Source organism: Mesorhizobium sp. LMG 17147 (assembly GCF_024297145.1).
Taxonomy (GTDB): Bacteria; Pseudomonadota; Alphaproteobacteria; order Rhizobiales; family Rhizobiaceae; genus Mesorhizobium.
The window spans coordinates 1-110,665 of record NZ_JANCTC010000003.1 but is presented as its reverse complement, the minus strand read 5'-3'; the positions used below and the strand labels follow the sequence as shown (position 1 = coordinate 110,665).

The 110,665-nt window shown below is 62.0% G+C and carries 121 protein-coding genes and 4 tRNA genes (1 of these 125 cut by a window edge); 42 read left to right on the top strand and 83 right to left on the bottom strand.

The genetic code is table 11. The features are described from left to right. The 3 genes from NMG46_RS08145 to NMG46_RS08135 all read left to right on the top strand — a co-directional run. Positions 1–431, top strand: the end of a protein-coding gene (locus tag NMG46_RS08145; RefSeq protein WP_254817171.1) for an acyl-CoA carboxylase subunit beta. The gene continues 1,102 nt to the left of window position 1, outside the view; 431 of the gene's 1,533 nt are visible here — the last part of the coding sequence; the start codon falls outside the window, past its left edge; its stop codon occupies positions 429–431. Positions 432–438: 7 nt separating this feature from the next. Then, a complete protein-coding gene (locus tag NMG46_RS08140) occupies positions 439–1,143 on the top strand; it encodes a M48 family metallopeptidase (RefSeq protein WP_254817170.1) in 705 nt (234 codons plus the stop codon). A 118-nt stretch (positions 1,144–1,261) separates the two neighbouring features. Then, positions 1,262–1,507 carry a hypothetical protein gene (locus NMG46_RS08135; RefSeq protein WP_254817169.1) on the top strand — a complete coding sequence of 82 codons (246 nt, stop codon included), beginning with the start codon at positions 1,262–1,264 and terminating at the stop codon, positions 1,505–1,507. Between the two features lie 43 nt (positions 1,508–1,550). Here NMG46_RS08135 and NMG46_RS08130 read toward each other — a convergent pair whose 3' ends face one another. Then, positions 1,551–3,554, bottom strand: a complete 2,004-nt coding sequence (locus tag NMG46_RS08130) for a hypothetical protein (protein WP_254817168.1) — start codon at positions 3,552–3,554, stop codon at positions 1,551–1,553. After that, on the bottom strand, positions 3,551–5,080 hold the full coding sequence (locus NMG46_RS08125; RefSeq protein WP_254817167.1) for an NAD(P)H-hydrate dehydratase: 1,530 nt from the start codon (positions 5,078–5,080) through the stop codon (positions 3,551–3,553). Before NMG46_RS08125 ends, NMG46_RS08130 begins: the two co-directional genes overlap by 4 nt. Positions 5,081–5,444: 364 nt before the next feature. Between NMG46_RS08125 and NMG46_RS08120 the strand changes: the two genes are divergently transcribed. Together NMG46_RS08120 and glnA are read left to right on the top strand one after the other, a co-directional pair. Continuing rightward, complete coding sequence (locus NMG46_RS08120; RefSeq protein ID WP_019857988.1) at positions 5,445–5,783, top strand: P-II family nitrogen regulator; 339 nt, start codon at positions 5,445–5,447, stop codon at positions 5,781–5,783. A gap of 53 nt (positions 5,784–5,836) precedes the next feature. Next, a complete protein-coding gene (glnA, locus tag NMG46_RS08115) occupies positions 5,837–7,246 on the top strand; it encodes a type I glutamate--ammonia ligase (RefSeq protein ID WP_254817166.1) in 1,410 nt (469 codons plus the stop codon). Between the two features lie 118 nt (positions 7,247–7,364). Here glnA and NMG46_RS08110 read toward each other — a convergent pair whose 3' ends face one another. Continuing rightward, positions 7,365–8,405 carry a glutamine synthetase beta-grasp domain-containing protein gene (locus NMG46_RS08110; protein WP_254817165.1) on the bottom strand — a complete coding sequence of 347 codons (1,041 nt, stop codon included), beginning with the start codon at positions 8,403–8,405 and terminating at the stop codon, positions 7,365–7,367. Between the two features lie 319 nt (positions 8,406–8,724). Between NMG46_RS08110 and NMG46_RS08105 the strand changes: the two genes are divergently transcribed. Then, complete coding sequence (locus NMG46_RS08105) at positions 8,725–8,919, top strand: DUF2735 domain-containing protein (RefSeq protein WP_254817164.1); 195 nt, start codon at positions 8,725–8,727, stop codon at positions 8,917–8,919. Between the two features lie 88 nt (positions 8,920–9,007). On the opposite strand, the gene NMG46_RS08100 is transcribed toward NMG46_RS08105, so the two are convergent. From NMG46_RS08100 to rpsL, 42 genes are all read right to left on the bottom strand, one after another. Then, on the bottom strand, positions 9,008–10,894 hold the full coding sequence (locus tag NMG46_RS08100; RefSeq protein WP_254817163.1) for an MFS transporter: 1,887 nt from the start codon (positions 10,892–10,894) through the stop codon (positions 9,008–9,010). Positions 10,895–11,079: 185 nt separating this feature from the next. Beyond that, positions 11,080–11,871, bottom strand: a complete 792-nt coding sequence (locus NMG46_RS08095; protein ID WP_254817162.1) for an ATP12 family chaperone protein — start codon at positions 11,869–11,871, stop codon at positions 11,080–11,082. A 2-nt stretch (positions 11,872–11,873) separates the two neighbouring features. After that, on the bottom strand, positions 11,874–12,791 hold the full coding sequence (locus tag NMG46_RS08090) for a DMT family transporter (RefSeq protein WP_254817161.1): 918 nt from the start codon (positions 12,789–12,791) through the stop codon (positions 11,874–11,876). Continuing rightward, positions 12,788–12,994, bottom strand: a complete 207-nt coding sequence (locus NMG46_RS08085; RefSeq protein ID WP_254817160.1) for a hypothetical protein — start codon at positions 12,992–12,994, stop codon at positions 12,788–12,790. The genes NMG46_RS08090 and NMG46_RS08085 overlap by 4 nt, the downstream gene beginning before the upstream one ends. Before the next feature lie 19 nt (positions 12,995–13,013). Then, positions 13,014–13,994: an RluA family pseudouridine synthase gene (locus tag NMG46_RS08080; RefSeq protein ID WP_254817159.1), complete on the bottom strand. Its 981-nt coding sequence runs from the start codon at positions 13,992–13,994 to the stop codon at positions 13,014–13,016. A gap of 62 nt (positions 13,995–14,056) precedes the next feature. Beyond that, positions 14,057–14,395 (bottom strand): DUF190 domain-containing protein, encoded by a 339-nt coding sequence (locus NMG46_RS08075; RefSeq protein WP_254817158.1) that lies wholly within the window; start codon positions 14,393–14,395, stop codon positions 14,057–14,059. Then, a complete protein-coding gene (gene crcB, locus NMG46_RS08070; RefSeq protein WP_254817401.1) occupies positions 14,392–14,763 on the bottom strand; it encodes a fluoride efflux transporter CrcB in 372 nt (123 codons plus the stop codon). Before crcB (NMG46_RS08070) ends, NMG46_RS08075 begins: the two co-directional genes overlap by 4 nt. A 125-nt stretch (positions 14,764–14,888) precedes the next feature. Then, complete coding sequence (gene crcB / locus NMG46_RS08065) at positions 14,889–15,275, bottom strand: fluoride efflux transporter CrcB (protein ID WP_254817157.1); 387 nt, start codon at positions 15,273–15,275, stop codon at positions 14,889–14,891. 31 nt (positions 15,276–15,306) lie between these two features. Beyond that, a complete protein-coding gene (locus tag NMG46_RS08060) occupies positions 15,307–16,137 on the bottom strand; it encodes an aspartyl/asparaginyl beta-hydroxylase domain-containing protein (RefSeq protein WP_254817156.1) in 831 nt (276 codons plus the stop codon). 136 nt (positions 16,138–16,273) lie between these two features. After that, positions 16,274–17,584, bottom strand: coding sequence for a replication-associated recombination protein A (locus tag NMG46_RS08055; protein WP_254817155.1), 1,311 nt, complete (start codon positions 17,582–17,584; stop codon positions 16,274–16,276). 43 nt (positions 17,585–17,627) lie between these two features. Then, positions 17,628–19,115, bottom strand: coding sequence for a DegQ family serine endoprotease (locus NMG46_RS08050; protein WP_254817154.1), 1,488 nt, complete (start codon positions 19,113–19,115; stop codon positions 17,628–17,630). A gap of 194 nt (positions 19,116–19,309) precedes the next feature. Then, on the bottom strand, positions 19,310–19,741 hold the full coding sequence (gene rplQ / locus NMG46_RS08045) for a 50S ribosomal protein L17 (RefSeq protein WP_023675127.1): 432 nt from the start codon (positions 19,739–19,741) through the stop codon (positions 19,310–19,312). A gap of 116 nt (positions 19,742–19,857) precedes the next feature. Beyond that, on the bottom strand, positions 19,858–20,868 hold the full coding sequence (locus NMG46_RS08040) for a DNA-directed RNA polymerase subunit alpha (RefSeq protein ID WP_023675128.1): 1,011 nt from the start codon (positions 20,866–20,868) through the stop codon (positions 19,858–19,860). Positions 20,869–20,972: 104 nt separating this feature from the next. Next, positions 20,973–21,362, bottom strand: coding sequence for a 30S ribosomal protein S11 (gene rpsK / locus NMG46_RS08035; protein WP_023799279.1), 390 nt, complete (start codon positions 21,360–21,362; stop codon positions 20,973–20,975). Between the two features lie 138 nt (positions 21,363–21,500). After that, complete coding sequence (rpsM, locus tag NMG46_RS08030) at positions 21,501–21,869, bottom strand: 30S ribosomal protein S13 (protein WP_006205445.1); 369 nt, start codon at positions 21,867–21,869, stop codon at positions 21,501–21,503. A 198-nt stretch (positions 21,870–22,067) separates the two neighbouring features. Then, entirely contained in the window at positions 22,068–22,679 is a 612-nt protein-coding gene (locus NMG46_RS08025) for an adenylate kinase (RefSeq protein WP_254817153.1), read from the bottom strand. After that, positions 22,676–24,016: a preprotein translocase subunit SecY gene (gene secY, locus NMG46_RS08020; protein ID WP_254817152.1), complete on the bottom strand. Its 1,341-nt coding sequence runs from the start codon at positions 24,014–24,016 to the stop codon at positions 22,676–22,678. The genes NMG46_RS08025 and secY overlap by 4 nt, the downstream gene beginning before the upstream one ends. A 191-nt stretch (positions 24,017–24,207) precedes the next feature. Next, positions 24,208–24,681: a 50S ribosomal protein L15 gene (gene rplO / locus NMG46_RS08015; protein ID WP_023675131.1), complete on the bottom strand. Its 474-nt coding sequence runs from the start codon at positions 24,679–24,681 to the stop codon at positions 24,208–24,210. Between the two features lie 22 nt (positions 24,682–24,703). Continuing rightward, positions 24,704–24,901, bottom strand: coding sequence for a 50S ribosomal protein L30 (rpmD, locus tag NMG46_RS08010; protein ID WP_006205449.1), 198 nt, complete (start codon positions 24,899–24,901; stop codon positions 24,704–24,706). A gap of 24 nt (positions 24,902–24,925) precedes the next feature. Beyond that, the gene (rpsE, locus tag NMG46_RS08005; protein WP_006333394.1) at positions 24,926–25,489 is read right to left on the bottom strand and encodes a 30S ribosomal protein S5; all 564 of its coding nucleotides are present in this window, start codon (positions 25,487–25,489) and stop codon (positions 24,926–24,928) included. A gap of 83 nt (positions 25,490–25,572) precedes the next feature. Then, positions 25,573–25,932 (bottom strand): 50S ribosomal protein L18, encoded by a 360-nt coding sequence (rplR, locus tag NMG46_RS08000; RefSeq protein WP_023675132.1) that lies wholly within the window; start codon positions 25,930–25,932, stop codon positions 25,573–25,575. An 84-nt stretch (positions 25,933–26,016) separates the two neighbouring features. Then, entirely contained in the window at positions 26,017–26,550 is a 534-nt protein-coding gene (gene rplF, locus NMG46_RS07995; protein ID WP_023675133.1) for a 50S ribosomal protein L6, read from the bottom strand. Between the two features lie 88 nt (positions 26,551–26,638). Further along, positions 26,639–27,037, bottom strand: a complete 399-nt coding sequence (gene rpsH / locus NMG46_RS07990) for a 30S ribosomal protein S8 (RefSeq protein WP_006205453.1) — start codon at positions 27,035–27,037, stop codon at positions 26,639–26,641. Positions 27,038–27,049: 12 nt separating this feature from the next. Beyond that, on the bottom strand, positions 27,050–27,355 hold the full coding sequence (gene rpsN, locus NMG46_RS07985; RefSeq protein WP_254817151.1) for a 30S ribosomal protein S14: 306 nt from the start codon (positions 27,353–27,355) through the stop codon (positions 27,050–27,052). Between the two features lie 27 nt (positions 27,356–27,382). Then, on the bottom strand, positions 27,383–27,961 hold the full coding sequence (gene rplE, locus NMG46_RS07980) for a 50S ribosomal protein L5 (RefSeq protein WP_008875670.1): 579 nt from the start codon (positions 27,959–27,961) through the stop codon (positions 27,383–27,385). Then, positions 27,954–28,268, bottom strand: coding sequence for a 50S ribosomal protein L24 (gene rplX, locus NMG46_RS07975; protein ID WP_254817150.1), 315 nt, complete (start codon positions 28,266–28,268; stop codon positions 27,954–27,956). Before rplX ends, rplE begins: the two co-directional genes overlap by 8 nt. Before the next feature lie 12 nt (positions 28,269–28,280). Next, entirely contained in the window at positions 28,281–28,649 is a 369-nt protein-coding gene (gene rplN / locus NMG46_RS07970; RefSeq protein ID WP_006205457.1) for a 50S ribosomal protein L14, read from the bottom strand. An 82-nt stretch (positions 28,650–28,731) separates the two neighbouring features. Continuing rightward, positions 28,732–28,971, bottom strand: a complete 240-nt coding sequence (rpsQ, locus tag NMG46_RS07965; protein ID WP_023675136.1) for a 30S ribosomal protein S17 — start codon at positions 28,969–28,971, stop codon at positions 28,732–28,734. Between the two features lie 11 nt (positions 28,972–28,982). Then, the gene (gene rpmC, locus NMG46_RS07960) at positions 28,983–29,183 is read right to left on the bottom strand and encodes a 50S ribosomal protein L29 (protein ID WP_006205459.1); all 201 of its coding nucleotides are present in this window, start codon (positions 29,181–29,183) and stop codon (positions 28,983–28,985) included. Between the two features lie 13 nt (positions 29,184–29,196). Next, positions 29,197–29,610 (bottom strand): 50S ribosomal protein L16, encoded by a 414-nt coding sequence (rplP, locus tag NMG46_RS07955; protein WP_006205460.1) that lies wholly within the window; start codon positions 29,608–29,610, stop codon positions 29,197–29,199. Between the two features lie 27 nt (positions 29,611–29,637). Then, positions 29,638–30,363 (bottom strand): 30S ribosomal protein S3, encoded by a 726-nt coding sequence (gene rpsC, locus NMG46_RS07950; protein WP_023675137.1) that lies wholly within the window; start codon positions 30,361–30,363, stop codon positions 29,638–29,640. After that, a complete protein-coding gene (gene rplV / locus NMG46_RS07945) occupies positions 30,363–30,752 on the bottom strand; it encodes a 50S ribosomal protein L22 (protein ID WP_006205462.1) in 390 nt (129 codons plus the stop codon). Before rplV ends, rpsC begins: the two co-directional genes overlap by 1 nt. Before the next feature lie 2 nt (positions 30,753–30,754). Further along, entirely contained in the window at positions 30,755–31,033 is a 279-nt protein-coding gene (rpsS, locus tag NMG46_RS07940; RefSeq protein ID WP_006205463.1) for a 30S ribosomal protein S19, read from the bottom strand. A 16-nt stretch (positions 31,034–31,049) separates the two neighbouring features. After that, positions 31,050–31,883, bottom strand: a complete 834-nt coding sequence (rplB, locus tag NMG46_RS07935) for a 50S ribosomal protein L2 (RefSeq protein ID WP_023675138.1) — start codon at positions 31,881–31,883, stop codon at positions 31,050–31,052. Positions 31,884–31,905: 22 nt separating this feature from the next. After that, complete coding sequence (locus NMG46_RS07930; protein WP_006205465.1) at positions 31,906–32,199, bottom strand: 50S ribosomal protein L23; 294 nt, start codon at positions 32,197–32,199, stop codon at positions 31,906–31,908. Further along, positions 32,196–32,816, bottom strand: coding sequence for a 50S ribosomal protein L4 (gene rplD / locus NMG46_RS07925; RefSeq protein WP_023675140.1), 621 nt, complete (start codon positions 32,814–32,816; stop codon positions 32,196–32,198). Before rplD ends, NMG46_RS07930 begins: the two co-directional genes overlap by 4 nt. Next, positions 32,816–33,544 (bottom strand): 50S ribosomal protein L3, encoded by a 729-nt coding sequence (rplC, locus tag NMG46_RS07920; RefSeq protein ID WP_254817149.1) that lies wholly within the window; start codon positions 33,542–33,544, stop codon positions 32,816–32,818. The genes rplD and rplC overlap by 1 nt, the downstream gene beginning before the upstream one ends. Before the next feature lie 96 nt (positions 33,545–33,640). Next, on the bottom strand, positions 33,641–33,949 hold the full coding sequence (gene rpsJ, locus NMG46_RS07915; protein WP_006205468.1) for a 30S ribosomal protein S10: 309 nt from the start codon (positions 33,947–33,949) through the stop codon (positions 33,641–33,643). A gap of 63 nt (positions 33,950–34,012) precedes the next feature. Beyond that, positions 34,013–35,188: an elongation factor Tu gene (tuf, locus tag NMG46_RS07910; protein ID WP_254817137.1), complete on the bottom strand. Its 1,176-nt coding sequence runs from the start codon at positions 35,186–35,188 to the stop codon at positions 34,013–34,015. A gap of 66 nt (positions 35,189–35,254) precedes the next feature. After that, positions 35,255–37,345 (bottom strand): elongation factor G, encoded by a 2,091-nt coding sequence (gene fusA / locus NMG46_RS07905; RefSeq protein WP_254817148.1) that lies wholly within the window; start codon positions 37,343–37,345, stop codon positions 35,255–35,257. A 30-nt stretch (positions 37,346–37,375) separates the two neighbouring features. Beyond that, positions 37,376–37,846: a 30S ribosomal protein S7 gene (rpsG, locus tag NMG46_RS07900; RefSeq protein ID WP_008875664.1), complete on the bottom strand. Its 471-nt coding sequence runs from the start codon at positions 37,844–37,846 to the stop codon at positions 37,376–37,378. An 85-nt stretch (positions 37,847–37,931) separates the two neighbouring features. Next, positions 37,932–38,303 (bottom strand): 30S ribosomal protein S12, encoded by a 372-nt coding sequence (gene rpsL / locus NMG46_RS07895; RefSeq protein WP_006333356.1) that lies wholly within the window; start codon positions 38,301–38,303, stop codon positions 37,932–37,934. A gap of 462 nt (positions 38,304–38,765) precedes the next feature. On the opposite strand from rpsL, the gene NMG46_RS07890 reads away from it, so the two are divergent. Both NMG46_RS07890 and NMG46_RS07885 read left to right on the top strand, forming a co-directional pair. Continuing rightward, positions 38,766–39,047 (top strand): transcriptional regulator, encoded by a 282-nt coding sequence (locus NMG46_RS07890; RefSeq protein ID WP_254817147.1) that lies wholly within the window; start codon positions 38,766–38,768, stop codon positions 39,045–39,047. A gap of 123 nt (positions 39,048–39,170) precedes the next feature. After that, the gene (locus tag NMG46_RS07885; protein WP_254817146.1) at positions 39,171–40,100 is read left to right on the top strand and encodes a Gfo/Idh/MocA family protein; all 930 of its coding nucleotides are present in this window, start codon (positions 39,171–39,173) and stop codon (positions 40,098–40,100) included. 48 nt (positions 40,101–40,148) lie between these two features. On the opposite strand, the gene NMG46_RS07880 is transcribed toward NMG46_RS07885, so the two are convergent. From NMG46_RS07880 to tuf (NMG46_RS07815), 14 genes are all read right to left on the bottom strand, one after another. Continuing rightward, a complete protein-coding gene (locus NMG46_RS07880; protein ID WP_254817145.1) occupies positions 40,149–40,814 on the bottom strand; it encodes an O-methyltransferase in 666 nt (221 codons plus the stop codon). Between the two features lie 85 nt (positions 40,815–40,899). Beyond that, on the bottom strand, positions 40,900–45,096 hold the full coding sequence (gene rpoC, locus NMG46_RS07875) for a DNA-directed RNA polymerase subunit beta' (protein ID WP_254817144.1): 4,197 nt from the start codon (positions 45,094–45,096) through the stop codon (positions 40,900–40,902). A gap of 188 nt (positions 45,097–45,284) precedes the next feature. Further along, the gene (rpoB, locus tag NMG46_RS07870; protein ID WP_254817143.1) at positions 45,285–49,421 is read right to left on the bottom strand and encodes a DNA-directed RNA polymerase subunit beta; all 4,137 of its coding nucleotides are present in this window, start codon (positions 49,419–49,421) and stop codon (positions 45,285–45,287) included. Between the two features lie 282 nt (positions 49,422–49,703). Further along, complete coding sequence (gene rplL / locus NMG46_RS07865) at positions 49,704–50,081, bottom strand: 50S ribosomal protein L7/L12 (RefSeq protein WP_140752948.1); 378 nt, start codon at positions 50,079–50,081, stop codon at positions 49,704–49,706. Positions 50,082–50,135: 54 nt separating this feature from the next. After that, positions 50,136–50,654: a 50S ribosomal protein L10 gene (gene rplJ, locus NMG46_RS07860; protein ID WP_008875657.1), complete on the bottom strand. Its 519-nt coding sequence runs from the start codon at positions 50,652–50,654 to the stop codon at positions 50,136–50,138. A gap of 391 nt (positions 50,655–51,045) precedes the next feature. Beyond that, complete coding sequence (gene rplA / locus NMG46_RS07855) at positions 51,046–51,744, bottom strand: 50S ribosomal protein L1 (RefSeq protein ID WP_254817142.1); 699 nt, start codon at positions 51,742–51,744, stop codon at positions 51,046–51,048. 4 nt (positions 51,745–51,748) lie between these two features. Further along, positions 51,749–52,177, bottom strand: coding sequence for a 50S ribosomal protein L11 (rplK, locus tag NMG46_RS07850; protein ID WP_254817141.1), 429 nt, complete (start codon positions 52,175–52,177; stop codon positions 51,749–51,751). A 159-nt stretch (positions 52,178–52,336) separates the two neighbouring features. Then, a complete protein-coding gene (nusG, locus tag NMG46_RS07845) occupies positions 52,337–52,864 on the bottom strand; it encodes a transcription termination/antitermination protein NusG (RefSeq protein ID WP_006333333.1) in 528 nt (175 codons plus the stop codon). Between the two features lie 27 nt (positions 52,865–52,891). Further along, positions 52,892–53,095, bottom strand: coding sequence for a preprotein translocase subunit SecE (gene secE / locus NMG46_RS07840; RefSeq protein WP_023680439.1), 204 nt, complete (start codon positions 53,093–53,095; stop codon positions 52,892–52,894). Positions 53,096–53,458: 363 nt separating this feature from the next. Next, positions 53,459–53,534 (bottom strand) — tRNA-Trp (locus NMG46_RS07835). A 77-nt stretch (positions 53,535–53,611) separates the two neighbouring features. Beyond that, the gene (locus tag NMG46_RS07830) at positions 53,612–54,127 is read right to left on the bottom strand and encodes a hypothetical protein (RefSeq protein ID WP_254817140.1); all 516 of its coding nucleotides are present in this window, start codon (positions 54,125–54,127) and stop codon (positions 53,612–53,614) included. A gap of 129 nt (positions 54,128–54,256) precedes the next feature. Beyond that, on the bottom strand, positions 54,257–54,733 hold the full coding sequence (locus NMG46_RS07825; protein ID WP_254817139.1) for a group II truncated hemoglobin: 477 nt from the start codon (positions 54,731–54,733) through the stop codon (positions 54,257–54,259). Between the two features lie 136 nt (positions 54,734–54,869). After that, positions 54,870–56,561 carry a hypothetical protein gene (locus NMG46_RS07820; protein ID WP_254817138.1) on the bottom strand — a complete coding sequence of 564 codons (1,692 nt, stop codon included), beginning with the start codon at positions 56,559–56,561 and terminating at the stop codon, positions 54,870–54,872. A 158-nt stretch (positions 56,562–56,719) separates the two neighbouring features. Further along, a complete protein-coding gene (gene tuf, locus NMG46_RS07815) occupies positions 56,720–57,895 on the bottom strand; it encodes an elongation factor Tu (RefSeq protein WP_254817137.1) in 1,176 nt (391 codons plus the stop codon). Between the two features lie 271 nt (positions 57,896–58,166). Here tuf (NMG46_RS07815) and NMG46_RS07810 point away from each other — a divergent pair, with 271 nt between their 5' ends. From NMG46_RS07810 to NMG46_RS07800, 3 genes are all read left to right on the top strand, one after another. Then, positions 58,167–59,054 (top strand): DMT family transporter, encoded by an 888-nt coding sequence (locus NMG46_RS07810; RefSeq protein WP_352704860.1) that lies wholly within the window; start codon positions 58,167–58,169, stop codon positions 59,052–59,054. A 43-nt stretch (positions 59,055–59,097) separates the two neighbouring features. Beyond that, positions 59,098–59,553: a GFA family protein gene (locus tag NMG46_RS07805; RefSeq protein ID WP_254817135.1), complete on the top strand. Its 456-nt coding sequence runs from the start codon at positions 59,098–59,100 to the stop codon at positions 59,551–59,553. Positions 59,554–59,656: 103 nt separating this feature from the next. Further along, a complete protein-coding gene (locus NMG46_RS07800; RefSeq protein ID WP_254817134.1) occupies positions 59,657–60,334 on the top strand; it encodes an N-acetylmuramoyl-L-alanine amidase in 678 nt (225 codons plus the stop codon). Between the two features lie 30 nt (positions 60,335–60,364). Here the strand turns inward: NMG46_RS07800 and NMG46_RS07795 are convergent, their stop codons facing one another. After that, the gene (locus tag NMG46_RS07795) at positions 60,365–60,622 is read right to left on the bottom strand and encodes a GlsB/YeaQ/YmgE family stress response membrane protein (protein ID WP_254817133.1); all 258 of its coding nucleotides are present in this window, start codon (positions 60,620–60,622) and stop codon (positions 60,365–60,367) included. A 159-nt stretch (positions 60,623–60,781) separates the two neighbouring features. Here NMG46_RS07795 and NMG46_RS07790 point away from each other — a divergent pair, with 159 nt between their 5' ends. Beyond that, complete coding sequence (locus tag NMG46_RS07790; RefSeq protein ID WP_254817132.1) at positions 60,782–61,249, top strand: YidB family protein; 468 nt, start codon at positions 60,782–60,784, stop codon at positions 61,247–61,249. 171 nt (positions 61,250–61,420) lie between these two features. Here the strand turns inward: NMG46_RS07790 and NMG46_RS07785 are convergent. Next, positions 61,421–61,494, bottom strand: a tRNA-Gly gene (locus NMG46_RS07785). 67 nt (positions 61,495–61,561) lie between these two features. After that, positions 61,562–61,646: transfer RNA gene (locus tag NMG46_RS07780), tRNA-Tyr, on the bottom strand. 202 nt (positions 61,647–61,848) lie between these two features. Here NMG46_RS07780 and NMG46_RS07775 point away from each other — a divergent pair. Then, positions 61,849–62,700: an RNA methyltransferase gene (locus NMG46_RS07775; RefSeq protein ID WP_254817131.1), complete on the top strand. Its 852-nt coding sequence runs from the start codon at positions 61,849–61,851 to the stop codon at positions 62,698–62,700. A gap of 72 nt (positions 62,701–62,772) precedes the next feature. Here NMG46_RS07775 and NMG46_RS07770 read toward each other — a convergent pair whose 3' ends face one another. Genes NMG46_RS07770 through gcl form a run of 3 tightly spaced genes read right to left on the bottom strand, consistent with a single transcriptional unit; the run spans position 62,773 to position 66,296 of the window. Further along, positions 62,773–63,690 (bottom strand): 2-hydroxy-3-oxopropionate reductase, encoded by a 918-nt coding sequence (locus tag NMG46_RS07770; protein WP_368389285.1) that lies wholly within the window; start codon positions 63,688–63,690, stop codon positions 62,773–62,775. 9 nt (positions 63,691–63,699) lie between these two features. Next, complete coding sequence (gene hyi, locus NMG46_RS07765) at positions 63,700–64,491, bottom strand: hydroxypyruvate isomerase (protein ID WP_254817129.1); 792 nt, start codon at positions 64,489–64,491, stop codon at positions 63,700–63,702. Positions 64,492–64,514: 23 nt separating this feature from the next. After that, positions 64,515–66,296: a glyoxylate carboligase gene (gene gcl, locus NMG46_RS07760; protein ID WP_254817128.1), complete on the bottom strand. Its 1,782-nt coding sequence runs from the start codon at positions 66,294–66,296 to the stop codon at positions 64,515–64,517. Positions 66,297–66,498: 202 nt separating this feature from the next. Between gcl and bhcR the strand changes: the two genes are divergently transcribed. Beyond that, positions 66,499–67,356, top strand: a complete 858-nt coding sequence (bhcR, locus tag NMG46_RS07755) for an HTH-type transcriptional regulator BhcR (protein ID WP_254817127.1) — start codon at positions 66,499–66,501, stop codon at positions 67,354–67,356. A 40-nt stretch (positions 67,357–67,396) separates the two neighbouring features. Here bhcR and NMG46_RS07750 read toward each other — a convergent pair whose 3' ends face one another. Beyond that, a complete protein-coding gene (locus NMG46_RS07750; RefSeq protein ID WP_254817126.1) occupies positions 67,397–67,753 on the bottom strand; it encodes a hypothetical protein in 357 nt (118 codons plus the stop codon). 222 nt (positions 67,754–67,975) lie between these two features. Beyond that, entirely contained in the window at positions 67,976–68,143 is a 168-nt protein-coding gene (locus NMG46_RS07745) for a hypothetical protein (RefSeq protein ID WP_254817125.1), read from the bottom strand. Between the two features lie 158 nt (positions 68,144–68,301). Here NMG46_RS07745 and NMG46_RS07740 point away from each other — a divergent pair. The 4 genes from NMG46_RS07740 (at position 68,302) to NMG46_RS07730 (ending at position 69,472) form a co-directional block, all read left to right on the top strand. After that, positions 68,302–68,377: transfer RNA gene (locus NMG46_RS07740), tRNA-Thr, on the top strand. A 153-nt stretch (positions 68,378–68,530) separates the two neighbouring features. Next, positions 68,531–68,770 (top strand): hypothetical protein, encoded by a 240-nt coding sequence (locus NMG46_RS07735; RefSeq protein ID WP_254817124.1) that lies wholly within the window; start codon positions 68,531–68,533, stop codon positions 68,768–68,770. A 30-nt stretch (positions 68,771–68,800) separates the two neighbouring features. Continuing rightward, the gene (locus NMG46_RS29670; RefSeq protein WP_302894114.1) at positions 68,801–68,926 is read left to right on the top strand and encodes a hypothetical protein; all 126 of its coding nucleotides are present in this window, start codon (positions 68,801–68,803) and stop codon (positions 68,924–68,926) included. A gap of 147 nt (positions 68,927–69,073) precedes the next feature. Continuing rightward, positions 69,074–69,472 carry a GFA family protein gene (locus NMG46_RS07730; RefSeq protein ID WP_254817123.1) on the top strand — a complete coding sequence of 133 codons (399 nt, stop codon included), beginning with the start codon at positions 69,074–69,076 and terminating at the stop codon, positions 69,470–69,472. A gap of 204 nt (positions 69,473–69,676) precedes the next feature. Here NMG46_RS07730 and NMG46_RS29865 read toward each other — a convergent pair whose 3' ends face one another. Then, complete coding sequence (locus tag NMG46_RS29865; protein ID WP_368389283.1) at positions 69,677–70,072, bottom strand: hypothetical protein; 396 nt, start codon at positions 70,070–70,072, stop codon at positions 69,677–69,679. Here NMG46_RS29865 and NMG46_RS07720 point away from each other — a divergent pair. Beyond that, positions 70,066–70,704: a cupin domain-containing protein gene (locus NMG46_RS07720; RefSeq protein WP_254817122.1), complete on the top strand. Its 639-nt coding sequence runs from the start codon at positions 70,066–70,068 to the stop codon at positions 70,702–70,704. The two genes, NMG46_RS29865 and NMG46_RS07720, sit on opposite strands and share 7 nt — an antisense overlap. A gap of 63 nt (positions 70,705–70,767) precedes the next feature. On the opposite strand, the gene NMG46_RS07715 is transcribed toward NMG46_RS07720, so the two are convergent. After that, positions 70,768–71,334 (bottom strand): DUF2569 family protein, encoded by a 567-nt coding sequence (locus NMG46_RS07715; RefSeq protein WP_254817121.1) that lies wholly within the window; start codon positions 71,332–71,334, stop codon positions 70,768–70,770. A 137-nt stretch (positions 71,335–71,471) separates the two neighbouring features. Between NMG46_RS07715 and NMG46_RS07710 the strand changes: the two genes are divergently transcribed. Next, a complete protein-coding gene (locus NMG46_RS07710) occupies positions 71,472–71,672 on the top strand; it encodes a DUF2905 domain-containing protein (protein ID WP_254817120.1) in 201 nt (66 codons plus the stop codon). Between the two features lie 55 nt (positions 71,673–71,727). Here the strand turns inward: NMG46_RS07710 and NMG46_RS07705 are convergent, their stop codons facing one another. Beyond that, positions 71,728–72,342 (bottom strand): TetR/AcrR family transcriptional regulator, encoded by a 615-nt coding sequence (locus NMG46_RS07705; protein ID WP_254817119.1) that lies wholly within the window; start codon positions 72,340–72,342, stop codon positions 71,728–71,730. A 91-nt stretch (positions 72,343–72,433) separates the two neighbouring features. On the opposite strand from NMG46_RS07705, the gene NMG46_RS07700 reads away from it, so the two are divergent. The 7 genes from NMG46_RS07700 to NMG46_RS07670 all read left to right on the top strand — a co-directional run bounded on the left by NMG46_RS07700 (position 72,434) and on the right by NMG46_RS07670 (position 80,023). Then, on the top strand, positions 72,434–73,540 hold the full coding sequence (locus NMG46_RS07700) for a spermidine/putrescine ABC transporter substrate-binding protein (RefSeq protein WP_254817118.1): 1,107 nt from the start codon (positions 72,434–72,436) through the stop codon (positions 73,538–73,540). 13 nt (positions 73,541–73,553) lie between these two features. Next, complete coding sequence (locus NMG46_RS07695) at positions 73,554–74,396, top strand: ABC transporter permease (RefSeq protein ID WP_254817117.1); 843 nt, start codon at positions 73,554–73,556, stop codon at positions 74,394–74,396. A 2-nt stretch (positions 74,397–74,398) separates the two neighbouring features. After that, positions 74,399–75,181, top strand: a complete 783-nt coding sequence (locus NMG46_RS07690) for an ABC transporter permease (protein WP_254817116.1) — start codon at positions 74,399–74,401, stop codon at positions 75,179–75,181. Beyond that, a complete protein-coding gene (locus NMG46_RS07685; RefSeq protein ID WP_254817115.1) occupies positions 75,178–76,242 on the top strand; it encodes an ABC transporter ATP-binding protein in 1,065 nt (354 codons plus the stop codon). Before NMG46_RS07690 ends, NMG46_RS07685 begins: the two co-directional genes overlap by 4 nt. A gap of 2 nt (positions 76,243–76,244) precedes the next feature. After that, entirely contained in the window at positions 76,245–77,003 is a 759-nt protein-coding gene (locus NMG46_RS07680; protein WP_254817114.1) for an MBL fold metallo-hydrolase, read from the top strand. 460 nt (positions 77,004–77,463) lie between these two features. Next, complete coding sequence (locus tag NMG46_RS07675) at positions 77,464–78,237, top strand: NAD kinase (protein WP_254817113.1); 774 nt, start codon at positions 77,464–77,466, stop codon at positions 78,235–78,237. 190 nt (positions 78,238–78,427) lie between these two features. After that, entirely contained in the window at positions 78,428–80,023 is a 1,596-nt protein-coding gene (locus NMG46_RS07670; protein WP_254817112.1) for a DEAD/DEAH box helicase, read from the top strand. 48 nt (positions 80,024–80,071) lie between these two features. On the opposite strand, the gene NMG46_RS07665 is transcribed toward NMG46_RS07670, so the two are convergent. Then, positions 80,072–82,084 (bottom strand): BTAD domain-containing putative transcriptional regulator, encoded by a 2,013-nt coding sequence (locus NMG46_RS07665; protein WP_254817111.1) that lies wholly within the window; start codon positions 82,082–82,084, stop codon positions 80,072–80,074. Between the two features lie 175 nt (positions 82,085–82,259). Here NMG46_RS07665 and NMG46_RS07660 point away from each other — a divergent pair, with 175 nt between their 5' ends. Continuing rightward, positions 82,260–82,502: a DUF1127 domain-containing protein gene (locus tag NMG46_RS07660; protein WP_254817110.1), complete on the top strand. Its 243-nt coding sequence runs from the start codon at positions 82,260–82,262 to the stop codon at positions 82,500–82,502. A 26-nt stretch (positions 82,503–82,528) separates the two neighbouring features. Here NMG46_RS07660 and NMG46_RS07655 read toward each other — a convergent pair whose 3' ends face one another. Then, the gene (locus NMG46_RS07655; protein WP_254817109.1) at positions 82,529–83,422 is read right to left on the bottom strand and encodes a LysR family transcriptional regulator; all 894 of its coding nucleotides are present in this window, start codon (positions 83,420–83,422) and stop codon (positions 82,529–82,531) included. A gap of 120 nt (positions 83,423–83,542) precedes the next feature. Between NMG46_RS07655 and NMG46_RS07650 the strand changes: the two genes are divergently transcribed. Together NMG46_RS07650 and NMG46_RS07645 are read left to right on the top strand one after the other, a co-directional pair. Then, a complete protein-coding gene (locus tag NMG46_RS07650) occupies positions 83,543–84,427 on the top strand; it encodes an NmrA/HSCARG family protein (protein WP_254817108.1) in 885 nt (294 codons plus the stop codon). 48 nt (positions 84,428–84,475) lie between these two features. Beyond that, on the top strand, positions 84,476–84,748 hold the full coding sequence (locus NMG46_RS07645) for a DUF2798 domain-containing protein (protein WP_254817107.1): 273 nt from the start codon (positions 84,476–84,478) through the stop codon (positions 84,746–84,748). Between the two features lie 90 nt (positions 84,749–84,838). Here the strand turns inward: NMG46_RS07645 and NMG46_RS07640 are convergent, their stop codons facing one another. From NMG46_RS07640 to NMG46_RS07615, 6 genes are all read right to left on the bottom strand, one after another. Beyond that, positions 84,839–85,486: an OmpA family protein gene (locus NMG46_RS07640; RefSeq protein WP_254817106.1), complete on the bottom strand. Its 648-nt coding sequence runs from the start codon at positions 85,484–85,486 to the stop codon at positions 84,839–84,841. A 174-nt stretch (positions 85,487–85,660) separates the two neighbouring features. Beyond that, the gene (locus NMG46_RS07635) at positions 85,661–86,029 is read right to left on the bottom strand and encodes a GFA family protein (protein ID WP_254817105.1); all 369 of its coding nucleotides are present in this window, start codon (positions 86,027–86,029) and stop codon (positions 85,661–85,663) included. 197 nt (positions 86,030–86,226) lie between these two features. Beyond that, positions 86,227–86,613 (bottom strand): hypothetical protein, encoded by a 387-nt coding sequence (locus NMG46_RS07630; protein WP_254817104.1) that lies wholly within the window; start codon positions 86,611–86,613, stop codon positions 86,227–86,229. 471 nt (positions 86,614–87,084) lie between these two features. After that, positions 87,085–88,216, bottom strand: a protein-coding gene (gene prfB, locus NMG46_RS07625; RefSeq protein WP_254817103.1) for a peptide chain release factor 2 whose coding sequence is annotated in 2 segments (ribosomal slippage) — positions 87,085–88,149 and positions 88,151–88,216 — 1,131 coding nt in all. Because the reading frame shifts where the segments join, the coding sequence is not laid out codon by codon here. A gap of 166 nt (positions 88,217–88,382) precedes the next feature. Then, complete coding sequence (locus NMG46_RS07620; RefSeq protein ID WP_254817102.1) at positions 88,383–90,839, bottom strand: penicillin-binding protein 1A; 2,457 nt, start codon at positions 90,837–90,839, stop codon at positions 88,383–88,385. A gap of 214 nt (positions 90,840–91,053) precedes the next feature. Next, positions 91,054–92,316, bottom strand: a complete 1,263-nt coding sequence (locus NMG46_RS07615; RefSeq protein ID WP_254817101.1) for an N-acetylmuramoyl-L-alanine amidase — start codon at positions 92,314–92,316, stop codon at positions 91,054–91,056. A 668-nt stretch (positions 92,317–92,984) separates the two neighbouring features. Between NMG46_RS07615 and NMG46_RS07610 the strand changes: the two genes are divergently transcribed. Next, a complete protein-coding gene (locus NMG46_RS07610; RefSeq protein WP_254817100.1) occupies positions 92,985–95,975 on the top strand; it encodes a ribonuclease E/G in 2,991 nt (996 codons plus the stop codon). A 96-nt stretch (positions 95,976–96,071) separates the two neighbouring features. On the opposite strand, the gene NMG46_RS07605 is transcribed toward NMG46_RS07610, so the two are convergent. Both NMG46_RS07605 and NMG46_RS07600 read right to left on the bottom strand, forming a co-directional pair. After that, entirely contained in the window at positions 96,072–97,037 is a 966-nt protein-coding gene (locus NMG46_RS07605; protein ID WP_254817099.1) for a glutaminase, read from the bottom strand. 11 nt (positions 97,038–97,048) lie between these two features. Then, positions 97,049–98,197 (bottom strand): pyridoxal phosphate-dependent aminotransferase, encoded by a 1,149-nt coding sequence (locus NMG46_RS07600; protein WP_254817098.1) that lies wholly within the window; start codon positions 98,195–98,197, stop codon positions 97,049–97,051. A 145-nt stretch (positions 98,198–98,342) separates the two neighbouring features. Here NMG46_RS07600 and NMG46_RS07595 point away from each other — a divergent pair, with 145 nt between their 5' ends. The 6 genes from NMG46_RS07595 (at position 98,343) to aat (ending at position 103,691) form a co-directional block, all read left to right on the top strand. Further along, positions 98,343–99,737 carry a M48 family metalloprotease gene (locus NMG46_RS07595; protein WP_254817097.1) on the top strand — a complete coding sequence of 465 codons (1,395 nt, stop codon included), beginning with the start codon at positions 98,343–98,345 and terminating at the stop codon, positions 99,735–99,737. Between the two features lie 70 nt (positions 99,738–99,807). After that, positions 99,808–100,611 (top strand): DsbA family protein, encoded by an 804-nt coding sequence (locus NMG46_RS07590; protein ID WP_254817096.1) that lies wholly within the window; start codon positions 99,808–99,810, stop codon positions 100,609–100,611. Positions 100,612–100,775: 164 nt separating this feature from the next. Then, a complete protein-coding gene (gene aroQ, locus NMG46_RS07585) occupies positions 100,776–101,210 on the top strand; it encodes a type II 3-dehydroquinate dehydratase (RefSeq protein WP_031211260.1) in 435 nt (144 codons plus the stop codon). Positions 101,211–101,236: 26 nt separating this feature from the next. Next, the gene (gene accB / locus NMG46_RS07580; protein ID WP_254817095.1) at positions 101,237–101,695 is read left to right on the top strand and encodes an acetyl-CoA carboxylase biotin carboxyl carrier protein; all 459 of its coding nucleotides are present in this window, start codon (positions 101,237–101,239) and stop codon (positions 101,693–101,695) included. A gap of 19 nt (positions 101,696–101,714) precedes the next feature. Further along, positions 101,715–103,058 carry an acetyl-CoA carboxylase biotin carboxylase subunit gene (gene accC, locus NMG46_RS07575; RefSeq protein ID WP_254817094.1) on the top strand — a complete coding sequence of 448 codons (1,344 nt, stop codon included), beginning with the start codon at positions 101,715–101,717 and terminating at the stop codon, positions 103,056–103,058. Positions 103,059–103,073: 15 nt separating this feature from the next. Then, positions 103,074–103,691 (top strand): leucyl/phenylalanyl-tRNA--protein transferase, encoded by a 618-nt coding sequence (gene aat, locus NMG46_RS07570; RefSeq protein ID WP_023674821.1) that lies wholly within the window; start codon positions 103,074–103,076, stop codon positions 103,689–103,691. Positions 103,692–103,786: 95 nt separating this feature from the next. Here the strand turns inward: aat and NMG46_RS07565 are convergent, their stop codons facing one another. The 3 genes from NMG46_RS07565 to NMG46_RS07555 form a co-directional block, all read right to left on the bottom strand. Continuing rightward, positions 103,787–104,137, bottom strand: a complete 351-nt coding sequence (locus tag NMG46_RS07565; protein ID WP_254817399.1) for a hypothetical protein — start codon at positions 104,135–104,137, stop codon at positions 103,787–103,789. A gap of 78 nt (positions 104,138–104,215) precedes the next feature. After that, positions 104,216–104,698, bottom strand: coding sequence for a DUF2155 domain-containing protein (locus NMG46_RS07560; protein WP_254817093.1), 483 nt, complete (start codon positions 104,696–104,698; stop codon positions 104,216–104,218). A gap of 155 nt (positions 104,699–104,853) precedes the next feature. Further along, positions 104,854–105,252 (bottom strand): NADH:ubiquinone oxidoreductase subunit NDUFA12, encoded by a 399-nt coding sequence (locus tag NMG46_RS07555; protein ID WP_254817092.1) that lies wholly within the window; start codon positions 105,250–105,252, stop codon positions 104,854–104,856. Positions 105,253–105,505: 253 nt separating this feature from the next. On the opposite strand from NMG46_RS07555, the gene NMG46_RS07550 reads away from it, so the two are divergent. The 5 genes from NMG46_RS07550 (at position 105,506) to NMG46_RS07530 (ending at position 110,517) form a co-directional block, all read left to right on the top strand. Beyond that, positions 105,506–106,666, top strand: coding sequence for a helix-turn-helix transcriptional regulator (locus NMG46_RS07550; RefSeq protein ID WP_254817091.1), 1,161 nt, complete (start codon positions 105,506–105,508; stop codon positions 106,664–106,666). A 204-nt stretch (positions 106,667–106,870) separates the two neighbouring features. After that, the gene (locus tag NMG46_RS07545; RefSeq protein ID WP_254817090.1) at positions 106,871–108,271 is read left to right on the top strand and encodes a glycosyltransferase family 39 protein; all 1,401 of its coding nucleotides are present in this window, start codon (positions 106,871–106,873) and stop codon (positions 108,269–108,271) included. Between the two features lie 94 nt (positions 108,272–108,365). Then, a complete protein-coding gene (locus NMG46_RS07540) occupies positions 108,366–108,665 on the top strand; it encodes a hypothetical protein (RefSeq protein WP_254817089.1) in 300 nt (99 codons plus the stop codon). Positions 108,666–108,812: 147 nt separating this feature from the next. Beyond that, positions 108,813–110,024: a hypothetical protein gene (locus NMG46_RS07535; protein ID WP_254817088.1), complete on the top strand. Its 1,212-nt coding sequence runs from the start codon at positions 108,813–108,815 to the stop codon at positions 110,022–110,024. A gap of 151 nt (positions 110,025–110,175) precedes the next feature. Next, entirely contained in the window at positions 110,176–110,517 is a 342-nt protein-coding gene (locus NMG46_RS07530; protein WP_254817087.1) for a hypothetical protein, read from the top strand. Positions 110,518–110,665 lie beyond the last annotated feature (148 nt).

Below are 110,665 nucleotides of genomic sequence, written 5' to 3'. Positions count from 1 at the left end.
CCGCGCAGGAGTATGGCGGGCTGATCAAACATGGGGCCAAGCTTCTGTTCGCCTATGCCGAAGCGACCGTGCCAAAGATCACCGTCATCACCAGAAAGGCCTATGGCGGCGCCTATGACGTTATGGCATCAAAGCATTTGCGCGGCGACATGAACTATGCCTGGCCTACGGCGCAGATTGCCGTCATGGGCGCCAGGGGCGCGGTCGAGATCATCTACCGCAAGGACATCGGCGATGCGGAGAAAATTGCTGCGCATACAAAGGCTTACGAGGATCGCTTCCTTTCGCCCTTCGTTGCCGCCGAGCGCGGCTATGTGGACGAGGTGATCATGCCGCATTCGACCCGCCGGCGCATCGCCCGCGCACTCAGGATGCTGCGCAACAAGGACATGCAGAACCCCTGGAAGAAACACGACAATATTCCGCTGTGAGGCGCTGATGTCGCGCCTGATCCTCTACATGGGAACGCGCTTCGGCAGGTTTGCCGTCCTGCTTTTCGCTCTGCCGCTGTTCTGCCCAATAGTCTTATGGTTCTGGTTTCTCGACCGGCATTCGCTCGCCGTCATCGCGGCTGGCGTTGTTGCGATCCCAGCTGCGATGCTGGGCATGGTTCTGTTGATCGGGACATTGTTCGCCGGTTTTCGACCCAGCAAGGTGGAGGGGATCGCTCGGGAATCAGCCCCGAAATTATGGGTCATCTGGGAGAGTATTGCCGGAAAACACCGCGCCAGCCGGACGACCATCGTGCTGAGCCCCGATCTCAACGCCAGTATCGGTGAAGAGCGGCCGTTTCTGGGGCTGCTTGGCCGTAGGGCGATTCTCACCATCGGCCTTCCTCTGCTCGCAGTGACCGACCAAAAGGCTTTTGCCGCGATCTTGGTCCATGAGAACGCACATCTGAGAAACAAGGACACAAACGGCGGCCTCAACCTGGCCGAACTCGAAAAAAGCTTCGATCTAATCTTCGACTTCGCTCCTCCGGGAAAAACCGTTTCGGGCAGCCTGTTCTACTGGTTGCTTGGTCCGCTGTCGCGCACGCTGGAGCGCGAAGAAATACGGTTGTCGCGGCGGGCGGAAATTGACGCGATCGCCATGCAGCGATGTCCGGCGACGCATATGAAGCGGCCCGCGCCCTGCTACTGATCGGTGCTGCCAGTGCGTTTTTCGATGATCAGGTCTACAGTCCGATCCGGCGTGAACTGCTTGGCGCCATGACGCCGCCTCGTCCACCACTCGAAAGGATCCTCGCGGCGCAGTTCACTTGTCGAGACTTCCCATCCTGCAGGAGTATGCGCAAAAAGCGTGGGACGCGCCCGATAACGAAAGCTCGGACCATCCGCCCTGGTCCGAACGTCTGATTGCTCTTGGATTTAGCTTGGTTCCAAAGATAGAACCAATTCTGGTTTCCGCCTTGTCGAGCCTGCTGAGCGATACGATCGTCGCCGAACGCGTCCGGCACTTCGACGGTGAATGGACATCGAACATCGCCGACGACCTCGATCGATAGCTGTCCGCCTGGAGCTACTACGGCCAATGTCAGAGTCGTCCGCCTATTCCGCTTCCGCCGCTCCGAACCCGGCTCCCATCGTCGCGCTGACAGCGCCCGACCACGGCGTGGCGTGATTGTCGATGCGCATCTGGAAGATGAAATAGGTCGGCGAGCAGAAGCCGATGCCTTTCACCTTGCCGATGCCCGGCGTATCGGGCGGCAGCGACTGGCACATGTAATCCTCGCGACAGAAATGGTCGGTAGAGCAGGCGGGACGATTACCGCGATTGACAGCGCCGCCCAGGCACTGGTCGAAATTATTGGTCGCCACGCAGGTGTCGAATTTTTTGCCGCCGACCAATCCGCAAATCTCGTTCGGCATCGGCTTGCCCGGTTTGAAGGCGGCAAAGCTGCGATCCCGATCGTCGCAGCCGCGATAGGCGATACCCGCCGGCACGCCGATCTTCGGCGGTCGGCAGGTGTAGCCGGTACGCGAAATGCCTGGCGCGAACGCCGCGAACTGGCCGGTGATGATATAGCGGTCATTGAAAGGTTGCGCCGGGTTGCTGGTGATCGAGCCGGTCAGGCACGGATGGCCGGAGAATATGTTTTCGCTGTCCTTGGGCAACAGACATTGCGCCAGCTTGGTGCGCACGCCGGACGCGGTCGCTAGCGGCGTGCAGACGGTGCCGCCGCCGCATTGCCAAGTCGCGCCGAAGCGGGCTGCATCTTCTGGCATGAAGCAGGGCATCGCCATTTCGGCCGGCGAATAGGCAATTTCGCCGGCATCGTTCCATGTCGCCGGCGGCGCGAAGGACAGCGGGCGGAAGCGGTTCGGTTCCTTACCCCTCGCAGTCGCCTGCAGCCAGGCGACGCGGCGCGGGATGTCGGCGTGGAGATGCGGTGAGATACCGACCTCGATGCGGTTGAGCGGCGAGGTCGTCTTGTCATCCAGGCCGATAAAGTGGAACCCGGCGGTCGAACCCGCCTGATGGCAGCCCTGGCAGGCGCCATTGTCCAGCCGCTCGACCAATGCTTCTGGCGTGCGCACCAGCTTCCGCTTGGAATAATCGAGCCCGGCGAAATCCGCGGGCCGGAACAGTGGCGTGAACGGGTGGTTGGCCTGCCTTGCGCTGCCGAAAGTCGACCATGAGACTACCTTCTTTGCCAAGAATTTATCGGGGATTTGGTAGACGCCGGAGTCGATTGCCGCGACATTGGTGCGGACATAGTCGGCAAGTCTTGCTTTCAGCGCAGCGTCGTCGGCGAGACGTGCCGTGTCGGGCGTGTTTTCCAGCGGTCTTTCACTGACAGCCCCGCCGTCGATGCCGAAAATGCGCATGAGATAGGCGGCCTGTCCGCCGAATTCGGTCTCCTGGCCGGAGGGGAAGCGGACCACTTGCGCATTGAGCTCGAGCTGCTTGAAGGTGAGTGCCGCTCTTTCCAGCGGCCCGCCGAGCAGCCAGCCGGCATCGACGCTCTCGTCGAGTTGTGGCGCCCAGCGTCCGGCGACGCCGACACAACCGCCATCGGCATCCGGCGCGACATTGTAGATGGCACTGAAATTGAACGGCAGGCGCGAGGCCAAAACCTTGCCGTTCTTCTTGAAGCTGTAGGCGAGGCGATAGATAAAGCGCACTTCGCCGCAACTCGTGTCGCCTTGCAGCGCGGCGAAGTCGCGCCGATCGAGCCGGTTGACTATGCCGACGAGACGGAAGCGCGCGGCATCGGTCCTCAGCCAGCGCATGTCCATGACACGGCCGACATTGCCGTCGGTCACCTCGTAAAGCGGCCGGCCGCCGGCCTTCATCTCGGCCCGCAATGCTGCGACGTCGCTTGCAATCGTTTCGACGATCGCATGATAGGCCGGCGCCTTGTCGTAGAGAGTCTTCAAATCGCCCTTGCCATCGACGCCGAAAATGCCGGCGAAACCATAGCCCTTGCTGTCAAGCTCGGCGAGAATGGCCGGGTCGTCGACGATGGTTAGCGGAGTTTCGGCGTTCGCGGCCTGTACCATGGACATGGCACTAATGATCGCAACGAGCAGCGCAGTCAGGCGGTTCATTCGGCAGCCATCCCGCGGCTTTCAACGAGCTCGCGCAGCACCGGCACCAGCGCCAGCGGCAGGTCCTCGGCGATCAGCCCCGGTCCGAAACGGCTGCCGGTCTCGGCATGGATCCAGACTGCAGCACAGGCCGCTTCGAAGGCTGGCATGCCCTGAGCCAGCAACCCGGCGATGATGCCCGACAGCACATCGCCCGAACCGGCGGTAGCCAGCCATGAGGCACCATTGCTATTGATCGCTGCCCGGCCATTGGGGGCCGCGATCACTGTGTCGGCGCCCTTGTAGACGAGGATAGCACTGGCACGCTTAGCGGCGGCGCGGGCTTTGGCGAGCTTGGACAAATCGTGGTGCCCGGCGACATCGGGAAAAAGCTTGGCGAACTCGCCCTCATGCGGCGTCATCACCAGAGCCGGCGTTTTCGATCGACGGGCGGCTTCGAACAGGGCATCCGGCGCGTCGCGAAACGAGGTGATGCCGTCGGCGTCGAGCACCAGCCCGTCGATCCCGCTGCCCTGCCCATGGGCGTTGCCGAGTACGACCAGGGCAAAATCGCGCGTTTTCTCCCCGATGCCAAATCCCGGGCCAAGCACGAAGGCCGATGGGCGGCGGCTGCCGACGAATTCGTCCACATCCGCGATAGTGTCTATCTTGTGCAGCATGACCGAGGTCAGATGCGCCGCGTTCACCTGCATGGCGTTCGCCGGCGACAGCAAGGTGACGGCCCCTGCCCCGCTCCGGGCCGCGGCAAGCGCCGACAGCCGCGCAGCACCCGTCGCCGACGGTCCGCCGGAAAAGACGCCAACATGGCCGCGCTTGTATTTATGGGCGTCGACCGCCGGAACCGGAAGGCGGTCAAGCCAGAGCGCCGGAATGTTCTCGAATGTTCGCGGTTGAAGCTGCGCAACGATGCTGTTGTCTATGCCGATATCGGCGAGCTCGATGTCGCCGCACAGCTCGCGCCCCGGCAACAGCAGATGGCCTGGCTTTTTTCGCGCGAAGGTCACCGTGGTCCGGGCCCGGAAGGCCTTTCGTAACACATTGCCGCTCTCGCCTGAAACGCCCGACGGCAGGTCGACCGCCACAACCGGCAAGTTCAATTCGGCCGCAATGTCGATCACCTTGGCGGCGTCGCCGGACAGCGGCTTGGACAGCCCCGCCCCATAGAGCGCGTCAACCACGACGGAGCCCACCTCGGCAACGAAATCCGACAGCGGCCGAGCTTCAACCGGGCATTCCGAGGCAGCGAGTGCCGCATCACGGCCGCCTTTGGGCGATCCGGACGCCCACACAGAGACATCGACGGCGCTCTCCCGAAGGATGCGGGCCACGACATAGCCGTCGCCGCCATTGTTACCGGGGCCGCAAAGCACGTGGACGCGTGTCGCCGCCGGGTAGCGCTTGAGCACTACGGCGGCAACCGCGGCGCCGGCATTGCGCATCAGGCCAATACCGTCGAATGGACCGGCGGCAATCGCCAGCCGGTCGGCCTCGGCCATTTCGGAGGGAGACAAAAGTTCGTTGCTCATGAAATATCAGGCGACATGCACATCATTTCCCCAAGCATTGTCCAGTTTTTGATCCGACGCAAACAACGAAGGTCCCCAAGCAAATTTGGCGGCGCACCTCGTTCGGGACGACGGCGCGCAGCTGCTCATGAAATATCCGATCTGCCCAATATTTGTGCGGACGGCAGGACCAGCGGTGTGTAGGCTCGCGGCGTTCATGGCGCATCCGACGCAGCGAATGATGCGAATGTACATTCCTGCGCGGCATGGTATCCAAATCATGTGAGGCTGCTCGGCGCCCCATCAATTGGCACAGTTCGTGCTTGATTGAGGCGCAAGCGGGGCTCACAACCCGTCTTTTTTGGCAGTGGAGGCCACTTTTTACATGAAAAAGATCGAAGCGATCATCAAGCCGTTCAAGCTAGACGAAGTGAAAGAAGCGCTTCAGGAGGCCGGGCTGCAAGGCATCACCGTGACCGAAGCCAAGGGCTTTGGCCGCCAGAAGGGCCACACCGAGCTTTATCGCGGCGCCGAATATGTCGTCGACTTCCTGCCAAAGGTGAAAATCGAGGTCGTGCTCGGCGACGATGCGGTCGAAGCCGCGATCGAAGCCATCCGCAAAGCGGCCCAGACCGGCCGTATCGGCGACGGCAAGATCTTCGTCTCGAACATCGAGGAAGTGGTGCGCATCCGCACCGGCGAAACCGGCATGGACGCCGTCTGAATTTTCCCGTTAAAAGGCCACGTTCAAACGTCATCACATAGGGAAGCAGGGACATGACGACAGCCAAAGACATCATGAAGCAGATCAAAGACAACGACGTGAAGTTCGTTGATCTGCGCTTCACCGATCCGAAGGGCAAACTGCAGCACGTAACGATGGATGTCGTCGAGGTCGAGGAAGACATGTTTGCCGATGGCGTCATGTTCGACGGTTCCTCGATCGCCGGCTGGAAGGCGATCAACGAGTCCGACATGGTGCTGATGCCCGATGCGGATACGGTGCATATGGACCCGTTCTTCGCCCAGTCGACCATGGTCATCCTGTGCGACATTCTCGATCCGATCTCGGGAGAATCCTACAACCGCGACCCCCGCGGCACCGCCAAGAAGGCCGAGGCCTACATGAAGGCCGAAGGCATCGGCGACCAGATCTTCGTCGGTCCTGAAGCCGAGTTCTTCGTGTTCGACGACGTCAAGTACAAGGCCGATCCCTACAACACCGGCTTCAGGCTGGATTCCACCGAACTGCCGTCCAATGACGACACCGACTATGAGACCGGCAATCTCGGTCACCGGCCGCGCATCAAGGGCGGCTATTTCCCGGTGCCGCCGATCGATTCGGCACAGGACATGCGTTCGGAAATGCTCACTGTGCTCGCCGAAATGGGCGTGCGCGTTGAAAAGCACCATCACGAAGTGGCCGCCGCGCAGCACGAGCTCGGCATCAAGTTCGACACGCTGGTCCGCAACGCCGACAAGATGCTGATCTACAAATATGTCGTGCACCAGGTCGCCAACGCCTATGGGAAGACGGCCACTTTCATGCCGAAGCCGGTGTTCGGCGACAATGGCTCGGGCATGCATGTCCACCAGTCGATCTGGAAGGAAGGCAAGCCGACTTTCGCCGGCAACGAATATGCCGGCCTGTCCGAGAGCTGCCTGTTCTACATCGGTGGCATCATCAAGCATGCGAAGGCGATCAACGCCTTCACCAACCCGCTGACCAATTCCTACAAGCGCCTGGTTCCGGGCTATGAAGCGCCGGTGCTGCTCGCCTATTCGGCACGCAACCGCTCGGCCTCGTGCCGCATTCCGTTCGGCTCGTCGCCGAAATCCAAGCGCGTCGAGGTCCGCTTCCCCGATCCTGGTGCCAACCCCTATCTCGCCTTTGCCGCCATGCTGATGGCCGGCCTCGACGGCATCAAGAACAAGATCCACCCGGGACAGCCGATGGACAAGGATCTCTACGACCTGCCGCCGAAGGAATTGAAGAAGATCCCGACCGTCTGCGGGTCGCTGCGCGAAGCCCTGCAGAGCCTCGACAAGGACCGCGGGTTCCTGAAGGCCGGCGGCGTCTTCGACGACGACCAGATCGACAGCTATATCGAGCTCAAGATGGCCGAGGTGATGCGCTTCGAAATGACGCCGCATCCGGTCGAATACGATATGTATTACTCGGTGTGATCCGAACCTCATAGTCACGTAGAAAAAACCCCGGCCGTTACGCCGGGGTTTTTTATGCAGTGCGATGGGAACGAAAGTCACGGCGGAGACACCCGAGGTCCGCGCCGTGAACGCATTCTCAAGCGGCGGCCGAAACCTCGGCGCTGGTCGGGACGGAGGCGATCGTCTTCAATATCTGCGAAGCGATCTGGTAGGGGTCGCCCTGCGAGTTCGGACGGCGATCCTCGAGATAGCCCTTGTAGCCGTTGTTGATAAAAGAATGCGGCACGCGGATCGAAGCGCCGCGGTCGGCGATGCCGTAGCTGAACCTGTTCCAGGGCGCGGTCTCGTGCTTGCCGGTCAAACGCTTGTCGTTGTCCGGCCCATAGACGGCGATGTGGTCCATCAGGTTTTTGTCGAAGGCTGCCATCAGCGCCTCGAAATAGCCCTTGCCGCCGACTTCGCGCATATAGGCGGTCGAGAAGTTGGCATGCATGCCGGAGCCGTTCCAATCGGTGTCGCCGAGCGGCTTGCAGTGGTACTCGATGTCGATGCCGTACTTCTCGGTCAGGCGCTGCAACAAATAGCGCGCCATCCACATCTGGTCGGCGGCCTTCTTGGAGCCCTTGCCAAAGATCTGGAATTCCCACTGGCCTTTGGCCACCTCGGCGTTGATGCCTTCATGATTGATGCCGGCGGCAAGGCAAAGGTCGAGATGCTCCTCGACGATCTGCCTGGCGACGGAGCCGACATTGCTGTAGCCGACGCCAGTGTAGTACGGGCCTTGCGGCGCCGGATAGCCACTCTCGGGGAAGCCGAGCGGACGGCCGTCCTTGTAGAAGAAATATTCCTGCTCGAAGCCGAACCAGGCGCCCTCGTCGTCGAGAATGGTGGCGCGTTTGTTGGACGCGTGCGGCGTCACGCCGTCCGGCATCATGACCTCGCACATGACGAGCGCGCCGTTGGTGCGGGCGGGATCCGGATAAACGGCGACCGGCTTCAAAACGCAGTCGGAGCTGTGGCCCTCGGCCTGCATGGTCGAAGAACCGTCGAAACCCCACAGCGGAAGCTGGTCGAGCGTCGGAAACTCGGCGTAGTCCTTGACCTGCGTTTTTCCGCGGAGGTTGGGAACCGGGGTGTATCCATCGAGCCAAATGTACTCGAGCTTGTATTTCGTCATTCTAGCCTCTCGTTGCTTGATCACCGAACCCTGGATGGCGCCGGGGCGAGCCGGCCTATCCAGCAGCCGACCTGCCGGACTAGTAAAATGCAATTCGTGTGCCATTCTCCCCGGCGACGGATGCGGCAAAAGGGGGGTTGTATCCACCCAAAATCGCTGGTCCGCCGTCATGCTGCGCTCGGATCATCCACAAGCATATTTTGCACAAATAATATGCAAGTACTGATCTTTTCGTAATCATGTTGCCTAATTCGGTTGCTGAACCTATGTTGGGGAAAGGTTGAATCGGCAAGGTTCTGTCGAAGAAAGGAAACCGACAATGGAAATCACTTCCACTCGTCAGTCGGCCAAAATCCTGATGTTCCCGGTGGCAGCGCGTGCCTCTGCCTCAAATTTAAGCGGAAAGGCTAAGTTCGCGGCAGAACTTGCTTCTTTGCGCAACCGAACGGATTTCGAAAGTGCCTGGTATCATGAGGCAGCGATCGAGGAAGCGAAACAGGATCGGAAGAGCTAGGACCTTCCCCTCCCCCGGGTATTTGATGAATTGCAAAGCCCGGCGCGATCGCTCGCGCCGGGCTTTGCTTTGAACCGGGACAGGCCGGCTACTGCTTGGTGTGCAGGTCCGTTCCGAGCGTATCCCTGATAAAGATCATGCCTATGATCAGCGACATCGCCGCGATCACCACCGGGTACCAGAGACCGTAGTAGATATCGCCCTTGTAGGCGCTAAGCGCGAACACCGTCGCCGGCAGCAGCCCGCCGAACCAGCCATTGCCGATGTGATAGGGCAGCGACATGCCGGTGTAGCGGATGCGGGTCGGGAACATCTCGACCAGGATCGCGGCGATCGGCCCGTACACCATCGTGACGAAGACCACGAGGATGAACAGGATGGCGATCGTCATCGGCCAGTTGACCGCTGCAGGGTCGGCAAACATGGCGAAGGGACCGCCGCCGGGTACGGTATAGACGGTGACCTCGGGGGCTCCCGCAGCCTCGTCGGCAGTCAGCAGCTTGTCCTTGATCGCCTGGTCAGTCGGAACGGTAGCCTTGTCGCCGGCGCGGATTGCCGCGGCATCGAGCTTCAGCTCAGGATTGGCCGCAATAAAGGCCTCGAGCTTCTGGTCCGGCACCTTGGCGGCTGCCCGCTTCAGCGGGTAGCCGCCATCCCGAAGTGCCGTGTAGACCGCCTTGGCGAAAGCGGCATCCTTGGCCTTGGCCTGATCGCCGGCGGCAGTGGCGTCATAAGACTCAACCGTCTCGTTGCCGATTTTGACCGACGCAGCTGTACCGGGCGCCGCAGTCGATACCACGTCGTAGGGCACCGAGTTCTTGGTCAGAAACGACGTGGCGATATCGCACGAGGTCGTGAACTTTGCAGTGCCCACCGGGTTGAACTGGAACTTGCAGTCTCCCGGTGCCGCGGTCACCGTCGCGCGTGTGTTCTGCTGCGCGGTGGCGAGCGCCGGATTGGCTGCCCAGGTCAGCGCCTTGAACAACGGGAAGGTGCAGACGATCGCCAGTGCAAGGCCGGCCATGATGATCGGCTTGCGGCCGATCTTGTCGGAGAGCCAGCCGAACACGACGAAGAAGATCGAGCCAATCGCCAGCGCAATGGCGATCATGATGTTGACCGATTGCGCCTCGACCTTGAGCACGTTCTGCAGGAAGAACAGCGCATAGAACTGGCCGTTGTACCAGACCACGGCCTGACCGGCGGTAAGGCCGAGTAGCGCCAGCAGCGCGATTTTTGCGTTCTTCCACTGGCCGAAGGCTTCCGTCAATGGTGCCTTGGAGCCTTTGCCTTCGTCCTTCATGCGCTGGAAGGTCGGCGATTCGGAGAGCGACAGCCGGATCCAGAGCGAGATGCCGAGCAGCAGGAAGGAGACCAGGAAAGGAACGCGCCAACCCCAGGCGGCATAAGTTTCCTTGCTCATCGACGCCTGCACGATCAGGATGACGATCAGCGACAGGAACAGGCCGAGCGTCGCCGTCGTCTGGATCCATGACGTGTAGTAGCCACGGCGGTCGTCGGGCGCATGTTCGGCGACATAGGTCGCGGCGCCGCCATATTCGCCACCGAGCGCCAGGCCCTGCAGCATGCGCAGGATGATCAGGATCACCGGCGCGGCGATGCCCCAGCTCGCATATCCGGGCAGAAGGCCGACCAGGAAGGTCGACAGGCCCATGATCGTCATGGTGACGAGGAAGGTATATTTACGGCCGACGAGATCACCGATGCGGCCGAACAGCAGGGCGCCAAACGGGCGCACCAGGAAACCGGCCGCGAAGGCGAGGAGGGCGAAGATGTTGCGTGTCGCTTCCGGCGCCGACGAGAAGAAGGTGGCGCCGATGAAGGCGGCCAACGAGCCGTAGAGATAAAAATCGTACCATTCGAAAACGGTGCCGAGCGAGGAAGCGAAGATGACCTTCTTCTCCTCGCGTGTCATGCCGCGGCTTGTTTTGCCGGCGGTCGATGCCATTGCCATGAGCGTATCCTCCCGTGTGATTCCGTCAGCCCTCGATGCTGCACGTCATCGCCCGCGTTTCCTCGCAACGCAGACTCAGTGCAGCCACCGGTGCAAAAAATGACAGAAAGCAGTGCCCAGAGGCAGACCGCCTTTGGGATTATGACTTTGGTCTAATGTGCAGTGCGAAATAGCGGGCGGTGCCGTCAGCCGTTGAGAGCTTCGAGCAGCTTGACTGCGGCCATCATGTCGCGCTTGCGGGCAGCGCGGCGCGCGAGCGCCTCTGCATCATGGCCCCATTGCTCGGCCTGCCAGTCCTCGTCGACATGACCGGCAGCCCAGGCCGCCTCGCCGTCGAGCTCGCCGAAGTCGACGGCGATCGCCAGCAGCGCCGATCCGGTCAGCGAGGTCATGACGTGAATGGCGGCAAGGCGCAGCGGATCGGCACGTTGGGCAAGATGCTGGCCGAGCAGCGCGATACTCTCGCGCGGCTGTTCGACATGGATCACGCCTTCGGCGAGATGGAACCGGGCGCCGAGTGCGCTGCGCACCCAGTCGATGACCGGGTCCCAATGCTCGTTCTGCCGGTCGACTAGTCCTTGGGGCGCATCGGCGCGGTAGCAGAGCAGATCGGATGAGGCGAAGCGCAGTATGTCCTCCAGCACCGCCTGGGGATCACTGGCGACGCCATCGATTGCCGTATTGACCAGACGCATCACCGGCATCCTCACCGGGTCGATGGTCTCCTCCTGTGCGGCGAATTCCTCGGCGACGAGAGCAGCCGCCTTTTCGGTTGGCAGCGCCAGCAGCGCCTTGGCCGGCGTGCGGACGGGCTTGCCATCGAGATGGACGGCAAAACCGTCTTCGACCGGTGCTACCGCGACAGACTTGTAGAAGCGCTTCGGCAGTTGCGTCTTCATCTGGATCTGGGCGCGACGCACCGGGTCCGGATCGGAGAGCTGCTTTCCAGCTTCGAGGTCGTTCAATATGTCGCGCATGCTCATCCGGGGGCTTGTTTTCGGGCCGGCCGGTTGACGATGATAAGACCGGCGGCGATGAGGCCGAGTGCCAGGAAGATACGAACTGTCAACGGCTCGTTCAAGAAGACGGCGCCGCAGAGCACACCGAACACCGGCGACAGGAAGGTGAAGCTCGACAGTCCAGATGCAGGGTAGCGCCGGAGCAGCCAGAACCACAGAACATAGGTGAACGCGACGACGTAGACGGCCTGGAACAACAGAGCCAAGGTCGGCAGAACGGCAAAGCTGCGGACTGGCGGGCCGGCAAAAGGCATCACCAAAATCCCGACGACGGCGGCCCCGGCCAGTTGATAGAGCAGCAGCTTTTCGGCGCTGGCCGTGACCAGCTTCGACCGCTTGATGACGATATTGGTCACGGCCCACAGAATGCCGGCGCCGAGACTGAGCAAATCGCCGCTCAATGTTGCGCCGCCATGGGCGCTCAGTTTATCGGAAAACACCGCGACCAGTCCGGCGAAAGCGAGCAGAAGACCAACGAGCTTGCGTGCCGTGATGCTTTCGCCCAGCAGGAAATGGCCGCCGACCAACATCCAGAACGGCATGGTATTGACCAGCAAGGTGTTGCGCACGACGGTGGTGTGCTCGAGCCCGACATACAAAAACAGGAACTCGAGACCGAAAAGCGCGCCTGCCAGAATGCCGGCGACGAGGGTCTTGTCGGGCGTGAACAGCGCGATGCCGCGCCAGCGGCACCAGCCGAAAACACACAGGCCGCCGATCACCGAGCGGGCGATCGATAGGAAAACGGGATCGTAGCCGGCATAGGAGATCTTGGCGGCGACGTAGTTCAGCCCCCAGGAAAAAGTCAGCCCAACCATGATGGCGGCGGCGGCAGCGTCAACGGAACTGCGGCGGTCCATTGCGGTTGCTGCGGTCATTGCTTGGACTGGCTTTCCAGCTTCGCGAGCAGCGCCTTCAGCACTTCGGTATTCTGCCTTACCGCTTCGGTGTTCTCACGGCCGATTTCGGCCATCGACCCCTGCCGGGTTGCAACGCGGCGTATATAAGCGAACCAGACGACGAGAATCAGGATGAATGGCAACCAGTTCACCAACTGACGAACGAGCGACGCTTCATCCATGGTTTACGCCCTCGCTCATTTAATCCTCCGCGCTTGCGTCGTCGAAGCCGATCAGGTTCCAGCTCTGGCGCATGTGCGGCGGCATCGGCGCGGTGACGTCGACAAACCCCTTATCGGGATGTGGGATGACGATGCGGCGGGCGTGCAGGTGCAGGCGGTTCTGCATGCCGCCGGGAAAATCCCAATTGGTGTCGGCCTCGAAATATTTGGGGTCACCGATGATCGGGCAGCCGATATGCGCGGCATGGACACGAAGCTGGTGGGTGCGGCCGGTATAGGGCTCCATCTCCAGCCAGGTCATCGTCTGTGCAGCCTGCTCGATGACACGGTAGTAGGACACGGCGTGATCGGCGCCCTTTTCGCCATGCTTGGCGATGCGCACGCGATCGCCGTCGGGCGTCGGTTCCTTGATCAACCAGGTCGAGATCTTGTCCTCGCGCTTCGGCGGCACGCCCTTGACCAGCGCCCAGTAGGTTTTCTTCGTCTCACGCGCCCGGAACGCTTCGGCGAGCTTCATGGCGGCGAGCCTTGTACGGGCGACAACCAGAACACCCGACGTGTCGCGGTCGAGCCGGTGCACCAGACGCGGCTTCTCGCCCTTCTGGTTGCGCCAGGCTTCCAGCATGTCATCGACATTGCGGGTGACCCCGGAGCCGCCTTGCACCGCCAGGCCGGCCGGCTTGTTGAAGACGAAGACCTTCGGATCCTCATGGATCAGCATCTTGGCTAGGACATCGGCGTCGCCCTGGTTGCGTATCGAATGGCCGGTCAGCGGGCTTTCGCCTCTTTTGTCGACTTCGAGCGGCGGCACACGCACCGTTTGGCCGGCTTCGACGCGGGTATCGGCCTTCACCCTGCCGCCGTCGACGCGGATCTGGCCGGAACGCAGCAGCTTCTGCAGATGACCAAAACCGAGACCGGGGAAATGGCTCTTGAACCAGCGGTCGAGCCGCATGCCCGCCTCACCGGCGTCCACTGTGATCTGTTCAACGCCTGCCATGATTCCAATCGCCGTTTTGCAGGCATGCAACGGCATTCGCCGGCACCCGCAATCTCACTCGGTTATTCGTTGTCGGTTCCATATTGCAGAACCTGAACTTTCTCCAGCGTAATCAAACCACTTGTCATGATTGTTTCAAGAACGGGCAGGAAAGCGGCCAATTTTTCCTCGTCATCGACGATCTCGATGACCAGGGGCAGATCCTCCGATAGGCGGAGGATCTTCGTGGTGTGAAGCCGGCTGGAATGGCCGAACCCCATCGCGCCGCGCAGGACGGTCGCGCCGGCGATCTGCATTTCGCGGGCCCTCAGCACGATAACCTCATACAGCGGACGGCCATCTGCCTTGTCGTTTTCGCCGATAAATATGCGCAGCAATTGTGCCTGTGTTGGTATCTTCATTGCCTGGACCCTCTCAGCCGGTTGAGGCGAACTGCAAAGATGTGGCCAAGCCAGACGGCGGCAAGCCAGGCCACCACGGAGATCGCGATATTGAGTCCAGCCGCCAGAAACCTCCCGCCTTGCGCGAGGGTGAGCGTTTCAAGGCTGAAGGCCGAGAAGGTCGTCAGGCCGCCACAGAAGCCGGCCATGAAGAACTGGCGCTGCAGCGGACCGGCGAAGACACGACCATCCGGTCCCGTCAATGTCGCGTAGAAGCCGATGAGGAATGAGCCGACAATGTTGACGAGGAGTGTGCCGAAGGGAAATCCAGCGCCCCACAGGGCAGTGCTCGTCGATGAGGCAAGCGCCCGCAGCACACCGCCGATCATGCTGCCCGCGGCCACGGTCGCATAGAGCCGAACCGTTTCGGAGGTTCTGCGCCAACCAATGAGGCGTCCGCCATGCCCGGCCGCGGCAGTCTCCGTCCCGTCGTGGCGGAGCTTCCGCGGGCCGCTCACGGCGCCCCGCTGTCAATCAGAAGACTTCCCGCGGCAAAGCCCAGCGTCACGCCGCCGAGGCTGAGGAAAATCGAAAGCAGCACATTTCCGCCGGCGCGCAGCCATTCGCCCTCGCGCGCCAGCGCCAGCGTCTGCAGGCTGAAGGAAGACACCGTGGTGTAGCAGCCGAGGCCGCCGGTGACGGCAAAGGCCCAGATGGCGGGCATGCCGTCGCGCGCCACCGCATGCGCAACGACACCGATTGCAAACGCTCCCGAGACGTTGACCACCATCGTGCCCCAGGGAAAGGTCTCGCCAACCCGGCGGGCGACGAAGCCGGACAAGAAGAAGCGGGCCATTGCGCCGACCGCGCCGCCAAGGCAGACAAGCAACAGATGATACATCGTGCTCCCTCGCGCCGGTCACACCACGGTGTCAGGCGGCTCCGGCCTTCTTGGGCTTGCTGGAGGCGATCATCTTCCAGTTTTTGTAGAACATGGCATTGATGCGCTCGACGCTGACCGAAACGATGGCCAGGAGTGTCGAGATCAGACCGGGAAACGGCGACGGGCGAATGATGTCCATGAACACACAGTAGCGGCGCCCGTCATATTCGTTGACCGAGCGGTGCAGCAGCGTGTCGTCGAAAATATAGAGCGGATTGTCGTGCCAGTAGTTCCTGGCGTTGTTGCACTCGACGAAAACCTCGGCCTTCACCGGGAGAAGATTGTAGAGAATGCGCAGGCTGAGCCGCAGCGGTCCGAAATGCCAGGAGGTCGATTCCTTGCCCCTGAACACCGACACGGCGATGGTCTTGATGTATTTGAAATCCTTGTTGAATTCGGCAACGTTGTCGATTTTGTGCTTGCCGTACCACTGATAGACATACATGCCGCGCCGGCCGCTGCCGAAATTGGCGTCGATATCGGCGATGATCTCGTCCTTGCGCGCCTTGAATACGTCCAGGACCTCGTTGACCTCGCGTTGATAGTCCGGAGGAAACTGGTCCAGTTTCCAGACACCCCGGTTTCTGTAGCACAGCAGATCGACCAGCAGATTGAAGGGCGAAAGCAGCCAGGTGAAGATGCCGTTGCCGAGGAAATAACCACTGAACAGGGCCCAGTTCTTGTTGTCGTTGCGCAACACGTCGATCAGACCGAGGACAATGAAAATTGTCATCAGGATGGGAATGAAATAAAAGCCGAGCGCCAGCAGCGGGATCGCTATGGCGAACTTCCGAAGGGTCTTGCGAGATTTTTTCGTCATTTTTCCACGCGCCAGGCGCGATTCCGTTCTGAATATCGTCGGTACGTTTCTGGCCTGTCCGCCGGCCGAAGGCGCATCTTGATAGGGTTTTTTGTCACGCCAGACAACGGCGATCACGCCACTGTGCGACTGGCAGCTATTTTTCCCGCTCGCTGCGCAGCTTCGCCCAATAATCCAGCCGCTTCCTGATATCGCGCTCGAAGCCGCGCTCGGGCGGGTCGTAGAATGTCTGCCTTCCCATCTTCTCCGGAAAATAGTCCTGGCCGGAAAAAGCGTCGGGCTCGTCGTGGTCGTAGCGATAGCCGGCGCCGTAATCTTCCTGTTTCATCAGCTTGGTCGGCGCATTGAGAATGTGCTTGGGCGGCAGCAGCGAACCGAATTCCTTCGCCGCCTGTGTGGCGGCCTTGAACGCGGTATAGACTGCATTGGATTTCGGCGCGGTGGCGAGATAGACGGTCGCCTCGGCGAAGGCCAGTTCGCCCTCGGGCGAGCCCAGATAGTCGTAGGCGTCCTTGGCGGCGTTAGCGACGACGAGCGCCTGCGGGTCGGCCAGCCCGATATCCTCCATCGCCATGCGCACCAACCGGCGCCCGAGATAAAGCGGATCTTCGCCGGCGTCGAACATGCGGGCCAGATAGTAGAGTGCCGCGTCGGGGTCGGAGCCGCGCACCGATTTGTGCAAGGCGGAGATCAAATTATAATGGCCGTCCTGGCCTTTGTCGTAGATCGGCGCGCGGCGCTGGACGATGCGCTGCAGAGCTTCGGCGCCGAACACCTCCTTTGATTTCGCTGCGCGCCAGACCTCTTCGGCGAGCGTCAGCGCCGCGCGGCCGTCGCCGTCGCTCATGCGGATGAGCATTGCCCGCGCGTCTTCATCGAGCGGCAGCGCCCTGCCCTCTGCCTGCTCGGCCCGCGCCAGCAGCTTGGCGATGCTGTCCTCGCCGAGCGAGTGAAAGACCAGCACGCGCGCGCGCGACAAAAGCGCGGCGTTAAGCTCGAATGACGGGTTCTCGGTGGTGGCGCCGACCAGCACCACGGTGCCGCCTTCCATCACGGGCAGAAAACTGTCCTGCTGGGCGCGGTTGAAGCGATGGATCTCGTCGACGAACAGCAGTGTCTGGCGGCCGTTCGAGCGGCGCAGCTTCGCTGCCTCGAACACTTTCTTCAGGTCGGCAACGCCCGAAAACACGGCCGAAATCTGTTCGAAGGCGAGGCTTGTCTCTCCGGCAAGCAGCCGTGCGACCGTTGTCTTGCCGGTGCCGGGCGGGCCCCAGAAAATCATCGAGCCGAGCGAGCCGGAGCCGATCAGCCGCGTCAGCGCGCCGTCGGGTCCGGTCAGATGCTCCTGGCCGACGACCTCGCCAAGGTTCTTCGGGCGCAGACGGTCCGCCAGCGGCCTGCCGGGCGGCGTCTTTTCCGGTTCATCGACACTGAACAGATCGGCCATGCAACTTCTTCTGCCTGGAGCCCGATCATGCTGACGGTCGGGCTCAGTAACGCAATACCTGGCGCAGTATCTGCCCGCCGCGCTCGACGGTAAAGCGCCACCAGCGCGTGTCCTGCTGGGCTACCTGTTCCAGCGTCGCCGCCTTGTCGATCGTCAGGCCATTGACCTCACGCACGACGTCGCCGGGCTGGAAGCCAAAATCAGCAGCGGGCGAATCGCGGTTGACGTCGACCACGGTGACGCCTTTGACATCGGTGCGCAGACCGAGCCGCTGGGCAAGCCGTGGCGACAGTTCAGCGACTTTGGCACCCGAAAACGGGCTATGCCCACGCAATGTGAGTTCCGCAGCCTTGGCGCCTTCGGGCGGTCGTTCCAGAGCGATGTCCATCGTCGCCTGCTGACCCTTGCTCAGAACGCCGAAGCTGGCATTCGTACCAATCGACAGCGTCGCCATCCGGTAGTCCAGCGCGCCGACGCTCTCGACCGGCTTGCCGTTGAGCGACAGCACTACGTCGCCAGGCTTGAGCCCTGCCTTGGCCGCGGGTCCCGCCTCTTCGACTGAAGAAACCAGCGCACCGGTCGGTTTGTCCATGCCAAGCGATTCGGCAATCTGCGGCGTCACCGCCTCGAACTCGGCACCGGCATACGGCCGCTCGAAGAAGTCGAGCCCAGCCTTGGCCGCATCGGCGAAAGCGCGGACCATGTTCGAAGGGATGGCAAAGCCGATGCCGATCGAGCCGCCGCTACGGCTATAGATCGCCGTGTTGATGCCGATCAGCTGCCCTCCCATGTTGACCAGCGCGCCGCCGGAATTGCCGGGATTGATGGCCGCGTCGGTCTGGATGAAGAAGCTGGAATCGGAGACGCCGATATGGCTGCGCGCCACCGCCGAAATGATGCCGCTGGTGGTGGTCTGGCCGACCCCGAACGGATTGCCGATCGCCAGCACCAGGTCGCCAACCTCGAGCGCGTCGGAATCGCCGATGGCGATCACCGGGAACGGCTTGTCGGAAGAAATCTTGAGCACGGCGAGGTCGAGCGTCTCATCCTTGAGCAGCACCTTACTGTCGAATTCGCGCCCGTCGGCGGTCGCGACCTTGACCTGGTCGGCGTCCTTGACGACATGGAAATTGGTGACCACGACGCCGGTCGGATCGACCAGTACCCCCGAACCGAGCGACGACTGCGCGCGCGGCTGCGAGCGGCCGAAGAACTCCTCGAAAAACGGATCGCCGTCGAAGGGCGACGTCGCCTTGGCGGTCTGCGAGGCGTAGACATTGACTACAGCCGGCGCCGTCTGCTTGACCAGCGGCGCAAAGGACAGCTGCACCTCCTCGCGGCCGAACGGCACGCGCTTGTCGGGGCCGGAGGTGGCGTTTTCGCCTTCGACGCCATGCAACAGATCGGTCAGCACGTCGGACAGACCAGGATCTGGCTTGGTCTCCTCCGCCAGCGCGTGCCTGGCCGCCGGCACGAGGGCCAACGCCATCAAGGCGCAGATCAGAACAATGGACAGCCGTTTAACGCGCATTCCGAATCCTCCAAGTCGGGCGCCATTGTCCTGACGATTGTGCAAAATGAAAGGCTAAGCCGCTGAAATCCGATTATTTTGGGTAGTCGCCGCAAAAACCGGTGACCAAACCCCTACCAGCCCTGCCCGGTTACCTTCGGAAACAGAAAAAGGGGCCCGGAGGCCCCTTTTGAACATCTCAGGAAAGCCGAGCCTTATGCGGCCGCGGCTTCCTCTTCGGTGCCTTCAGCCTCGATGCGGGCACGGTCGCCGGCGCCCTTGGCCGAGGTGTCGCGGTCGACGAACTCGATAACCGCCATTGCCGCGTTATCACCGTGGCGGAAGCCGGCCTTCATGATGCGCAGATAGCCGCCGTTGCGGGTGGCATAACGTGGCGCGATGGTATCGAACAGGCGCTTGACGACGCCTTCATTGCCGATCTGGGCAATAACCTGGCGGCGGGCGTGCAGGTCGCCGCGCTTGCCGAGCGTCACCAGCTTCTCGACGATCGGACGCAAATCCTTCGCCTTCGGTAGCGTGGTGAGGATCTGCTCGTGCTCGATAAGCGACACGGCAAGATTGGCAAACATCGACTTGCGATGGCTTATGCTGCGGGCGAACCGGCGGCCTTTAAATCCGTGGCGCATGGCTCTTCTCCTTCATTGCGGTTTCAAGAGGCCTGAGCCCCAGTTGGTTAGCCGCATGATCTTGTCCGAAAAGTCTGCAACTTTTTGCTGCGCTGACCTTCGGTTCGGGATCATGCTTAATATTGATCTTCGTAACGCTTGGCGAGGTCTTCGATGTTTTCCGGCGGCCAGTCCGGCACTTCCATGCCGAGATGCAGGCCCATCGCCGCCAGGACTTCCTTGATCTCGTTCAGCGACTTGCGGCCGAAGTTCGGGGTGCGCAGCATCTCGGCTTCGGTCTTCTGGATCAGGTCGCCGATGTAGACGATGTTGTCGTTCTTCAGGCAGTTGGCAGAGCGCACGGAAAGCTCGAGCTCGTCGACCTTCTTGAGCAGCGCCGGGTTGAAGGCAAGCTCGGTAACCTGCTCGGCGGCGACTTCCTTCTGCGGCTCGTCGAAATTGACGAACAGGCCGAGCTGGTCCTGCAGGATGCGAGCGGCGAAGGCCACTGCGTCCTCGCCCGAGATCGAACCATCGGTCTCGATGGTCATGGTCAGCTTGTCATAGTCGAGAACCTGGCCCTCGCGGGTGTTCTCGACCTTATAGGAGACCTTCTTGACCGGCGAATACAGGCTGTCGACGGGGATCAGCCCGATTGGCGCGTCCTCGGCGCGGTTACGGTCGGCCGGCACATAGCCCTTGCCGGTGTCGACGGTGAATTCCATGCGGATTTCAGCGCCCTCGTCCAGCGTGCAGATGACGTGGTCGGGATTAAGGATCTCGACGTCGCCAACCGTCTGGATGTCGCCGGCGAGAACCGCACCCGGTCCCTGCTTGCGTACGACCATGCGCTTGGGGCCGTCGCCTTCCATGCGGATGGCGATTTCCTTGATGTTCAAGACGATGTCGGTCACGTCCTCGCGCACGCCGGCGATGGACGAGAATTCATGCAGAACGCCGTCGATCTGCACGGCGGTCACAGCCGCGCCACGCAGCGAAGATAGAAGCACGCGGCGCAGCGCGTTGCCGAGGGTGAGGCCGAAGCCGCGCTCGAGCGGCTCGGCGACGAGCGTGGTCAGCGTCTTCTTCTTCGACGAGAACTCGATCTTGTTCGGCTTGATCAGTTCTTGCCAATTTTTCTGGATCATAGTGCTTTCCTTCCGTTGTCCCGCCGCCATCCAATCGTGGCGGGCGACCTGGAATGCCGTGGAGGAGCGCCCTTGAGGCGCTCGCGCGGCGTTCGGTAAATTCTTTAGACGCGGCGCTTCTTGCGCGGGCGGCAACCATTGTGCGGGATCGGCGTCACATCACGGATCGAGGTGATGGTGAAGCCGGCGGCCTGCAGCGCGCGCAGCGCCGATTCACGACCGGAGCCGGGTCCACAGACCTCGACCTCGAGCATGCGCATGCCGTGTTCCTGGGCCTTCTTGGCAACATCTTCGGCGGCCATCTGGGCAGCGAACGGGGTCGACTTGCGCGATCCCTTGAAGCCCTGGGCTCCAGCCGACGACCAGGCAATCGAGTTACCCTGCGCGTCGGTGATGGTGATCATCGTGTTGTTGAAGGTCGAATTAACGTGGGCAACGCCCGACGAGATGTTCTTGCGTTCGCGACGGCGAACACGAGTGGCTTCCTTGGCCATGATGGTCCTTTCAGTTGATCTCTACACCGCCGTAATGCCAGCGGCTCCACCAGGGAGAAAGCAGTAGGGGAATATGGCAGTAGGGCAGTATGTCTGCCGTTCCTATTGCCTTACTGCCCTACTCCTTACTGCCCTAAATTACTTCTTCTTTCCGGCAATCGACTTGGCCGGCCCCTTGCGGGTGCGCGCATTGGTATGTGTGCGCTGACCACGAACCGGCAGCGAGCGGCGGTGACGCAGGCCGCGGTAGCAGCCGAGGTCCATGAGTCGCTTGATGTTCATCGACACTTCGCGGCGCAGGTCGCCCTCGACCTGGTAATCGCGGTCGATGGTCTCGCGGATCTGCAGCACTTCCGCGTCGGTCAGCTGGTTGACGCGACGCTCGGCCGGGATGCCGACCTTGTCGACGATCTCCTGGGCGAACTTCTTGCCAATGCCGTGAATGTATTGAAGCGCGATGACGACGCGCTTGTTGGTCGGAATGTTGACGCCGGCTATACGAGCCATGTTCTTCTCTTCTCCATGTAGGCCGGACGAGCCGGCGCTTCAAGTTGCCCCGCGTCCGGTGGAGGCCGGCCCTTGCGGGAGTTTCCAGTTCAAAGCGGCCTGCCTTGCCCTTGCGGACAAGCAAGCCTCATGCCTGATAGGAAGACGGGCCGCCATACCCCAGCGGGCCGCTCCAGTCAAGCGCAATCGTTCGATTCTCTAGCCGGCCGCCCGGCCAACCTGCCGGGTCGTCGCCCTGAGCACCGCCTCGATCTGCTGCGTCACCGCATCGATGTCGGCCATGCCATCGACGCCCCTGAGTTTGCCCTTGGCATAGTAGTAGCCGATCAGCGGCGAGGTTTTCTTGTAATATTCCCTCAAGCGTTCTTCGAACACCGCTGGACTGTCGTCCTTGCGCACCGGCAGGCCTGCGGCCTTGGCTTCTTCGGCGCGTTTGACGATTCGGCCAACCAGCGCCTTGTCGTCGACGACAAATTCGATGACCGCGTCTAGCTCCAGTCCGCGATCCGACAGCATTTCCTCAACGGCGTCCGCTTGCACCAGAGTTCGCGGGTATCCGTCAAGGATGAAGCCGTTTGCGCAATCAGCTTGATCGATACGCTCGGCCACGATGGCGTTGACGATAGCGTCGGACACCAGTTCGCCAGCGTCCATCACCGCCTTGGCGCGCTTGCCGACTTCGGTGCCGGCCTGAACCGCAGCACGCAGCATGTCCCCCGTGGAAAGCTGTGGGATGCCGTGTCGTTCTACCAGTCTCAGTGCTTGTGTCCCCTTGCCCGCCCCCGGCGGTCCAAGCAATATCAACCTCATCTGGCCTTTTTCCCCCCGCGCAGCTTCGACTTCTTGATCAGGCCCTCATACTGGTGCGCGATCAGGTGACCCTGAATCTGCGCCACCGTATCGAGCGTTACACTGACCACGATCAGGAGCGAAGTGCCACCAAGGTAGAACGGTACGCCAGTCGCTGAAATCAGGAACTCGGGCAGCAGACACACCAGCACCAGATAAATGGCGCCGACGACAGTGATGCGGGTGAGCACATAGTCGATATAGTCCGCAGTGCGCTCGCCCGGACGATAGCCCGGGATGAAGCCAGAATGCTTCTTGAGCTGGTCGGCGGTGTCCTTCGGATTGAAGACGATCGCCGTATAGAAGAAGGCGAAGAACACGATCATCGCCGCGTAGAAGGCCATATAGAGCGGCTGGCCGTGGCCGAGCGCCGCCAGGACTGTGCTGGCCCATGCAGGCATATTGGTGGTCTGCGAGAAGCCGGCGACGGTCGCAGGCAGCAGCAGCAGCGACGAGGCGAAGATCGGCGGAATGACGCCGGACGTGTTGAGCTTCAGCGGCAGATGCGAGGTATCGCCCTGGAACATGCGATTGCCAACCTGGCGCTTGGGATACTGGATCAGCAGGCGGCGCTGGGCGCGCTCGAAGAAGACGATCAGCGCGATGACGATGATGGCGAGCACGATGATCGCCAGGATCAGGCCGGTCGACAAGGCGCCGGTGCGGCCAAGCTCCAGCGTGCCGGAGATGGCGCGCGGCAGGCCGGCGACGATGCCGGAGAAGATGATCAGCGAAATGCCGTTGCCGATGCCGCGGGCGGTGATCTGCTCGCCAAGCCACATCAGGAACATGGTGCCGCCGACCAGCGTGACGACGGTAGAGATGCGGAAGAACATGCCGGGATCGTTGACGATGCCGTTGCCGCCCTCAAGCCCGACCGAAATGCCGTACGCCTGGACCAGCGCCAAAAGCACTGTGCCGTAGCGCGTGTACTGGTTGATGATCTTGCGGCCCTGCTCGCCTTCCTTCTTCAGCGCTTCCAGCGACGGAATGACCGAGGTCATCAGCTGCATAATGATGGAAGCGGAGATATAGGGCATAATGCCAAGGGCAAAGATCGCCATGCGCTGCACGGCGCCGCCGGCGAACATGTTGAACATGCCGAGCACGCCCTTGCTCTGCGACGAGAAGGCCTGGGCGAAAGCGTCGGGATTGATGCCGGGCAGCGGGATGTAGGTGCCAAGACGGTAGACGAGCAGCGCGCCGATGGTGAACCAGATGCGCTTCTTCAAATCCTCGGCTTTGGCGAAGGCCGAAAAATTCAGATTCGAGGCTAGTTGTTCAGCAGCCGAAGCCATGCCTGATTCTCCGCTTGGTCACGCTCGATGCCCGCAGCTCAGGCGGCGCGTGTCACCGAAGCTCACGAGATAAGCTCCGGACTGCAAACATGCAAGCGGCCGCGTTGATGCGGCCGCCACATCTGTCGGATCAAAGCACGACCGCAGGCAAAACCGAATTCCGCCTTTGCCGAACGTGCTTCAAATTGCCGTTACTCGGCGGCTGCCTGCTCAGGCAGTTTCACCGAGCCGCCGGCCTTTTCGATCTTCTCGATCGCGGCCTTGGAGGCTCCGGCCACGTCGAAGGCAAGCTTGGCCTTGATGTCGCCGTCCGAAAGGATGCGCACGCCGTCCTTGACGCGACGGATGACGCCGGCCGCAACCAGCGCCTCGGCCGTCACAACTGTCTTAGCGTCAAGCTTCTTGGCATCGAGCGCCGCCTGGATGCGGGCCAGCGACACGACTGTGAAGCTCTTGGCGAAGATGTTGTTGAAGCCGCGCTTCGGCAGGCGGCGGTAGAGCGGCATCTGGCCACCCTCGAAGCCGTTGACGGCGACACCGGAGCGCGCCTTCTGGCCCTTGACGCCGCGACCGGCGGTCTTGCCCGAACCGGAACCGATGCCACGGCCGAGACGCTTCTTGGAGTGCGTCGCGCCGTCCTTGTCACGCAGATCATTGAGTTTCATCTGGGTTCTCCTGCGCTCTGGCTCAGCCCTCGTCCACGACGCGGACGAGATGCTGGACGGCAGCGATCATGCCGCGCACCGAGGGCGTATCCTCCAGCGTGCGCTGCTTGTGCATCTTGTTGAGGCCGAGGCCGACCAGCGTTGCGCGCTGCTCCTTCGGCCGGCGGATCGGTGAACCGATCTGCTCGACGGTGATGGTCTTGGTTGCTTTCTTGGCCATGGTCAGATCCCTGATCAGCGTCGACTATTCTTCAGCCGCAACGGCGGTGCCGCGGCGGGCCTGAAGGGTCGAATACTTGATGCCGCGCGCGGCAGCCACATCCTTCGGATGCATCTGGCTCTTCAGCGCGTCGAAAGTGGCGCGAACCATGTTGTAGGGGTTCGAAGAACCCATCGACTTGGCGACCACGTCATGCATGCCGAGCGTCTCGAAAACGGCGCGCATCGGGCCGCCGGCAATGATGCCGGTACCTTGCTTGGCAGCGCGCAGCAGGACACGTCCCGCGCCCCAGCGTCCCTCGACGTCATGGTGCAGCGTGCGGCCCGAGCGCAACGGCACGAAGATCATGTCGCGCTTGGCCGATTCGGTCGCCTTGCGGATCGCCTCCGGCACTTCACGCGCCTTGCCGTGGCCGAAGCCGACGCGGCCCTTCTGGTCGCCGACGACAACGAGTGCTGCAAAGCCGAAGCGCCGGCCGCCCTTGACGACCTTGGCGACACGGTTGATGTGGACGAGCTTGTCGACCATGCCGTCGTCGCGCTCTTCGCGATCACGGCCGCGGCCGCCATCCCTACGTTCCTGTGCCATATCCTGTTCCTTGTTTTTTTCCGGAAGCACGGTTGATGATAATATCCGGCGGCCTCTGTGGGTCGCCGGGGCGAATTTCGTTTTTAGAAGCTCAGACCACCTTCACGTGCAGCCTCGGCAAGCGCCTTGACGCGGCCGTGGTAGATGTAGGCGCCGCGGTCGAAGACGACTTCCTTGACGCCGGCCTTCGAGGCACGCTCGGCGATCAGCTTGCCGATGGCAGCTGCGGCCGCGGTGTCGGCGCCGGTCTTGAGCGAGCCCTTGAGCTCCTTCTCAAGCGTCGAAGCAGCCGCGATGGTGTGGCCCTTGGCGTCGTCGATCACCTGGACATAGATGTTCTTCGACGTGCGATGGACCGACAAACGCGGACGATCGCCGGCAACCTTTTTGATCTGGCGGCGGACGCGCTGAGCGCGGCGTTGGGTGGATTCTTTCGAGCCCATAATATCAGTTCCTTGCCTTCAAAAACGGGGGCAACCATATGCGGTAGGACGAGCCTCCCGCGACCGCTCCCCGCGGCGTTAAAATTACTTCTTCTTGCCTTCCTTGCGGACGATCTTCTCGCCAGCATAGCGGACGCCCTTGCCCTTGTAGGGCTCGGGGCTGCGGTACTCGCGGATCTCGGCGGCAACCTGACCAACCTGCTGCTTGTCGATGCCGGTCACGGTGATTTCCGTCGGCTTCGGCACCGAAATCGTCACGCCCTGCGGCGTCTCGTAGACAACGTCGTGGCTGAAGCCGAGCGCCAGCTGCAGGTTCTTGCCTTGCATGGCGGCGCGATAGCCGACGCCGGTGATCTCGAGCTTCTTTTCGAAGCCGTCCTTGACGCCCTGCAGGATGTTGACGATCTGCGTGCGCGACATGCCCCATTTGGAACGGGCGGTCTTGGTCTGGTCGCGCGGCTGGACAGCGATCTCGCTGCCTTCCATCTTGACCAGCACTTCGTCGTTCACCACGAACTTCAGCTCGCCCTTCGGACCCTTCGCCGTCACGGTCTGGCCGTTGACGGTCGCGGTCACGCCCTGCGGCAGCGAAACGGGTTTCTTTCCAATACGAGACATTCTGTTGTCCTCGTCACTTCTCTTGTTTCAGGTCTCGGTTTTCGGGACTTGATCCCGAAAGCCGGATTCCAACGGGTCACATACCAGATCAGAAGATCTGGCAGAGGATTTCCCCGCCGACATTCTGTTCGCGCGCTTCGTGGTCGGCCATCACACCCTTCGGCGTCGAAAGGATGGCGATGCCGAGGCCGTTGGCGACGTGCGGTATCGACTTGGCCGAAACGTAGACGCGGCGGCCGGGCTTCGAGACCCGAGCGATTTCGCGCACCACCGGCGCACCGTCGAAATACTTCAGCTCGATCTCGATTTCGGACTTGCCGTTGTCGAAGTCGGTCTGGCTGTAGTCGCGGATATAGCCTTCGGCCTTCAGCACGTCGAGGACACGGGTGCGCAGGCGCGAAGCCGGCGTCGAAACGCTCGACTTCTTGCGGCCATACGCGTTGCGGATGCGGGTCAGCATATCGCCGAGAGGATCGCTCAATGACATGTTATGTCCTCCTTACCAGCTCGACTTGACCAGGCCCGGGATCTGGCCGTTATTGCCGAGATCACGAAGCGCGATACGCGATACTTTGAGCTTGCGATAATAGGCACGCGGACGTCCGGTGACTTCGCAGCGGTTGCGGATGCGGCTCTTGGCCGAGTTGCGCGGCAGCGCCGAAAGCTTCAGCTGAGCGCGGAAGCGCTCTTCCATCGGCTTGGACTGATCCATGATGATCGCCTTGAGCACCTTGCGCTTGGCAGCGAACTGGTCCGCAAGCTTGCGGCGCCTGTTGTTCTTCTCGACTGAGCTGGTCTTTGCCATTTCAGATTTTTCCTTTTCTCGCTGCCGTTACTGGCGGAAGGGGAAGTTGAAGGCCTTGAGCAATGCCCTGGCTTCGTCGTCCGTCTTCGCAGTCGTACAAACGATGACGTCCATGCCCCAGATCTGATCAACCTTGTCGTAGTTGATCTCCGGAAACACGATGTGTTCCTTGATGCCCATGGCATAGTTGCCACGGCCATCGAAGCTCTTCGGGTTGAGCCCGCGGAAGTCGCGGACGCGCGGCAGTGCGATGTTCACGAGGCGGTCGAGGAACTCGTACATGCGTTCCTTGCGCAGCGTGACCTTGGCGCCGATCGGCATCTTCTCGCGAACCTTGAAGCCGGCGATCGAGTTGCGGGCGCGGGTGACAACGGCCTTCTGGCCGGCGATCATTGCAAGGTCTTCGGCCGCGATCGAAGGCTTCTTCGAATCGCCGGTCGCCTCGCCGACGCCCATGTTCAACACGATCTTGTCGATGCGCGGAACCTGCATCTCGTTCTCGTAGCCGAACTGCTCCTGCAGCGCCTTGCGAATGGTCTCGTTGTAGACCTGCTTGAGGCGCGGCGTGTTCTGGGCAGTTGCCTGCTTGGTTTGAGCCTTAGCCATTGATGACTTCTCCCGAGCGCTTGGCGACGCGCACCTTCTTGCCGTCCTTCTGGAAGATGAAGCCGACGCGGGTCGGCTTGCCATCCTTGGGGTCGGCCAGCGCGATGTTCGACAGCTGGATCGGCGCTTCCTTGGTGATGATCCCGCCCTCTTGGGACTGGGACTGCTTCTGATGACGACGAATCAGGTTGACGCCGCGCACCAGCGCGGTGTCGTCCTTCGGCTGCACCGAAAGGACTTCGCCCGAACGGCCCTTGTCCTTGCCGGCCAGCACGACGACCTTGTCGCCTTTTCTAATCTTTTGCATTGGTCCGGCTCCTTACAGCACTTCAGGCGCGAGCGAGATGATCTTCATGTGGTTCTTGGCGCGGAGTTCGCGCGGAACCGGTCCGAAGATACGCGTGCCAATCGGCTCTTTCTTGTTGTCGACGAGAACGGCTGCGTTCTTGTCGAAACGGATCACGCTGCCGTCCGGGCGGCGGATGTCCTTGGCCGTGCGAACCACGACCGCCTTCATCACATCGCCCTTCTTGACGCGGCCGCGCGGGATGGCTTCCTTGATCGACACCACGATGATGTCGCCAACGGAAGCGTATTTCCGCTTCGAGCCGCCCAGCACCTTGATGCACATGACACGACGGGCGCCGGAATTATCCGCGACGTCGAGGTTTGTTTGCATCTGAATCATGACTGGCCGCCTTCTTCTTTTCTAACGGGACGGGTTTCTCACCCCTCCCCGGTCTGTCCAAAATTCGTTTCGTTTGCCCTGATCAGGCCTGGTCCGAAGACACCACGACCCAGCGCTTGTCCTTGGAAATCGGCTTCGATTCCTGGATGAACACCTGATCGCCGACCTTGTGGGCGTTGTTCTCGTCGTGCGCCTTGTACTTCTTGGTCATGCGCACGGTCTTCTTCATCACGGGATGCGTGAAGCGCCGTTCGACCTTGACGACAACCGTCTTCTCGTTCTTGTCGCTGACGACGGTGCCCTGCAGAATGCGCTTTGGCATGGTTTTCGTCCTTAAGCCTTCTTGGCCGCGGACTTTTCCGCAGCGATGGTCTTGATACGCGCAATGTCCTTGCGGACCTGCCTCACGCGCGCGGTCTTCTCAAGCTGGCCGGTGGCCTTCTGGAAGCGCAGGTTGAACTGCTCCTTCTTCAGGCTGGCCAGGTCGTCGGTCAGCTGGTCCTGGGTCTTGGTCCGGATGTCTTCGGCTTTCATGATCAGCCCGTCCTTATTCTGCGATGCGCTGTACGAAGCGCGTCCTGACCGAGAGCTTGGCCGCGCCGAGACGCAGCGCCTCACGGGCGGTTTCTTCGTTGACGCCGTCGATCTCGAACATGATGCGACCCGGCTTGACGCGTGCCGCCCAGTAGTCGACGGCGCCCTTGCCCTTACCCATACGGACTTCAGTCGGCTTCGACGTAACCGGCACGTCCGGGAAGATACGGATCCACACCCGGCCGGCGCGCTTCATCTCGCGGGTGATCGCGCGGCGGGCCGCCTCGATCTCGCGCGCGGTGACGCGGTTCGGCTCAAGCGCCTTCAGCCCGAAACCACCGAAATCCAGGTTGGTGCCGCCCTTGGCGGTACCGTGGATGCGGCCCTTGAACTGCTTGCGGAACTTTGTGCGCTTTGGCTGCAGCATCGTTCTAACTCCAAATTCCTGACTGTCTTACGCGTTTTCGCGACGGCGACCGCGTTCGCGCTCACCACCACCGCCATGCGCATGATCGCCCTCGGTGGCGCGGCGCTCCGAAGCCATCGGGTCGTGCTCAAGGATTTCGCCCTTGAACACCCATACCTTGACGCCACAGATGCCGTAGGCCGTATTCGCCTCGGCCGTGCCGTAGTCGACGTCGGCGCGCAACGTATGCAGCGGCACGCGGCCTTCGCGATACCATTCCATGCGCGCGATCTCGGCGCCGCCGAGACGGCCGGCGCAGTTGATGCGGATGCCTTCGGCACCGAGGCGCATCGCCGACTGGACGGCGCGCTTCATGGCGCGGCGGAACGCGATGCGGCGCTCGAGCTGCTGGGCGATCGACTGGGCGACCAGGGTCGCGTCGATCTCCGGCTTGCGCACTTCGACGATATTCAGATGCGTCTCGGACTTGGTCATCTCCATCAGCTTCTTGCGAAGCTTCTCGATGTCGGCGCCCTTCTTGCCGATGATCAGGCCCGGACGCGCCGCATGGATGGTGACGCGGCACTTCTTGTGCGGACGCTCGATCACGACCTTCGAGATCGCAGCCTGCTTGAGTTCCTTCTCAAGATATTTGCGGATCTTGATGTCCTCGTGCAGCAGCTTGCCGTACTCGCCGGTGTTCGCGAACCAGCGCGAATCCCAGGTGCGGTTGATGCCGAGACGCAGACCGATCGGATTGACTTTCTGGCCCATTATGCGGCCTCCCCTTTTTCTTCGACTTCACGAACGACGATCGTGAGGTGCGAGAACGGCTTCTCGATACGGCTGGCGCGACCACGGCCACGGGCATGGAACCGCTTCATGACAATCGACTTGCCGACATAGGCTTCCGCCACGATCAGCGCGTCGACGTCGAGGTCGTGGTTGTTTTCCGCGTTGGCGATCGCCGATTCCAGCGTCTTCTTGACCGTGCCGGAAATCCGCTTGGCCGAGAATTCGAGGTCGGAAAGCGCTGTCGCGACCTTCTTGCCGCGGATCAGCGCGGCAACCAGGTTCAGCTTCTGCGGGCTGATACGGATCGTGCGCAACACGGCGCGCGCTTCGTTGTCAGCAAGCCTGCGCGGAGCTTTGGCCTTGCCCATGATTATTTCCTCTTCGCCTTCTTATCCGCGCCGTGACCGTAATAGGTCCGGGTCGGAGCGAATTCACCGAACTTGTGACCGACCATGTCCTCGTTCACCGAAACGGGAACGTGTTTCTGGCCGTTGTAGACACCGAAGGTGAAGCCGACGAACTGCGGCAGGATGGTGGAGCGGCGGCTCCACATCTTGATCACCTCATTGCGACCACCTTCACGAACCTTGTCCACCTTCTTCAGAAGGTAGCCGTCGATGAAGGGGCCTTTCCAAATCGAACGAGTCACTTGGCGTTACCTCTTCTTAGCTCTTGCGCTGATGGCGCGAGCGCAGGATGAACTTGTCGGTCGCCTTGTTGGACCGCGTCTTCTTGCCCTTGGTCGGCTTGCCCCAGGGCGAAACCGGATGGCGGCCACCCGAGGTGCGGCCTTCGCCGCCGCCATGCGGATGGTCGACCGGGTTCATGGTCACGCCGCGATTGTGCGGACGTTTGCCACGCCACACGGTGCGGCCAGCCTTGCCGTCATTGATGTTACCGTGGTCCGGGTTGGACACGGCACCGACAGTGGCCATGCAGGAGCCGTGGACGACACGCTGCTCGCCCGAATTGAGGCGCAGGATCGCCATTCCCTGGTCGCGGCCGACGAGCTGGCCATAGCCACCGGCCGAACGGGCGACCTGAGCGCCCTTGCCGGGCTTCAGCTCGATATTATGGACGATCGTGCCGACCGGCATCGAGGCCAGCGGCATCGCGTTGCCCGGCTTCACGTCGACCGATTCACCGGCCACGATCTTGTCGCCGGGAGCCAGACGCTGCGGGGCGATGATGTAGGACAGCTCGCCATCGTCGTACTTGATCAGCGCGATGAAGGCGGTGCGGTTCGGATCGTACTCGATACGCTCAACCGTACCGACGACGTCGAACTTGCGGCGCTTGAAGTCGATGATGCGGTAGGTGCGCTTGTGACCACCGCCGATGAAGCGGGCCGTGATGCGGCCGTAATTGTTGCGGCCGCCCGACTTGGTCAGGCCTTCGGTCAGGCCCTTGACGGGCTTGCCCTTGTAGAGGCCCGAGCGGTCGACGATGACCAGCTGACGGGTGCTCGGCGTTACCGGGTTGAATTTTTTCAGTGCCATTGTTCTGTCCTCGCGACCTTGCTCAGAGACCCGTCGCGACGTCGATCGACTGGCCGTCGGCCAGCGTCACAACCGCCTTCTTGACGTCGCTCTGGCGGCCGATCGTGCCGCGGAAGCGCTTGATCTTGCCCTTGCGGACAAGCGTGTTCACGGCCATCACCTTGACGCCGAACAGCGCTTCGACGGCGGCCTTGATTTCCGGCTTCGACGCCTTCTTGGCGACATTGAAGACGACCTGGTTCTGCTCGGAAGCCATGGTCGACTTTTCGGTGATCGCCGGCGAGACGATCACGTCGTAGTGACGAAGGTCGGTCATTTGAAGCGCTCCTCGAGAGCCTCGACGGCGGCCTTGGAAAGGACCAGCGTGCCGCGGCGCAGAATGTCGTAGACGTTGATGCCCTGGATGGGCAGCACGTCGATGTTCGGGATGTTGGTCGCCGCCAGCTTGAAATTCTTGTCAAGCTCGGCGCCGCCGATCACCAGGGCGTTGCTCAGGCCCAGCGTCGCGAAATTCGCGATCAGTGCCTTGGTCTTGGCCTCGGTCAGCTTCAGCTCGTCGATGATGATGATCGACGCGCTTTTGGCCTTGGCCGAAAGCGCATGCTTGAGACCGAGCGCACGCACCTTCTTCGGCAGATCGTGCTCGTGGCTGCGCACGACCGGGCCGTGGGCCTTGCCGCCGCCGCGGAACTGCGGAGCGCGAGCCGAATGGTGACGGGCGCGGCCGGTACCCTTCTGCTTGTACATCTTGGCGCCGGTGCGGGCGATTTCCGCGCGGCCCTTGGCCTTGTGCGTGCCCTGCTGCTTCTTGGCGAGCTGCCAGCGCACGACGCGCTGCAGGATGTCCTCGCGCGGATCAAGGCCGAAAATCTCTTCGGAGAGCTTCAGCTTGCCGGCGTCCTTGCCGCCAAGCGTTGTAATCTTGAGGTCCATTATTCCGCTCCCTCTGTGGCCGGGGCCTCGTTCTTGGCGGCACCATCGGTTGCAACGGCGCGGATCGCGGCGGGCTTCGGCGCATTGGCCGGAAGCGCAACCTTGGCCGCATCGCGGACCAGGATCCATGCACCCTTCGAACCCGGGACCGCACCGCGGATCAGGATCAGGCCACGATCGGCGTCGGTCGAGACGACCTCGACATTCTGCGTGGTGACGCGGGTGTCACCCATGTGGCCGGCCATATGCTTGCCCTTGAACACCTTGCCCGGATCCTGGCGCTGGCCGGTCGAACCGTGTGTACGGTGCGACACCGAGTTGCCGTGCGTGGCGCGGCCGCCACCCATGTGGTGCCGCTTGATGACGCCCTGGAAACCCTTGCCGATCGTGGTTCCCGTCACATCGACCTTCTGGCCGACGACGAAATGCTCGACGGTGATCTCGGCGCCGACATCGATCATGTTGTCGGCGGAGACGCGGAACTCGGCAACCTTGGCCTTAGGCTCGACGGAAGCGGACGCGAAATGGCCGCGCATCGCCTTCGACGTGTTCTTCACCTTGGCAAGGCCAACGCCGAGCTGGACGGCGGTATAGCCGTTCTTCTCCTGCGTGCGCTGCGCCACGACCTGGCAGTTCTCCATCTGGAGAACAGTGACGGGAACATGTTCCCCGGCATCGTTGTAGATGCGGGTCATTCCCACCTTCTTTGCAATCACACCTGAACGCATCGGTTCAATTCCTTTAGAGTTCCCTGTCGGGGCTGTCGCCCCTCCACGCCTCTTGTTCCGTCAGAGTTCCGGGTCGCCCCGCTGACCTCTGGTTCCTTAGAGCTTGATCTCGACGTCGACACCGGCGGCCAGGTCGAGCTTCATCAAAGCATCGACCGTCTGCGGGGTCGGGTCGACGATGTCGAGCAGACGCTTGTGCGTGCGCATCTCGAACTGCTCGCGGCTCTTCTTGTCGACGTGAGGCGACCGGTTGACCGTGAACTTTTCGATCCGCGTCGGCAGCGGAATTGGGCCGCGGACGTTGGCGCCGGTGCGCTTGGCGGTCGACACGATTTCCCGTGTCGAGGCGTCGAGCACCCGGTGATCAAACGCCTTCAGGCGGATGCGGATATTCTGTCCGTTCATGCGTCACTTCCTTGTTCTGGCGCGGCGCGGGCAGCGCCCGCGACAGATCGGTTTAAGTCCAAATTACTCTTTGATGGTGACGACGATGCCGGCACCGACGGTGCGGCCGCCTTCACGGATGGCGAAGCGCAGCTTCTCTTCCATGGCGATCGGCACGATCAGCTCGACATCGACGGTGATGTTGTCGCCCGGCATCACCATCTCGGTGCCTTCCGGCAGCGACACGATGCCGGTCACGTCCGTCGTGCGGAAGTAGAACTGCGGACGGTAGTTGGTGAAGAACGGCGTATGGCGGCCGCCCTCGTCCTTGGTCAGGATGTAGGCTTCGGCAACGAACTTCTTGTGCGGCTTGACGGTGCCGGGCTTGGCCAGGACCTGGCCGCGCTCGACGCCTTCACGGTCGACACCGCGCAACAGCGCGCCGATGTTGTCGCCGGCCTGACCCTGGTCGAGCAGCTTGCGGAACATCTCGACGCCCGTGCAGGTCGTCTTGGTGGTCGGACGGATGCCGACGATCTCCAGCTCCTCGCCGACCTTGACGACGCCGCGCTCGACGCGGCCGGTCACCACCGTGCCACGGCCCGAGATCGAGAACACGTCCTCGATCGGCATCAGGAACGGCTTGTCGAGCGGGCGAACCGGCGTCGGAATGTAGGCATCGACCGCAGCCATCAGTTCGCGGATGGCGTCCTCGCCGATCTTCTTGTCAGAATCTTCAAGGGCGGCAAGCGCCGAACCCTTGACGATCGGAATGTCGTCGCCGGGAAACTCGTTCTTGGTCAAAAGCTCGCGCACCTCGAGCTCGACCAACTCGAGCAGCTCGGCGTCGTCGACCTGGTCGACCTTGTTCAAAAACACCACGATCGAGGGCACGCCGACCTGGCGGGCCAAAAGGATGTGCTCGCGGGTCTGCGGCATCGGGCCGTCGGCGGCCGACACCACCAGGATCGCGCCGTCCATCTGCGCGGCACCGGTGATCATGTTCTTCACATAGTCGGCGTGGCCGGGGCAGTCGACATGGGCATAGTGGCGGTTGGCGGTCTCGTATTCGACATGCGCCGTCGAAATGGTGATGCCGCGCGCCTTCTCTTCCGGCGCCGCATCGATCTGGTCATAGCGCTTGTATTCGCCAAAATACTTGGTGATCGCCGCCGTCAGCGACGTCTTGCCATGGTCGACGTGACCAATCGTGCCAATGTTCACATGAGGCTTAGTGCGCTCGAATTTACCTTTTGCCATGTGATCTCTCCATTCCTGCCAGCCCGTGCGGGCCTTGAATTAAGTTACTGGTGCAACTCGTTCGAGTTACGCGTATTTCTTCTGGACTTCCTGGGCGACCGCGGTCGGGACCGGCTCGTAATGGTCGAACTGCATCGTGTAGGCGGCGCGGCCCTGGCTCATCGAGCGAAGGTTGTCCACGTATTTGAACATGTTGGCGAGCGGCACCATCGCGTTGATGACCACCGCGACGCCGCGGGCTTCCTGGCCCTGGATCTGGCCACGACGGCCGTTCAGGTCGCCGATAACGCTGCCGACGTAATCTTCCGGCGTCACCACCTCGACCTTCATGATCGGCTCGAGCAACTGCACGCCAAGCTTGGGCGCTGCTTCCCGGAAGCAGGCGCGGCCGGCGATCTCGAAGGCCAGAACCGACGAGTCCACGTCGTGGTAGGCGCCATCGATCAGCGTCGCCTTGACGCCGATCATCGGGAAGCCGGCGAACGGGCCCGAGGTCATGACGCTGTTGATGCCCTTTTCGACACCGGGGATGTATTCCTTCGGCACAGCGCCGCCGACGATCTTGGTTTCGAACTCGAATTCGCTGCTTTCCGGATTCGGCTCGAACAGGATCTTGACGCGGGCGAACTGGCCGGTACCGCCGGTCTGCTTCTTGTGCGTGTAGTCCTGCTCATGCTTGCGGGTGATCGTCTCGCGGTAGGCCACCTGCGGCGCGCCGACATTGGCCTCGACCTTGAACTCGCGACGCATGCGGTCGACGATGATGTCGAGGTGAAGTTCGCCCATGCCGGAGATGATCGTCTGGCCGCTTTCCTCGTCGGTCTTGACGCGGAAGGACGGATCCTCGGCGGCCAGGCGGTGAAGGGCGAGACCCATCTTTTCCTGGTCGTTCTTGGTCTTCGGCTCGATGGCGATCTGGATGACCGGATCGGGGAATTCCATGCGCTCGAGGATGACCGGATGCAGCGGATCACTGAGCGTGTCACCGGTGGTGGTGTCCTTGAGACCAGCGAGGGCGACGATGTCGCCGGCAAACGCCTCTTCGACGTCGGCACGCGAATTCGCATGCATCTGCAACATGCGGCCGATGCGCTCTTTCTTGCCCTTTACGGTGTTGTCGACTGAGATGCCCTTGGTGAGCTTGCCCGAATAGATGCGGGCAAAGGTGAGCGAACCGACGAACGGGTCGTTCATGATCTTGAAGGCGAGCATCGATAGCGGCTCGTTGTCGTCGGCATGACGCTCGATCTCGGCGTCGGTCTTGGCGTCGACGCCCTTGATGGCAGGGACATCGGCCGGCGACGGCAGATATTCGACGACGGCGTCGAGCAGCGGCTGCACGCCCTTGTTCTTGAAGGCCGAGCCGCAGAACATCGGATAGAACTTCACCGCGATCGTGCCCTTGCGGATGAGCGCACGGATCTCGTCGTTGCTCGGCATCTTGCCTTCGAGGTAATTCTCGAGCGCCGTTTCGTCCATTTCGACGGCGGCCTCAATCATCTTCTCGCGGTATTCTTCGGCACGAGCCTTGAGGTCGGCAGGGATCTCGACGATGTCCCAGGCAGCGCCCAGCGTCTCGTCGCGCCAGACCAGCGCGTTCATCTCGACGAGATCGACGACACCCTTGAACTCGGTCTCGGCGCCGATCGGCAACTGCATGACGACGGCATGCGCACCGAGGCGCGAACCGATCATCTCGACCGAGCGGTAAAAGTCGGCGCCGATCTTGTCCATCTTGTTGCAGAAGATCATGCGCGGCACGCGATACTTGTCGGCCTGGCGCCAGACGGTCTCCGTCTGCGGCTCGACACCGGCATTGGCATCGAGCAGCGCGATGGCGCCGTCGAGTACGCGCAGCGAACGCTCGACCTCGATGGTGAAGTCGACGTGGCCCGGGGTGTCGATGATGTTGAAGCGATACATCTTGCCGTCGCGACCCTTCCAGAAGGTCGTGGTGGCGGCCGACGTGATGGTGATGCCGCGCTCCTGCTCCTGCTCCATCCAGTCCATAGTGGCAGCGCCGTCGTGGACTTCGCCGATCTTGTGCGACTTGCCCGTATAATAGAGGACGCGCTCGGTGGTCGTCGTCTTGCCGGCGTCGATATGCGCCATGATACCGAAATTGCGGTAGTCTTCGATTTTATATTCGCGGGCCATGGGAGGTGCCTCTTCAGTCTCGTTCGCGCTTTACCAGCGGTAGTGCGCGAAAGCGCGGTTGGCTTCTGCCATCTTGTGGGTGTCTTCACGCTTCTTGACGGCGGTGCCGCGGTTGTTTGCCGCGTCCATCAGCTCGCCGGAGAGGCGGTCGACCATGGTGGTCTCGTTGCGGTTGCGGGCGGCAGCGATCAGCCAGCGGATGGCCAATGCCTGCCGGCGCTCGGGGCGCACGTCGACCGGAACCTGGTAGGTGGCGCCGCCGACGCGGCGTGAACGCACTTCCACATGTGGCGCGACATTGTCGAGCGCCTGATGGAAGACGGTGACCGGCTCCTGCTTGGTCTTGGACTGGACCTGGTCGAGCGCGCCGTAGACGATGGTCTCGGCAACCGACTTCTTGCCATCATACATGACGGCATTCATGAACTTGGTGACGATCAGGTCGCCGAACTTCGGGTCCGGATTGATCTCACGCTTTTCTGCACTGTGACGACGGGACATTTTTTCTCTGCCTCAATTCTACGCGGTGGCCTGGATCCCGGATCGTCGCTTGACGCCGTCCGGAACGACCTTGGCTACGCTTCGGTCACTTCGGACGCTTGGCGCCGTATTTCGAACGGCGCTGCTTGCGGTTCTTCACGCCTTGCGTGTCGAGCACGCCGCGGATGATGTGGTAACGGACGCCCGGAAGATCTTTGACGCGGCCGCCGCGGATCATCACCACCGAGTGTTCCTGAAGGTTGTGGCCTTCGCCGGGGATGTAACCGATCACTTCAAAACCATTGGTCAGACGGATCTTGGCCACCTTGCGCAGCGCCGAGTTCGGCTTCTTCGGCGTCGTGGTGTAGACGCGCGTGCAGACGCCCCGCTTCTGCGGGTTCTGCTGCATGGCCGGGACCTTGTTGCGCTTCACCGGCGCAATGCGCGGCTTGCGGATCAGCTGGTTGACGGTAGGCATTAAACCCTCTTGTCTCTCAATTCCGTGTCTTGCCCGGTCAGGGCCGCTCAAAGCGTCATTTCCATACGCAAATTCGGGCCACAAACCGCGCCTCGCGGTCTTGCCCGAACAAATGGCAGAGGAAGCGGAAGCCGCTTCATGCACGCCGGAAATGTCTTTTCGCTCGTAAAACGAACCCTGTTTGAGGCAAACTCCAAAGCGTGTCGCTTCGGAAGCGAGAGCCTCACATCGGTTCTGACTGGGCGGCTTCTACTCGTGTGGCCACTGTCCGTCAACCCCGGAGCGGCAAATATTGCGCTAAACCCGAGGTTTGGCAGCCATGCGAGAAACGCATGTAATTTTCTTGCGCCGTTTTTCAAGGGGAAGGCAGAAAGTGACCGACTTGCGGCTGTTTCCACGCCGTGCTTCGTGCGAAAAGGCGGCATGAACAGCCCAAAACCCCTCGCCCGGAGGTACGAACCCGTGAATGACAATGAGGAGCGCCCGGTCACCATTATTACCGGTCGGGTGTGGAAGCGCAAAGGCGGCAAGCCGGAAGGCGTGCATGTGATGCTGGTCGCCCCGGACGACGATTCGGCGGTGCGCCGCGCTCTCGAATCACTTGCCGCGGAAGGTTACGCCGAGGCCGAGCTCGACCAAATCGGTGACCTGGACGGCGTGCCCGACGAGGAGCCGCATCTGTCCGCCTATCAGGGCGCGCTCGAAGGCGAAGTGTCGATCGTGACCTTCGATGTGCCGATCTGAAGAGATCTGAATCGCGGTCGATCTCACGGCCGGCGACAAAAGCCCGGCGACTTGCCCGACCCAAGTTCTCTGCTAAGAAGCGACCTCCGGTAAAACCAAGCACACTCAACCTGCGGAGCTCCCATGTCCTCTAATCCCATCAAGCTCGGCATCGTCGGCGTGGGAAAGATCGTCCGCGACCAGCACCTGCCGGCCTTGGCGAAGGACCAGGATTATCGCCTGGTCGCCGCAGCGAGCCGTCACGGCAAAGTCGAAGACATCCCGAATTTCCCGACGATCGAGGCGATGCTCGACGCGGTGCCGGAGCTCGAGGCGGTGTCGCTGTGCATGCCGCCGCAGTTCCGTTATGACGCCGCACGCACGGCGCTGGTGGCGAAAAAGCATGTCTTCCTGGAAAAGCCGCCGGGCGCGACCGTCAGCGAGGTCGAGGACCTGAAGGCGCTGGCGGCAGCGAACGGCGTCTGTCTGTTCGCCAGTTGGCATTCACGCTATGCGCCGGCTGTCGAGGCCGCTCGCGCTTTCCTCCGTTCAACCAAAATCAGATCGGCCGCTATCATCTGGAAGGAAGATGTCCGCCGCTGGCATCCGAATCAGGAATGGATCTGGGCACCGGGCGGCTTTGGCGTCTTCGATCCCGGCATCAACGCACTGTCGATCGCCACCCACATCCTGCCGCCAATGTTCATCAGTTCGGCAGAGCTCGATTTTCCGGAGAACCGTGCATCCCCGGTCGCAGCCCACGTCACCTTCCGCACCTCGGATGGATTGCCGGTGACGATGGAACTCGACTGGCTTCAGACCGGCCCGCAGAGCTGGGACATCCTGGCCGAGACGGACCGGGGTAAAATGGTGCTTTCCGGCGGCGGCTCGAAGCTCGCCGTCGACGGCCGCGTCGTTCACGAGGAGCCGGAAGCGGAATACCCGATGCTTTACAAGCGCTTTGCCGAGATCGTGCGCGCGGGTACCTCCGACGTCGATCTCGCGCCCCTTCAGCACGTCGCCGACGCCTTCATGCTGGGCAAGCGCAATGTGGTGCAAGCTTTTTTCGATTGATCAGCGGGCGTCGGCCGGATCGCATGTCCGGCCACGCACCGCGCAAGTTCAATTGACGATCGCTATGGCAAAGCCGTCATAGCCCTTGGCGCCAACAGTCTGGATCGCGGTGCCTTCCAGACGCTTGTCGCCGCCGATGAACGAGAACGCCGCGCGTGCCCCTTCGACATTGGCGTCACGACCATCTTCATTCACCACCGCGCCGTCACGGATGACATTGTCGCAGACGATGACGGTCCCCGGCCTCGAAAGACGCATGGCCCACGACAGATAGTGCGGGTTGTTCGGCTTGTCGGCGTCGATGAAGATGAAGTCGAACGGCCCGGCATTCTCGGCGGCTAACGCCGCAAGCGATTGAAGCGCCGGTCCGACCCGCAGTTCTACCCGGTCCGACACCCCTGCGCGTTCAAAGTTCGACCGCGCGACACTGGCGTGGTGCGGGTCAAGCTCGAGCGTCACGACCTTGCCGTCCACGGGCAACGCTCGCGCCATCCAGATTGTCGAGTAGCCGCCCAACGTGCCGATTTCGAGTACCTTCTTGGCTCCCTGCATTCGCGCAAGAAGTGACAGCAGCTTGCCTTGTGCCGGCGAAACATCGATCGCCGGCAGGCCGTGGTCATGGTTGGCCGCCAGAACGGCATCGAGGGCGGGATCCGCATCGAAAAGAGCCTCGACAATGTAGTCGTCGACAGAAGCCCAGGTCTTCATGCTCATCGTTTTCTTCTCCGATCCGATTAGAGAACCAAAATGCGAAAAGGGGCCACTTGGGCCCCTTTTCTATCTTCTCTTTCTTGCGCGCTTACTGCGCGGCGGAAGCCATGTCGGTCAGCATCGGCTCGGCGACCTCGACGCCGGACGCCTTGCGGCGCTCGTCGATGATCAGCTCGTCGCGCGAGGTGGCGATGCGCCGGATCTGGCTCATCGTGCCGCCGGTGCCGGCCGGGATCAGCCGGCCGACGATGACGTTTTCCTTCAGCCCCTGCAGCATGTCGGTCTTGCCGGCAACCGCAGCTTCGGTCAGCACCCTCGTCGTCTCCTGGAAGGAAGCGGCCGAGATGAAGGACGGCGTCTGCAGCGAGGCCTTGGTGATGCCGAGCAGCACCGGCTGGCCTTCGGCCGGCTTCTTGCCCTCCTCGACCAGGCGCTCGTTGACCTCTTCCAGTTCGATCACGTCGACGTGGTCGCCCGGAATGTAGGTCGAATCGCCCTGCGTGGTGATCTCGACCTTCTGCAGCATCTGGCGAACGATCACCTCGATGTGCTTGTCGTTGATCGAAACGCCCTGCAGGCGGTAGACCTCCTGGATCTCGTTGACGAGGTAGGAGGCAAGCGCCTCCACGCCCTTGATCGCCAGGATGTCGTGCGGCGCCGGATTGCCGTCGAGGATGTAGTCGCCCTTCTCGATGACGTCGCCGTCCTGGAGATGGAACGGCTTGCCCTTCGGGATCAGGTATTCGACCGGCTCAAGCGTCGAGTCATGCGGTTCGATGATGATACGGCGCTTGTTCTTGTAGTCGCGGCCGAAGCGGATCGTGCCATCGATCTCAGCGATGATGGCGTGATCCTTCGGACGGCGTGCCTCGAACAGTTCGGCAACACGCGGCAGACCGCCGGTGATGTCCTTGGTCTTGGCGCTTTCCATCGGAATACGCGCCAGCACGTCGCCGGGGCGAACCTGTGCGCCCGGCTCGACCGAAAGAATGGCCTCGACCGAGAGCAGGAAGCGGGCGTCGCCACCCTTCGACAGCTTGCCGACCTTACCCTTGGCATCCAGGACGGCGATCGCCGGCTTGAGGTCGTTGCCGCGTGGCGTCGAACGCCAGTCGATGACCTCGCGCTTGGTGATGCCGGTCGATTCGTCGGCGGTTTCCTGAACGGAAATGCCGTCGACCAGATCCTCGAACGCGACCTTGCCCTCGATTTCGGTGAGGACCGGGCGGGTATAAGGATCCCACTCGGCGATACGCTGGCCGCGCTTCACCTTGTCGCCATCGTCGACGAAGATGCGCGAACCGTAGGTGACGCGGTGCGTGGCGCGTTCCTTGCCGGCCTCGTCGAGGATCAACACCGCCATATTGCGGCCCATGACCATCAGCTGGCCGTCGGAGTTGCGCACCACGTTGCGGTTGCGGATCTCGACCTTGCCCTCGTACGAGGCTTCAAGGAACGAGGAATCCACCACCTGCGCCGTGCCGCCCATGTGGAAGGTACGCATGGTGAGCTGGGTGCCCGGCTCGCCGATCGACTGCGCCGCGATGACGCCGACAGCCTCGCCCTGGTTGACCGGAGTGCCGCGGGCCAGATCGCGTCCGTAGCAGACCGCGCAGACGCCGACCCTGACCTCGCAGGTCAGCGCCGAACGGATGCGGACCGACTGCACGCCGGCTTTTTCGATCAGTTCCACATCCCGCTCGTCCATCAGCGTTCCGGCCTTGACCAGAACCTCGCCGGTGACCGGGTGGGTGATGTCGTCGAGCGAGGTGCGGCCGAGAACGCGCTGGCCGACCGAAGCGACGACCTGACCGGCATCGACGATCGGCTGCATAGTGAGGCCCTTGTCGGTGCCGCAGTCGAGCGAGTTGACGATGCAGTCCTGCGCCACGTCGACGAGACGACGCGTCAGATAGCCCGAGTTCGCCGTCTTCAAGGCGGTGTCGGCCAGACCCTTGCGGGCGCCGTGGGTCGAGTTGAAGTACTCGAGCACGGTGAGGCCTTCCTTGAAGTTCGAGATGATCGGCGTCTCGATGATTTCACCGCTAGGCTTGGCCATCAGGCCGCGCATGCCGGCGAGCTGGCGCATCTGGGTGGGCGAGCCGCGCGCACCGGAGTGCGACATCATGTAGATCGAGTTCATCGGCTTCTGACGGCCGTTGTCCTCGAACTCGACAGCCTTGATGCGGGCCATCATTTCGTCGGCGACCTTTTCCGAGCACTTGGCCCAGGCGTCGACGACCTTGTTGTACTTCTCGCCCTGGGTGATCAGGCCGTCATTGTACTGCTGCTCGTACTCCTTGGCCAAAGCCTCGGTGTCGGACACCAGCTTGATCTTGGCGTCCGGAATCAGCATGTCGTCCTTGCCGAACGAAATGCCGGCACGGCAGGCATGGCTGAAGCCGAGAGCCATGATGCGATCGCAGAAAATGACCGTCTCCTTCTGACCGCAATGGCGGTAGACGGTGTCGATCATCTTGGAGATGTTCTTCTTGGTCATCTCCTGATTGGCGGTCTCGTACGGCACATTGTGGTTCTTCGGCAGAAGTTCGCCGATGATCATGCGGCCAGGCGTAGTGTCGTAGATCTTCGACACGACCTTGCCGTCGGGGTCGACCGTACGGAAGCGCCCCTTGATCTTGGCATGCAGCGTCACCGCCTTGGTCTCGAGCGCGTGCTGGAGCTCGCCCATGTCGGCAAACACCATGCCCTCGCCCGGCTCGTTCTGGTTGACGATCGAGAGATAGTAGAGACCGAGAACCATGTCCTGCGACGGCACGATGATCGGCGCACCGGAAGCCGGGTGCAGGATGTTGTTGGTCGACATCATCAGCACGCGGGCTTCGAGCTGCGCTTCCAGCGACAGCGGCACGTGGACCGCCATCTGGTCGCCGTCGAAGTCGGCGTTGAAGGCCGTGCAGACCAGCGGATGAAGCTGGATCGCCTTGCCTTCGATCAGGATCGGCTCGAACGCCTGGATGCCGAGGCGGTGCAGCGTCGGCGCGCGGTTCAACAGCACCGGATGCTCGCGGATGACCTCGTCGAGGATATCCCAGACCTCCGGACGCTCCTTCTCGACCAACTTCTTCGCTTGCTTGACGGTCGAGGAGTAACCCTTGGCGTCGAGACGGGCGTAGATGAAGGGCTTGAAAAGTTCGAGCGCCATCTTCTTCGGCAGGCCGCACTGGTGCAGCTTGAGCTCGGGACCGGTGACGATGACCGAGCGGCCGGAATAATCGACGCGCTTGCCGAGCAGGTTCTGGCGGAACCGGCCCTGCTTGCCCTTCAGCATGTCGGACAGCGACTTCAGCGGACGCTTGTTGGCGCCCGTGATGACGCGGCCGCGACGGCCGTTGTCGAACAGTGCATCGACGGCTTCCTGCAGCATGCGCTTTTCATTGCGCACGATGATGCCGGGCGCGCGCAGCTCGATCAGCCGCTTCAGGCGGTTGTTGCGGTTGATGACGCGGCGATAGAGATCGTTCAGATCCGACGTGGCGAAACGGCCGCCGTCCAGCGGGACAAGCGGACGCAGGTCCGGCGGGATCACCGGAACCACTTTCATGATCATCCATTCCGGACGGTTGCCTGACTCCATGAAGTTCTCGACGACCTTGAGCCGCTTCAGATACTTCTTCTGCTTGAGCTCGGAGGTGGTCGAAGCCAGTTCCGAGCGTAGATCGCCGGCGATCTTCTCGAGGTCCATGCCGGCCAGCAGGTCGTGGATCGCCTCGGCGCCAATCATGGCGGTGAACGAATCCTCGCCATACTCGTCGACGGCCATCATGTACTCTTCCTCGCTGAGCAGTTGGTGCTCCTTCAGCGCGGTCAGGCCGGGTTCGGTGACGATGTAGTTCTCGAAATAGAGGACGCGCTCGATGTCCTTCAGCGTCATGTCGAGCAGCGTGCCGATGCGCGACGGCAGCGACTTCAGGAACCAGATGTGGGCGACCGGTGCCGCCAGCTCGATATGGCCCATGCGCTCGCGGCGGACGCGCGACAGCGTGACTTCGACGCCGCACTTCTCGCAGATGACGCCCTTGTACTTCATGCGCTTGTACTTGCCGCACAGGCACTCATAGTCCTTGATCGGACCAAAAATGCGTGCGCAGAACAGGCCGTCACGCTCCGGCTTGAAGGTGCGGTAGTTGATGGTCTCCGGCTTCTTGATCTCGCCGAACGACCAGGACAGAATCTTCTCAGGGCTGGCAAGCGAGATCCGGATGGAATCGAACACCTGCGCGGGCGCCTGGGGATTGAAGAGATTCATGACCTCTTGGTTCATGCCGTTCTCCTTTTCGGGGTCCTCGAAAACCCCTTGCATCTAGCGCGGGCCAAACGCCCGCCGACTTGATCGGCCATCGGCCGAAGAAACTCTGTTGTTTGAGCATGATCTTGGCCGAAAACCGGTAACCACTTTTCGGGATCATGCTCGGCGTCCGGTCGCGGGAAGACCGCGACCGGACGTCTTGCTTATTCGGCCGCGTCGGGCAGCCGGATCGGGTTTTCGTCGAGTTTGGTGTTCTCCAGCTCGACATTGAGGCCGAGAGACCGCATTTCCTTGACGAGAACGTTGAAGCTCTCGGGGATGCCGGCCTCGAAGGTGTCGTCGCCTCTGACGATCGCCTCGTAGACTTTGGTGCGGCCGGCGACGTCGTCCGACTTCACCGTCAGCATCTCCTGCAGCGTGTAGGCGGCGCCGTATGCTTCCAGCGCCCAGACCTCCATCTCGCCGAAGCGCTGGCCACCGAACTGCGCCTTGCCGCCCAGCGGCTGCTGGGTAACGAGCGAGTACGGCCCGATCGAACGCGCGTGGATCTTGTCGTCCACAAGGTGGTGAAGCTTGAGCATATATATATAGCCCATCGTCACTTTGCGATCGAACGGCTCGCCGGTGCGTCCGTCATAGAGCTGCGACTGACCGCTGGTGTGCAGGCCCGCCTGCTCCAGCATGATGTTGATGTCGGCCTCGTGCGCGCCGTCGAACACCGGTGTCGCGATGGAGACGCCGCGGCGCATCTGCTCGCTGAGGCGAATGATGCTCTCGTCGTCATATTCGCGGATCGGCTCGTTGCGGTCGTTGGCCGGCATGAAGCTCTCGAGCGTCTTGCGCAGCGGCTTGATGTCGCCCGCCGTCTTGTACGCGTCGATCAGATCGCCGATCTTCTTGCCCATTCCGGCGCAAGCCCAGCCCAGATGCGTTTCCAGGATCTGGCCGACATTCATGCGCGACGGCACACCCAGCGGGTTGAGCACGATATCGGCATGCGTGCCGTCCTCGAGGAAAGGCATGTCCTCGACCGGAACGATCCGCGACACGACACCCTTGTTGCCGTGCCGGCCGGCCATCTTGTCGCCGGGCTGCATCTTGCGCTTCACGGCCACGAAGACCTTGACCATCTTCATGACGCCCGGAGGCATTTCGTCGCCGCGCTGCACCTTCTCGACCTTGTCCATGAAGCGCTGCTCGAGCGCCTTCTTGGAATCGTCGTACTGGCCACGCAGGGCTTCCAGCTCGCTCTGGAGCTTTTCGTTCTCCACGGCAAACTGCCACCATTGCGAACGCGGGTACTCGTCCAGCGTGTCCTTCGACAGCTTCGAGCCCTTCTTGAAGCCCTTCGGCCCGGCAATCGCTTCCTTGCCGACAAGAACGTCGGAAAGGCGCGAATAGACGTTGCGGTCGAGGATCGCCTGCTCGTCGTCGCGGTCCTTGGCGAGGCGTTCGATCTCCTCGCGCTCGATCGCCATGGCGCGCTCGTCCTTCTCGACGCCGTGGCGGTTGAAGACACGCACTTCGACGACGGTGCCGAAGGTTCCCGGAGGCATGCGCATCGAGGTGTCGCGCACGTCCGAGGCCTTTTCACCGAAGATGGCGCGCAGCAGCTTTTCTTCCGGCGTCATCGGGCTTTCGCCCTTCGGCGTGATCTTGCCGACCAGGATGTCGCCCGGCTGCACTTCCGCACCGATGTAGACGATGCCGGCCTCATCGAGGTTCTTCAGCGCTTCTTCCGAGACGTTCGGGATATCGCGCGTGATCTCCTCCGGCCCGAGCTTGGTGTCGCGGGCCATGACTTCGAACTCCTCGATGTGGATCGAGGTGAAGACGTCGTCGGCGACGATGCGCTCGGACAGAAGGATGGAATCCTCGTAGTTGTAGCCGTTCCACGGCATGAACGCGACCAGCACGTTGCGGCCGAGGGCCAGATCGCCGAGCTCGGTCGACGGGCCGTCGGCAATGATGTCGCCCTTGTTGACCCGGTCGCCCATGCGCACCAGCGGACGCTGGTTGATGCAGGTATTCTGGTTCGAACGCTGGAACTTCATCAGCCGGTAGATATCGACGCCGGACTTGCCGGGATCGAGATCTTCCGTGGCGCGGATGACGATACGCGTCGCGTCCACCTGGTCGACGATGCCGCCGCGGCGGGCGCCGATGGCGGCGCCCGAGTCACGGGCGACGATCGGCTCCATGCCGGTGCCGACGAACGGCGCTTCGGCGCGCACCAGCGGCACGGCCTGACGCTGCATGTTAGAGCCCATCAGCGCACGGTTGGCGTCGTCGTTCTCGAGGAACGGGATCAGGGCCGCGGCCACCGACACCATCTGCTTCGGCGATACGTCCATCAGATCGACGTTTTCGCGCGGCGCCATCATCACTTCGCCGGCGTTGCGGCAAATGACGAATTCGTCGACGAAATGACCATTCTTGTCGAGCTCGGCATTGGCCTGCGCGACGTGGTGCTTGGCCTCTTCCATAGCCGACAGGTAAACGACCTCATTGGTCAGCTTGCCATTGACGATCTTGCGGTACGGGCTCTCGATGAAGCCGTATTTGTTGACCCGCGCGAAGGTCGCCAGCGAGTTGATCAGGCCGATATTCGGGCCTTCCGGCGTCTCGATCGGGCAGATGCGACCGTAATGCGTCGGATGCACGTCGCGCACTTCGAAACCGGCACGCTCGCGGGTCAGACCGCCCGGTCCAAGCGCCGAAAGACGGCGCTTGTGGGTGATCTCCGACAGCGGGTTGGTCTGATCCATGAACTGCGACAGCTGCGAGGAACCGAAGAACTCGCGCACGGCGGCAGCCGCCGGCTTGGCGTTGATCAGGTCCTGCGGCATCACCGTGTCGATCTCGATCGAGGACATGCGTTCCTTGATCGCGCGCTCCATACGCAGCAGCCCGACGCGGTACTGATTCTCCATCAGCTCGCCGACCGAGCGCACGCGGCGATTGCCGAGATTGTCGATGTCGTCGATCTCGCCCTTGCCGTCGCGCAGTTCGACCAGCGTCTTGACCACGGCCAGGATGTCCTCTTTGCGCAGCACGCGCACGGTGTCCTCGGCCTTGAGCTCAAGGCGCATGTTCATCTTGACGCGGCCGACGGCCGACAAGTCGTAGCGCTCGCTGTCGAAGAACAGCGAGTTGAACATGGCTTCGGCGGTCTCGAGCGTCGGCGGCTCGCCCGGGCGCATGACACGATAGATGTCGAACAGTGCGTCCTGGCGGCTCTCGTTCTTGTCGACGTTGAGCGTGTTGCGGATGTAGGCGCCGACGTTGACATGGTCGATGTCGAGAACCTTGATCTCGTCCTCGCCGGTGCCGAGCAGCACTTTCAGCGTCTTTTCGTCGATCTCGTCGCCGGCTTCGAGGAATATCTCACCGGTCGCATAGTTGACGATATCCTCGGCGAGATAGTTGCCGAGCAGATCCTCGTCGGTCGCCTTGATCGCCTTGAGACCCTTTTCGCCAAGCGCCCTGGCCTGGCGAGCCGTGATCTTCTTGCCGGCCTCGACGACGACCTCGCCGGTGTCGGCGTCGACGAGGTCACCAACGGCCTTGAGGCCGCGGAAACGCTCGACGTTGAACGGGATACGCCAATGGTCGCCGGCGCGCTTGTAGGTGATCTTGTTGTAGAAGGTCGACAGGATCTCTTCGCCGTCCATGCCGAGCGCCATCAGCAGCGACGTGACCGGAATCTTGCGGCGGCGGTCGATACGGGCGTGCACGACGTCCTTGCTATCGAACTCGATGTCGAGCCATGAGCCGCGATAGGGAATGACGCGCGCGGCAAACAGAAGCTTGCCGGACGAGTGCGACTTGCCCTTGTCATGATCGAAGAAGACGCCCGGCGAACGGTGCATCTGCGAGACGATGACGCGCTCGGTGCCGTTGACGATGAAGGTGCCGTTCAAGGTCATGAGCGGCATGTCGCCCATGTAAACGTCCTGCTCCTTGATGTCCTTGATCGACTTCGCGCCGGTATCCTCGTCGATATCGAACACGATGAGGCGCAGCGTCACCTTGAGCGGCGCCGCGTAGGTCAGGTCGCGCTGACGGCATTCGTCAACGTCGAATTTCGGTCCCTCGAACTCGTACTTCACGAATTCCAGCATCGAGGAGCCGGAAAAATCGGAAATCGGGAAGACCGACTTGAAAACTGCCTGCAGCCCCTCGTCAGGACGCCCGCCCTTGGGCTCCTCCACCATCAGGAACTGGTCATAGGATGCCTTCTGAACCTCGATCAGGTTCGGCATCTCCGCAACTTCCGGGATCTTTCCGAAAAACTTGCGTACGCGTCTGCGGCCATTGAAAGTCTGGGTCTGGGCCATCGTCGCTCCTTAGCTCAATTCTCGGGACGAGCCTCGCCGCGGCTCGCCTTGCATCTCGGGCCACCTTGGCGGCCCTGTCTTGTTGCCCGCCGCCTGTCGGCGGCTTCTTGTCTTTTCACCCACCACCAATTGGCGGTGGGCCAGAAACGGGAGAAAACCCGTTTCCTGAAGGCCGGTTTGCGGCCCTCAGGAAAGAGGTTTTCGCACTCTTCGCGCTATGAGCCTCCCCTAGACGTGATGGGAGTGGCGGACGGCGCGACGCCGTCCGCCGGTACTCAACGCTTACTTCAGTTCAACCTTGGCGCCGGCTGCTTCCAGCTGGGCCTTGAACTTGTCCGCGTCGGCCTTGGAAACGCCTTCCTTGACCGGCTTCGGAGCCGCCTCGACCAGGTCCTTGGCTTCCTTGAGGCCAAGACCGGTGATGGCGCGAACTTCCTTGATGACGTTGATCTTCTGAGCGCCTGCCTCGGTGAGGACGACGTCGAATTCCGTCTTTTCCTCGACAGGAGCAGCAGCGGCCGCAGCGCCGCCGGCAGCGGCAACCGCCACCGGAGCAGCGGCGGAAACGCCCCACTTTTCTTCAAGAAGCTTCGACAGCTCGGCCGCCTCGAGGACGGTCAGCTTCGAAAGGTCGTCTACGATCTTTGCCAGATCAGCCATTGCAATGTTCCTTCATAAGGTTCGAACGTGTGTTTGTGATAGCGAGGAACGGCCTCATGCCGCCTCGTCCTTCCGGGCGTAAGCGCCGATGACGCGCGCGACCGAGGCCGCAGGCGCATTGACGATCTGGGCGATCCGGGTTGCCGGCGTGGCGATCATGCCAACCAGCCTGGCGCGCAGCTCATCGAGCGACGGAAGTGTGGCGAGTGCCTTCACACCGTCGGCGTTGAGCGAGGTGGTGCCCATTGCGCCACCGAGAATGACGAGCTTGTCATTTCCCTTGGCGAAATCGGACGCGACCTTCGGCGCCGCAATCGGATCCTCCGAATAGGCGATCAGCGTCTGTCCCTTGAACAGCTCGATGATCGATGCGGAGTCCGTGCCCTGAAGAGCGATTTTGGCGAGACGGTTCTTCGCGACTTTGACGGTGCCACCGGCGGCGCGCATTTTCGACCGAAGGTCGTTCATTTGCGCGACGGTGATACCGGCGTAGTGGGCCACGACGACTGAACCAGCGCTTGAAAACGCATCATTCAGGCCCGTGACGAGTTCGCGTTTTTCCGCTCTGTCCACTGCCTATCTCCAGTTGACCCCTGCCCTCTACGAAGGACAGGCGTCGGGTTGCCTTTTGCCGGCCGGGCCATCCAGTAACGGATCTCCCGAACGACGCTCGAGGATCCTGCCCCCTTTCGCCACACCTGCCGGCAAGCCGGACGGTGCGCAGACAAAAGGCAAACACGGTTCGAACCTTTCATTGGAGCTTTCGCTCCGTTGTCCGGTCTTCACCCGTCTCATGCAGGCCCACATGAATTAAGGCCCACATCACCTAAGGCTTGGGGGCCGCCTGCAATCTCGGACAGGATGTCCGGAAGCCTTTCGACTTCCGGTACCGGGCCGCCGACAGGTCGGAGGCCCGGAATTCTTTCACGGATCAGCGTTTTAGCGGCCGATCCAATTGTTCGTATCAGGACGCTGCGAGCGTCGAGACATCGAGCTTGAGGCCCGGGCCCATCGTCGAGGTGACCGACACCTTCTTGACGTAGTTACCCTTGGCCCCAGCCGGCTTTGCCCTGGTCACCGCGTCTGCGAAGGCGCGGACGTTTTCTTCCAGCGCCTTGACGTCGAACGACACCTTGCCCACGCCGGCATGAACGATGCCGGCCTTCTCGACGCGGAACTCGACGGCGCCGCCCTTCGATGCCTTGACAGCGGCGGCAACGTCAGTGGTGACGGTGCCGACCTTCGGGTTCGGCATCATGCCGCGCGGACCGAGCACCTTGCCGAGACGGCCGACCAGCGGCATCATGTCCGGCGTGGCGATGCAGCGGTCAAAGTCGATCGTGCCCTTCTGGACGATGTCGACCAGGTCCTCGGCTCCGACGATGTCGGCGCCGGCGGCCTTGGCCTCTTCGGCCTTGTCGCCGCGCGCGAACACGGCGACGCGAACGCTGCGGCCGGTGCCGTTCGGCAGGTTGACCACGCCGCGGACCATCTGGTCGGCATGGCGGGGATCGACCCCGAGGTTCATCGCGACTTCGACGGTCTCATCGAACTTCACCGAGGAGCGATCCTTGAGCAGCTTCAGCGCCTCACCCAAAGCGTAAGCCTTGTTGGGGTCGATGCCTTCGCGGGTCTTCGATACACGCTTTGCAATCTTTGCCATGATCTCAGCCCACCACTTCCAGACCCATCGAGCGGGCGGAGCCCTCGACCATGCGCATGGCCGCCTCGACGTCGTTTGCGTTCAGATCCTTCATCTTCTGCTCGGCGATGGCGCGCACCTTGTCGCGGCCGATGGTACCGGCCTTGAGCTTGCCCGGCTCCTTGGAACCCGACTTCAGGTTGGCGGCCTTCTTCAGGAAATAGCTCACTGGCGGCGTCTTCATGACAAAGGTGAACGACTTGTCCTGGTAGTAGGTGATGACGACCGGAACCGGCGAACCCTTTTCCATTTCCTGGGTCTGCGCGTTGAACGCCTTGCAGAACTCCATGATGTTGATGCCACGCTGACCAAGCGCCGGGCCGATCGGGGGCGACGGCGTGGCCGATCCCGCGGAAACCTGGAGCTTGAGTTGGCCTGCAATTTTCTTAGCCATCTCTCTTCCTGCCTTTTCTCATGCCGGTCTTGCCGGCGGTTGCAGTCTGGTGGTGCGGTCCGCGCGGCCGGCTAAAGCCGCATTCGCCTCCCACCCGCTTTGGCCGCGCGATCTCCGCGCCGCCTTCCCTGCCGCCGAAACCGGTGCAGGGATTTCGGATCAGCCCTTCTCGACCTGTCCGAATTCCAGATCGACCGGCACAGCGCGCCCGAAGATCGAAACTTCCACCTTGAGCCGCGCCCGCTCCTCATCCACTTCCTGGACGAAACCGTTGAAGGACGCGAATGGTCCATCCGAAACGCGGATCGCTTCGCCGATCTCGAACGTCACCGACGGCTTCGGCCGCTCGACGCCCTCCTGAACCTGGTTCAGGATACGCTGGGCCTCGGCTTCGGTGATCGGCACCGGCTTGGAGTCGCCCAGGAAACCGGTAACCTTCGGCGTGTTCTTGACGAGCGAGAACACGGCGTCGGTCAGATTGGCCTTCAGCAGCACATAGCCCGGAAAGAATTTGCGCTCGGCATCGACCTTGCGGCCGCGGCGGATCTCGACGACCTTCTCGGTCGGCACCACGATCTGCTCGATGTCGGCGGACAGGCCCTTCTGCTTGGCCTTGTTCTCGATGTCCTCGGCGACCTTCTTTTCAAAGTTCGAGTAGGCGTGGACGATGTACCACCGCGCGGTCATTTCAAGACTTCTCCGTAATCGCCGGACTTACTGTCCGAGGCCGAGGATTTTTTCGACCGCAAAGCCCATGGCCACGTCTGCGGTAAAGAAAAAGATCATCGCGATGACCGCGAACACAAGCACCATCACCGTCGAGATCATCGTTTCGCGCCGCGACGGCCAAGTGACCTTGGCGGTCTCCGCGCGAACCTGCTGGAGAAAGGTGAAGGGATTTGTGGTTTTCGAAGCCATATGCCGCTCTGTCTGCAAGACCCGTTGGCCGGGCCTCCTGGATGATCCCGCTGGCCGGGACGTGCCGCCTGAGCGTGCGTTCGCGCCGAATCAGCGCAATCATTTCGCCCATGCAAATCAGACGCGTAAAGCCGGCTTCCCAGCTCCACGCGTCGCGTGTCTGTCTCGTCTACATAAAACCGATTCTTGATCCACGCAAGTGGCAAGTGTCCGCTTTATGGCCAAACGCCGCCTCGGAACCATCCAGTCGTCCCGTCCCGGCTATGCGGCCCTTATGCCGCAACTTGTGCTATATGGCAAGTCACAAGCCGATTTTCAAAGGCCGCACTGCAAAGAATCGTTTTTAGGTATCCATTCAAAGAATGGCACGGGCAGCAGGGCTCGAACCTACGACCTGCGGTTTTGGAGACCGCCGCTCTACCAACTGAGCTATGCCCGTATGCGCATGTCGGCGCAGCAGGCGCTTCCTAAAAGCTTCCGCGCGCTCTGTAAAGAGCGACGTGCGCTGCCCAGCCTTCATCTGCGGAAGTCCAGGCGTCCTCCCGGCCATTTCCCGTCGATTCTCTGGTTGCTGACGATCAAGCCGACCCAGGGACGCACGATTTTCGGGTCGGTCAGATTGACATATTTTCCAACCAGCCCTTTCGCACCCTCGCGCCGCGTATCGATCAGCCCTTTGCGCACGCCATGATGCCAATCGAACAATAGGTAAACTCTCTCTCCCGCCGTTTTCACCTCGCCCCGGCCGGACTTCCACTTATCCTCGGCATCGCCCGGAATTGTGGGATCGGCACCGCCGTTCCATCGGCTGGACCAGCTGCCGTCGATGGTGTCGTTGCTGTTGCAGTCGCTTTCGGTGCCCCACGTTTCGGCGTTTTCATCACTTGCAGTTCCCTCCAGTTTCACGCTGGCGGCGAACGCCGAGACCTCCTCGTCGTCGGGAGTGGGGACGTCCATGACGCCAAATGGATTTCGAGTTCCGCGACCGCTGTCAAAGGCGCTGTCTGAACTTTTCTTGCCTTCCGATCTCATCGCAAGTCTCAGGTTCTCAGTGTGGCCCCGCCAGTCGACGGCGACTTCAAACCGTTAGCCTGGAGGACCGAAACCTCCATAGCCACCCGTTTTCCTGGCCGGCAGGGTTTTCGACCGATTCATGCCCGGTCAGTCTCCCGAAGGCGGCTTGTAGGGGCCGCCCGGCACCCCCCAGGTTGGCATTGGTTCGCTCTCGGGATCGCAGGTCGGGCCCTTGTTGGAGTTCATCTTGGCCAGCCGCGATCCCCATTCGACATAGCCCATGAAGGCCGAGCGGAATTCGGGATCGTCAGGCAACCCGATCTCGTCGGCGGCGTCGGCAAGAAGATTGATCCAGCGCCGGCGCTGCTCCTCGGTCAGATGCTTGCCGAGATGATGCATCACCATCTCGCGATGGCCGCCATGTTTTTCGCTGTAGGTTTTCGGTCCGCCAAAAACTTCGCCGATGAAAGCCGCGACGTGAGCGGGATGATCCGGCGACATATGCTTGAACACCGGTCCGACGATGGGGTCCCGAGCGACTTTGTCGTAGAAGGTTTGGGTCAGGCGGTTCAGCGCTTCGGAGCCGCCGGCCCATTCGAACAATGTCGGGACATCATGGCTCATTCGCGGTCCCTCCCATGCTGGTCTTCGCTGGACGATAGCGGAAATATCGAGCGCCGCTCAACCTGCCTCGATGGCCAGTCGGCCGCGGCTATCATGCCTGTCTTACGATTTGACCGGTCTTACGACTTGACCGGTCTTACGACTTGACCGGCGTGGTGGCCTGAGCCTTGGCGCCCGAGATCTCGCGGCAGTTCTCCGGCCTTGGCTCCGATCTGCAGATGCCAGGCCCGGTCAATTCGTCCGCGGACCCAGGCCCGGTCGTCAGCCCGACTTTCAGCATCATCTCTGGTTCAAGGTGCCGGTAGCGCGAGTATTGCGCCGATTGCATCGCCGAGAACATGCCGGGTCCAACAGTCATGTCCTCGAGATAGGCCTTGACCCGCTGCTCGAAGCCCATCGAATGCACGCTCAACTGTGCACGCGGGCCGACCAGGCGTTTGACACCGCCGGCGAGCATGATCGGGCAGGCCGAGCCGCACTCGCCGCCGGCATCGACCGTCAGTCCGTTGTAGACGCCGTCTTCGGCCGAGCAGTCGGCCTGCCGCGGCTCGCAGCCAATGAAATCCGTCCGCGCCACGGCGACGTCGAGTTTACGTTCGCGGATCAGCCTTCCGGCCGCCAAAGCACCGAGCACGTCGCCACCCGGCGAACTGACTACGATGGGCAGGCGCCGGTCGCCGACGCTATCAAGCAGTTGGCGCAATTTTTCGGCCGTGTCAGCGGTAATCGTGCCTTCGGCCGAGATCCATTCCGGGCAATTGGGATTGCATAGCGGGTTGCTGCCGCGGACCAGGACGAAGCGCATGTCAGCGACCTCCTTCGCAGGCGGGGTTTCGAGCCCCAGAGGTGCAGGCTCGGCGCTCGCCACCACTTGCCCGGCCGGCTTCGCGATATTCGCCGGCGCCGGCACTTCCCTGCAACTCGCCGGCAACGGATCGGATTTGCACAGGGTCGGCGCGGTCAGCAGGTCGACGGCATCCAGACTGGTGACGAGATTCATTTGCAGCATATCGTAGGGAATCAGTTGCTGGATGCCGCTGGCCGGCGTGCTTTTCATGGTCTCAAGCACGCCCAGGCCGACGCCCATCTCCTTCAGATAGGCCGCCAGCTTCCGCTCCAGCGGTTTGTTCATTTCGTAGGTCTTGTAGCTGCCCGCGTTCTTCCGGCTGACGACCCTGGTACTGAGTATCTTCTTCTTGCCTTTCACCATGCGGTAGGTGGTGCGGTACAGCAGTTTCGTCCGGATATAGGTCGTGGTGATCTGATGGACGCCGAGAAAGGCCCACTCCCCGACCACGCGCCGGATGCCACCGGAAAACATCAACGGGCAGGCGGAATTGCAGATGGCGCCGTTGCCATAGGCATCGCCGAAATAACGGGCGCCTTTGCCGTCGTTTTCCTTGCAGTTCTTCATATCCGGCAGGCAGCCGGCGAAGCGGGTTTTGCCGACGGCGATATCGAGCTTGTTCTTGCGGATCAGGCGGCCAAGTGTCAGCGCCGCTTCGACGTTGCCGCCGGGGGAATCGACGACGATCGGCAGCTTTCGGGCGCCAAGCGCCTTAAGCGTGCGCTTGAAAAGGGCCGGCGTGCCGGCTTCAATCGAGCCTTCCGCCGATATCCATTCCGGACAGGTCGGCTCGCAGCCCGGCGCGCTGCTGCGGACGACGACGAACCGCATCGTCGGGCCGAAATCCGGCGTGGATTTTTCCGGCGTGGATTTTTTTGCATCCGCCGCGAAGGCAGCGTGGCCCATGGCAAGCAACGACACCAGGCAGATCAGGCCTAGCGTCCACCATGCCTGGCTATGCAAACGGCGCCATGGAACCATTTGGGCAGCCCCCTCGATGCAACCTATACTAGTTATGGCAGAGGCGCTTGCAACAGGATTTAAGGCAATGCGGTTAATCCATTGCCGGAATATCAGAATCAAAAAGGGCGGCCCGAAGACCGCCCTTTCGCATCCGATCTCAACCGGCAGCGTGACGATTATTCTTTGATGGTGACGACGATGCCGGCACCGACGGTGCGGCCGCCTTCACGGATGGCGAAGCGCAGCTTCTCTTCCATGGCGATCGGCACGATCAGCTCGACATCGACGGTGATGTTGTCGCCCGGCATCACCATCTCGGTGCCTTCCGGCAGCGACACGATGCCGGTCACGTCCGTCGTGCGGAAGTAGAACTGCGGACGGTAGTTGGTGAAGAACGGCGTATGGCGGCCGCCCTCGTCCTTGGTCAGGATGTAGGCTTCGGCAACGAACTTCTTGTGCGGCTTGACGGTGCCGGGCTTGGCCAGGACCTGGCCGCGCTCGACGCCTTCACGGTCGACACCGCGCAACAGCGCGCCGATGTTGTCGCCGGCCTGACCCTGGTCGAGCAGCTTGCGGAACATCTCGACGCCCGTGCAGGTCGTCTTGGTGGTCGGACGGATGCCGACGATCTCCAGCTCCTCGCCGACCTTGACGACGCCGCGCTCGACGCGGCCGGTCACCACCGTGCCACGGCCCGAGATCGAGAACACGTCCTCGATCGGCATCAGGAACGGCTTGTCGAGCGGGCGAACCGGCGTCGGAATGTAGGCATCGACCGCAGCCATCAGTTCGCGGATGGCGTCCTCGCCGATCTTCTTGTCAGAATCTTCAAGGGCGGCAAGCGCCGAACCCTTGACGATCGGAATGTCGTCGCCGGGAAACTCGTTCTTGGTCAAAAGCTCGCGCACCTCGAGCTCGACCAACTCGAGCAGCTCGGCGTCGTCGACCTGGTCGACCTTGTTCAAAAACACCACGATCGAGGGCACGCCGACCTGGCGGGCCAAAAGGATGTGCTCGCGGGTCTGCGGCATCGGGCCGTCGGCGGCCGACACCACCAGGATCGCGCCGTCCATCTGCGCGGCACCGGTGATCATGTTCTTCACATAGTCGGCGTGGCCGGGGCAATCGACATGGGCATAGTGGCGGTTGGCGGTCTCGTATTCGACATGCGCCGTCGAAATGGTGATGCCGCGCGCCTTCTCTTCGGGCGCCGCATCGATCTGGTCGTAGCGCTTGTATTCGCCAAAATACTTGGTGATCGCCGCCGTCAGCGACGTCTTGCCATGGTCGACGTGACCAATCGTGCCAATGTTCACATGAGGCTTAGTGCGCTCGAATTTACCTTTTGCCATAGTCTCTTTCCTTGGACGGCCTGGGGACGGCCTGGACCTTCAGTTCAGTCGAATGCGGGGCGATTAGCGACTAAGGCCGAAAAACACAAGTGCCTTGTCGCCGAGCGCGCTCGCCCGCCCGAACGCGTGATCCGGTTTCGGAGAATGTGGCGCGGATATAGGAACGAACAAGGGCAAATGGAATGGTTACGGCGGCGGCTGACGGCTTTGACGGATTTACAGACGGATCTGGCCCATTGCCGCTTTGGCGCCGGTCTGATTTCGTGGGCCGATGCATTTCATCCCGACTGCCATACGAGGCCCGCTGTTCATGGTCGTTTCGACCGGGTCCTACATCGTCAACGACACGATGATGAAGCTCGCAACCGCGGGACTGCCGCCCTATGAGGTGCTGTTCCTGCGCGGCGCTGCGGCAACGTTGTGGGGCATTCCGCTGCTGTTCATGCTGGGCTATGGCAAGCAGATCCCGCTGATCCTCGATGCGACGGTTTTGCGCAGGAACCTGCTCGAACTGGGTGCGATCCTTTGCTACGTGGTGGCGCTCGCCAACATGCAGATCGCCGACTCCACCGCGCTCGGACAGATCACGCCCTTGCTGATGCTGGTCGGCTCCTCGATGCTGTTTGGCGAACGGATCGGCGGGGTACGCCTGGCGCTGATCGGGCTCGGCTTTGTCGGCGCGGTGATGGTGGCACAACCGACGATGCAGGGGATTTCGGTTTACGCCCTGCTGGCGCTCGGCAATGCAGCCCTGTCCGCGGCGCGCGATCTGGCCGGGCGCAAGGTCGCCGCCGACGTGCCGGGAATGGTCGTGGCTATTTCCGCGGTGATTGTGGTGCTCGCCGGCGCCGGCGTTGCGCACCTGGTTTCCGAGCAGTGGGTGGTGCCTGAAACCCGTCACCTGCTGCTGATGGGCGGCGCCGGACTGTTCCTGATCTTCGGCCACTTCTTCATTTTCATGGCCTATCGTGTCGGGCCGACCAGCGTAGTGGCGCCGTTCTACTATTGCTTTACCGTCTGGGCGGTGATTTCAGGCCTGGTGGTTTTCCGGCAGCTCCCGAATGCGCTGGCCATCTGCGGCATCCTGCTGGTCGTGGCCAGCGGGTTGACCATCGTCTCGCTCGACGAGCGCAAGCGCCGGCTAACCGTCGTCGCCTAGAGCTGGAAACGGCGTAGGGACAATCGCCTGAGTGGAGAAGCGTATGGCAAGCCCGGAGAACGGAAACAACCAGAATGCAAGCAACCGCATGCTCGCCGGAAAATGCCTGTGCGGCGCCGTTCAGTACGCGGTGGCGGACGCGTTCGTCTATGCCGCGAACTGCCACTGCTCGAACTGCCGGCGCACCACCGGTTCGGCCTTCAAGCCGTTCGCCGGCATCGAGCGGGACAGGCTGAGCCTGACGAGGGGCGAGGACAATCTCACGATCTTCGGCGACGAAACCGGCCATGACGCGCACTGCAAGACATGCGGCTCGTTGCTCTATTCGGTGGTCCGCGACGGTGCCTTCGTGCATGTCGCCATGGGAAGCCTCGTCGACGAGCCAGCCATCCGCCCGACGCAGCACATCTTCGTCGGCTCCAAGGCGAAGTGGTTCACGATCACCGACGATCTGCCGCAATACAGAGAACACGCGGTCGCCGAAGATGCCGGCGAATAACTGACCGTTAGAAACGCTCAACCAAACTATCGTTTCGTTTTCGCGTCCGCCGCCAAGGAAACTATACTGTGCTCCGTCACTGACTTATGTCGCGGAGATTTCTGTGGCATTGCCGCCCGACTGGCTGCCCAATGTTGCGATGAAGCGCGTCGTTTGCCATTGGACGGCAGGCTCGCATTCGGCCGGCGATACCGATAGGGATGCGTATCACATACTGGTCGAGGGGAATGGCCGTTTGGTCAGGGGCCGGTCTTCGATCGCGCTCAACTCGGGTCGGGTAAAACCGGGATATGCCGCGCACACGCTCAACTGCAATGGCGGCTCGATCGGGGTTTCGCTCTGCTGCATGGCCGGGGCGGAGGAAAGGCCGTTCAATGCCGGCCGCTATCCGATGACCAGGGCACAGTGGAACGCGATGACCGCGGTTGTCGCCGAACTCTGCAAATATTACCGCATCAAGGTCACGCCCAAAACGGTGCTGTCGCATGCCGAAGTCGAGAGCAATCTGGGCATCGAGCAGCGCGGAAAATGGGATTTCACCCGGCTGCCCTTCGATCCGACGATCAGCGGCGCAAGCGCCTGTGGCGAGCGGCTGCGTCGCGACGTGACGGCGGCAATGGGCGAGATGTCGAATCTGCCGGTGAGGATTGGGCGCGATGCCGTATGGCAGCGATTGCTGGAGGAACTATGGCCGATCATGGTGAGAGGGCTGGAAGCCGGCCTCAACACGCTGATCCGCCAGATCCTCAAAAGGGTAGATAGGCGCTCGGCATTCGGGTGAATGCCGGCGCAACTGCCGATCTGCCCGTTTCTAAAGAGCCCGCCTGCCGGTAAACTGGTGATAAGCCCACAGGACAACTATCGCGCCTATCACGGCCACTATCAGACTATAGATGTTCAGCCCCGTAACGCCCGACGCACCAAAGGCGCTGAAGATCAGTCCGCCGACGATAGCGCCGACAATCCCAAGCACGATATCGAGCACCAGGCCCTGCCCGCTTTTATTGACGATCTTGCTGCCTATGAAGCCGGCGATGACGCCGAGAATAATCCAGCTTAATATTGACATTTTTCCTCTCCGTTCCCCGCACCCGATTACTTCCACATTATTAAGCAAAGCTCAAGCCAACTTGAGAATCATGATTACGGAAAGCTCAAACCGGCTTGAAATTCGCCATGAATGCGTCATTGTCGGAGGCGGACGGGCAATTTGACATGGAGATCCACAATGGGACTGTTTGACAATGCCGTTCCCGGCGGCAACGTCGCCAAGCCGCTGATGATCGCGCTCGGCGCACTTTTGGTGGGAAAAATGCTGAGCAGTGGAAGTTCCGCCCAGCCGGAGGCAGCGCAGAGCCCTGCCCCCGTCCCGCCTGATACAACCGCATCCGCCGACGGCGGACTGCTTGGCGGTCTGGGCGGCCTGCTCGACAAACTGAAGGACGCCGGCCACGGCAACGTCGCCAATTCGTGGGTCGGCACCGGTCAGAACCAGCCGATCAACCCCAACGATCTGGGCAGCGCTCTCGGGCCGCAAATCATTCAGGAGATCGCGCAAAGGACGGGCCTGAATCAGCAGGAATTGCTCCAGCAATTGTCCGCGGCCTTGCCGGGACTTGTCGACCAGCTGACGCCGAACGGGCAAGTGCCGCAGCAGAACCAGCTCGCGTCCATATTCAGCAAATTCGCGAGCTGACGCCTGTCGCCCAGCGCCGCCCGCGGTTCGGGACAACGATATGCGTAAAACACAGATTAAGATGCGCGTCCTTCGGGACGCGCATCGAACACTTTGAACTATCGGCAAGCGCTTCGCTGGCGCTGCCTGCTTCGGGATCGTGCGCGAAGTGCGCCGTGGCCTGGGGAAATCTGGAGCGGGTAGCGGGAATCGAACCCGCATATTCAGCTTGGAAGGCTGCTGCTCTACCACTGAGCTATACCCGCGCCTTTCAGTCAAGCATCGGATCCGCTCCGACGCTCGCGCTGCGTTTCAGGGCTTCCGGGCCGGCAGTGGTGGAGAGGGTTGGATTTGAACCAACGTAGGCATAGCCAACGGATTTACAGTCCGTCCCCTTTAACCACTCGGGCACCTCTCCAGTCTGCCGCCGGAGCCATGCAACGAGGCATCGACGCGTCGCGGCCGCCAAAGCAGCCTTTCCGCGCAGCGCCTTATGGCGGGAGCGTCCAAAACTGTCAACCGCAACATCCCGGCAAAAAGCGCTGAATTTCACACCTCGCCCGACAAGCAGCTTGTGCGGCTGTATCCATGACCGGACGACACGGCTATAGAAGCCGGCCATGAGCAACGATAACAAATCCAAGACCCCGAAAGACACCCACTACGCCAAGCTGCGCCGTGCGCATCGCGACGAGAAGAGCGGCGGCGCGCCGGCGTTCAGGCCACGCCAGCCGGTGCCGCCCGGCGAGACCGCCGCGGACGGGCTGGTGCGGCTCTACGGGCTGCACACGGTGCGGGCGGCGCTCGACAATCCGCGCCGCAAGATCAAAAAAATGCTGGTGACGCGCAACGCTGCCGAGCGCCTGGCAATCGCCGATCTTGCCGCTTTGCCCTTCAAGGCGGAACTGGTCGAGCCGAAGGACATCGACAAGGTCAGCGGCTCGGATGCCGTGCATCAGGGCGTGCTGATCGAGGCCGAGCCGCTAAAACCCAAGCGCCTCGATGCGCTTGGCGACACCAGGCTGGTGCTGGTGCTCGATCAGATCACCGATCCGCACAATGTCGGCGCGATCCTGCGCTCGGCGGTCGCTTTCGGCGCCGGCGCGCTGATCACCACGGCGCGCCACAGCCCACAGGAATCCGGCGTGCTGGCGAAGTCGGCTTCCGGCGCGCTGGAGCACATCGATCAGATCGAGGTGAAGAACCTCGCCGACGCACTCGGCCAACTGCACGAGGCCGGGTTTCAGACGATAGGGCTGGATTCGGACGGTCCGGCGGAGCTCGAAAAGAGTTTTTCGGGAGAAAAGATCGCATTGGTGCTTGGCGCCGAGGGCAAAGGCCTGCGCCAGAAGACGCGCGAAACGGTGACGACGCTTGCCCGGCTAGACATGCCCGGCGCCATCCGCTCGCTCAACGTGTCGAATGCCGCGGCGGTGAGCCTTTATGCGGCAAGGAAATTTTTGAAAGAGTGAATGGTGAGACTGCACGTAGGTCGTGACCAACTCATTACCAATTACTCAGTGCTATTTACTACTCGCTACTCGCTATTCACCCACTTCACATCCCGCCATCCGCTCCAGCGCCCTGACCAGCGCCGAGTGATCCTCCTTGGCCCCGCCATTCGCCGCGCAGGAGTTGAACAGTTGCTGTGTCGTCGAGGTGTTGGGCAGGGCGACGCCGAGCGCCTTGGCGCCTTCGAGAGCGAGATTGAGATCCTTCTGGTGCAGTTCGATGCGGAAGCCCGGCGCGAAGCTGCGTTTGATCATGCGCTCGCCATGCACTTCGAGGATGCGCGAGGCGGCCAATCCGCCCATCAGCGCCTGCCGCACCTTGGCTGGATCGGCACCGGCTTTTGAAGCAAAGACAAGCGCTTCGGCGACGGCCTCGATGGTCAGGGCGACGACGATCTGATTGGCGACCTTGGTAATCTGGCCGACGCCGTTCGGTCCGACCAAAGTGATATTCTTGCCCAACTTCTCGAAGATGGGCCTGGCGCGTTCGAAGGCCCTTTCCTCGCCGCCGACCATGATGGTCAGCGACGCAGCCTTGGCGCCGACCTCGCCGCCCGACACCGGCGCATCGAGGTAGTCGCAGCCGACATCGTTGATCCTTTTTGCGAATTCCTTGGTCTCGATCGGCGAGATCGAGCTCATGTCGATGACCAGCTTACCCCTTGTCAGCCCGGACGCGACGCCGTTTTCGCCGAACAGCACATCGGCGACCTGCGGCGTATCGGGAACCATGGTGATGATGATGTCGGCCATTTTCGCGACGGCGCTGTGGCCAGAGACGGTCTTCAGACCCTTGGCGACGAGATCGGCCGGAGGCTTCGGGCGATGATCGCTGGCGACGACGGTGTAGCCCGCGTCGAGCAGATGCCCCGCCATCGGCGCACCCATGATGCCGAGGCCGATAAAGCCGATGGTTTCCATGTCTTTCTCCGTTTCTTGTAAGGCGGCGATGCGTAGCGTCTACGCCGCCGCCTGCCCGGCCAACTCCCGAAACCAGCCCAGCCCGGCTTCCGTTCCGCCCTTCGGCTTGTATTCCGCCCCGACCCAGCCGAAATAACCGATGCGGTCGATGTGGTTGTACAGGAAGGGAAAATTGATCTCGCCCGTCCCCGGCTCATGACGGCCGGGATTATCCGCAAGCTGGATATGCGCGATGCGGTCGAGGTTTGCCTCGATGGTACGGGCGAGATCCCCCTCCATGATCTGCATGTGATAGATGTCGTATTGCAGGAACAGGTTCTTCGAGCCGACGCGGTCGATCAGCGCCAGGGCCTGATCTGAGTAATTCAGGAAGAAGCCCGGAATGTCGCGGGTGTTGATCGGCTCGATCAGCAGCCTGATGCCGGCCTGCTCCAGCTTTTCCGCCGCGAAAGCCAGATTTTCGGCGAAGACGTCTTCCAGCACTGAGTGATCGACGCCCTGCGGCGCGATGCCGGCGAGGCAATTGACCTGCTCGCAGCCGAGCGCGTGCGCATAGGTGACGACCTTGGCAATGCCTTGCCGGAACTCCGGGATGCGGTCCGGCAGGATCGCAATGCCGCGCTCGCCCTTGGCCCAGTCGCCGGCAGGCAGGTTGAACAGGACCTGCCTCAACCCGTTCTTCTTCAACCTGGCCGCGACGACATCCGGAGCATGGTCATAGGGACCGATGTACTCGACGCCCTTAAAGCCGGCGCGGGCAGCGGCATCGAAGCGGTCGAGAAAGTCATGCTCGCCAAAGAGCATCGAAAGATTGGCTGAAAACCGTGGCATGGCAGTAGTTCCTCATATGCGGCTTAATCGAGCATGACGATCGCCGTGGGGGCATCTTCATGGCGCTCGGCAAGCTCCTCGAATTCGGTGATCTTGTCGATTTCGGTACCCATCGAAACGTTGGTGGCGCGCTCGAGGATGAATTCGAGCACCACCGGAACCTGGTGCTCGTCCATCAGGCGCTTTGCCTCTTCGAAGGCACCGGCGAACTCCTCCGGCCGGCGCACCCGGACCGCCTTACAGCCCATCGCCTCGGCAACGGCGACGTGATCGACGCCATAGCCAGCTTCGGCATCGCCCTGTCGATTGACGTTCTCGAAAGCCAGGCTAACTTCGAAATCCATCGAAAAGCCGCGCTGCGCCTGGCGGATCAGCCCGAGATAGGCGTTGTTCACCACGACATGGATGTAGGGCAATCTGTGCTGCGCGCCGGCCGCCAGTTCCTCGATCATGAACTGGAAATCATAGTCGCCGGACAATGCCACAATGGTGCGGTCCGGATCGGCGGCGCGAACGCCGAGCGCTGCCGGCAATGTCCAGCCGAGCGGCCCGGCCTGGCCGCAATTGATCCAGTTGCGCGGCTTATAGACGTGCAGGAACTGCGCCCCGGCGATCTGCGACAGGCCGATCGTGGTGACATAGGTGGTGTCGCGGCCGAACGCCTTGTTCATCTCCTCATAGACGCGCTGCGGCTTCAGCGGCACCTGGTCGAAATGGGTCTTGCGCTTCATCGTCTTCTTGCGCTGCCGGCATTCGCCGGCCCAGCCCGACCAGTCGCGCAATTTCCCGGCGGTCCTCCATTCGGTGGCGACGTCGAGCAGCATCTTAAGCGCCGCACCGGCATCCGAGACGACGCCAAGGTCCGGTGCGAAGACGCGGCCGATCTGCGTCGGCTCGATATCGACGTGGACGAACTTCTTGCCCTTGGTGTAGACATCGACCGAACCGGTGTGGCGGTTGGCCCAGCGGTTGCCGATGCCGAAAACGAAATCGGCCTCGAGCATCGTCGCATTGCCGTAGCGATGCGAGGTCTGCAGTCCGCACATGCCGGCCATCAGGCGGTGGTCGTCGGGGATCGCGCCCCAGCCCATCAGCGTCGGAATGACAGGCACGCCGGTGACTTCGGCGAATTCTATCAACAGGTCCGACGCATCGGCGTTGATAATGCCGCCGCCGGCGACGATCACAGGCTTTTCCGCCGCGTCGAGCATCTTCAGCGCCTTCTCCGCCTGAGCGCGCGACATTGCCGGCTTGAACGGCACCAGCGGCTCGTAGGCATCGATGTCGAACTCGATCTCCGCCAGTTGCACATCGACCGGCAGGTCGACCAGCACCGGCCCCGGCCGCGACGAGCGCATCAGATGGAACGCCTTCTGCAGCGCCATCGGCACCAGATAGGGCTCCATGACGGTAACAGCCCATTTGGCCACGGGTGCGGCGATGGCCGCGATGTCGACGGCCTGAAAATCCTCCTTGTTGAGACGTGCGCGCGGCGCCTGCCCGGTGATGCAGAGGATCGGGATAGAATCGGCGGCGGCCGAATAGAGGCCGGTGATCATGTCGGTGCCGGCGGGACCCGAAGTGCCGATGCACAGACCGATATTGCCCGATCTGGCGCGGGTAAACCCTTCGGCCATATGCGAGGCCGCCTCGACGTGCCGCGCAAGGATGTGGCGGATGCTGCCCCTTGCCTTCAGCGCCGAATAAAGCGGGTTGATCGCCGCACCTGGCACGCCGAAGGCACAGGAGATGCCTTCCTTTTCAAGAACGAGAACGGCTGCGTCGACTGCGCGCATCTTGGCCATGTCAGCCTCCACGGAATTGTTGATGGCTGATGATGCCAGTGCGTCGATTATTTTTCAATTTTTCCAGAATATTTTTTCATTTCTAGGGAACGGCTCTTGCTGCTTGAATTGATTGGCCTTTCTGTTTTCCATAAATTCGCTTCGCCGGCCGGTGAAAAACTTTTTCATTGCTTGTTGGGCGAACAGAGCGAAGAATGGCCCGATGGAAACCACCGAAAAACGCCAGCGCGGCCGGCCGCGCGCTTTCAGCGGGCCGTCCGAAGCCGCCTCGGTGCAGTCGCTGGACCGGGCGCTGCGCATCCTGGCAATCGTCGCCGATGGCAGCGGCCTGTCGTTGAGCGAGATCGCCGCCAGTTCCGGCCTGCCGGCATCCACCGCCTACCGCATGCTGACGACGCTGGAGAACCATGGCATGGTCGAGTTCGAAGGCACCGACCAGCTGTGGTCGATCGGCGTCGAGACCTATCGCATGGGCGCAGCGTTCCTGCGCCGCCGCAAGCTGGTCGACCGCGCCCGTATCGTCATGCAGGAATTGATGGAGAAGACCGGCGAGACCGCCAATCTCGGCGTCGCCGAGGACGATTGCGTGGTCTTCGTCAGCCAGGTCGAGACGCACCAGGCGATCCGCGCCTTCTTCCGGCCGGGCACGCGCAGTTCCTTCCATGCCTCGGGCATCGGCAAGGCGGTGCTGGCGCATCTCGAGCCGGAACGGGTAGCCACCATACTGCGCCGGGCCGGGCTGGAGCGCTTCACCGAAAACACGTTGTCCGACATCTCGGCGCTCGCCCGCGATCTGGTGACGATCAAGCTGCGCGGCTGGTCGGTCGATGACGAGGAGCGGCATCCAGGTATGCGCTGTGTCGCCGCCGCCATCTTCAACGAATTCGGCGAACCGATCGGCGGCGTCTCGGTCTCCGGGCCGACGGTACGGGTCACACCGGAGCGGCTGGCCGAAATCGGCCCGCTGGTGCGCGATGCAGCAGCGCAGGTGACGAGGATGATCGGCGGCCTGCCGACCCCTCCCGGCCCTGGCAGCGAACCGAGCGCATGGCAGCGCTGACCAGCGCCGAATGGTGCGACATCTGCCAGGATGGCCAGAGCTAGCCCCCGGGCACCGCGCTCTTGGTCGACAGGTCGTAGAAATCAAGCAGCATCGCCAGCCCAACTCCGCAGGCGGTGAAGATGAGGCCGGCAATGAAGATACGATTGGCGCGTTCATAAACGCGCCGTTGTAGAGACGTTATGTCGAGCAGCAACCGCAGCGCTCGTATCTGCAGGGCAATGCCGATCAAAATCGGCACGACGGCGACCAGGTGATAGATTTCCCATGGTATCGGGTTGGCGGCCCAATGCGTGATGAAGCCCAGCGAGAACGCCAGCAGGATGCCGACGGTGGTGATTGTGCCGTTGCGGAAAACCGTCTCGATCGGTTCCTCGTTCGGATCGTGCTCGCCCAAGCGCCCTCTCTCCCTGTTTCGGCTCGGCCGTAGATTAGGCTGTCGGGAAATCCCTGTACATCGGCAAGAGTGTTGGCGAATGCTGAAGCGGCGTCCGATCTCGCCTTAAGCGATGTTCGACAGGACAGAGAAGCTGACGGAGCGCGACGCCAGTCTGATACTGTCAGCCGCGACCACCAACGGTCGCGCTGGTCGACAGTTCACCGGACCGATCGGCAGGCCTCAGCCCATGCCGGTGATATGGCGAAGCCAGAAGGCGAGCGCGATGAAGCCAACGATGGTGGTGACGCCGGTCCAGTCGATATTGGCGCGCTTCAGATCCTTGATGAGCTTCACCAGGAGAACCCACGCCACGAGGACGAGCGGGAGAATGATGACAAACCTGATCATGCGACTGCCTCGCTGATGCGATTGCACCTTCGATCAATATAGGAAGCGAATTGGCCGTTTTCAGGACGCCCTGGCGGCAGAACCGGCGCGGTCGCCGGGAACCGAAAAACGGAGTTTTGTCTTTACTGGCGCAGCAAATATGCTAACCGGAGCGCCGTGCCCTTGTAGCTCAGCTGGTAGAGCAGCGGTTTTGTAAACCGAAGGTCGGCGGTTCGATCCCGTCCGGGGGCACCAGCACGGGCTTCTTGAGACCTCCGGGGCGCTTGATATCTGCTCATCCCCGATATCCACAGGCCGAGGCCGTCAGGATCGGTAGCACATCAGCTTCAACGCATATATTCCCTGGCGGAAACCATAGTTCCCTAGCGGAAAACCTAGGAGTTGTCGTTGGAGCAGAAACGCACGACCGCCCCCTTCGTCAGCGGCATGTTTGGTGGCGTTGTCGTCTTCGCCTTCGCGTTCGGCTTCCGTTTCCTGATAAGTCCCGATCCTGATCCTGCATCAAGAGCAACGACAAGCCTTTCGGTACTGGCATTCGCCATTTGCTTCGGCGCGGCATTCCTTCGCGAGCATCGACGCCAGATTGCCGCCGCCAGAGAATTCTTAAGCCGCCCAAGATCGTATTAGGCTGAGACTCATAAGCGAAGCGACGATCTGATGATCGCCAAGGCCATGCTCGACAAAAAGGCGCCGCTGGCACTTTCATCGGTATTGACGGGCTTTGGCGCCAGCGGCCTGGCGGAGAAACTCTACGAACATTTCAATATGCCGCAAAGGCGATAGTGAAGGCAGCTTGGAGGCAACGCCTCGCGCACGCGAGGACAATCGCCAGCGCCGAATGTCGGAATTGGGCGCCAGCTCGGCGCATTTCATGGCGCCTCCCTCACGCCCAGGCATGAAGCTGTCCTTGTTGACTCGAGGAGTATTTGCATGCGTGGTCATTGCTTATGCGGCGCTATTGCATTTGAAGTCGACGGTCCGGCACAGGCCTGCGTGGTCTGTCATTGTGAAAGTTGTCGGCGGCAATGTTCTGCGCCGATGACCACCTATATTGGCGTCTTGAACGGCCAATGGCGATGGCTGGGCAAGCTACCGAAGGTATTCGACTCTTCTCCCGGTGTGGAAAGAACATTTTGCGATCACTGTGGCACGCCGCTGTCCTTCCGCTCAAAGAACATGTCTGATGTCATGCATTTTTTTGCGGCGGCGATGGAGGAGCCCGAAAAATTTGCACCTACGCTGCATGTCGCTTTTGAGGAGAAGCTCCCTTGGTTGAAACTCGCCGACAACCTGCCGACCCGTTTTGGGCCTGACTATACGAAAGATTAGGACGTACCGGAAGCGTCGGGATCGCCAGAAAGTTCCCGTGAAATTGCCGGCTTAGCCTGAACCAGATCGGGCTCAAGCATCTCCTACCAAGAGACGCCGAGCTCATTCCTGTCTTGCTTTTTGCTGGGCCATAGGTTCGTCCCGCCTCCCGACGGCCACTTAACAGCATTCGATTAAATTGCTCCAGTGTATATTAGCGCTCGCTCAATTAAGCGCGCCGACAATGGCCGTGCGGCGGGCCAAAAACCAAAGGGTGTTGTCATGCGAAGTGATTTCGCCGCGGCACGCGAACTTTTGGAATGCGCACAAAACCGCCTCTACGGCGCGGATGAAACGAGCCGACGCGTCAACGAGGCCCTCGACGCGCTGATTGAAGAAATAGCCATCGCGGAATTCCGCAAGGCGCCACTGACGGTCGTGCCGTTTCCACGAGCGCGGCCGCCAAAGCATGTCCGGTAGAGCGCTGATCGCCCGCGTTGACGAAGAGCCGGCAACTAGTGTTTCCGCAATCGCCCGGTCGAGCGTCGTTGAACGACCAACCCTTTGACGGTAACTTGCCGGGCCCTGGTGGTCTGAAACTCCGGAGCCGATCCATGTCACGCTGTGGAGATGTCTACGAGAACAAGGTGACCGGCGAATATGCCGTCATCCTGCGTGGCACCGAAGACCGCGGCCAGGGACCTGGCATCGCTCATCTGACCGCCCGACCGGGAGCCGCAGTGGTGGGCGAGCACTACCACCCGAACCTGACGGAGCGGTTTGCCGTCCTCGGCGGCCGGCTCGACGCTCGCATCGCCGGGAAGACTTTGTCCCTGGGGCCTGGCCAATCCGCCACGGTCGAAGCAGGCGTCGCACATGATTGGTGGAACAGCAGCAAAACCGAAGAAGCGCATGTGCTGGTCGAAGTCGACCGGGCGCCAGGTGCAGACAATGTCGACCCGAACCGTTTCGCGCTGCTGATCGGCATGCTCTTCGGCCTGGCCAATGCCGGCAAGGTGGACAGAAAAGGGAGGCCTTCGCCGCTTCAGGCAGCGGTCATCGCCAGGGAATTTGCCGACGTGATCGTCTTCACGCACCCGCCACCTGCGATTCAGCGAGTGGCGCTGGGGATCCTGGCGCCACTCGGCCATCTGCTTGGCTATCGCGCGATCGACCCCGGCTATTGCAAGCCGCACGGGCATGTCACGCCGGCGCCTGAAATCCTCGCTCGAGCAGGCCTACAGGCCGGGTGATCCGGGTCGATGCAGCGCGCCCGGCATTTTTGTCGGCTGCCATACATAGGGCTCGCGGCAAGCTCAGGAAGCACTCGCGACCTGACCGGATATCGCGGCCCGGTCGAACGTGTTTCTCACCCTGACCGACTTGTAGACGTAGGCGACCCAGATCCCGGTCAGGACAAAAGAAACTGCGGGCATTACCAGCGCATCCCCTGCAAGCACCAAGCTCACAGGAGCGCTCATAACCGCTGAGATCCATGTCGTGTCCAGAATAAACACGATTGGTATTGCAAACCACTGATACAGGAACAGCTGCTTGAAACGGGAACTCCGCCGGAGCATTGCAACGAACACAACCAGCTGGAGCACCAGAAACGCCAGCAACAGGGCGACCTCGCCGTAGACCGCCAAGGCGCCGTTGGGGAGCGTCATTAGCTGTCGATAGCCCCCGCTCGAAGAGAACAGCTCAGCCAGCGTGCGGAAAGGTGCCAAGCACTGTCCAATCGCCAGCAGCATAAGCCAGCCTCCAAAACCTACGAGAGCCGAAGGATCCTGTAATGGCTTTGCGGCTGACCGAACGGCAAAGAAAACAGGCACGCCGATCAGCAGCAGCAGTATAGCCCAATGCCAGATGGAAATCTGCATCCAATCCCTCCTTTGATGCCCGTTAAGGTTGTAGCAGATTTCAATCTCAACTCAAGAGGCAATATCGAGTGGAAGCGCTGCTTGCAAGATCCGTCAACACTATATTTCTGGCACGACACTATTTCCGGCAGGATGCCATGTCGCGAACTCTGATCGTCGTTGGTCTCAGCATAGTCGCCATAGGCCTGCTGTGGCCTTGGTTGGCCCGCTCCGGCCTTGGCAGGCTGCCCGGCGATATCGTGATCGAGCGTGAGAACTTCAGGCTTTATGTCCCTATCACCACGGCGATACTGGTCAGCATCGTGCTCTCGGCCATTCTATGGCTGATCAACCGTTAGGCGATGCTCCGGCAACGGCGATTTGTGTTGCTGGCCCTACTCGCCCTTGATCTTCTTACACTCCGATCGCCGCCACCAATATCCGGTTCTGCCTGCGTATCGCCGTGCGCAACTCTGCAATCCTCGCCTCCTCGCGCTTCACGAACTCGATGAACATCATGTTCATGTTGTTGAAGATCAGTTCGCCGAGCGCGGGACCATCGATGTCGCGGCGCACCAGGCCGAGCGCCTGTAGCCTGGCGATCAGCGCGCGAATCTGCTCGGTCAGTGCCCGGTCGAGCGCCGTGTAGGCCTGGCCGAACGGGCTGTCCGGCAGTTGCGTGGAGATCGCCATCGCCTGCCGCCACATCTCCTTGCTGAGATAATGCAGCGAATGTTCGATATAGATGCCGAGCAGCGTATCGAGAGCGTCGCCGACATTGGCTGGCGGGTTGGCGACGACGCCGCGCCCGGCATTCAGCACCTCGTTGACCTCCATCGAAACGATCGCGCCGAGGATGTCGCCCTTGTTCTGGTAGTAGTTGTAGATCGTGCCGACCGAGACTTCGGCCTGCGCGGCGATAGTTTCGATCTTGGCGCCTTCATAGCCGGCATCGCGGAAAAGCGCCGCCGCCGCCTCGATGATGCGGCGGTGCCGATCCGCCTTCTGCCTTGCCCGCAATCCGCTCATAGCGGCTGTTTGCCACAAAAACAGAATTGACTCAATTTTAGAATTGGTTCAATTTTTTGCTACAAGCCAAAAAGGCAAGGGAGAACACTCGATGTCCGTCAATCCAAAGACCCCCAATCCAACCGTCAGGAATCCGCTTTCTTTTCTGAAGCGCTATCTCCAAGGCGCGTGCGCCGCCGCAGCACTGCTGCTGGCGGCTGGCAGCCTCGCTCAGGCGCAGGACCTCAACGCGCTGATCTGGTGCGATCACGCCGATCCGGCGCTGTTGCAGCCGTTCGAGGAGGCGAACGGCGTCAAGGTCAATGTCAAGGAGTTCGAAGGTACCGGCGCCGGCCTGGCGATCGTCGAACAGTCGCAGCCGGGCGACTGGGACGTGATGGTGATCGACAGCATCGACATACCGCGCGGCGTCGAAAAAGGCCTGTTCGAACCGTTGCAGGAAGACAAGCTGCCGCTGGTCGACCTGTTCCCGCAAGTGAAGATGGATAGCTCCACCGTCGTCGATGGCAAGCGTTACGGCATCACCGAAAAGTTCGGCTACAACACGATCGGCTACAACAAGACCAAGGTCGACCCGGCCGACATGCAGTCGCTTGCCGCGCTGACCGGCGACAAATACAAGGGCAAGATCGCCATCTACGATTATTACCTGCCGGTCATCGGCATGGCCGCACTGGCGATCGGTAAGAAGACTGCGGAACTGACCGAAGCCGACCTTCCCGCCATCAAGGAAGAGCTGCTCAAAATGAAGGCCAACGCCAAGCTGGTCGGCGAAGTGACCGCCAGCCAGACGGCGCTGGCGACAGGCGAGGTCGACATACTGGTCGGCGGCGGCGAATGGGTGACGGCGGGGCTGGCCAAGGAAAACCCTGCCCTCGACTTCTCTATTCCGAAAGAAGGCGCGGTGCTTTGGTCGCAGTCGCTGGCAATGTTCAAGGATTCCAAGAACAAGGATCTGGCGCTTAAATTCATCCAGTACATTATGAGCCCCGAAGGGCAGGCGCGGCTCGCCACCTCGTCCTGCTACTGGGGCATGCCGGCCAACAGCAAGGCGGCCCTGAGCGACGAGCAGAAGAAGATCCTGCGCTTCGACGAGCAGCCGGAATTCCTTGCCCGGGCGCTGCCCTATCCGGCGCCGAACGCCGATCTCGACAAGAAAATGCAGGACGTCTGGACCGAAATGCTGCAGGCGCAATGACCGGCTGCCGGTCGTGAACTCCGTCAACAGCGGGCGTGCCCTGCCCTGGGCGCTGGTCACGCCGGCGCTCGGCTGGACGTTGCTGTTCTTCGTGCTGCCCTTCGTCGCCATGGCGGTATCCAGCCTGACGGCGCATGAAGGCGGCGGCTTCACGCTGTCCAACTACAGCCAATTCTTTGCCAATCCGTCCTACTGGCAGGCGATGGTGAACTCGCTGCAGGTCACAGCGATCGTCACCGTTATCTCGGTGCTGCTTGCCTATCCCTTTGCCTGGATTCTGGCCGAACAGGTGCCGGAGCGCTGGCAGCGGCTGGCGCTGATGCTGGCGGTGCTGCCGTTCTGGACCTCCTACGTCGTGCGCTCCTATTCGTGGCTGCTGGTGCTGGCGCAGAACGGCGTCGTCAACCGGGCGCTAACCGGCTCCGGCCTGTTCAGCGAACCGCTGCAGCTCGCCAATACGCGGTTGGCCACCATCACCGGCTTCGTGCATTTCTTCGTCATGCTGTTGACGCTGACGATCTTCGCCAATCTGAAGCAGCTCAGCCCCAGCTACCGGAAGGCCGCCGCCGACCTCGGCGCCGGGCCGCTGCGGACTTTCCTGCATGTCGTTCTGCCGCTGACCTTGCCTGGCATCATGGTCGGTGCCTTCCTCACCTTTGTGCTGTGCATCGGCGACTACATCACGCCGCAGATCCTCGGCGGCAACAACGAGCTTTTGATGCCGCAGCTGGTCATGATGCAGATCGGCCGGCGCGGCGACTTTCCGCTCGCCTCGGCGCTGTCGATCATCCTGATGGCGGTGGTCACCATCGCCTACCTCGCCTGCGCCCGCTGGCTGAAGATCGAGCGGGCCTGACCATGCGCGCGCTCATCCGCACTGTCTCGGGTCTCTATGCCCTCGCAATCTACGGCTTCATCTTCTTGCCCGTGGTCGTTCTGGTGCTGTTTTCGCTGCAGGCAACCTCGTTTCCGATCCCGCCCTTCACCGGGCCGTCGCTGCGCTGGTACGAGGCCGTGCTCGCCGACACGCGGCTGACTTCGGCGCTGGTCAATTCGCTGCTGGTGGCGGTTGTCTCCTCGGCTGTCGCCGTCACGCTCGGCTTTCTCTCCGCCTGGGGTTTTGCGCGCTTCGCCTTGCCGGGCTCGGGCCTGATGCGCGGGCTGATCACCTTGCCCTTGACCGTCAGCTATCTCATCATCGGCATGGGGCTGCTGGTGCTGTTCAACTGGGCCGGCGTGCCGAAGTCTCTACTTGCCGCCGGCATCGGCCATGTAGTGATCAACCTGCCGCTCTGCTTTGCCATCGTCTACAGCCAGATGGGCGATCACCAGATCAACATCGAGCGTGCCGCGCGTGATCTCGGCGCTCCCGAATGGAAGGTGCTGCTTTTGATCACGGTGCCTGTCATGGCGCCGGCGATCTTCGCCGGTTTCTTCCTGTCGATGACCTTCTCCTGGGACGAATTCGTCATCTCGTTCCTGTTGACGCGCTTCGACACGACGCTGCCGGTCGAGATCTGGAACCTGCTGCGCTCCGGCCTCAATCCCAAGACAAACGCCGTCGGCTCGCTGGTCTTCGCCGTCTCCATCGTGCTGGTGGTATTGTTCGAGCTGATGCTGTTGCGGAGGAAGCCGGCATGAGTGCACCACTGGTCGACATAAGCTCCGTCTCGCATCGCTTCGGCCAGCACACGGTGCTGAAGAACGTCTCGCTGAAGATCGAGCCGGGCAGCTACACGATCCTGCTCGGGCCCTCCGGCTCCGGCAAGACGACGCTTCTGTCCATCCTCGGCGGCTTCGTCAAGCCGAGCGAGGGCAAGGTGCTGATCCGCGGCGAGGACTGCACCGCCGTGCCACCGGCGAAGCGGCCGACGACGACCGTGTTCCAGGATTATGCGCTGTTCCCGCATATGAGCGTCGGCAGCAATGTCGGGTTCGGGCTGCGCATGCGGGGTGTCGATGGCGCAACTCGGGCAGCAAGGGCGCGCGAGGCGCTGGCGCTGGTTGGGCTGGCCACCGCCTTCGACAAGAAGCCGCATCAGCTTTCGGGCGGTCAGCGGCAGCGCGTGGCGCTGGCGCGCGCCCTGGTGGTCGAGCCGGCGGTGCTCCTGCTCGACGAGCCGCTCGGCGCGCTCGACCTGAAATTGCGCCGGCAAATGCAGGATGAATTGAAGGCGATCCAGAAACGCGTCGGCACCGCCTTCATCCACGTCACCCACGACCAGGAAGAGGCGATGGCGCTGGCCGATCATTGCGTGGTGATGAATGACGGGCGCATCGAGGACGAAGGATCGCCCGAGCGCGTCTATGCACGGCCGGCGACGCGCTTTTCCGCGACCTTCATGGGCGAAAGCACGCTAATATCGGGAACGGTGACCGAGGCGAAGAGCGGCAAGCTCACCGTCACCACGAAGCTTGGGTCGCTCTCCGTGCCTGGCACATTGCCGGCCGGCTCGACCGTTGCGCTGGCCGTCCGGCCGGAGCATCTTGTCCTCGGCGCTGCCGGCGGTGCTGTGGCGCTCGGTACGGCCAAGGTCAGCGACGTCGTCTTCCAGGGCAGCTTCAAGCGTGTTCTGGGGACCTCCGCGGCCGACCCGGCGCTGCACTTCATCGCCAAGGTCCCCGCCGTATCGGCAGTCCAGCCGGGCGACGTGGTCGCGGTATCGTGCGATGCTGGCGACATCATCCTGCTTGCGGACTGAACATGAGCACGCTTCCAACCATCGACGCCGGCCACTGGTATGAAACCATCCGCATGGGCGATGGCGTGACGCTGATCCACGAGCCGTGGATCAAGCCGTTCTTCCGCTGCAACATCTGGCATGTGCGCGGCCGCGACAGCGATCTTCTGTTCGACACCGGCCTCGGCCATTTCAGCCTGCGCCGCCACGTGCCGCTGGTGACGGAGCGCAAGCTCACCTGCGTGGCCAGCCACACGCATTTCGACCATATCGGCTGCCATCATGAGTTTCCCGACCGCTGCGTGCACCCGGCCGAGGCCGGGATCCTCGCCGACCCGCGCAACGAATGGACGGTTGCCGACCGCTATGCCACCGACGAGATGTTCGACGGCATGCCGCACGGCTGGGACACGAAGCGCTACCGGATCCTGCCCGCACCAGCCGGTCGGTTGCTCGAGCAAGGCGATATCCTCGATCTCGGCGACCGTGCCTTCGAGGTGATCCACACGCCCGGTCATTCACCCGGCGGCATTGCGCTCTACGAAAACAGGACGGGCATCCTGTTTTCCGGCGACATCATCTATGACGGCCCGCTGATCGACGACGTCTATCACTCCGATATCGACGATTATGTCGAAACGCTACTGCGCATGCGCGATCTCGATGTCTCGGTCGTGCATGGCGGCCATTTCCCGAGCTTCGGCAGAGTCCGCTATCGCCAGCTTGTCGACGAGTATCTCGCGCAAAAGCGCCAGGCCGGCTGTCATCTGCTCGCCCGTTAAGGACCAGCGTAGTAACGTCAAAGCGCCCTTTGCGGACAGGGTGTCCCCGCCGCGTCGCCGCAGCGTGAGGCGGTGGGCTGCGGTCTGAAACTCTTCTCTTCCGACTGGCGCACCAGTTCCGCGAAAGCCAGGGCAAAACTTGCCAGCATCAGGAAGACGATAATCAAGCGTGCCAGCGGCAATAGATCGGCCTCGACTGGTTAGCCCCCACGCCGCCCGTCCGCTGCCGGCTAACATGATCGATCCGGCTTTACGAGAGTTTAAGGCGAGCCTTAACCATCACATCATTTTGTCCTCCGACACGATGCGCGAGTGCGCCCTGTTCGGCCGCCATATCAAGACACCTCCCTCCCTTTGCAGAAATGCCCACCCATGCTAACCCGGCGCTGGCGCGGCCCAGCGACCGGTCGCCGCCAATCGTCGCCAAACGGTCGTCGCCAATCGGTTGTCGTTGAGAGCCATGAGCAAAACCGCCAGCCGTTTCGCCTTCGTCTCATCCGGTACAGCCGACGCCAATGCGGCGCTGGAAAGCCTTTCTGCGCGTTACGGCCAGGCATCCGTCGAAGAAGCCGGGATCGTCGTGGCGCTCGGCGGCGACGGCTTTCTGCTGCAGACCCTGCGTGAGACGATGAGCACGGGAAAGAAGGTCTACGGCATGAACCGTGGCACCATCGGTTTCCTGATGAACGAATACCGCGCCAGCGGCTTGACCGGGCGCATCGCGGCGGCCGTTGCCGAAACGATCCGTCCGCTGGAGATGCAGGCAGTTACGGCGGAGGGCGAGACGATTTCGGCGCTGGCGATCAACGAGGTCGCGCTTTGGCGCCAGTCCTACCAGACCGCCAAGATCCGCATCACCGTGGATGGGCAAGAGCGGCTGGAGGAATTGCACTGCGACGGCGTGATGATTGCGACGCCGGCCGGCTCGACCGCGTACAATCTGTCCGCGCACGGGCCGATCCTGCCGCTCGACGCTCCGTTGCTGGCGCTGACCCCGGTCAGCCCGTTTCGTCCGCGCCGCTGGCGCGGCGCGCTGCTCTCCAACAAGGCGAGTGTGCGTTTCGACATTCTGGAGCCGGAAAAGCGGCCGGTGAACGCCGCCGCCGACCACACCGAGGTCAAGGCGGTGACGACGGTCACGGTAAGGGAATCGCCGACGGCAACGGCGACGCTGCTGTTCGATCCCAACCATTCGTGGAACGAGCGCATTCTCGCCGAACAGTTCAGGTATTGAGCCGGCGCGGCAGCCCCTGCGTAAATTAAGCATCGCGATTAAGGTTACGACTTCACAATCGTGCCAATGCCGCCCGTTTGTGTTGACAAATCGTGGGCTTGCGCCTACCTGCAATACCAATCTTGCAGGCGCGCGGCGCTTGCCGCGACTGCTTACGTTGCGCCCCCGAACCAGCCAAAGACCGCCAAACTTGTCCTCAGACACCCAGATCGCTCAAGAAGCGTTGACCTTCGCAGACCTCGGCCTGTCGCCGAAGGTCCTTTCCGCAGTTACCGATGCCGGCTACACCGAGCCGACGCCGATCCAGGCTGGTGCTATCCCGCACGCCTTGCTCGGCAAGGACGTGCTGGGCATTGCCCAGACCGGCACCGGCAAGACGGCGTCCTTCGTCCTGCCGATGCTCACCCGGCTGGAAAAGGGCCGCGCCCGCGCCCGCATGCCGCGCACGCTGATCCTCGAGCCGACGCGCGAGCTCGCCGCGCAGGTCGAGGAAAACTTCGTCAAATACGGCAAGAACCACAAGCTCAACATCGCGCTGCTGATCGGCGGCGTGTCCTTCGACGAGCAGGACAAGAAGCTCGAGCGCGGCGCCGACGTGCTGATCGCTACGCCAGGCCGCCTGCTCGACCATCGCGAACGCGGCAAGCTCCTGCTCAACGGCGTCGAGATCCTCGTCATCGACGAGGCCGACCGCATGCTCGACATGGGCTTCATCCCCGATATCGAGCGCATCTGCGAAATGATCCCGTTCACCAGGCAAACGCTGTTCTTCTCGGCGACGATGCCACCGGAAATCACCAAGCTCACCGAGAAATTCCTGCACGCGCCGGTGCGCGTCGAAGTGTCGAAGGCAGCATCGGCCGCCACCAACATCACCCAGCGGCTGGTGAAATCCGGGCCAAAACCCTGGGACAAGCGCGAGACGCTGCGCAATCTGATGAAGGCCGAGGATGCCGAGCTGAAGAACGCCATCATCTTCTGCAACCGCAAGGTCGAGGTGTCGGAGCTGTTCCGTTCGCTGCTCAAATATGATTTCGACGCCGGCGCTCTGCACGGCGACATGGACCAGCGCGCGCGCATGCAGATGCTGGCCAATTTCCGTGACGGCAAGCTGCGCTACCTCGTCGCTTCGGACGTCGCGGCGCGCGGCCTCGACATTCCCGACGTCAGCCATGTCTTCAATTACGACGTGCCGATCCACGCCGAGGACTATGTCCACCGCATCGGCCGCACCGGCCGCGCCGGACGCTCCGGCAAATCCTTCACCATCGCGACCAAATCGGACACCAAATACATCGACGCCATCGAACGGCTGATCGGCACCAAGATCAAGTGGCATGACGGCGACCTGTCGACAGTCGTCGCCAGCGAGGGCGGCGAGGACGAGGCGCCGCGCCGTGGCCGTGGTGCGCCACGCCGCGCCGGGCGTAAGGACGACGCCAAGGACAGGGGCGAGCGCAAGCCGCGTGAACGCCACGCCAAGCGCAGCGAAGAAGCAGCGCCGGAAGCGGTTAGCGAGGAACAGCCGGTCGTGGCCGAAGCCGCCGTCGCCGACATTGGCGAGCGGCGTACCCGCAAGGAGGCGATCCGCTCGGAAAACAGCGAGCGCCAGGCTGCGCCTGAACGGAAGGCTTCGCCCGATCGCAACGAACGGCGCGCGCCCGAACGCGGCGACACCAGGCCGCAGCGCGAGCGCCCTGCCCGCCAGCGCCAGGAAGACAACGACGCGACCGTCGGCTTCGGCGACGACATGCCGGCCTTCATGCGGATCGTCGCCAAGGTCTGATACTAGACGCTCGCACGTCCCACGGCCGCGCCAAGCATTGCCACGGCGTCAGTCCGGCAGGCCAGCCTTGCGAAGACCTTCGATATATCTGCTGCGATCGTCCGGTCGATAAAACGGCGGCAGCACCTCGGCGAGATTCGAGAGCCGCAGCGAGGGATCGACCTCGCAGACCCGGGCCATAACCTGCTGCGCTTCCGACAGGCGCCCCGCCAGGGCATGACTCGCCGCCACTACACGCATCGCGCTCACGTAGTTCGGTTGGTACCGTAGCGACTTTCCCGCCCAAGCGGCGGCGTCATCGTAGTGGCCGGCACAAAAATGCGCGAGCCCGGTGTTGAATTGCCAAGCGAACAGACGTGGATCCAATGGGCTTAGGCGCATGGCAAGCGCGGCGTGCTCGACGGCCTTGCCTGGCTCGCCAAAGCAAGCCCTAACCCAGCTGCTTAGGCCCCACGCGGCCGCTAGATTCGGGTTGAGAACGAGCGCGCGATCGATGCAAGCCGCACTGTCGTCAAGGTCGCCACCTACGTAGCCGAGGACGTATCCACCGAAGGAAAGCGCAATCGCATCGTCCCTTCCGAGTTCGACCGCTCTCCTGGCCAGTCGAGTAGCCTCGGCATTCTCTTTCGCGCGGTCGACCATCCAGCCGTTGCTTTTTCGGGTGGCGTAGCACCGCGCCGCCCGCGCATAGGCTGCGGCAAACTCCGGGTCACGGTCGATCGCTTTCATGAAGAGGCGCAAGGCATCGTCGATGGCCGATCTACTAGTGATCGTCCGGTCAAAGGCCGCCAGCCCGCGGAGGTAGTAATCATAGGCATCGAGGCTTTCTGTCGGTTTGCGTTTGGCACGCTCGATCTCAGCCTCCTCCATTTTCGGTGTGATTGCGCCGACGATGCTCGAGGCGACCTGGTCCTGCAAATCGAACACCTCGGCGAGCGTTCCGTCAAAACGATCGGCCCAGAGATAGGCCTCCGTCGAGGTGTCGATGAGCTGCCCGGCGATGCGCAGGCGGTCGCCCGCCCGGCGAACACTTCCCTCGACCACATAGCGCACGCCCAGCTCACGCCCGACCTGCTTTATGTCTATGGACCGTCCCCTGTAGGTGAAGCTCGAATTTCGTGCGACTACGAACAGGTGACGAAAGTGAGCCAAGGCGGTGACAATGTCTTCCACCATGCCGTCGGCAAAATATTCCTGCTCGATATCACCGCTTAGGTTCTGAAACGGCAGCACCGCAATCGATGGCTGGTCGTCGCGCCTCGTCGGGACTGCCAGAACCGGCGCCAGTGATGCGGCGCCAGAGCTTGGCTCCGGCCGCTGACGTTCGGTTCGTTCACGGGACTGCAAAGAAGCCGCCAGAGAGCTTGTCTGCTCCTCAGGCTCGGCATTCAGATGTTTCTTTAAAGCTGCGCGGCACAGCTCGAACTGGCGCAAGGCGGCGTTTTCGTGACCTCGATGAGCGTGGATGCGGATCAACGCCCGATGGGCTGCCTCCGCCGTCGGATCCGAGGCGAGCAATCTCTCCGCGAGCCCTTCGCAGGCCGTCTCTTCGGCTGAGCCGGGTGCGGGCAGCGCCAGGCTCAGCCGGTCGACCAATTGCAGCGCCTTGCGCTGATACTTGTTCAGATACGGTCTAAACCACTCGTCCAGTTCGTCAGGGATGGCTTGCCCGGCAAGCAGCTCGCCGCGGTAGAGATCGGCGGCGAAGGCGAGATCGGCGGTTCGGCCCTGCTCCAATTTCCTGTCGAAGATCGAGATGTCCGCCTCATCCGGACCGGCAATCAGCGCAACGGTTTCCTGATCCCCATAGATGTAGACGGCTGCATCCGAGCTGGCGGGGAACGTGCGCCTGATGTCGACCAGCGCTTGCCGCAAACTATTGCGGGCCTGCCCGTTGCTTCGCCCCGGCCAAAAGGCTTCGGAAAGCTGCTCGCGACCATGGCCGCGGCGGCCCGCGAGAACCAGGGCAGCAAAAAGGAGCGAAGTCTTGCGTGTGGCGAACCGGACAGGCCGGTGCTCCGGGGAAGTAACCTCCAGGCCACCAAGCAACCGGATGCGCACAAATCGTCTCCAGGCTTCTACCGCAGCGACAGAATAGCATCTCGGCGGATCGATTTAACACCGATTTAACGGCGGATCGCCGGACTTCTCCCAGTTGTTCACGCACAGCCGAACAGCCCGAAAACGTCTGCGTGGCACGCTCCCATCCGCAAACTCGAAATGGGAGACCAAAACAATGGCTCACTCGGAAACTCGCGCCGCCCGCAACATGTCCAAACGCTTGCTTGGGTCCAGCCTGAAAGGCGCAGCAATGATCACCGCTGCCTACACGGGATGGCGGCGGACCGTCGCGAGACGCAGGGCACTGGCAGATCTGACGACCGAACAGCTGAAGGACATCGGTCATTCGGAGGTCCATCAACCCGCACTCGATGCCGCCACGGCTGTTCTCATCACGAACTTGATGTCGATGAGGTAAGATCGGCGTTGAGTTTGGTCTGCGCCCTAAAGGTTCTTGAGTTCCAGGCGGGATGCCAACAGGTCCAGAAAAGCGCGGACTTTGGCCGAGGATGATCTGCCTTCCGGCCAAACGGCGTGTATCGGCACCGGCACTGGCTCGAATTCGGTCAGAGCCAGTTCCAGGCGGCCGTCGTCCACCAGGTGTTTTACCTGCCAAAGCGGCGAGTAGCCCAAACCCAATCCGTGAACCGCGGCTGTATAGATCGATATCATCAAATTTGACCGGAAGGTGCCCGCGACCTTCACCGGCCGGGGCTTGCCTTCAATCTGAAACATCCATTCGCCTGCGCGGCCGTCGACGGTTCGTACGATGCATTCATGCTCACGCAATTCGAGCGGATGGGCCGGTCGGCCGTGTTGCTGGAAGTAGGCGGGTGCGCCGAACACCACGCGTCGCAGCGCGCCCAGGCGCTTCGCCCGTAAATTGGAATCCGGCAAATTGCCGATCCTTACCGCCAGATCGAGACCCTCGGCATCGAGATCGACAAATTCATCGGAAAGCTGGAGGTCAACCTCGACCCGGGGATATGTCCGCATATAGTCGGCGATAACCGGCACGAGGAAGTCCGGGCCGAACAGAACAGGGGCACTCACACGCAGGATGCCCGATGGCTCCGACCGTCGATTGGCCGCCTGAAGCCTGGCTTCGTTAATTTCCTCGACGGCGGGTTTGATGCGCTGGAAAAAGGCCGCTCCGGCTTCGCTCGGCGTCGAGCGGCGTGTCGTCCTGTGCAGAAGCTCGACCCCGATTGATTCCTCCAATGTCGCCAGGGACCGGCTGACCGACTGCAGCGAGCGGTTCAGCCGGCGTGCGGCAGCCGTCAGGCTGCCATGCTCGACAATGGCAATGAAGGCTTCGAAATCATCTATCCGGCTCATCGCTCATTTCTCCCGAAAATCGGGAGAAACTATCGCAAAATCGATGAATTGTAACGCAGTTCGCCAGATTTTATCTTCCCTGCACAGGCTGAAAGGCAGACTCGAGGGAAGGAGATCGTCATGCGAACACCCAGTCCAACCGTCCTGGTCGTAGGCGCCGCAGGCCGCGTTGCCGGTTTGGTGGTGCCTGAACTCGTCCGCCGCAATGCCAGGGTTCGAGCGCTTGTTCGTGACGCCGCGAGTGCCGAAAAAGCCCGGAAAGCCGGTGCATCCGAGATCGCGATCGGAGATCTGCGCAACCATCAGAGCCTTGAGCAGGCCGTGAAAGGTGTCGACGGTGTCTTTCACATCGGACCGGCCTTTGCTCCCGACGAAGCCGCCTTGGGGGTTGCCATGGTTGAGGCGGCGGCGCGAGCAGGCGTTCGAAAGTTCGTCTTTTCGTCGGTGATCCAGCCGACCAATACGAGGCTGGAAAACCATGCAAGCAAGATACCTGTCGAAGCTGCCCTCTATTCGACGAACATGGAGTACACCATTCTGCACCCGGCCAATTTCATGCAAAATATTGCGGCGGCCTGGCCGTCCGTCGTCGAGCACGGCGTTTTCGCCGAGCCGTTTCCAAGGACGGCGAAGCTCGCCCGCGTCGACTATCGCGATGTGGCTGAAGTGGCGGCAATCGCATTGACCGAAGCGCGTTTGTCTTATGCGACCCTCGAGCTGTGCGCCGACGGAATGCACAGCCGCGAAGAGGTCGTCGTTATGATGAACGAAGAGCTTGGCCGGCCGGTTTCGGCGGGCGAGCCGACATTTCAGGACTGGGCGGCGAAGGCCCGCCTTCCCTATACCGACCGGCAGTTGCAGATGCTGGCCAAAGTACACAGCCACTACGCCAAATACGGCCTCGGCGGGAACAGCCTGACGTTGCGTGCGGTGCTTGGCCGCGAGCCGCGTTCGCTGCGAAGCTTCATTCGGGAATTGGCGCTGCAGACGGCATATGCCGCCTGATCGTCCTCACAATAACGCCTACGCATATTTTCTGATTAGGAGACTTCGATGCAAGCATCACCGGACCAAGCCTTCAAGTTGAGAAAGCTGCCGCCCTCCTACGGCGCGGTGGTGATGCCGTTGGTTCTTTCGATTCTGATGTCCTCGATTGTCTCGGCGGTTTCGACGGCAATCGGCGCAGGCTGGACGAACGGGTTTATAGCGGCCTGGAGCTATGCATGGGGCGCTTCATGGCTTGTCGCGTTTCCCAGTCTGCTGATTGTGCTTCCGATCGTGCGCCGGATCGTTGCCGCGATTGTCGATCAACCGGCCCGGTCCTGACATCACGAATGAAGGGCGCCGGCGGCCATAGGGCCGGCATAGCCATTAGAGCGGCCCCTTGCGGGGCCGCTGCCGGTTCGTGCGCTTGCCTCAGGTAAGCGGCGACAGCTGTATCTCGACGCGGCGGTTCTGAGCCCGGCCGGCAGCGGTCGCGTTGGAGGCGATCGGACGCGTCTTGCCGAAGCCGGTGACGGCGAAGCGGCGGGAATCGACGCCCTGTCCGGACAGATAGTTGGCGACCGCCAAAGCACGGCGCTGCGAAAGATCGAAATTGTGCTCGTCGCTGCCGGTCGAGTCGGTGTGGCCGAACACGTCGACCGTGGTCTGGCGGAACTTTTTCAGCACAAGGGCCACTGAATTCAGCACCGGATAGAAACCGGCCTTCACCGCGTCCTGGTCGACGTTGAAGGTAATGTCGGACGGCATATTGAGGATGATCTGGTCGCCGGTGCGGGTGACGCTGACGCCGGTGCCCTGAAGCTGTCGGCGCAGTTCGGCCTCGTTCTGGTCCATGGTGGCACCGATGGCACCACCGGCAAGCGCGCCGATGCCCGCGCCGATCAGCGCGTTGCGGCGGTCGTTACCGCCGGCTAGCATGCCGAGCCCGGCACCCGCCAAAGCACCGAGACCGGCGCCGGCAGCGGTGTTGGAAACCTTCTGTTCCCCGGTGTAGGGATCGGTGGTGCATGCGCTCACGAGCACAGCCGTCGCCACGACGGCGAGCACAATCTTTTTCATATGGTGGTCCCTCTCCATTCCACGGCCGCGCAACGGCGCACCGCATCAGCCCTTCCAGCGACTTGTAACATGAAATGCGGCGAAAAGCGGACCAGCAAAAGCCGTTGCCGCGGCTTTCCCCGGCTCAATTCCACACGCCTGCAGCGGCTCGCGCGACCACCGCAATTCGACCGGCTACCAGAGATTCTTGCCGTCGATGACCACCACTTCGACCGTGTCGAGATCGAAATCGTCGAACAGCCGCGAGTTCACGCTGATCTTCGGATTGTCGAAATTCGGCTCGCCTGTCGACCAGTCCGGCGTCTCGGTGAAGGTGCCACAGCCGCAGGTGGCGCAAAAACCGTGTTTTATGGTTTTCGATCCCCACAGGTAGAACGAAACATTCTCCGGCGGGCTGGTGAGTCTGAATTGCGATGGGGTGTAATAGGCCCACAACGAACCGCGTTTCGAACAGAAGGAACAGGTGCATCGCGTCACTGTCTGCGGCGCTTGCGAAACCTCGAACGTCGTCGCCTTGCAGTGGCAGCTTGCCTTGATGGTCATGAATTGGTCCCTCACAATGCCGCCGCCCCGTACGGCAAAGGCAGCATAAAGAAACGCTCCTGACAACTGCCGGTCAGCAGGCCTGTGAGCCTGCGATGCGCAGGTTAACAGTGCTGGAGTGCCGATCGAAGGCTCATCGATCCAAAGCCGTCGCACACCCTCGGGTCACCCCGTCGGCAAGCTTTGGGCGTCATGCGCTAATAGGACGATGGCGGCACGAACAGGCAGATGGTCTTTCCGTCATTAGCACCGGCAACGGAGCACCAATGATACTCGCCGTCGGGCGAATTCTTGATCCGCTTGTCGCTATAGGCCACGACCTCCCCGGTTCCTTTGATGACATAGCCCTCCGGACGTTCGCTGATCGATGTCTGAGAGACCTCGCGGCAATCATAGCCCGAGCAGCAGGAGAACGGATAGCTCCAGCCTTGCGGCATGGCCGCGGTCGGTTTGGCATCATGCGCCATAGCAGGCGCCGCAAATGGAATGGCGGCAGCAATCAAAACCACTGCCGCGACAAGTGAATTCAGGAGTCGGCGCGCCGTGCGGGCGACTGAGGCCGGTCTGGTTGTGAGAGCAAGCATGAGCGCAGTTCCTATCAACGGTTGTCAAGCATCTCGCTTGCCCGTTCCCGGAACGTGTCTTCCCAGTGGCCGGATCGTCAGGTCGCAGATACGCCGCGTCCGGCCATAAATGCTTTTTTCCTCCCCAGCGCATGAATGCTGGGCTGATTCCTTGGTTGGCGCAAGCAATTGCTGTCGCAACCGAACGCCGACCTCTGCAGTCGGAACCAACCTGCCGCCCTGATTGACGAAACCTGGTCAAGCCCGGCAACGGGATCGCCAATAACGGGATTTGGCTCGCGCTGGTTCCAGGCTTGGCACCGGCGGCCCGCGACATCCGCGTCAAAAGCGGAAGTCGATTTTGAAGAATCCGATGAAAAACAAAGTTGTAGAACGACAGGTAAGTGCGAATTGAGAGCTCGTCACTCTCGCGCGGTGGCCGTAACGCTCGCGTGATGAACCCACGTTCCTGCCGGATTGGTGCCCGGCGCCTCAGTCGATATCGGCCACCGTTTCGCCGGCGCCACCTTCGATCCGCTGCGACAGCGAGGCTTCCATGAAATCGTCGAGGTCGCCGTCGAGCACGCTCGACGGGCTGGTGCTCTCGACGCCGGTGCGCAGATCTTTCACCAGCTGATAGGGCTGCAGCACGTAGGACCGTATCTGGTGGCCCCAGCCAATATCGCTCTTCGACGCTTCGGTGGCGTTCGCCACCGCTTCGCGCCTCTTCAGCTCTTCCTCGTAAAGCCGCGAGCGCAGCATCTCCCAGGCCTTGGCCTTGTTCTTGTGCTGGGAGCGCTCGGCCTGGCAGGCAACCGCGATGCCGGTGGCGAGATGGGTTATGCGCACCGCCGAATCGGTGGTGTTGACGTGCTGGCCGCCCGATCCCGACGACCGATACGTGTCGATGCGGACGTCGGATTCGGAAACGTCGATGTCGATCGTATCGTCGATGACGGGATAGACCCAGACGCTGGCGAAGGAGGTGTGGCGGCGCGCATTGCTGTCATAGGGCGAAATCCGCACGAGACGATGCACGCCCGATTCCGTCTTCAGCCAGCCATAGGCGTTGTGGCCCTTGATCAGCAGCGTGGCGGACTTGATACCGGCTTCTTCGCCGTCATGCACTTCAAGCACCTCGACCTTGAAGCGGCGCCGCTCGGCCCAGCGCGTATACATGCGCAGAAGCATCGAGGCCCAGTCCTGGCTTTCGGTGCCGCCGGCGCCGGCATGGACTTCCAGATAGCTATCGTTGGCGTCAGCCTCGCCCGACAGCAGCGTTTCGATCTGGCGCGCCTTGGCCTCGCCGCGCATCGAGCGGATCGCCGCTTCGGCCTCCGCGATGACGCCCTCGTCGCCCTCTTCCTCGCCAAGCTCGATGAGGCCGATATTGTCTTCCAGGGCCTGGGTGAGGCCTTTGACCGCGGCAATGCCTTCCTCGAGGCCCTGACGCTCGCGCATCAGCTTTTGCGCTTCCAGCGGCTCGTTCCAGAGGCTCGAATCCTCGGCACGGACGTTCAGGTACTCAAGCCGCTTTATGGCTTGGTCCCAGTCAAAGATGCCTCCTCAGCAGGGTGATTGCCTGCCTGATCTCGTCGACAATGTTTTGCGTTTCCGCGCGCATGGCTGGCTGTTCGGTCCTGTTGCTGGATGGCGGTTTGGTGGCGCGATACATAGGGACGGCACGGTCTCCTGTAAAGCGCCGGCCCCTTTATGTACCGGCCTCTGTAAAGCGGAATGGACCGGCTCGACCATCATCGTCAAGCCGGTCCGACCCGATGCAGCGATTATCAGTAGAGCCCGCCGCCGCCCGACTGGATGGCCTGGTTGGCCTGCGGCGACAGCGCCCCGCCGGTGGCGTTGGAGCCGTCCGCACCCATGCCGATCACCCAATAGCTGTCGGCGGGACCGGTACCCGGCTTGAAGGCTTCGATGATGGTTCCGGCGTCGCCCGCGTTGGCTCGCATGCCGGTCTTGCGATTGATCGCAATCAGCTTCATGCCTTCCGGAACCTTGAAGTCGACATTGGGCGTGCCGTCCAGCGCCACGCGCATGAAATCCTTGAAGATCGGCGCGGCAAGGCCGCCGCCGGTCGCGCCCTTGCCAAGGCCTTTCGGCTGATCGTAGCCCATATAAAGGCCGACAACGAGGTTCGGCGTATAGCCGATGAACCAGGCATCCTTTTCGTCGTTGGTCGTTCCGGTCTTGCCGGCGATGTGACGGCCGAGCTCGTTGATGGTGGCGCCGGTGCCGCGTTGCACGACGCCCTCCATCATCGATGTGATCTGGTAGGCGGTCATCGGATCGAGCACCTGCTCGGAATTGTCGACCAGCTCCGGCTCTGGCTGGTTCTGCCACTCGGCGGCGTTGCAGTTCGAGCATCCGCGTTCGTCCTGCCTAAAGACGGTCTTGCCGTAGCGGTCCTGGATGCGGTCGATCAGCGACGGCTTGATCGACTTGCCGCCATTGGCCATGATCGAATAGGCCGACACCATGCGCATCACCGTCGTCTCGCCTGATCCCAGCGCCATCGGCAGATACGGCGCCAGATGGTCGTAGACGCCGAAACGCTCGGCATACTCCACGACCAGCTTCATGCCCATGTCGTTGGCAAGCCGCACCGTCATCAGATTGCGCGATTTCTCGATACCGGAGCGCAAGGTCGCCGGGCCGGCAACCGTTCCGTCGTAATTCTTGGGCGTCCAGGTCGTGTTGCCGCTCTGGATGGTGATCGGCCCGTCCATGATCACGGAGGCGGGCGTATAGCCATTGTCGAGGGCGGCCGAATAGACGATCGGCTTGAACGACGATCCGGGCTGGCGCATGGCCTGCGTCGCCCGGTTGAACTCCGACTGCGCGTAGGAGAAACCGCCGACCATGGCCAGGACGCGTCCGGTATGCGGATCCATGGCGATCAGGCCGCCTTCCACTTCGGGAACCTGGCGCAAGCTGTAGCTGTTGTCCGAGCCCTCGTTCTTCTGCACGAAAATCACGTCGCCCGGCTTCAGCACGTCGGCCGGCGACTTCGCCTTGACGGTCCTGCCATCGACGACGTGGCGCATGGCGAAGCTCATGTCTTCCTTGCTGACGGTGCCTTCGACGCGGTCCTTGACGATTTCACCGGAGATCTGGCGCGTCGGCTGCAGGCCGATGGACAAGCCGGTGGCAGAGCTGTCGAGCACGACGGCGAGCGACCATTCCGGCACGTCCTCCAATCGCTTGACGTTGCCCAGCGGCACGCCCCAGTCGCCGGAAATGTCAATGCTCGTGACCGGCCCGCGGTAGCCGCGCAACGTGTCGAACTTCATGAGACCGTTCTGCATGGCCTTGCGGGCAATCAGCTGCATCTTCGGATCGAGCGTCGTGCGGACGGAAAGGCCGCCTTCGTAGAGCGCATTCTCGCCATAGCGCGCGATGATCTGGCGACGCACTTCCTCGGTGAAATACTCCCCGGCGAAGAGATAGTTGCCGGTGCGGCGCGGAGTGACGCCGAGCGGCTCGGCCTTGGCCTTCTCGCCTTCTTCATGCGTGACGTAGCCGTTCTCGACCATCTGGTCGATGACCCAGTTGCGGCGCTCCAAGGCGCGATCGGTATGCTTGAAGGGATGGTAGTTGTTCGGCCCCTTTGGCAGGGAGGCGAGATAGGCGGCTTCGGCAACGGTGAGCTCATTCACCGATTTGTCGAAATAGGTGAGTGCAGCACCGGCGACGCCATAGGCGCCGAAGCCGAAGAAAATCTCGTTGAGATAGAGCTCGAGAATGCGATCCTTCGAATAGGCCTGCTCGATGCGGAAGGCGAGGATCATCTCCTTGATCTTACGCTCGTAGGTCTGATCTGAAGACAACAGGAAGTTTTTCGCCACCTGCTGGGTAATCGTCGAGGCGCCGACCTGGCGCTTTCCCGAGCCAACATTCTGCAGGTTGACGACAATGGCGCGGCCAAGGCCGGTCACGTCGATGCCGGGGTGATTGTAAAAATTCTTGTCCTCGGCCGACAGGAAGGCCGCCTTGACACGATCCGGGATCGCCTGAATCGGCAGATAAAGCCGCCGCTCACGCGCATATTCGGCCATCAGCGCGCCATCCGACGCGTGGATGCGGGTGGTCACCGGCGGCTCGTATTTGGCCAGCACCTCATAATCGGGCAGGTCCTTCGACAAATGGCCGATATAGATCGCCACGCCCGCCGCGACCAAAAGGGCCAGCGTCGTGCCGATGCCGAAGAAATAGCCAATGAGACGAATCATACCCGCTCCAGTCCTTGGTTCGGGAATTTCCTAAACGAAGCCGCCCTTCACGCAAGCTTTCGGGACGGTCCCAAACCGTAATCGCAAAATCCATGTCGCGACCATGTGGGCAAAATACGGCAGCGCGAGATTTCGGTTTCGAATGCCGGAAATAAAAGCACAGGGTGTTGTCGCCGTGCAACGCTGCTTCAGGTTGTGGGCGCCGGTAGGCATTTCAGCCTCCGGCCCCCGTTCCGCTTCTGGCCGAAGCAAACAGGGCAACGGCATTGGTTATGCTCTGGGTCGCCTTGTTGCGCCAATCGGCGCTGAGCAACTGCGCTTCGTCCTTGGCGTTCGACAGATAGCCGAGTTCGACCAGCACGGATGGAACGTCCGGCGCCTTCAGCACCTTGAAGCCGGCAGAACGCTGCGGGTTGTTGATCAGACCGACGCTGGTGGAAAGCTGGCCGACGAGAGTATGGGCGAAGCTCATCGAAAAATTATGCGTCTCGCGGCGGATCAGGTCGATCAGGATATCGGTCACTTCCTTGCTGTCGTCCTTGATCTCCATGCCGGCGAACTGGTCGGAAAGATTTTCACGGTCGGCAAGCGCCTGCGCCTCGGGATCGGAAGCCTTGTCGGACACTGTGTAGACGGTTGCACCGCGAATGCCCTTGAGGCTGATCGTGTCCGCATGGATCGAGATGAGCAGGTCGGCCTCATGCTGGCGGGCAATGCGCACGCGGTCGTCGAGCCGCAGGAACTCGTCCGTTTCGCGCGTCAGGAACACGTCGTATTTGCCGCTGGCGGCGAGCTTGTCGCGCAGTTCCATGGCAAAGGCGAGCGTCACGTTCTTTTCGACCGTACCGTTCAGGCCCTCGGCACCGCCGTCGATGCCGCCATGGCCGGGATCGACGACGACGGTGAAACGATGGCCCGGATTGGAGACCGGCCCGGTACCGACCCTGCCGGCCTTGTCGGCGGAGACCGTCGAGCCGGTCGTCAGCGCCTGATTGGCGAGCGCAGCGTCGAATTCTCGCTGCGAGGCCGCCGACATGTCGATAGCGATGCGGTAGCCGTTGCCGTCACCGTTCTTGAGCACGTCGAGATTGTCGACGGCGAACGGTCCCTTGCCGGTGAGAATCAGCCGCGATTTCCCCTCGCCGAGCTCGCCGTAACGCACTGCGCGGACAAGCCCGCGCGGCTTTACATCCTTGGCATTGAGAGCGAATCTCGTGGCCGGCAGATCGATGACCAGGCGATTGGGGCCGCGCAGCAGGAACCATTTGATGTCGGGCTCGCGGTCGAAATTGATGACGATGCGCATCTTGGTAGCATCGCCGGCCATCTTGTAGCTCGTGGCACCAAGCGGCGCGTCGGCAGCGCGCGAAAGCGGCGAAAAGACCAGGCAAGCCAGGATCAGCGACGGCAGGCAGACGGTGCGGAAGAACCAGCCTCCATGATGACGGCCCTTGTCTGCGAAGCCTGCCAGTCCCATCTTTCTACCAGTCGCTCCCGTTTTGGCGTCATGCCCGGCCGCTTGTCGAAGTGCCCTGTTACTTGTCAAAGTGCCGGCAGGCCGCGAACTCGATTAACGATTGGTATCCAGAGAAGGTTAACCAAGCCTTTTCATGGAAGGCTTGGGACCTGTGCTTCCGCTGCGGAACGGCTTTTTGCCGGCATCGGGAATCGGGGTTGCCTTCCAACCCGCCAAATCATAAAAGCGATGGTGGATCACTGCAATCCTGGAACCGTCCTCCTCCGCAGCTTCCTGCTACAGGTCAGACGCAAGACGGCTCCTTTCGCTTCAGGCGAAGAAGGCATCGGTGATCGCGACGATTTTCGCAGGCGTGCTCCCGTGGCGGGGGAATCGCCTGCGTGAGCAAAACGGCCGGGATTGTCCCGTGCCGGCTCTGTATGAGCAAACAAGCTGGTCCGGTTTTTCCCGGGCTTTGGTTCAAAAGGTTCTGCTGGTGACGATGGCTTCAAGCGCAATCATGGAAAGGTCCGCAACAAACCGCGCCACTACGGCTGCGGGCGGCACCGCCATGGCGCTCAGGCAGCGGCCGGCGGACGTTCAATTGTCCGGCACTCATGTTCCAGGTCCACGGCAGCGGGCATTGCCCCGCAAGCTGCGGCCGACGGCTGCCGGGAGGAAACGAAATAATGCCCAACAAAATGCTGATAGACGCCTCCCACCCGGAGGAAACACGCGTTGTCGTCGTTCGCGGTAACCGAATTGAAGAATTCGACTTTGAATCCCAGGACAAGAAGCAGCTCAAAGGAAATATCTATCTCGCCCGCGTAACGCGCGTCGAACCTTCCCTCCAGGCAGCCTTTGTCGAATATGGCGGCAACCGTCACGGTTTCCTCGCCTTCAGTGAAATACATCCCGATTACTACCAGATTCCGGTCGCCGACCGTCAGGCGCTGCTGCGTGCGGAAGCACAGGAAGCCCAGGACGAAGAGGACGAGGAAGCCGCCGAAGGCGAGGACCGCCAGAGCCGCGACCGTGGCAAGCGCGGACGCCGGCGCGGCGGTAAGAGCCGTGACCGCGGCGAGCACAGGCACGAGGCAGGCGCGTCCGACGGTGAGAGTGGCGAGAACGACGAAGGTGCCGTCGCAGAAAAGCTGGATGCCGCTACCGACAATGGCGAAACCATGTCCGACGTTACTGGACAGAGCGAGGGTGCCGCCGGACAGAGCGATGAGGTCGCCGATCGCGGCGAGACCGAGCCGTCCGAAGGCGGTTCCAGTTCCATCGCTGCCAGCGTCGATGCCGACGTAATCTCGGAAGCCGTCCCGCAAGTCGAGACAAGCGAAGCCGAGACGGGCGGGGCCGAGACAAGCGGCGAGGCAACCTCCGAAGACAATGACCGCGGCATGCTGGAAGAGGTGCAACCCTCGCATCCGGACGATCACGAGGTCGAATCGGTCGGCGCCGAAGACGCGCTGGAAGAAGTGCGCAACCGCCGCAAGCCGGTGCGCCGCCAGTACAAGATCCAGGAAGTGATCAAGCGCCGGCAGATCCTGCTGGTGCAGGTCGTCAAGGAAGAGCGCGGCAACAAGGGCGCGGCGCTGACCACCTATCTGTCGCTGGCCGGCCGCTATTCGGTGCTGATGCCGAACACGGCGCGCGGCGGCGGCATTTCGCGCAAGATCACCAATGCGCAGGACCGCAAGCGGCTGAAGGAAGTGGTCGCCGATCTCGAAGTGCCGCAGGGCATGGGTGTCATCCTGCGTACGGCCGGCGAAAGCCGCACCAAGGCAGAGATCAAGCGCGACTACGAATATTTGATGCGGCTTTGGGAAAACGTCCGCAATCTGACGCTGCAATCCACGGCCCCTGCCCTGGTTTACGAGGAAGGCAGCCTGATCAAGCGCTCGGTGCGCGACCTTTACAACAAGGATATCGACGAGATCCTGGTTTCCGGCGAAGAAGGCTACCGCGAGGCCAAGGACTTCATGCGCATGCTGATGCCGAGCCACGCCAAGGTGGTTCAGCCGTTCCGCGACACGACGCCGATCTTTGTGCGCAACGGCATCGAAGCGCAGCTCGACCGCATGCTGCAGCCGCAGGTGACGCTGAAGAGCGGCGGCTACATCATCATCAACCAGACGGAAGCGCTGGTCGCCATCGACGTCAATTCGGGCCGTTCCACCAAGGAGCACTCGATCGAGGACACCGCACTTCACACCAATCTGGAAGCTGCCGAGGAAGTCGCCCGGCAATTGAGGCTGCGCGATCTCGCCGGCCTCATCGTCATCGACTTCATCGACATGGAGGAGAACCGCAACAACCGCTCCGTCGAGAAGCGGCTGAAGGATCACCTCAAGAACGATCGTGCCCGCATCCAGGTCGGCCGCATCTCGCATTTCGGCCTGATGGAGATGTCGCGCCAGCGCATCCGTGCCAGCGTGTTGGAATCGACGATGAAGCCTTGCCCGCATTGCGGCGGCACGGGCCATGTGCGCTCCGATTCGTCGGTTGCGCTGATGGTGGTACGGGCAATCGAGGAATTCCTGCTCAAGGATTCGCGCAGCCACATCACAGTGCGGACGCCGGCAGCGACCGCGCTCTATGTGCTCAATCACAAGCGCGGCACGCTGGTGGAATTCGAGCACCGCTTCGGTGTGACCATCACCATCGAAGCCGATGATACGGTCGGTGCACAACACTATGCCATCTTCCGCGGTGCGCTGGCCGAAAAGCCGGAAGGCTTCGTCGAGGCGCGCACCTTCCCGGCCTATGTCGAGCCGGAAGAACCCGAGGACGAGATCGTCCTCGAGGAGGAAGACGAGGCACCGGTGCAGGCCGAGCAGCCACGCCCTGCCCAGCAGCCGCAGCAGCCAAGGTCCGGCGAGGACGGCGAAGGTCGCGATCGCAAGCGCCGCAAGCGCCGCAGACGGCGCGGCGGCAAGGATCGTGAACACGGGGATCGTGAACACGGGGATCGTGACCACCGGGACCGCGAACATGGCGCTGCTGTGGAAGGTGCTTCCGTTTCGGCGCCGACAGACGATGCCTTGGTAGCCGACGGCGCCCAAGCCGCCGAAGCGGAACGTGAAGCGCCGGCCGGTGTTGCCGAAACGGCGGAAGCGGCGGACGACGGTCACGGCAAGAAGCGCCGGCGCGGCAAGCGCGGCGGCAAGCGCAATCGCCGTGAAGACGGCAAAGACAGCCTCGAAGCCAGCGCCGGCGAGCCAGCCGCCATGACGGAAGGTGCCGTGTCGGAAGCAGAGCCCGTGACCGGCGAGCCGGAAGGTGCCCCGCCGGCCGAAGAGCTTGCGGTGCTTGCTCCGGCGAACGACGACATGCCGAGCGCCGAAAAGCCGAAGAAGCCGCGCCGCGCCGCCAAGCCGAAGAAGGTTGCGGCGGAAGCAGTTGCCGAGATTGCGGGCGCCGAGACATCGGCTGCCGAGGCCGCCTTCGTGGCTTCCGGCGAGACCCCCGCGCCGGTGTCGCCGGAGACCGAAGTGGCGGCTGCCGAGGAAACGCCGAAGGTCCGGCCGTCGCGGCGCAAGCCCGTACCGGTGGATGCTCCGGTCGTGCCGGTCGTCTCCTCGATCGTCGCCGACGAGGCAAAGACCGAGGAAGCAAAGACCGAGGACAAGCCAAAGCGTGCCGGCTGGTGGCAGCGGAAGGGCTTTTTCTAAGCCTTTCCGTGGATTAGCCAGACTTTCTGATTAGAAAAGTCCCGCGTCGCCGATCGGCTGCGCGGGATTTTTTTGCCCCAATTGCAGGCGACGACACTATGGTGCGAAGATCGACCAGTTCATTATCTTCGCCAGTTTTTCCAGCGCGATCGAGCCCAGCCTGGAATTGCCGTTGGCATTGAGGCCAGGCGACCAGACGGCAAGCGAGGCGACGCCCGGCACGATTCCCAATATGCCGCCGCCAACGCCGCTCTTGCCTGGGATGCCGACGCGGAAAGCGAAGTCGCCGGAGCCGTCATAGTGGCCGCAGGTCAGCATCATCGCGCCGATGCGACGCGCGCGCTCTGCCGAGACAACGGAATGCCCGGTCGCCGGGTTCTTGCCGCCATTGGCGAGGAAGCGGCCGGCCAGGGCCAGTTGCCGGCAGCTCATGGCGATAGCGCAATGGTGAAAGTAAACGCCCAGCGCCAGTTCCGGCGCATGGTGGAGATTGCCGAACGATTTCATGTAATTGGCAAGCGCGAAATTGCGAAAGCCGGTGGCGCGTTCGGACGCCGCGACCTCGCGGTCGACGATAATCGTGTCGTCATCGGCCAGGAACTGGATGAAGCGCAGGATCTCGCCGATCGCCTCGCGCGGCTGATGGCCGGCAAGCAGGATGTCTGAGACCACGATGGCGCCGGCATTGATGAATGGATTGCGCGGAATGCCGTTCTCGTGCTCGAGCTGGACGATCGAGTTGAACGGATTGCCCGAAGGTTCGCGCCCAACCCGCTGCCACAGCGCGTCGCCGACATTGCCGAGCGCCAGCGTCAGCGTGAACACCTTTGAGATGCTCTGGATTGAAAACGCCTCGTCGGCGTCGCCCGCGGTCAGCACGCGGCCGTCATTGGTCACCGCGGCGATGCCGAATTTTTTCGGATCGATCTTGCCGAGCTGGGGAATATAGCTGGCGACGTCGCCGCGATCGGTACGCTCCGCCATTTCGGTGGCGACCTCGCGCAAGGCCTGTTCAAGCTGGGGCGCCTGTTCAAGTTGAGACGCCTGTTCAAGCTCCGGCATCGTCGCCCCCGCTACTTCAGCCAGCGTTCGATACGCGCCATCGCCTCGACCATGTCGTCGTGGCTGCCGGCGTAGGAAAAGCGCATCGTGCGATGTCCCTGCAGCGGGTCGAAATCGCGGCCGGGCGTCGCCGCCACATGCGCCTCGGCCAGCATCCGGCGCGCAAACGCCATGCTGTCATTGGTGTGCCTGGTGACGTCGCAGAAGGCGTAGAACGCGCCGTCCATGGGCGCGGCCAAAGCAAAGCCGAGCTCCGGCAGGCGTTGCATCAGGAGCTCGCGGTTCCAGGCATAGCGCGCCTTCACCGCCTCCAGCTCTGGCGTCGCCTTGAACGCTTCGATCGCGGCAATCTGGGACAGCTCGGGCGGCGAGATGTAGAGGCTCTGGGCGATGCGCTCGACCGGCCGCACCAGCTCCTGCGGCAGCACCATCCAGCCGATGCGCCAGCCGGTCATGCAATAATATTTCGAGAAGGAATTGATCACCGTCACATCCGCGCCGAAAGAAAGCGCGGTCGTGTCTGGCGCCGCATAGGCCAGCCGGTGATAGATTTCGTCCGAGATTACGGCGATGCCGAGCTCTTGCGCCGTCTTGACCAGCGCCTCGAGATCGCCGGCGGGAATGACCGCGCCGGTCGGGTTGGCCGGGCTGGCGAACAGCACGCCCTTCAGAGGTTTTTCGCGATGCGCGGCTTGCAGGTGCTCGGCATGGAGATAGGCGGCGCCGTCCAACTCGATCTCGGCGATGTCGATGCCGAGCGCGGCCATGATGTTGCGATAGGCCGGATAGCCGGGGGCGGCGATGGCGACGCGATCGCCTGGATCGAACATGGCCAAAAAAGCAAGGTTGAAGGCAGCCGACGATCCGGTGGTGACGGCTATCCGCTCGGGCGAAACGTCAAGCCCGTAATGCTCGGCATAATGCGCCGCGATCGCCTTGCGCAGACCGGCGAGGCCCAGCGCGTCGGTATAGCCGATGCGGCCTGCTTTCAACGCATTGGCGGCCGCTTCGCGAACCCCGGCCGGCGCCGGATCGGAAGGCTGGCCGACGGCCATGGATACGACCGGCAGGCCGTTGGCTTTCAGCCGATTCGCCTCGGCCAGGATGTCCATGGCGTGGAACGGTTCGACCGCGCCGCGGCGCGAAAGCGAAACAGTCATTTTTCAATCCACCACACTTGTCCGCGCGTGCCGGCATGCTGGCCGCGCCGCACAAATGCCCGATTGGTGTGGGGATCACAAGTTCGGTAAGTTTTAGGCTGCCGACTTTTCATCCTTCGCCCACTCGTCTACCAGTGGACCTGCCATGTTGAGCCGACCCAAATCGACGATCGCCAGGACAGCGCGCGCCTTCGCGACGCTTGCGCTTGCCGCGGTGGTCGCCATGGCCGGCTCGGTCGATGCATTTGCGCAAAATGTGCCGGTGGTGCGCGATGCCGAGATCGAGGCGCTGGTACGCGACTACGCGCGGCCGATCTTCAAGGCGGCCGGCTTGTCGGGCGACGCCATCAACATCGTGCTGGTCAACGACCAGAGCTTCAACGCCTTTGTTGCCGGGCGCCGCATGTTCATCAACACCGGCGCGCTGATGACGGCCGAAACGCCCAACGAGATCATCGGCGTCATCGCCCACGAGGCCGGCCATATCGCCGGCGGGCATCAGCAGAAACTGCGCGAGCAGCTCGAGCGTGCCAAGACGATGGCGATACTGGCGACGCTGCTTGGCGCCGGCGCCATGGTTGCCGGCGCTACCAGCAACAGCCGCGGCCTCGCTGGGGCCGGCATGGGCGTGATGGCCGGCGGCGGCGAGATGGCGCAACGCAGCATCCTCGCCTATCAGCGCACCGAAGAGATGACCGCCGACCGTTCGGCAATCGCTTATCTCAATGCTACCGGCCAGTCCGGCATGGGCATGCTGAAGACGTTCGGCCGTTTCCAGAACGCATTGTCGCTCTCGGGCGCGCAAGTCGATCCCTATCGCATCAGCCATCCAATGCCGCAGGAGCGTATCGCCAATCTCGAAGTGCTGGTGAAGCAGAGCCCTTACGTCGATAAGGTCGACCCGCCGGCTCTGCAGCAGCGCCACGATATGATGCGCATCAAGATCGCCGCCTACATGCAAGGCCAGGCGGCGGCGTCACGATTGATGCGCAAGAACCCCGGCAGCCTCGCCTCGCGCTATGGCGACGCGCAGATGACCTATCTTTTCGGCAATCTGGCTTCGGCGCTCACCAAGACCAACGCGTTGATCAAGGAACAGCCGAAAAACCCGTATTTCCAGGAATTGCGCGGCGACATCCTGATGAAGGCGAACCGGCCGAAGGATGCTGCTGACGCCTATGCCAAGGCGGTCAGCCTCGATCCGGCGCGATCCGGGCTGCTGCCGGTGTCTTACGGCCAGGCGCTGATGGCCATCGGCACGGAGGATTCGCTGAAGAAGGCAGTGGCGCAGATCAACACCGGCCTCGGACGGGATCGCGAAAACGCCGACGGATACCGCTATCTGGCACAGGCTTACGGGGAACTCGGCAACATCCCGGCCGCCGAGCTTGCAACCGCCGAAGGGCATTTCTATTCCGGCGACTACAAGAATGCGAAGATCTTCGCCATGCGGGCGCAGCAGAGCATGAAGCGGGGCGAGCCGGGCTGGCTTCGCGCGCAGGACATTATAAACTACGCACCATCAGGTAAGAAGAAGTGAACCTTTCGGACGCAGGCTGCGACACAGCCAAAGCGAGCGGACCGGAACACGGGCAAGAGGATCGAGGATCATGACCAAGGCAATTCTGCTGGGCACTACCGGAGTGGCAGCGGCTCTCGCCATGCTGGCGTTCGGCTTCGTCGCCGGCAATCCGCAGATGGCGAAGGCCGGCACGGCGCAGCTTGCCCAGACGGCGTCCTCGGATACCAAGCTCGACCGCACCGAAGTCGAAGGCATCGTCCGCGACTATCTCCTGAAGAACCCGGAAGTGCTTCTGGAGGCACAGCAGGCACTCGAGGCCAAGCAGAAGGAAGAACAGCGCGTCGCCAGTCTCGGCGTCATCAAAGACGCCAAGGACCAGATCTTCAATTCCTCCTTTGACGGTGTTGTCGGCAATCCCAACGGCAAGGTCACCATCGTCGAATTCTACGATTATAATTGCGGCTACTGCAAACGCGCCATCGAAGACATGCGCGCGCTGACCAAGGCCGATCCGGACCTGCGCTTCGTGCTCAAGGAATTCCCGATCCTCGGCCCGGATTCGCAGAAGGCGAGCGTCGTCTCGATGGCCTTCCATTTGATGAAGCCGGAGAAATACGGCGAATTCCATAATGCGCTGCTCGGCGGCCAGGGGCGCGCCACCGAGGCGGCGGCAATCAAGGTGGCGCTGTCGCTCGGCGCCGACGAGACGGCGCTGCGCGAAAAGATGAAGGACCCGAGCATCACCGAGGCCTTCTCCAAGACCTATGATCTCGCCACCAAGCTCGCCATCACTGGAACGCCGTCCTACGTGGTCGGCAACGAGGTTGTGTTCGGCGCGCTTGGCCAGGAAGTACTGGCCGAAAAGATCGAGGCGGCGAAGGCGGCGCTCTGATTAGCGTTCGGGTTTCGATTGGGGCTGCGGGTTTCCGGCGCGGGCCGTTTTCCGGCTGTTGTGGACGGCGAAAGAACGCACTTGCGCTCTTTTCGCCAGCGTCTATGCCCATTATAGAGGGTCCGGCGCGCCGGCTTAGCCGCGCCGGGAAAGGTCGGCATTTTTTGAAAACGGTTTTCGTCCTGAACGGCCCCAATCTCAACGCGCTCGGCAAGCGCGAGCCGGGCATCTATGGCGGCAAGACGCTTGCCGCGATCGCCGACGACTGCAAGCAGGCAGGTGCCGCACTTGGGCTGGAGATCGATTTCCGCCAGTCGAACCATGAGGGCGACCTCGTCGACTGGATCCAGGAGGCCGCCGACAAGGCCGCCGCAATCGTCATCAATCCGGGCGCCTACGGCCATACCTCGATCGCCATTCACGATGCCATCCGCGCCGTCGCGCCGCTGCCGGTGGCTGAGGTGCATCTCTCCAACATCCACGCGCGGGAACCATTCCGCCACGTCTCCATGGTCGCGCCGGTCGCCGTCGGCATGATCTGCGGGTTCGGGCCGCTCGGCTACACGCTGGCGCTGCAGGCGCTGGCTGCACGCCTATGACCGGCCAACAAACAGAAGGCTCGAAAATGTCGATAAAGAAGAACGGTGTTGACCAGCAGCTGATCCGCGATCTGGCGGGCATACTGAACGACACCAACCTGACCGAGATCGAGGTCGAGCTGGGCGATCTGAAGGTGCGCGTCTCGCGGCAGGCGCCGGCCGTCCATGCTGTCGCCGCAGCGCAGCCGGCCCACGCGCCGGCAGCCGCGCAGCCGGTGGCAGCCGCCGCGCCGGCGGCGCCCGACGTGTCGAAGAACGCCGTCGCCTCGCCGATGGTCGGCACAGCCTATCTGGCGCCGTCGCCCGACGCCAAGGCGTTCATCGAGGTCGGACAGAAGGTCAAGGAAGGCCAGACGCTGCTGATCATCGAGGCGATGAAGACGATGAACCAGATCCCCTCGCCCCGCGCCGGCACGGTGACGGCGATCCTGTTCGAAGACGCGCAGCCGGTCGAATATGGCATGCCGCTTGTCGTGATCGAGTAGAGCCGGGAACAGGCGAAAGATGTTCCAGAAAATCCTCATCGCCAATCGCGGCGAAATCGCCCTCAGGGTGCTGCGCGCCTGCAAGGAGCTCGGCATCCAGACGGTGGTGGTGCATTCGACCGCCGACGCCGACGCCATGCATGTGCGTCTCGCCGACGAGAGCGTCTGCATCGGCCCGCCGCCGTCGCGCGACAGCTATCTCAACATCCACCAGATCGTCGCCGCCTGCGAGATCACCGGCGCCGACGCAGTGCATCCCGGCTACGGTTTTCTGTCGGAGAACGCCAAGTTCGCCGACATCCTCGCCGCGCACAACATCACCTTCATCGGCCCGACCGGCGACCATATCCGCATTATGGGTGACAAGATCGAGGCCAAGCGCACGGCAAAGCGCCTCGGCATCCCCGTGGTGCCCGGCTCCGACGGCGCGGTCACCGAGGACAAGGAAGCCAAGCGCATTGCCGCCGCGATCGGCTACCCCGTGATCATCAAGGCGTCGGCTGGCGGCGGCGGGCGCGGCATGAAAGTGGCGCATAGCGAAGCCGACCTGGAGGTGGCGCTGCAGACGGCACGCTCGGAGGCGGGTGCGGCCTTCGGCGACGACGCCGTCTACATCGAGAAATATCTGCAGAAGCCGCGCCATATCGAGGTGCAGGTGTTCGGCGATGGCGCCGGGCGCGGCGTGCATTTCGGCGAGCGCGACTGCTCGCTGCAGCGCCGCCACCAGAAGGTCTGGGAAGAAGCGCCCTCGCCGGCGCTCAATGCCGAGGAGCGCGCGCATATTGGCGGCGTCTGCGCCAGGGCGATCGCCGATCTCGGCTATTCCGGCGCCGGCACCATCGAATTCCTCTATGAGGACGGCGAGTTCTATTTCATCGAGATGAACACGCGCCTGCAGGTCGAACATCCGGTGACCGAGGCGATCACCGGCATCGATCTCGTGCACGAGCAGATCCGCGTCGCCTCGGGCGGCGGGCTTTCGGTGCGCCAGGAGGATATCCGCTTCCACGGCCATGCCATCGAATGCCGCATCAACGCCGAGGATCCGCGCAGCTTCACCCCCTCGCCAGGCACCATCACCCACTTTCACACGCCGGGCGGCCTCGGTATCCGCGTCGATTCCGGCGTCTATTCGGGCTACAAGATCCCACCCTACTACGACAGCCTGATCGGCAAGCTGATCGTGCACGGCCGCAACCGCGTCGAGTGCATGATGCGGCTGCGGCGCGCGCTCGACGAATTCGTCGTCGACGGTATCAAAACGACGCTGCCGCTGTTTCGCGACCTCGTTGGCAACGCCGACATCGCCAATGGCGACTACGATATCCACTGGCTGGAAAAATACCTGGCCGAAGGCGAGTGATACAGGGGCGAAGCGATGACCCGTCCCTACGCACCCGGTTATCGCATCCCGACCGACCTTTTGCTCAAAGCCTATGCCTCCGGCGTCTTCCCGATGGCCGAAAGCGCCAATGACCCCGAAGTATTCTGGGTGCGGCCGGAGACGCGCGGCATCATTCCGCTCGACGGGTTCCACATACCGAAAAGCCTGAGAAAGACGATCCGCAAGAACCTGTTCGAGTTCCGCATCGATTTCGACTTCGAGGCGACGATCGAGGCCTGCGCCGAAAGGCGCGAGGAACGTCGGTCGACCTGGATCAACGCGCCGATCCGCGAAGCCTATATCGAGCTGCATCGGATGGGCCATTGCCATTCGGTCGAGGCCTGGCACAACGACCGGTTGGTCGGCGGGCTCTACGGCGTATCGCTCGGCCGCGTGTTTTTCGGCGAGAGCATGTTCGCCAGGGAGACCGACGCGTCAAAGGCCTGCCTGGTTCACCTCGTCGAACGCCTGAAGGCGCGCGGCTTTGCACTGCTCGACACCCAGTTCACCACCGAGCATCTCAAACGCTTCGGCGCAATCGACGTGCCGCGCGGCAAGTACGAGAAGATGCTGGCCGAGGCGCTGAAGGGCGAGGCGGTGTTTTTTCCATAACCTGGAGAATGGTTCATCGTTTTTCACAGAATTCCGGACGGAAACCGTTCACTTTCGTGGAATTGCTCTAGCGGCCAGTCAGCTTTTTGCTGCCGTCACAGCGGCGTCTGTGCGTGGAACATCATCTTCCAGCCATTGACGCGGTGGACATAGCCAGTGCTGACCAGCGCCGCATAGGCTTCGCCATTTTGCCGGGTCGCACGCGCCTCGTAGGTCAGCATGACGATGTCGCTGCCCGGCTCGATGATGCCCTTGAGGTCAATGTCGAGATCGCGCCAGCGGTTCGGGTCCGTGGCGGTTGCGGCCAGATCGGAATTGCTCATCACCCGCGCCATCTGCGGGAAGGCCACCAGGCATTCGGTATCGGCATTGGCCTTGAAGTAGTCGGCGTCGCCGCTCCAGAATCCCCTTTCGATGTCGAGAAGTTCGTTCTTGTTGGCCATCATCATGGCAACCTCCTCCGTGGAGAGGCACCAACGCTCGGGCAACGCGGCGGTTCCGCAGGGCGCGCCCGCTGACAGATTCTAGTTGGTTTTGGGGGCGGCGGGTGCCGGCACGTCGGACTTCTGCTTGCAGCCCTTCAGCCAGATATCATAGACGGCATGCTCGACGGCGTTGATCCCGGGGCTTTCGGCAAACATCCAGCCGGTGAAGATACGGCGTATTTTCCGGTCGAGCGTGATCTCGTCGACCTCCACGAACGAATCCGTCTTCGGCTCTTCGTTTTCGGGCCGCGAATAGCAGATGCGCGGCGTCACCTGCAAAGCGCCGAACTGCACCGTCTCGTCGATATAGACATCGAAGGTGATGATACGGCCGGTGATCTTGTCGATGCCGGCGAATTCAGCGACGGGATTGGTGAGGCGTTCGGATACTGCCGGTGCTGCAGGCGCCACCGACGCGTCAGGCGCGGGCGGCGCCAATTCCTGCGCAGCAGCAAGCGTCACCATAGAAGCGAGAACGACCGCGGTTAATCCGCCCGTCAAAATTCGGCTGAACATGCTCATGCAAGGTCCGGTGGTTTGCGCCCGGGTGATTCTCTTAACGCCAAGGCTAGTTGCTGCTGTCGGATCAGCAAACAGCTAAACAGTAATTGTGGCGACAAAGGACCGCCCCGTGGGGACCGCGCCCTTGGGGACCGCGCGCCTGTCGCGGCGATCGATCACGAACCGGGCGTCCAGGCGTCGTAGTCGCCCGTCACCTGCGGACGATGCCGGTTGGTCAGCACCGAGCCCTTCGGCCGATAGGCTGCGGGGCTGCCGGTGAGGTTCGGCACATGCGGCTTTTGCCAGTCGCGTGGCTTGTAGTCTTCGCTTGGCGGCGGAACGTCTACACGGTGATGGATCCAGCCATGCCAGCCGGGCGGAATCGCCGAGGCTTCCGAATAGTCGCGGTAGATGACCCAGCGGCGGGTGCGGCCTTCCGAATCGACGCCGCCCTCATAGTAGACGTTGCCGACCTCGTCCTGCCCGACCTTCTTGCCATGCCGCCAGGTGTGAAAGCGCGTTCCCAATGTCTGGCTGTTCCACCAGGTGAAAAACTGCAGAAGGAAAGTCTTCATCCAAATCCTCGTGGCAAGTCCTTGTGGCAAGTCCTCGCGGCGGCTGCGGCGCCTGTTCCTGCTTATGGCGTCACGGCATTGCGAAGGCAAGGGTCTTGCCGCAAGCGGCGAGCAAATGGCTGACGGAAAAGCGATACGTTCATGCTATTTTCGCGGCCGTCCGAAGCAGACGAAATAAGTTGTTGGCAACCTTACGCAGCGTTATTCTAACAGTTGATGCTTCGTTGCCTAGGACGGCAAATGAGAGGGGTTTATGTCATCGCTGGCGCGCACGGCCGGTCGCGCATTGCCGCAGGTCGTTGAGGCGATCTACGATTCGATTGCCGACGTCGACCGCTGGCAGGCGACACTCGAGGCCATCTGCAATCTGGCGGAAGGCCGGCTTGCCATGCTCGCCGTCATCGACACCATCAGCAGCTCTGCGCGGTTTTCGGTGTCCTGCGGCGATCCCGCAGTTCTTGAGCCGTTGAAGCATGACTACGGCTCGCAAGTACCGTTCTATGCGGCGGTTCCCAAGATGGAGATCGACGTGCCCTTCACGGTCGATTCGATCTACGCCCTGCAAGGCCCGGATACACGACAGAGATGGCTCGAAAGCCGCATCGTGCGCGAATGGGTACAACCCAACCGGCTGGACGATTTCTTCTGGGTGGCGTTGATGAAGCGGCCGACCCGGATCGGAACGCTGATGGTGGTGACCGACAAGGACAGGCGCCAGATTTCCCGCGAGGATCTCGAGCTTGTCTGCCTGCTGGCGCCGCATGTGCGGCGCGCAGTGACCATCGGCGACCTGTTCGAGGCCGAGCGGCGAAAGGCCGAAATCTTCCGCTCCATCATCGAAAGCCTCGACCATCCGGTGCTGATCGTCGCCGAAGACATGACCATCATCTTCGCCAACCCGTCCGCCGAAGCGCTGCTCGCCGAAAACATTTCGGTCGCTTGCGTGCGCGGACAGCTGTCCTTCACCTATGCCAACGCCAACGCCGCGATCGGCCGTGCCGTCCAGCTCGGCACGCGCGACGAATTCGCACTCGGACCTTGCGGCATCAACATTCCCCTGGCCAAGACGGCCGTTCCGGCGGTGGCCCATGTTATGCCGCTGGCGCGGCGTGAAATCTCGGCGCGCATCTCGCAGCGGGCCGCCGCAGCGATCTTCATCGCCGAGGCCGGTTCGACACCGACCCCAGCGCTGGACGCCATTGCGGCGCTGTTCGGACTGACCGCGGCAGAAAGGCGAGTCGCCGGTCACGTTGCCGCCGGCCTGACGCGACGGGAAATCGCCGCGGCCGGCGGCGTCTCGGACGGCACCGTCAAGTCGCAGCTGGCGACGATCTTCGACAAGACCGGCACCGGCGATCAGCGCGAGCTCGAACTCTTGATGCGCGAATTGTCACCGCCGTTGCGCTCCCGTTGATTTGCGCAGATTCTCGAACCGGCGGTGGTCCAAATGACTCGGCCGGTAAGTTTTTCAACCTTTGCCACCATCGTCCGCAAAATCTGGGAAACGAACCGGCATCGTTGCAATTCGGCCAAAATCGTGGTGCGGTCGTTCGCGGTCCAGAAACGCAGCACTCTGCTCGGCTGGAAAGAAAATGGTTTCTGGCGCGGATCTCAATCTTTGACACCGACATCTACCGAGCGGCTGCTCCCCTACCTCTTTTTGCTTGGGCTGATCGTAATCGCAGTCGCTTTCCGGCCACTGCTGCCCGTCGACGAAACGCGATATCTCAGCGTCACCTGGGAAATGTATCTGAGCGGACAGATCTTCGTCCCGACGATGAATTTCGCGCCCTATCTGCAGAAGCCGCCGCTGCTGTTTTGGCTTATCGACCTTGTCTGGAAGATTTTCGGCGCCAGCCGGCCGGCCGCGATGCTGGTCATCTTCGCCGCCTCCTCGCTCGTTATCTGGCTGACGACGGCTTTGGCAAAGACCCTGTTTCCGGGCCGCGACGACATCGCACGGCGCATCCCCTGGCTGGTTGCCGGAAGCTGCGTGTTCGTCATCTATTCGACGCTGATCCTATTCGACCTGTTGCTGACGGTCTTTGTGCTCGCCGCGCTGTTGTCGTTGATTGCCTTTGCCCGGAGCGGCAATCGCTGGCAGGCCGTTCTGGCAGGGCTGTTCATCGGCATGGGCGTGCTGACGAAAGGTCCGGTGGTGCTGATCCATATCGGCGCGCCCATCCTGTTCTACCCGTTCTGGCGCGACCGACGGGCGGGACTGACGACACCGAACTTCCTCGCTGGAGTGGGCTTGGCAGTGCTCGCCGCGCTGATTCCGGTGGCGATCTGGCTGGTGCCGGCGACGATCCTGACAAAGGGCAGTTTCGTCTATGATCTGGTCTGGAACCAATCGGCGGGGCGCGTCACCGGCAATTTGCGCAATTCGCACGGCCGGCCGTTCTATTTCTATCTGCTGCTGCTGCCGGTCATGTTCATACCGTGGATCTTCATACCCGAGGTCTGGCGGTTGAAGCTGCGCACGCGGATACGCAGCCTGATCGAGACGAAGTCGCCGGATCTGCGCGCCTTGCGCCTGCTGTCGTTCTCGTTCGTTGCCGTGTTGTTGGCGTTCAGCGCGATATCCGGCAAGCAGCCTCACTATGTCGTGCCGATGTTGCCGTTCGTGACCATCCTGTTCGGGTATTTCATGGCGGAGATCCCGCTCGCCAGGCTGAAAAGCTCGGCCGTCGTCATGCTTGTCATTTTCGGCATCGGCCACGCGGTGGCATCGGCAACCGCGTTCAAACGCTATGACCTGACGCCGCTCGCCAACTTCATAGACGAGCGAAAGGATGCGGACTGGGCTGTGGCTTTCGACTATCAAGGCGAAGTCGGCTTCCTGGCCCGGTTGCAAAGGCCGTTCGAAAGCACCGACAAACCTGAAGAATGGCTTGGCTCGCATCCCAGCGGCTATGTCATCGACAAGGTTTCCAAGGATCCCGGCACTGCAGGGCAAATCGCGTTCCGGCTTCGCGTCGAACGCGGCTATCTCGTCGTGCTGAAGGGACAGCATTGACGATCGTCACCGGTATGCGAGTTCGTCCCCCGCGCGGGAGATGAAGGCGTTGCTGCTTCGTGGTTCCATCGCTCGATAGAACCGGGAGGTATTCATGCGCAAACTCATCTCGACGACGCTTTTTGCCTTATCACTCGCTGTGGCCGGCCTTGCCGCCGATCCGGCATGGAGCTTCAAATGTCAGTCCGGAACGATCGGGCAAGGCAGTTGCTCCTGCTCCGGGACCGCCGACTGCACCGATATGCGGCATTCCAAAATGTGCAAGGGCGACCTGAACTGCGGTTCGGGCAAGTGCTCCTGCACGGCTGCATTGGTAGTCGACCCCGGCCCGAACACCCCCAAGCCCAAGGTCGTCGCGCCGAAGGCGACAACCAAAGGCGTCGTGAAGCAGTAGATGTCCCGATCCGAAAGGACGGCGGCTCGACGTCGCTGGGCCGGCCCGATGTTTCGCCGTTCATCCCCCGTGCGGGCGATGAACCGCCATCGAAGAAGTGCTGCTGTCTAGCCGGAGGGTGGTTTCCAACGACATAGCGAGGATACCATGTTGAAAACCTGCATGATGCTGTTCTTCTGCCTGATGGCGGCCACCGCGGCCGCCCAGCCGCCGCCTTCGGGGCCGCCGGTTCCCAGTGCGGCATTTGCCCCATGCAACGCCACACAATCGAACAGGCCCTGCAAAGCCGAACTCGGCGTGTTCCTGATCACCAACACCGTCCGCAACCTGGCGCAAGCCAAGGTCGACGCCACCAACGCACAGCTGGCCGCCCAGGGACGATCGTCACGCGCATCGATCGAATCGCTGAAGCAATGGCGGCCGTCGCGCTTTGCGACGCAGATGCTGAACCAGCCGAACAGCTGGTTTGTCAAAGTTCCTTACATCCTGACCATCAAAGTCTCGATCCCTGTGACCTCCGACCGCCACATCGGCATTCCCATAGACGTCAACGTCTTCTGCAGCGGCTGGCAGACCGATTCCAGCCAGGTCATCATCCGCTCGCAACCCGGCCCGGCGAGCTTCGAGGGCGGCAACATCCTCGAGGACGTTTTCAACGTCGGCAATTACATCGACGCGCAGGTACGCAACTCGTTTTCGGCACCCCTACCGGTGACGACGCCGGTTCCAAATTCGAAATGCTCGGCAATAGACGGCTCCGATGCCGGCACGCAGGCCACCGGCGATGATCTCATCTTCTGGACGGTGCCGCGGCGCAATCTGGTGGTGACGGACGCCGTAGCCAAGCCGACGGTTGAAGTGACCTTCGACAGCCTCACACGCCTGCCAGCCCGCGACTTCCACAACAATGTGGTCTATGCGGAATCCGAGGCTATAAACCTCAACGTCTACGCCAACGAGGACGGCCTTCAGAAGGCGCTGACGATGCGCGAAGGCGACGCGGCTGCGCTGAACCTTCCCGCGGTACGGCTCGACGCGCGAAAATACGATTCGCTGGTCGTCATCGGCAATGTCGACCAGCCGCCGAACGATCCCAGAGGCAGCGCCTTCGCAGTAGCGGCCAAGACTGCGGGATTCGATGCCGGTTCCAAGATCATGCAGATCCCGAAGTGGTATTCGAGGCCGCCGGACCAGTTCAATCCCAAGCCTACATGGATCAGAGTTCCCGCCTATGAGCTGCACTATACGGTACGCTATCTCAACAGCGGCGAGCTGGCCGTCGATGGTGGAACCAGTACGGTCCGGCCTCCAAAAGTCGCCGTTCCGATAAAGACGCTTATCAAGCCGAAAACGCCCTGACGCGGCCGCTCGCGGATGACGGCGGCGGTTCAGACCGCTGCCGCCATCCCCCGCGCGGCCGACGCGGCAGCGCCGGCGTCATGGCCTTATCTTGCGGGAACAAACGCGCCGCTGCGCCGCGAGCGAGCGGCGCCATCGATGGAGACGCACGATGCTGCACTTTCCCCACACCATGCCCGCCGTCCGGATCATCGCGGCAATCTCGCTGCTTGCTTTCCCGAACTTCCTGCCGCCTGTCACGATCCCGGCGAACGCGCTGCCGGTCAGCCAATCCTGCCGGATCACCACCTATTACAAGACGGCGGCAAAGGCGACGGAGGTTGGCGTGCGCTCGACGTGCCAGGGCGTTAAAAAATGGGGCGTCACCTCGAAATATTACGAGGTCGAAAAGATCGAAGCCGCTACGCCCCCGCACACGTCGGGGGGCGGCGGCAGCCTGCCGTGCGAGTTTCTCGCCGCCGGCTGCTCCAACCTGCCCGTGAAACGCAACTGAGCGCCAGGCGAACGAGCTAGAGCGTCGGACATTCAGGTTGAATCGCGAAGGATTCCGCTAACGTCGGGTTTGTGATTCACTTCCTTAAGGAGGTGATTTGCCATGCCCAAGCCCTATTCGCTCGATTTGCGTGAACGCGTTGTGCGGT

Coding starts and splice junctions, on each gene's coding strand:
- NMG46_RS08140 (WP_254817170.1), top strand. CDS start 439: ATGTCGCGCCTGATCCTCTACATGGGAACGCGCTTCGGCAGGTTTGCC.
- NMG46_RS08130 (WP_254817168.1), bottom strand. CDS start 3,554: ATGAACCGCCTGACTGCGCTGCTCGTTGCGATCATTAGTGCCATGTCC.
- NMG46_RS08125 (WP_254817167.1), bottom strand. CDS start 5,080: ATGAGCAACGAACTTTTGTCTCCCTCCGAAATGGCCGAGGCCGACCGG.
- NMG46_RS08120 (WP_019857988.1), top strand. CDS start 5,445: ATGAAAAAGATCGAAGCGATCATCAAGCCGTTCAAGCTAGACGAAGTG.
- glnA (WP_254817166.1), top strand. CDS start 5,837: ATGACGACAGCCAAAGACATCATGAAGCAGATCAAAGACAACGACGTG.
- NMG46_RS08110 (WP_254817165.1), bottom strand. CDS start 8,405: ATGACGAAATACAAGCTCGAGTACATTTGGCTCGATGGATACACCCCG.
- NMG46_RS08105 (WP_254817164.1), top strand. CDS start 8,725: ATGGAAATCACTTCCACTCGTCAGTCGGCCAAAATCCTGATGTTCCCG.
- NMG46_RS08100 (WP_254817163.1), bottom strand. CDS start 10,894: ATGGCAATGGCATCGACCGCCGGCAAAACAAGCCGCGGCATGACACGC.
- NMG46_RS08095 (WP_254817162.1), bottom strand. CDS start 11,871: ATGCGCGACATATTGAACGACCTCGAAGCTGGAAAGCAGCTCTCCGAT.
- NMG46_RS08090 (WP_254817161.1), bottom strand. CDS start 12,791: ATGACCGCAGCAACCGCAATGGACCGCCGCAGTTCCGTTGACGCTGCC.
- NMG46_RS08085 (WP_254817160.1), bottom strand. CDS start 12,994: ATGGATGAAGCGTCGCTCGTTCGTCAGTTGGTGAACTGGTTGCCATTC.
- NMG46_RS08080 (WP_254817159.1), bottom strand. CDS start 13,994: ATGGCAGGCGTTGAACAGATCACAGTGGACGCCGGTGAGGCGGGCATG.
- NMG46_RS08075 (WP_254817158.1), bottom strand. CDS start 14,395: ATGAAGATACCAACACAGGCACAATTGCTGCGCATATTTATCGGCGAA.
- crcB (WP_254817401.1), bottom strand. CDS start 14,763: ATGATCGGCGGTGTGCTGCGGGCGCTTGCCTCATCGACGAGCACTGCC.
- crcB (WP_254817157.1), bottom strand. CDS start 15,275: ATGTATCATCTGTTGCTTGTCTGCCTTGGCGGCGCGGTCGGCGCAATG.
- NMG46_RS08060 (WP_254817156.1), bottom strand. CDS start 16,137: ATGACGAAAAAATCTCGCAAGACCCTTCGGAAGTTCGCCATAGCGATC.
- NMG46_RS08055 (WP_254817155.1), bottom strand. CDS start 17,584: ATGGCCGATCTGTTCAGTGTCGATGAACCGGAAAAGACGCCGCCCGGC.
- NMG46_RS08050 (WP_254817154.1), bottom strand. CDS start 19,115: ATGCGCGTTAAACGGCTGTCCATTGTTCTGATCTGCGCCTTGATGGCG.
- rplQ (WP_023675127.1), bottom strand. CDS start 19,741: ATGCGCCACGGATTTAAAGGCCGCCGGTTCGCCCGCAGCATAAGCCAT.
- NMG46_RS08040 (WP_023675128.1), bottom strand. CDS start 20,868: ATGATCCAGAAAAATTGGCAAGAACTGATCAAGCCGAACAAGATCGAG.
- rpsK (WP_023799279.1), bottom strand. CDS start 21,362: ATGGCCAAGGAAGCCACTCGTGTTCGCCGTCGCGAACGCAAGAACATC.
- rpsM (WP_006205445.1), bottom strand. CDS start 21,869: ATGGCTCGTATAGCCGGCGTCAACATTCCGACCAACAAGCGCGTCGTC.
- NMG46_RS08025 (WP_254817153.1), bottom strand. CDS start 22,679: ATGAGGTTGATATTGCTTGGACCGCCGGGGGCGGGCAAGGGGACACAA.
- secY (WP_254817152.1), bottom strand. CDS start 24,016: ATGGCTTCGGCTGCTGAACAACTAGCCTCGAATCTGAATTTTTCGGCC.
- rplO (WP_023675131.1), bottom strand. CDS start 24,681: ATGAAACTCAATGATCTGCGTGACAAGGACGGCGCGACGCACTCCAAG.
- rpmD (WP_006205449.1), bottom strand. CDS start 24,901: ATGGCCAAGAAAGCAACCAAGACCATCACCGTCGAGCAGATCGGTTCA.
- rpsE (WP_006333394.1), bottom strand. CDS start 25,489: ATGGCACAGGAACGTAGGGATGGCGGCCGCGGCCGTGATCGCGAAGAG.
- rplR (WP_023675132.1), bottom strand. CDS start 25,932: ATGGGCTCGAAAGAATCCACCCAACGCCGCGCTCAGCGCGTCCGCCGC.
- rplF (WP_023675133.1), bottom strand. CDS start 26,550: ATGTCTCGTATTGGAAAGAAACCCGTTTCGCTGCCGCAGGGCGTGACC.
- rpsH (WP_006205453.1), bottom strand. CDS start 27,037: ATGTCATTGAGCGATCCTCTCGGCGATATGCTGACCCGCATCCGCAAC.
- rpsN (WP_254817151.1), bottom strand. CDS start 27,355: ATGGCAAAGACCAGCTCAGTCGAGAAGAACAACAGGCGCCGCAAGCTT.
- rplE (WP_008875670.1), bottom strand. CDS start 27,961: ATGGCTAAGGCTCAAACCAAGCAGGCAACTGCCCAGAACACGCCGCGC.
- rplX (WP_254817150.1), bottom strand. CDS start 28,268: ATGCAAAAGATTAGAAAAGGCGACAAGGTCGTCGTGCTGGCCGGCAAG.
- rplN (WP_006205457.1), bottom strand. CDS start 28,649: ATGATTCAGATGCAAACAAACCTCGACGTCGCGGATAATTCCGGCGCC.
- rpsQ (WP_023675136.1), bottom strand. CDS start 28,971: ATGCCAAAGCGCATTCTGCAGGGCACCGTCGTCAGCGACAAGAACGAG.
- rpmC (WP_006205459.1), bottom strand. CDS start 29,183: ATGAAAGCCGAAGACATCCGGACCAAGACCCAGGACCAGCTGACCGAC.
- rplP (WP_006205460.1), bottom strand. CDS start 29,610: ATGCTGCAGCCAAAGCGCACAAAGTTCCGCAAGCAGTTCAAGGGCCGC.
- rpsC (WP_023675137.1), bottom strand. CDS start 30,363: ATGGGCCAGAAAGTCAATCCGATCGGTCTGCGTCTCGGCATCAACCGC.
- rplV (WP_006205462.1), bottom strand. CDS start 30,752: ATGGGCAAGGCCAAAGCTCCGCGCAGGCTTGCTGACAACGAAGCGCGC.
- rplB (WP_023675138.1), bottom strand. CDS start 31,883: ATGGCACTGAAAAAATTCAACCCGGTAACGCCGAGCACCCGTCAGCTG.
- NMG46_RS07930 (WP_006205465.1), bottom strand. CDS start 32,199: ATGACCGACCTTCGTCACTACGACGTGATCGTCTCGCCGGCGATCACC.
- rplD (WP_023675140.1), bottom strand. CDS start 32,816: ATGGACCTCAAGATTACAACGCTTGGCGGCAAGGACGCCGGCAAGCTG.
- rplC (WP_254817149.1), bottom strand. CDS start 33,544: ATGCGTTCAGGTGTGATTGCAAAGAAGGTGGGAATGACCCGCATCTAC.
- rpsJ (WP_006205468.1), bottom strand. CDS start 33,949: ATGAACGGACAGAATATCCGCATCCGCCTGAAGGCGTTTGATCACCGG.
- tuf (WP_254817137.1), bottom strand. CDS start 35,188: ATGGCAAAAGGTAAATTCGAGCGCACTAAGCCTCATGTGAACATTGGC.
- fusA (WP_254817148.1), bottom strand. CDS start 37,345: ATGGCCCGCGAATATAAAATCGAAGACTACCGCAATTTCGGTATCATG.
- rpsG (WP_008875664.1), bottom strand. CDS start 37,846: ATGTCCCGTCGTCACAGTGCAGAAAAGCGTGAGATCAATCCGGACCCG.
- rpsL (WP_006333356.1), bottom strand. CDS start 38,303: ATGCCTACCGTCAACCAGCTGATCCGCAAGCCGCGCATTGCGCCGGTG.
- NMG46_RS07885 (WP_254817146.1), top strand. CDS start 39,171: ATGTCCTCTAATCCCATCAAGCTCGGCATCGTCGGCGTGGGAAAGATC.
- NMG46_RS07880 (WP_254817145.1), bottom strand. CDS start 40,814: ATGAGCATGAAGACCTGGGCTTCTGTCGACGACTACATTGTCGAGGCT.
- rpoC (WP_254817144.1), bottom strand. CDS start 45,096: ATGAACCAAGAGGTCATGAATCTCTTCAATCCCCAGGCGCCCGCGCAG.
- rpoB (WP_254817143.1), bottom strand. CDS start 49,421: ATGGCCCAGACCCAGACTTTCAATGGCCGCAGACGCGTACGCAAGTTT.
- rplL (WP_140752948.1), bottom strand. CDS start 50,081: ATGGCTGATCTGGCAAAGATCGTAGACGACCTTTCGAAGCTGACCGTC.
- rplA (WP_254817142.1), bottom strand. CDS start 51,744: ATGGCAAAGATTGCAAAGCGTGTATCGAAGACCCGCGAAGGCATCGAC.
- rplK (WP_254817141.1), bottom strand. CDS start 52,177: ATGGCTAAGAAAATTGCAGGCCAACTCAAGCTCCAGGTTTCCGCGGGA.
- nusG (WP_006333333.1), bottom strand. CDS start 52,864: ATGACCGCGCGGTGGTACATCGTCCACGCCTACTCGAACTTTGAAAAG.
- secE (WP_023680439.1), bottom strand. CDS start 53,095: ATGGCTTCGAAAACCACAAATCCCTTCACCTTTCTCCAGCAGGTTCGC.
- NMG46_RS07830 (WP_254817140.1), bottom strand. CDS start 54,127: ATGAGATCGGAAGGCAAGAAAAGTTCAGACAGCGCCTTTGACAGCGGT.
- NMG46_RS07825 (WP_254817139.1), bottom strand. CDS start 54,733: ATGAGCCATGATGTCCCGACATTGTTCGAATGGGCCGGCGGCTCCGAA.
- NMG46_RS07820 (WP_254817138.1), bottom strand. CDS start 56,561: ATGGTTCCATGGCGCCGTTTGCATAGCCAGGCATGGTGGACGCTAGGC.
- tuf (WP_254817137.1), bottom strand. CDS start 57,895: ATGGCAAAAGGTAAATTCGAGCGCACTAAGCCTCATGTGAACATTGGC.
- NMG46_RS07810 (WP_352704860.1), top strand. CDS start 58,167: ATGCATTTCATCCCGACTGCCATACGAGGCCCGCTGTTCATGGTCGTT.
- NMG46_RS07805 (WP_254817135.1), top strand. CDS start 59,098: ATGGCAAGCCCGGAGAACGGAAACAACCAGAATGCAAGCAACCGCATG.
- NMG46_RS07795 (WP_254817133.1), bottom strand. CDS start 60,622: ATGTCAATATTAAGCTGGATTATTCTCGGCGTCATCGCCGGCTTCATA.
- NMG46_RS07790 (WP_254817132.1), top strand. CDS start 60,782: ATGGGACTGTTTGACAATGCCGTTCCCGGCGGCAACGTCGCCAAGCCG.
- NMG46_RS07775 (WP_254817131.1), top strand. CDS start 61,849: ATGAGCAACGATAACAAATCCAAGACCCCGAAAGACACCCACTACGCC.
- hyi (WP_254817129.1), bottom strand. CDS start 64,491: ATGCCACGGTTTTCAGCCAATCTTTCGATGCTCTTTGGCGAGCATGAC.
- gcl (WP_254817128.1), bottom strand. CDS start 66,296: ATGGCCAAGATGCGCGCAGTCGACGCAGCCGTTCTCGTTCTTGAAAAG.
- bhcR (WP_254817127.1), top strand. CDS start 66,499: ATGGAAACCACCGAAAAACGCCAGCGCGGCCGGCCGCGCGCTTTCAGC.
- NMG46_RS07745 (WP_254817125.1), bottom strand. CDS start 68,143: ATGATCAGGTTTGTCATCATTCTCCCGCTCGTCCTCGTGGCGTGGGTT.
- NMG46_RS29670 (WP_302894114.1), top strand. CDS start 68,801: ATGATCGCCAAGGCCATGCTCGACAAAAAGGCGCCGCTGGCACTTTCA.
- NMG46_RS07730 (WP_254817123.1), top strand. CDS start 69,074: ATGCGTGGTCATTGCTTATGCGGCGCTATTGCATTTGAAGTCGACGGT.
- NMG46_RS07720 (WP_254817122.1), top strand. CDS start 70,066: ATGTCACGCTGTGGAGATGTCTACGAGAACAAGGTGACCGGCGAATAT.
- NMG46_RS07715 (WP_254817121.1), bottom strand. CDS start 71,334: ATGCAGATTTCCATCTGGCATTGGGCTATACTGCTGCTGCTGATCGGC.
- NMG46_RS07710 (WP_254817120.1), top strand. CDS start 71,472: ATGTCGCGAACTCTGATCGTCGTTGGTCTCAGCATAGTCGCCATAGGC.
- NMG46_RS07705 (WP_254817119.1), bottom strand. CDS start 72,342: ATGAGCGGATTGCGGGCAAGGCAGAAGGCGGATCGGCACCGCCGCATC.
- NMG46_RS07700 (WP_254817118.1), top strand. CDS start 72,434: ATGTCCGTCAATCCAAAGACCCCCAATCCAACCGTCAGGAATCCGCTT.
- NMG46_RS07690 (WP_254817116.1), top strand. CDS start 74,399: ATGCGCGCGCTCATCCGCACTGTCTCGGGTCTCTATGCCCTCGCAATC.
- NMG46_RS07685 (WP_254817115.1), top strand. CDS start 75,178: ATGAGTGCACCACTGGTCGACATAAGCTCCGTCTCGCATCGCTTCGGC.
- NMG46_RS07680 (WP_254817114.1), top strand. CDS start 76,245: ATGAGCACGCTTCCAACCATCGACGCCGGCCACTGGTATGAAACCATC.
- NMG46_RS07675 (WP_254817113.1), top strand. CDS start 77,464: ATGAGCAAAACCGCCAGCCGTTTCGCCTTCGTCTCATCCGGTACAGCC.
- NMG46_RS07660 (WP_254817110.1), top strand. CDS start 82,260: ATGGCTCACTCGGAAACTCGCGCCGCCCGCAACATGTCCAAACGCTTG.
- NMG46_RS07655 (WP_254817109.1), bottom strand. CDS start 83,422: ATGAGCCGGATAGATGATTTCGAAGCCTTCATTGCCATTGTCGAGCAT.
- NMG46_RS07650 (WP_254817108.1), top strand. CDS start 83,543: ATGCGAACACCCAGTCCAACCGTCCTGGTCGTAGGCGCCGCAGGCCGC.
- NMG46_RS07645 (WP_254817107.1), top strand. CDS start 84,476: ATGCAAGCATCACCGGACCAAGCCTTCAAGTTGAGAAAGCTGCCGCCC.
- NMG46_RS07640 (WP_254817106.1), bottom strand. CDS start 85,486: ATGAAAAAGATTGTGCTCGCCGTCGTGGCGACGGCTGTGCTCGTGAGC.
- NMG46_RS07635 (WP_254817105.1), bottom strand. CDS start 86,029: ATGACCATCAAGGCAAGCTGCCACTGCAAGGCGACGACGTTCGAGGTT.
- NMG46_RS07630 (WP_254817104.1), bottom strand. CDS start 86,613: ATGCTTGCTCTCACAACCAGACCGGCCTCAGTCGCCCGCACGGCGCGC.
- NMG46_RS07620 (WP_254817102.1), bottom strand. CDS start 90,839: ATGATTCGTCTCATTGGCTATTTCTTCGGCATCGGCACGACGCTGGCC.
- NMG46_RS07615 (WP_254817101.1), bottom strand. CDS start 92,316: ATGGGACTGGCAGGCTTCGCAGACAAGGGCCGTCATCATGGAGGCTGG.
- NMG46_RS07610 (WP_254817100.1), top strand. CDS start 92,985: ATGCCCAACAAAATGCTGATAGACGCCTCCCACCCGGAGGAAACACGC.
- NMG46_RS07605 (WP_254817099.1), bottom strand. CDS start 97,037: ATGCCGGAGCTTGAACAGGCGTCTCAACTTGAACAGGCGCCCCAGCTT.
- NMG46_RS07600 (WP_254817098.1), bottom strand. CDS start 98,197: ATGACTGTTTCGCTTTCGCGCCGCGGCGCGGTCGAACCGTTCCACGCC.
- NMG46_RS07595 (WP_254817097.1), top strand. CDS start 98,343: ATGTTGAGCCGACCCAAATCGACGATCGCCAGGACAGCGCGCGCCTTC.
- NMG46_RS07590 (WP_254817096.1), top strand. CDS start 99,808: ATGACCAAGGCAATTCTGCTGGGCACTACCGGAGTGGCAGCGGCTCTC.
- accB (WP_254817095.1), top strand. CDS start 101,237: ATGTCGATAAAGAAGAACGGTGTTGACCAGCAGCTGATCCGCGATCTG.
- accC (WP_254817094.1), top strand. CDS start 101,715: ATGTTCCAGAAAATCCTCATCGCCAATCGCGGCGAAATCGCCCTCAGG.
- aat (WP_023674821.1), top strand. CDS start 103,074: ATGACCCGTCCCTACGCACCCGGTTATCGCATCCCGACCGACCTTTTG.
- NMG46_RS07565 (WP_254817399.1), bottom strand. CDS start 104,137: ATGATGGCCAACAAGAACGAACTTCTCGACATCGAAAGGGGATTCTGG.
- NMG46_RS07560 (WP_254817093.1), bottom strand. CDS start 104,698: ATGAGCATGTTCAGCCGAATTTTGACGGGCGGATTAACCGCGGTCGTT.
- NMG46_RS07555 (WP_254817092.1), bottom strand. CDS start 105,252: ATGAAGACTTTCCTTCTGCAGTTTTTCACCTGGTGGAACAGCCAGACA.
- NMG46_RS07550 (WP_254817091.1), top strand. CDS start 105,506: ATGTCATCGCTGGCGCGCACGGCCGGTCGCGCATTGCCGCAGGTCGTT.
- NMG46_RS07540 (WP_254817089.1), top strand. CDS start 108,366: ATGCGCAAACTCATCTCGACGACGCTTTTTGCCTTATCACTCGCTGTG.
- NMG46_RS07535 (WP_254817088.1), top strand. CDS start 108,813: ATGTTGAAAACCTGCATGATGCTGTTCTTCTGCCTGATGGCGGCCACC.
- NMG46_RS07530 (WP_254817087.1), top strand. CDS start 110,176: ATGCTGCACTTTCCCCACACCATGCCCGCCGTCCGGATCATCGCGGCA.